At 72.3% G+C, this 115,343-nt stretch carries 89 protein-coding genes, 1 tRNA gene and 2 pseudogenes (1 of these 92 running past the window's edge); 55 read left to right on the plus strand and 37 right to left on the minus strand.

Annotation, left to right across the window (positions count from 1 at the left end):
- Positions 1-1,889: 1,889 nt before the first annotated feature.
- Positions 1,890-2,762 carry a tetratricopeptide repeat protein gene (locus SM793_RS03890; RefSeq protein WP_320436689.1) on the plus strand — a complete coding sequence of 291 codons (873 nt, stop codon included), beginning with the start codon at positions 1,890-1,892 and terminating at the stop codon, positions 2,760-2,762.
- 119 nt (positions 2,763-2,881) lie between these two features.
- Here the strand turns inward: SM793_RS03890 and SM793_RS03895 are convergent, their stop codons facing one another.
- Positions 2,882-4,252 carry a DUF1015 domain-containing protein gene (locus tag SM793_RS03895; protein WP_320436562.1) on the minus strand — a complete coding sequence of 457 codons (1,371 nt, stop codon included), beginning with the start codon at positions 4,250-4,252 and terminating at the stop codon, positions 2,882-2,884.
- Positions 4,253-4,346: 94 nt separating this feature from the next.
- Between SM793_RS03895 and SM793_RS03900 the strand changes: the two genes are divergently transcribed.
- Complete coding sequence (locus SM793_RS03900) at positions 4,347-4,985, plus strand: tetratricopeptide repeat protein (RefSeq protein ID WP_320436563.1); 639 nt, start codon at positions 4,347-4,349, stop codon at positions 4,983-4,985.
- A 137-nt stretch (positions 4,986-5,122) separates the two neighbouring features.
- Positions 5,123-6,166, plus strand: a complete 1,044-nt coding sequence (locus SM793_RS03905) for an HAD-IIA family hydrolase (RefSeq protein WP_320436564.1) — start codon at positions 5,123-5,125, stop codon at positions 6,164-6,166.
- Between the two features lie 80 nt (positions 6,167-6,246).
- Here SM793_RS03905 and SM793_RS03910 read toward each other — a convergent pair whose 3' ends face one another.
- The gene (locus SM793_RS03910) at positions 6,247-6,594 is read right to left on the minus strand and encodes an SCP2 sterol-binding domain-containing protein (RefSeq protein ID WP_320436565.1); all 348 of its coding nucleotides are present in this window, start codon (positions 6,592-6,594) and stop codon (positions 6,247-6,249) included.
- A 185-nt stretch (positions 6,595-6,779) separates the two neighbouring features.
- Here SM793_RS03910 and SM793_RS03915 point away from each other — a divergent pair, with 185 nt between their 5' ends.
- The 4 genes from SM793_RS03915 (at position 6,780) to SM793_RS03930 (ending at position 9,632) form a co-directional block, all read left to right on the plus strand.
- On the plus strand, positions 6,780-7,577 hold the full coding sequence (locus SM793_RS03915; protein WP_320436566.1) for a hypothetical protein: 798 nt from the start codon (positions 6,780-6,782) through the stop codon (positions 7,575-7,577).
- On the plus strand, positions 7,570-7,785 hold the full coding sequence (locus SM793_RS03920; RefSeq protein WP_320436567.1) for a hypothetical protein: 216 nt from the start codon (positions 7,570-7,572) through the stop codon (positions 7,783-7,785). The genes SM793_RS03915 and SM793_RS03920 overlap by 8 nt, the downstream gene beginning before the upstream one ends.
- A gap of 45 nt (positions 7,786-7,830) precedes the next feature.
- A complete protein-coding gene (locus SM793_RS03925; RefSeq protein ID WP_320436568.1) occupies positions 7,831-8,637 on the plus strand; it encodes a TlyA family RNA methyltransferase in 807 nt (268 codons plus the stop codon).
- Positions 8,638-8,729: 92 nt separating this feature from the next.
- Positions 8,730-9,632, plus strand: coding sequence for an NAD kinase (locus SM793_RS03930; RefSeq protein WP_320436569.1), 903 nt, complete (start codon positions 8,730-8,732; stop codon positions 9,630-9,632).
- Between the two features lie 92 nt (positions 9,633-9,724).
- Here the strand turns inward: SM793_RS03930 and SM793_RS03935 are convergent, their stop codons facing one another.
- Entirely contained in the window at positions 9,725-11,248 is a 1,524-nt protein-coding gene (locus SM793_RS03935; RefSeq protein WP_320436570.1) for a PLP-dependent aminotransferase family protein, read from the minus strand.
- A 135-nt stretch (positions 11,249-11,383) separates the two neighbouring features.
- Between SM793_RS03935 and SM793_RS03940 the strand changes: the two genes are divergently transcribed.
- The 3 genes from SM793_RS03940 (at position 11,384) to SM793_RS03950 (ending at position 15,450) form a co-directional block, all read left to right on the plus strand.
- Positions 11,384-12,166, plus strand: a complete 783-nt coding sequence (locus SM793_RS03940; RefSeq protein ID WP_413815869.1) for a YczE/YyaS/YitT family protein — start codon at positions 11,384-11,386, stop codon at positions 12,164-12,166.
- A 202-nt stretch (positions 12,167-12,368) separates the two neighbouring features.
- Positions 12,369-14,102, plus strand: a complete 1,734-nt coding sequence (gene recN / locus SM793_RS03945) for a DNA repair protein RecN (protein WP_320436691.1) — start codon at positions 12,369-12,371, stop codon at positions 14,100-14,102.
- Positions 14,103-14,280: 178 nt separating this feature from the next.
- Positions 14,281-15,450: a glycosyltransferase family 4 protein gene (locus tag SM793_RS03950; protein ID WP_320436571.1), complete on the plus strand. Its 1,170-nt coding sequence runs from the start codon at positions 14,281-14,283 to the stop codon at positions 15,448-15,450.
- Positions 15,451-15,484: 34 nt separating this feature from the next.
- Here SM793_RS03950 and SM793_RS03955 read toward each other — a convergent pair whose 3' ends face one another.
- Positions 15,485-17,500, minus strand: coding sequence for a glycoside hydrolase family 15 protein (locus tag SM793_RS03955; protein ID WP_320436572.1), 2,016 nt, complete (start codon positions 17,498-17,500; stop codon positions 15,485-15,487).
- A gap of 817 nt (positions 17,501-18,317) precedes the next feature.
- Between SM793_RS03955 and SM793_RS03960 the strand changes: the two genes are divergently transcribed.
- The 10 genes from SM793_RS03960 (at position 18,318) to SM793_RS04005 (ending at position 31,588) form a co-directional block, all read left to right on the plus strand.
- Positions 18,318-19,961, plus strand: a complete 1,644-nt coding sequence (locus SM793_RS03960) for a CTP synthase (protein WP_030396093.1) — start codon at positions 18,318-18,320, stop codon at positions 19,959-19,961.
- A gap of 94 nt (positions 19,962-20,055) precedes the next feature.
- Positions 20,056-20,697 carry an NUDIX hydrolase gene (locus SM793_RS03965; RefSeq protein WP_320436573.1) on the plus strand — a complete coding sequence of 214 codons (642 nt, stop codon included), beginning with the start codon at positions 20,056-20,058 and terminating at the stop codon, positions 20,695-20,697.
- Positions 20,698-21,258: 561 nt separating this feature from the next.
- Positions 21,259-23,331, plus strand: a complete 2,073-nt coding sequence (locus SM793_RS03970; protein ID WP_320436574.1) for an AAA family ATPase — start codon at positions 21,259-21,261, stop codon at positions 23,329-23,331.
- Between the two features lie 261 nt (positions 23,332-23,592).
- Positions 23,593-24,708, plus strand: coding sequence for an alanine dehydrogenase (gene ald / locus SM793_RS03975; protein WP_320436575.1), 1,116 nt, complete (start codon positions 23,593-23,595; stop codon positions 24,706-24,708).
- Positions 24,709-25,180: 472 nt separating this feature from the next.
- A complete protein-coding gene (locus tag SM793_RS03980) occupies positions 25,181-26,248 on the plus strand; it encodes a ParA family protein (protein ID WP_413815870.1) in 1,068 nt (355 codons plus the stop codon).
- Between the two features lie 41 nt (positions 26,249-26,289).
- Positions 26,290-26,883: a hypothetical protein gene (locus tag SM793_RS03985; RefSeq protein ID WP_320436692.1), complete on the plus strand. Its 594-nt coding sequence runs from the start codon at positions 26,290-26,292 to the stop codon at positions 26,881-26,883.
- Positions 26,884-27,027: 144 nt separating this feature from the next.
- Positions 27,028-28,011, plus strand: coding sequence for a segregation and condensation protein A (locus SM793_RS03990; RefSeq protein ID WP_320436577.1), 984 nt, complete (start codon positions 27,028-27,030; stop codon positions 28,009-28,011).
- Positions 28,012-28,358: 347 nt separating this feature from the next.
- Positions 28,359-28,952: an SMC-Scp complex subunit ScpB gene (scpB, locus tag SM793_RS03995; protein WP_413815875.1), complete on the plus strand. Its 594-nt coding sequence runs from the start codon at positions 28,359-28,361 to the stop codon at positions 28,950-28,952.
- Between the two features lie 63 nt (positions 28,953-29,015).
- A complete protein-coding gene (locus SM793_RS04000; protein WP_320436578.1) occupies positions 29,016-30,386 on the plus strand; it encodes a pseudouridine synthase in 1,371 nt (456 codons plus the stop codon).
- 218 nt (positions 30,387-30,604) lie between these two features.
- Positions 30,605-31,588 carry a helix-turn-helix domain-containing protein gene (locus SM793_RS04005; RefSeq protein WP_320436579.1) on the plus strand — a complete coding sequence of 328 codons (984 nt, stop codon included), beginning with the start codon at positions 30,605-30,607 and terminating at the stop codon, positions 31,586-31,588.
- Between the two features lie 88 nt (positions 31,589-31,676).
- On the opposite strand, the gene SM793_RS04010 is transcribed toward SM793_RS04005, so the two are convergent.
- Genes SM793_RS04010 through SM793_RS04020 form a run of 3 tightly spaced genes read right to left on the minus strand, consistent with a single transcriptional unit; the run spans position 31,677 to position 36,021 of the window.
- On the minus strand, positions 31,677-32,039 hold the full coding sequence (locus SM793_RS04010) for a DUF952 domain-containing protein (protein WP_320436580.1): 363 nt from the start codon (positions 32,037-32,039) through the stop codon (positions 31,677-31,679).
- A gap of 55 nt (positions 32,040-32,094) precedes the next feature.
- Positions 32,095-33,741 (minus strand): DUF4139 domain-containing protein, encoded by a 1,647-nt coding sequence (locus SM793_RS04015; RefSeq protein WP_320436581.1) that lies wholly within the window; start codon positions 33,739-33,741, stop codon positions 32,095-32,097.
- A 3-nt stretch (positions 33,742-33,744) separates the two neighbouring features.
- Complete coding sequence (locus tag SM793_RS04020) at positions 33,745-36,021, minus strand: DUF4139 domain-containing protein (protein WP_320436582.1); 2,277 nt, start codon at positions 36,019-36,021, stop codon at positions 33,745-33,747.
- A gap of 406 nt (positions 36,022-36,427) precedes the next feature.
- Between SM793_RS04020 and SM793_RS04025 the strand changes: the two genes are divergently transcribed.
- The 3 genes from SM793_RS04025 to der all read left to right on the plus strand — a co-directional run bounded on the left by SM793_RS04025 (position 36,428) and on the right by der (position 40,157).
- The gene (locus SM793_RS04025) at positions 36,428-37,513 is read left to right on the plus strand and encodes a prephenate dehydrogenase (RefSeq protein ID WP_320436583.1); all 1,086 of its coding nucleotides are present in this window, start codon (positions 36,428-36,430) and stop codon (positions 37,511-37,513) included.
- A 255-nt stretch (positions 37,514-37,768) separates the two neighbouring features.
- The gene (gene cmk / locus SM793_RS04030) at positions 37,769-38,488 is read left to right on the plus strand and encodes a (d)CMP kinase (RefSeq protein ID WP_320436584.1); all 720 of its coding nucleotides are present in this window, start codon (positions 37,769-37,771) and stop codon (positions 38,486-38,488) included.
- Positions 38,489-38,699: 211 nt separating this feature from the next.
- Positions 38,700-40,157: a ribosome biogenesis GTPase Der gene (gene der, locus SM793_RS04035; RefSeq protein WP_320436585.1), complete on the plus strand. Its 1,458-nt coding sequence runs from the start codon at positions 38,700-38,702 to the stop codon at positions 40,155-40,157.
- Positions 40,158-40,322: 165 nt separating this feature from the next.
- Here the strand turns inward: der and SM793_RS36325 are convergent, their stop codons facing one another.
- Together SM793_RS36325 and SM793_RS04045 are read right to left on the minus strand one after the other, a co-directional pair.
- Positions 40,323-41,096, minus strand: coding sequence for a hypothetical protein (locus tag SM793_RS36325; protein WP_413815871.1), 774 nt, complete (start codon positions 41,094-41,096; stop codon positions 40,323-40,325).
- A gap of 336 nt (positions 41,097-41,432) precedes the next feature.
- Positions 41,433-42,332, minus strand: a complete 900-nt coding sequence (locus SM793_RS04045) for a hypothetical protein (RefSeq protein ID WP_413815872.1) — start codon at positions 42,330-42,332, stop codon at positions 41,433-41,435.
- A gap of 678 nt (positions 42,333-43,010) precedes the next feature.
- Between SM793_RS04045 and SM793_RS04050 the strand changes: the two genes are divergently transcribed.
- The 10 genes and pseudogenes from SM793_RS04050 to SM793_RS04095 all read left to right on the plus strand — a co-directional run bounded on the left by SM793_RS04050 (position 43,011) and on the right by SM793_RS04095 (position 52,261).
- On the plus strand, positions 43,011-43,829 hold the full coding sequence (locus SM793_RS04050; protein ID WP_320436587.1) for a transglycosylase family protein: 819 nt from the start codon (positions 43,011-43,013) through the stop codon (positions 43,827-43,829).
- A gap of 278 nt (positions 43,830-44,107) precedes the next feature.
- Positions 44,108-44,854: an alpha-ketoglutarate-dependent dioxygenase AlkB gene (locus SM793_RS04055; protein WP_320436588.1), complete on the plus strand. Its 747-nt coding sequence runs from the start codon at positions 44,108-44,110 to the stop codon at positions 44,852-44,854.
- Between the two features lie 267 nt (positions 44,855-45,121).
- Positions 45,122-45,982: an acyl-CoA thioesterase II gene (locus SM793_RS04060; RefSeq protein WP_320436589.1), complete on the plus strand. Its 861-nt coding sequence runs from the start codon at positions 45,122-45,124 to the stop codon at positions 45,980-45,982.
- Positions 45,983-46,167: 185 nt separating this feature from the next.
- Complete coding sequence (locus tag SM793_RS04065) at positions 46,168-46,962, plus strand: DUF1684 domain-containing protein (RefSeq protein ID WP_320436590.1); 795 nt, start codon at positions 46,168-46,170, stop codon at positions 46,960-46,962.
- A gap of 578 nt (positions 46,963-47,540) precedes the next feature.
- A complete protein-coding gene (locus SM793_RS04070; RefSeq protein ID WP_320436591.1) occupies positions 47,541-47,990 on the plus strand; it encodes a nitroreductase/quinone reductase family protein in 450 nt (149 codons plus the stop codon).
- A gap of 167 nt (positions 47,991-48,157) precedes the next feature.
- Positions 48,158-48,637: a MarR family winged helix-turn-helix transcriptional regulator gene (locus tag SM793_RS04075; RefSeq protein WP_320436592.1), complete on the plus strand. Its 480-nt coding sequence runs from the start codon at positions 48,158-48,160 to the stop codon at positions 48,635-48,637.
- 235 nt (positions 48,638-48,872) lie between these two features.
- Positions 48,873-50,159, plus strand: a pseudogene (locus SM793_RS04080) (MFS transporter).
- A 147-nt stretch (positions 50,160-50,306) separates the two neighbouring features.
- Positions 50,307-50,380, plus strand: a tRNA-Pro gene (locus SM793_RS04085).
- 467 nt (positions 50,381-50,847) lie between these two features.
- Positions 50,848-51,780, plus strand: a complete 933-nt coding sequence (locus SM793_RS04090; protein ID WP_320436593.1) for a hypothetical protein — start codon at positions 50,848-50,850, stop codon at positions 51,778-51,780.
- 328 nt (positions 51,781-52,108) lie between these two features.
- Positions 52,109-52,261 (plus strand): hypothetical protein, encoded by a 153-nt coding sequence (locus SM793_RS04095; protein WP_320436594.1) that lies wholly within the window; start codon positions 52,109-52,111, stop codon positions 52,259-52,261.
- Positions 52,262-55,252: 2,991 nt separating this feature from the next.
- Here SM793_RS04095 and SM793_RS04100 read toward each other — a convergent pair.
- Genes SM793_RS04100 through cas7u form a run of 4 tightly spaced genes read right to left on the minus strand, consistent with a single transcriptional unit; the run spans position 55,253 to position 62,135 of the window.
- Entirely contained in the window at positions 55,253-56,353 is a 1,101-nt protein-coding gene (locus tag SM793_RS04100) for a hypothetical protein (RefSeq protein ID WP_320436595.1), read from the minus strand.
- 2 nt (positions 56,354-56,355) lie between these two features.
- The gene (cas3u, locus tag SM793_RS04105) at positions 56,356-59,436 is read right to left on the minus strand and encodes a type I-U CRISPR-associated helicase/endonuclease Cas3 (RefSeq protein WP_320436596.1); all 3,081 of its coding nucleotides are present in this window, start codon (positions 59,434-59,436) and stop codon (positions 56,356-56,358) included.
- On the minus strand, positions 59,433-60,902 hold the full coding sequence (csb2, locus tag SM793_RS04110; RefSeq protein ID WP_320436597.1) for a type I-U CRISPR-associated protein Csb2: 1,470 nt from the start codon (positions 60,900-60,902) through the stop codon (positions 59,433-59,435). Before csb2 ends, cas3u begins: the two co-directional genes overlap by 4 nt.
- 6 nt (positions 60,903-60,908) lie before the next feature.
- Positions 60,909-62,135: a type I-U CRISPR-associated RAMP protein Csb1/Cas7u gene (gene cas7u / locus SM793_RS04115; RefSeq protein WP_320436598.1), complete on the minus strand. Its 1,227-nt coding sequence runs from the start codon at positions 62,133-62,135 to the stop codon at positions 60,909-60,911.
- Positions 62,136-62,522: 387 nt separating this feature from the next.
- On the opposite strand from cas7u, the gene SM793_RS04125 reads away from it, so the two are divergent.
- Positions 62,523-64,064 carry a transposase gene (locus SM793_RS04125; protein ID WP_320436599.1) on the plus strand — a complete coding sequence of 514 codons (1,542 nt, stop codon included), beginning with the start codon at positions 62,523-62,525 and terminating at the stop codon, positions 64,062-64,064.
- Here SM793_RS04125 and SM793_RS04130 read toward each other — a convergent pair.
- On the minus strand, positions 64,024-64,395 hold the full coding sequence (locus SM793_RS04130; RefSeq protein ID WP_320436600.1) for an N-terminal phage integrase SAM-like domain-containing protein: 372 nt from the start codon (positions 64,393-64,395) through the stop codon (positions 64,024-64,026). The two genes, SM793_RS04125 and SM793_RS04130, sit on opposite strands and share 41 nt — an antisense overlap.
- A gap of 260 nt (positions 64,396-64,655) precedes the next feature.
- Here SM793_RS04130 and SM793_RS04135 point away from each other — a divergent pair, with 260 nt between their 5' ends.
- Positions 64,656-65,153, plus strand: a complete 498-nt coding sequence (locus SM793_RS04135; RefSeq protein ID WP_320436601.1) for a cytochrome P450 — start codon at positions 64,656-64,658, stop codon at positions 65,151-65,153.
- Between the two features lie 157 nt (positions 65,154-65,310).
- Here SM793_RS04135 and SM793_RS04140 read toward each other — a convergent pair whose 3' ends face one another.
- Positions 65,311-65,445, minus strand: a complete 135-nt coding sequence (locus tag SM793_RS04140; protein WP_320436602.1) for a hypothetical protein — start codon at positions 65,443-65,445, stop codon at positions 65,311-65,313.
- A 1,137-nt stretch (positions 65,446-66,582) separates the two neighbouring features.
- On the opposite strand from SM793_RS04140, the gene SM793_RS04145 reads away from it, so the two are divergent.
- Positions 66,583-72,114: an RHS repeat-associated core domain-containing protein gene (locus SM793_RS04145; RefSeq protein ID WP_320436694.1), complete on the plus strand. Its 5,532-nt coding sequence runs from the start codon at positions 66,583-66,585 to the stop codon at positions 72,112-72,114.
- A gap of 10 nt (positions 72,115-72,124) precedes the next feature.
- Positions 72,125-72,523: a hypothetical protein gene (locus tag SM793_RS04150; protein ID WP_320436603.1), complete on the plus strand. Its 399-nt coding sequence runs from the start codon at positions 72,125-72,127 to the stop codon at positions 72,521-72,523.
- Positions 72,524-73,116: 593 nt separating this feature from the next.
- Here SM793_RS04150 and SM793_RS04155 read toward each other — a convergent pair.
- Together SM793_RS04155 and SM793_RS04160 are read right to left on the minus strand one after the other, a co-directional pair.
- Entirely contained in the window at positions 73,117-74,154 is a 1,038-nt protein-coding gene (locus tag SM793_RS04155; protein ID WP_320436604.1) for a UvrD-helicase domain-containing protein, read from the minus strand.
- Positions 74,138-75,736, minus strand: a complete 1,599-nt coding sequence (locus SM793_RS04160; protein ID WP_320436605.1) for an ATP-dependent nuclease — start codon at positions 75,734-75,736, stop codon at positions 74,138-74,140. The genes SM793_RS04155 and SM793_RS04160 overlap by 17 nt, the downstream gene beginning before the upstream one ends.
- A 687-nt stretch (positions 75,737-76,423) precedes the next feature.
- Here SM793_RS04160 and SM793_RS04165 point away from each other — a divergent pair.
- The gene (locus SM793_RS04165; protein ID WP_320436606.1) at positions 76,424-78,502 is read left to right on the plus strand and encodes a hypothetical protein; all 2,079 of its coding nucleotides are present in this window, start codon (positions 76,424-76,426) and stop codon (positions 78,500-78,502) included.
- Here SM793_RS04165 and SM793_RS04170 read toward each other — a convergent pair.
- From SM793_RS04170 to SM793_RS04185, 4 genes are all read right to left on the minus strand, one after another.
- The gene (locus tag SM793_RS04170) at positions 78,499-78,861 is read right to left on the minus strand and encodes a hypothetical protein (RefSeq protein WP_320436607.1); all 363 of its coding nucleotides are present in this window, start codon (positions 78,859-78,861) and stop codon (positions 78,499-78,501) included. The genes SM793_RS04165 and SM793_RS04170 overlap by 4 nt on opposite strands.
- A 106-nt stretch (positions 78,862-78,967) precedes the next feature.
- Positions 78,968-80,002 carry a tyrosine recombinase XerC gene (gene xerC, locus SM793_RS04175; RefSeq protein ID WP_320436608.1) on the minus strand — a complete coding sequence of 345 codons (1,035 nt, stop codon included), beginning with the start codon at positions 80,000-80,002 and terminating at the stop codon, positions 78,968-78,970.
- A 1,381-nt stretch (positions 80,003-81,383) separates the two neighbouring features.
- Entirely contained in the window at positions 81,384-83,831 is a 2,448-nt protein-coding gene (locus SM793_RS04180; RefSeq protein ID WP_320436695.1) for a penicillin acylase family protein, read from the minus strand.
- Positions 83,832-84,477: 646 nt separating this feature from the next.
- Entirely contained in the window at positions 84,478-84,855 is a 378-nt protein-coding gene (locus tag SM793_RS04185; protein ID WP_320436609.1) for a hypothetical protein, read from the minus strand.
- Between the two features lie 1,587 nt (positions 84,856-86,442).
- Here SM793_RS04185 and SM793_RS04190 point away from each other — a divergent pair.
- Positions 86,443-86,832 carry a hypothetical protein gene (locus SM793_RS04190; protein ID WP_320436610.1) on the plus strand — a complete coding sequence of 130 codons (390 nt, stop codon included), beginning with the start codon at positions 86,443-86,445 and terminating at the stop codon, positions 86,830-86,832.
- Between the two features lie 265 nt (positions 86,833-87,097).
- On the opposite strand, the gene SM793_RS04195 is transcribed toward SM793_RS04190, so the two are convergent.
- On the minus strand, positions 87,098-88,711 hold the full coding sequence (locus tag SM793_RS04195; protein WP_320436611.1) for a peptide chain release factor 3: 1,614 nt from the start codon (positions 88,709-88,711) through the stop codon (positions 87,098-87,100).
- Between the two features lie 1,062 nt (positions 88,712-89,773).
- On the opposite strand from SM793_RS04195, the gene SM793_RS04200 reads away from it, so the two are divergent.
- The gene (locus SM793_RS04200; protein WP_320436612.1) at positions 89,774-90,160 is read left to right on the plus strand and encodes a hypothetical protein; all 387 of its coding nucleotides are present in this window, start codon (positions 89,774-89,776) and stop codon (positions 90,158-90,160) included.
- A gap of 81 nt (positions 90,161-90,241) precedes the next feature.
- Entirely contained in the window at positions 90,242-91,225 is a 984-nt protein-coding gene (locus SM793_RS04205; protein ID WP_320436613.1) for a helix-turn-helix domain-containing protein, read from the plus strand.
- 391 nt (positions 91,226-91,616) lie between these two features.
- Here SM793_RS04205 and SM793_RS04210 read toward each other — a convergent pair whose 3' ends face one another.
- Positions 91,617-93,860, minus strand: coding sequence for a heavy metal translocating P-type ATPase (locus SM793_RS04210; protein ID WP_320436614.1), 2,244 nt, complete (start codon positions 93,858-93,860; stop codon positions 91,617-91,619).
- 80 nt (positions 93,861-93,940) lie between these two features.
- Positions 93,941-94,213: a heavy-metal-associated domain-containing protein gene (locus tag SM793_RS04215; RefSeq protein WP_320436615.1), complete on the minus strand. Its 273-nt coding sequence runs from the start codon at positions 94,211-94,213 to the stop codon at positions 93,941-93,943.
- A gap of 263 nt (positions 94,214-94,476) precedes the next feature.
- On the opposite strand from SM793_RS04215, the gene SM793_RS04220 reads away from it, so the two are divergent.
- From SM793_RS04220 to SM793_RS04230, 3 genes are all read left to right on the plus strand, one after another.
- On the plus strand, positions 94,477-95,493 hold the full coding sequence (locus SM793_RS04220) for a hypothetical protein (protein ID WP_320436616.1): 1,017 nt from the start codon (positions 94,477-94,479) through the stop codon (positions 95,491-95,493).
- A gap of 68 nt (positions 95,494-95,561) precedes the next feature.
- Positions 95,562-96,986 carry an MFS transporter gene (locus SM793_RS04225; protein WP_320436617.1) on the plus strand — a complete coding sequence of 475 codons (1,425 nt, stop codon included), beginning with the start codon at positions 95,562-95,564 and terminating at the stop codon, positions 96,984-96,986.
- Positions 96,987-97,147: 161 nt separating this feature from the next.
- Positions 97,148-97,588: a PaaI family thioesterase gene (locus SM793_RS04230; RefSeq protein ID WP_320436618.1), complete on the plus strand. Its 441-nt coding sequence runs from the start codon at positions 97,148-97,150 to the stop codon at positions 97,586-97,588.
- Positions 97,589-97,625: 37 nt separating this feature from the next.
- On the opposite strand, the gene SM793_RS04235 is transcribed toward SM793_RS04230, so the two are convergent.
- Entirely contained in the window at positions 97,626-98,030 is a 405-nt protein-coding gene (locus SM793_RS04235; RefSeq protein ID WP_320436619.1) for a cupin domain-containing protein, read from the minus strand.
- The gene (locus SM793_RS04240) at positions 98,030-98,503 is read right to left on the minus strand and encodes an AMP-binding protein (RefSeq protein WP_320436620.1); all 474 of its coding nucleotides are present in this window, start codon (positions 98,501-98,503) and stop codon (positions 98,030-98,032) included. Before SM793_RS04240 ends, SM793_RS04235 begins: the two co-directional genes overlap by 1 nt.
- A 20-nt stretch (positions 98,504-98,523) precedes the next feature.
- Here SM793_RS04240 and SM793_RS04245 point away from each other — a divergent pair, with 20 nt between their 5' ends.
- Positions 98,524-99,150 carry a hypothetical protein gene (locus SM793_RS04245; RefSeq protein ID WP_320436621.1) on the plus strand — a complete coding sequence of 209 codons (627 nt, stop codon included), beginning with the start codon at positions 98,524-98,526 and terminating at the stop codon, positions 99,148-99,150.
- 114 nt (positions 99,151-99,264) lie between these two features.
- Here SM793_RS04245 and SM793_RS04250 read toward each other — a convergent pair whose 3' ends face one another.
- Both SM793_RS04250 and SM793_RS04255 read right to left on the minus strand, forming a co-directional pair.
- Positions 99,265-99,588, minus strand: a complete 324-nt coding sequence (locus SM793_RS04250) for a hypothetical protein (RefSeq protein ID WP_320436622.1) — start codon at positions 99,586-99,588, stop codon at positions 99,265-99,267.
- 290 nt (positions 99,589-99,878) lie between these two features.
- A complete protein-coding gene (locus tag SM793_RS04255) occupies positions 99,879-100,418 on the minus strand; it encodes a GNAT family N-acetyltransferase (RefSeq protein WP_320436623.1) in 540 nt (179 codons plus the stop codon).
- A 61-nt stretch (positions 100,419-100,479) separates the two neighbouring features.
- Here SM793_RS04255 and SM793_RS04260 point away from each other — a divergent pair, with 61 nt between their 5' ends.
- A complete protein-coding gene (locus SM793_RS04260; RefSeq protein WP_320436624.1) occupies positions 100,480-101,115 on the plus strand; it encodes a hypothetical protein in 636 nt (211 codons plus the stop codon).
- Positions 101,116-101,816: 701 nt separating this feature from the next.
- Complete coding sequence (locus tag SM793_RS04265) at positions 101,817-102,791, plus strand: SGNH/GDSL hydrolase family protein (protein WP_320436625.1); 975 nt, start codon at positions 101,817-101,819, stop codon at positions 102,789-102,791.
- Between the two features lie 244 nt (positions 102,792-103,035).
- On the opposite strand, the gene SM793_RS04270 is transcribed toward SM793_RS04265, so the two are convergent.
- Positions 103,036-103,239, minus strand: a complete 204-nt coding sequence (locus SM793_RS04270) for a hypothetical protein (protein WP_320436626.1) — start codon at positions 103,237-103,239, stop codon at positions 103,036-103,038.
- A 603-nt stretch (positions 103,240-103,842) separates the two neighbouring features.
- Here SM793_RS04270 and SM793_RS04275 point away from each other — a divergent pair.
- The 3 genes from SM793_RS04275 to SM793_RS04285 all read left to right on the plus strand — a co-directional run bounded on the left by SM793_RS04275 (position 103,843) and on the right by SM793_RS04285 (position 105,488).
- On the plus strand, positions 103,843-104,400 hold the full coding sequence (locus SM793_RS04275) for a TetR/AcrR family transcriptional regulator (RefSeq protein WP_320436627.1): 558 nt from the start codon (positions 103,843-103,845) through the stop codon (positions 104,398-104,400).
- Positions 104,397-104,693 (plus strand): hypothetical protein, encoded by a 297-nt coding sequence (locus SM793_RS04280; protein ID WP_320436628.1) that lies wholly within the window; start codon positions 104,397-104,399, stop codon positions 104,691-104,693. Before SM793_RS04275 ends, SM793_RS04280 begins: the two co-directional genes overlap by 4 nt.
- A 111-nt stretch (positions 104,694-104,804) precedes the next feature.
- Entirely contained in the window at positions 104,805-105,488 is a 684-nt protein-coding gene (locus tag SM793_RS04285; protein ID WP_320436629.1) for a carbonic anhydrase, read from the plus strand.
- 40 nt (positions 105,489-105,528) lie between these two features.
- Here SM793_RS04285 and SM793_RS04290 read toward each other — a convergent pair whose 3' ends face one another.
- From SM793_RS04290 to SM793_RS04315, 6 genes are all read right to left on the minus strand, one after another.
- Positions 105,529-105,909 (minus strand): metalloregulator ArsR/SmtB family transcription factor, encoded by a 381-nt coding sequence (locus SM793_RS04290; RefSeq protein WP_320436630.1) that lies wholly within the window; start codon positions 105,907-105,909, stop codon positions 105,529-105,531.
- Between the two features lie 80 nt (positions 105,910-105,989).
- Positions 105,990-106,331, minus strand: coding sequence for an STAS domain-containing protein (locus SM793_RS04295; protein ID WP_320436696.1), 342 nt, complete (start codon positions 106,329-106,331; stop codon positions 105,990-105,992).
- Between the two features lie 600 nt (positions 106,332-106,931).
- Positions 106,932-107,696 carry a hypothetical protein gene (locus SM793_RS04300; RefSeq protein WP_320436631.1) on the minus strand — a complete coding sequence of 255 codons (765 nt, stop codon included), beginning with the start codon at positions 107,694-107,696 and terminating at the stop codon, positions 106,932-106,934.
- An 870-nt stretch (positions 107,697-108,566) separates the two neighbouring features.
- The gene (locus SM793_RS04305; protein ID WP_099897249.1) at positions 108,567-108,770 is read right to left on the minus strand and encodes a cold-shock protein; all 204 of its coding nucleotides are present in this window, start codon (positions 108,768-108,770) and stop codon (positions 108,567-108,569) included.
- Positions 108,771-109,220: 450 nt separating this feature from the next.
- Positions 109,221-109,448 (minus strand): hypothetical protein, encoded by a 228-nt coding sequence (locus SM793_RS04310; RefSeq protein ID WP_320436632.1) that lies wholly within the window; start codon positions 109,446-109,448, stop codon positions 109,221-109,223.
- A 287-nt stretch (positions 109,449-109,735) separates the two neighbouring features.
- Positions 109,736-110,017, minus strand: coding sequence for a MerR family transcriptional regulator (locus SM793_RS04315; protein WP_320436697.1), 282 nt, complete (start codon positions 110,015-110,017; stop codon positions 109,736-109,738).
- 727 nt (positions 110,018-110,744) lie between these two features.
- Between SM793_RS04315 and SM793_RS04320 the strand changes: the two genes are divergently transcribed.
- Positions 110,745-110,969 carry a hypothetical protein gene (locus SM793_RS04320; RefSeq protein WP_320436633.1) on the plus strand — a complete coding sequence of 75 codons (225 nt, stop codon included), beginning with the start codon at positions 110,745-110,747 and terminating at the stop codon, positions 110,967-110,969.
- A 309-nt stretch (positions 110,970-111,278) separates the two neighbouring features.
- Positions 111,279-112,391: a hypothetical protein gene (locus SM793_RS04325; RefSeq protein WP_320436634.1), complete on the plus strand. Its 1,113-nt coding sequence runs from the start codon at positions 111,279-111,281 to the stop codon at positions 112,389-112,391.
- A gap of 181 nt (positions 112,392-112,572) precedes the next feature.
- Here SM793_RS04325 and SM793_RS04330 read toward each other — a convergent pair.
- Both SM793_RS04330 and SM793_RS04335 read right to left on the minus strand, forming a co-directional pair.
- Positions 112,573-112,770, minus strand: a pseudogene (locus SM793_RS04330) (hypothetical protein); the annotation flags it as partial.
- 22 nt (positions 112,771-112,792) lie between these two features.
- Positions 112,793-113,629, minus strand: coding sequence for an EamA family transporter (locus tag SM793_RS04335; RefSeq protein ID WP_320436635.1), 837 nt, complete (start codon positions 113,627-113,629; stop codon positions 112,793-112,795).
- A gap of 120 nt (positions 113,630-113,749) precedes the next feature.
- On the opposite strand from SM793_RS04335, the gene SM793_RS04340 reads away from it, so the two are divergent.
- The 3 genes from SM793_RS04340 to SM793_RS04350 form a co-directional block, all read left to right on the plus strand.
- On the plus strand, positions 113,750-114,334 hold the full coding sequence (locus tag SM793_RS04340; protein ID WP_320436636.1) for an XRE family transcriptional regulator: 585 nt from the start codon (positions 113,750-113,752) through the stop codon (positions 114,332-114,334).
- Positions 114,335-114,535: 201 nt separating this feature from the next.
- Entirely contained in the window at positions 114,536-115,249 is a 714-nt protein-coding gene (locus SM793_RS04345; RefSeq protein WP_320436637.1) for a molybdopterin-dependent oxidoreductase, read from the plus strand.
- Positions 115,233-115,343 carry the start of a cytochrome b/b6 domain-containing protein gene (locus SM793_RS04350; RefSeq protein WP_320436638.1) on the plus strand. Its footprint extends 543 nt past the window's final position, so the window shows 111 of its 654 coding nt (coding positions 1-111); its start codon is at positions 115,233-115,235; its stop codon lies off the right edge, out of view. The genes SM793_RS04345 and SM793_RS04350 overlap by 17 nt, the downstream gene beginning before the upstream one ends.

Genomic DNA, 115,343 nt, shown 5'->3' on the forward strand with positions numbered 1-115,343 from the left:
TGGGAGAGTCGGACGCCGCCCAACAATTATTAAAAGCCGCGCCCCCCCGCGATTCGCTGGGGGCCGCGGCTTTTTTTGCGTTGTGCGCATGTGTGTACGACCGGCAGAGCAGGGACTTCCGCCCGGACGCGGGGTTCCCCTGGATGTCGGACAATGGAGAAGGTGTACGGCCAGGAGGCCGGCGCCGAACCGCGAGAGGGCAGTGGTGCTGCCCGATGCGCGGTGGAGATGAAGAAGCAGAAGGAGTCACCACGATGGCGAACGAGCCTCAGGACCGTCCCGAGCGTCGATCGGACGACGGCCGCGGCTACGAGCCCCGGTCCCGCGGGAGCTGGTCCAACGACCGTGCTCCGCGACGCGACGACCGCCGCGATGACCGTGGCGACCGTCCCTCGGGCGGCGGCTTCCGCCGCGACGACCGTGGCGACCGTCCCGCCGGCGGCGGCTACAGCGGTGGCCGTGACGACCGCGGCGGAGACCGTGGCGGCTTCCGTCGCGACGACCGTGGTGGCGACCGCCCCTACAGCGGCGGTGGCGGCGGTGGCTTCCGTCGCGACGACCGTGGCGACCGTCCCTCGGGTGGCGGCTTCGGCGGTGGCCGTGGTGACCGTCCGACCGGTGGTGGCGGTGGCTTCCGCCGTGACGACCGTGGTGGCGACCGTCCGAGCGGTGGTGGCGGTGGCTTCCGCCGCGATGACCGCGGTGGCGACCGTCCGACCGGTGGTGGCTTCCGCCGTGACGACCGTGGCGACCGCCCGGCCGGTGGTGGCTTCCGTCGTGACGACCGTGGCGACCGTCCGACCGGTGGCGGGTTCCGTCGTGACGACCGTCCCTCGGGCGGCGGCTTCGGTGGTGGCCGTGACGACCGTGGCGGCGACCGCGGCGGCTTCCGCCGCGATGACCGTGGCGACCGCCCGACCGGCGGCGGCTTCCGTCGTGACGACCGTCCGGGTGGGTTCCGTCGTGATGACCGTGGCGACCGTCCCTCGGGCGGCGGCTTCGGCGGTGGCCGTGACGACCGTGGTGGCTTCCGTCGCGATGACCGTGGTGGTGACCGTCCGACCGGTGGTGGCTTCCGCCGTGACGACCGTGGTGACCGCCCGTCGGGTGGTGGCTTCCGTCGCGATGACCGTGGTGATCGTCCGACCGGTGGCGGGTTCCGTCGTGACGACCGTCCCTCGGGCGGTGGCTTCGGTGGTGGCCGTGACGACCGTGGCGGAGACCGTGGCGGCTTCCGCCGCGATGACCGTGGTGGCGACCGCCCGGCCGGCGGTGGCTTCCGCCGTGACGACCGTGGCGACCGTCCCTCGGGCGGCGGCTTCGCTGGTGGCCGTGACGACCGTGGCGGCGACCGCGGTGGGTTCCGCCGGGACGACCGCGGTGGTGACCGTCCGACCGGTGGTGGCTTCCGCCGCGATGACCGTGGTGACCGTCCGACCGGTGGTGGCTTCCGCCGCGATGACCGTGGTGACCGTCCGACCGGTGGTGGCTTCCGTCGTGACGACCGTGGCGGCGACCGCCCGACCGGTGGCGGCTTCCGTCGTGACGACCGTGGCGGCGACCGCCCGACCGGTGGCGGCGGCTTCCGTCGCGACGACCGTCCGAGTGGGTTCCGTCGTGACGACCGTGGTGACCGTCCCTCGGGCGGCGGCTTCGGTGGTGGCCGTGACGACCGTGGCGGCGACCGTGGCGGCTTCCGTCGTGATGACCGTGGCGACCGTCCGACCGGTGGTGGCTTCCGTCGTGACGACCGTGGCGACCGTCCCTCGGGCGGCGGCTTCGGTGGTGGCCGTGACGACCGCGGCGGCTACCGCGGTGGCCGCGACGAGCGTGGCGGCGGCCGGGACTACCAGGACGAGCGCCGGGGCAACTACGAGCCGGTCAAGCGCCTGCCGATCCCCGAGGACGTCACCGGCTTCGAGATCGACGCGGATGTGCGCCAGGAGCTCAAGAGCCTGCCCAAGACGCTCGCGGACGATGTCGCCCGCAACCTGGTGATGGTCGCCCGGCTGCTCGACGACGAGCCGGAGGAGGCCTACCAGTACTCGCGCGTCGCGCTGCGGCTGGCCTCCCGCGTCCCCGCCGTCCGTGAGGCGGCCGGTTTCGCCTCGTACGTGACCCAGCGCTACTCGGAGGCGCTGACCGAGTTCCGCGCCGCCCGCCGGATGACCGGTCGCGCGGACCTCTGGCCGGTGATGGCCGACTGCGAGCGTGGCCTGGGCCGCCCGGAGAAGGCGCTGGCGATGGCCGGCGAGCCCGAGGTGAAGCAGCTGGACAAGGCCGGCCAGGTCGAGATGCGTCTCGTCGCGGCCGGTGCGCGCGGTGACATGGAGCAGTTCGATGCCGCCGTCGTCACCCTGCAGAGCTCCGAGCTGGCCTCGTCCGCGGTGCACCCGTGGACCGCGCGCCTGCGCTACGCCTACGCCGAGGCGCTGATCGCGGCCGACCGTGGCGACGAGGCCCGTGACTGGTTCGCCAAGGCCGTCGAGGCGGACACCGAGGGCACCACCAACGCCGCCGAGCGCCTCGCCGAGATCGACGGTGTGGAGTTCATCGACGCCCTCGACCCGGAGCTCGCCGAGGAGGAGGCCGAGCAGGCCGCCGAGCCGGCCGCCCGCAAGGGTGGCGAGTCCTCGGACGAGCGGGTCATCTTCGAGGACGAGGAGGACGTCGAGGAGTTCTACGACGAGGACGACCTCGAGATCGACGACGAGTTCGACGGCGTGGTGCCGGAGCGTTCCGCCGAGCGCGACGACAGGTAGTCGACGGCCCGACCGCCGGCGAGCGCCGGCGGTCGGGGCGCGTCACGAGTGAGGCCCTGCCGCACCCCGGGAGATCCGGGGTGCGGCAGGGCCTCACTGCGTTCGGCGCCGGTACGGCGTCAGCCCAGCTCCAGGTTGCGCAGCACCAGGCCGGTGGCCGGCTTCGGGCCGAAGGAGGTGGACTTGCGCGGCATGGTGACGCCCTGTTCGGCGAGCCGGCGGACCACGCTCTCCCGCACCGGGTGCAGCAGGACGGCCGTGCCGCCGCTGCGGGCGGCCTCGCGTTCGGCGGAGACCGCGGTGTGCAGGTAGCCGATGTCGTCGGGGCCGTCGGGGATCCGCCAGGTGTGGTCGAGCAGCGTGGCGTGCAGGATCGTGGCGTCCAGGTGGCGCCACTCCTCGGGCTTGTCCCGTGGCACGGTGGCGTCGAGCAGGGCCTCGTCGGGGTCGGTGACGAGGTGGTAGACGCCGTCCCCGCCGGTGAGCAGGAAGCCGCTGCCGCCGTGTCGCTTCTGCTCGGCGAGTGCCTGCAGCGCGCCGTCCAGCGGGCCGGGGACCTCCTTGATCTGCCACTGGCCGCCGAGCCGGGCCAGGGCCTCCTCGACCGGCAGCCGGTAGAGCACCCGGTGGATGGCCCGCACCCGCAGCGGATAGCGGGCGGTGTCGACCAGCAGGACCAGGCCGCGGTCCCAGGGGCTGCGGGGCAGGTGCCGGTGTTCGCGCTGGAGGCGCAGGTACATCTCCCAGCGGTGGTGGCCGTCGGCGATGAGGGCGCGGCAGGTGGCCAGGTCGCGGCCGATCTCGGCGATCCCGGCCGGGTCGGTGACCGCCCACAGCCGGTGGTGGGTGCCGTCGGTGGTGGTCGTGGTGAGCAGGGGCTCGGCGCGGACGGCGCGTTCGATCACGGCGGACGCGCCGCCGTTGCCCCGGTAGGTGAGCAGCAGCGGTTCGAGGTTGGCCCGGGTGGTGCGCATCAGGCCGACCCGGTCGGCGACCGGGCGGGGCATCACGTCCTCGTGGGGAAGCACCACACCGGCCTCGCTCCCGCTGACGGCGAGGGCGCCGATGAGGCCGCGCTGGAGCACCTCGGCGCTGCCGTCGCCGGCGGGGACGCGCTGCTCGTACACGTAGAGGGCCGGCTCGGGGTCGGCGGCCAGGACGCCTTCGCGCTGCCACTCGCGCAGCAGCCTGGCGGCGTGCCGGTAGCGGGTGTCGCGGTCGGGCCGGTCACCGGTGTCCTCGGGCTCGGGGCGTGGCAGGATCAGCCGGACCACGTTGTGCGGGTCGGCGGTCTCCAGGTCGAGCCTTCGGCCCGGGTCGACGACGTCGTACGGCGGCGAGGTGACGGCGGCCAGGGTGCCGACCCGGTCGGGGTCGTAGCGGAGGCCGCGGAACGGGGACAGGGACAGGCCTGCGGTGGCGACGTGGCCGGGATTGCCGGGGCCGCCCTGCGGAGACTCCACTCCGCTTTCTGCACTGGGTGTGCTCATTCTGGGCATCGTAATCGGGTACGCGTTGTTCAGAGATCGGAACACCCGTGCCGGTCCGGTGGCCGGGTGTCGTGACCGAGGGCGAGGTTTCGGGGTGGCGGAGCGCGACGAGAGGGTGGACGACGGCGCTGGTGGGGGTGCGGACAGGGGCGGCGGCGGGGCGGCTTCGTCCGGGCAGCAGCAGCGGTCCGGTGAGCCGGAGGGGGACGTCTACGAGTGGTTCCGCCGGGGGGCGCGGCTGCTCGCGCAGGGGAACCCGGCGGCGGCCGAGCAGCTGTTGGCCCGGGCGGCCGGGGCCGAGCCGGACTCGCGCAGCATTCGGGAGGCGCTGGCCCGGGCGCAGTTCGACGTGGGGTCGTACGCGGCGGCGCTGGAGAACTTCCGGACCGTGGCGCTGGCCGATCCGTCGGACGACTACGCTCAGTTCGGGTGGGGTGTGGCGGCGGCCCGGCTGGGTGATTTCGAGGCCTCCGCCGAGCACTTGGCGCTGGCCGTGGCGATGCGGCCGGAGAACGACCACTACCGGGCCGCGCTGCGGCAGACCCGCGCGACGCTGGCGGCCCGGGCCGGGGCGTTCGGTCCGCTGCTGCCGGGGGCGCCGGGTTACCTGGAGCCGCCGGCCGGGGCGGACGGGTCGGGCCCCGGAACCACGGCGGGTCCGGGAACCACGGCGGGTCCGGGAACCACGGCGGGTCCGGAGCCGACCGGTGAGCGGGACCGGCAGGACGGCTGAGCCGGTGCGGTGTCCGGGGGCCACCCTCGTGGCCACGGTCACCGCGGGTCACTGCCGGCCACCGCCCGGACGCCCGGCGACCGCCCGGACTTCCGACGGACGAGTACGACTGACGCGATGAGTGAGGTAGAGCAGGCATGACCGAAACGGCCATTACCGTGCGACGGACCGCCCCGGGCGGCAGCGAGCTGCCGCTGACCGAGGCGTACGACACGGCGCTGCTGGACCTCGACGGCGTGGTGTACGCCGGCCCGAACGCCATCGAGTACGCCGTGGAGTCGCTCGACGCGGCCCGCGGCGCGGGGATGCGGCTGGCGTACGTGACCAACAACGCCTCCCGGCCGCCCCGGGTGGTCGCCGAGCACCTGACCGAGCTGGGGGTGCCGGCCGAGGCGGCAGACGTGATCAACTCCGCCCAGGCCGCCGCCCGGGTGCTCGCCGAGAAGCTGCCGGCCGGCGCGAAGGTGCTGGTGGTCGGCGGGCTCGGCCTGGAGGAGGCGCTGGCCGAGCGCGGCTTGGTCGCCGTCCGGTCCCTGGCCGAGGAGCCGCTGGCGGTGGTCCAGGGCTTCGACGCCTCGGTGGGGTGGACGCACCTGGCGGAGGCCTCCTACGCGGTGCAGTCCGGGCTGCCGTGGGTGGCGTCCAACACCGATGTGACGGTGCCGACCGCGCGCGGGATCGCGCCGGGCAACGGGATGCTGGTGGCGGCGGTGCGGGCGGCCACCGGGGTGGAGCCGGAGGTGGCGGGCAAGCCGCTGCCGCCGATGCACCGCGAGACGGTGCTGCGGACCGGGGCGAAGCGGCCGCTGGTGGTCGGTGACCGGCTGGACACCGACATCGAGGGGGCGTTCAACGGCGGGGTGGACAGCCTGCTGGTGTTCACCGGGGTGACGACGGCGGCGCAGCTGCTGGCGGCCCCGGCCGAGCACCGGCCGACGTACCTGGCGGAGGACCTGCGGGGCCTGTTGACCGCGCACGCGCCGGTCACGGCCGGGGCGGGCGGCGGGTTCGCCTGCGGCGGCTTCGTCGCGGTGGCGGAGGGCGGCGTGCTGCGGCTGGAGGGGGTCGGGGCGGACCGCTGGGACGGTCTGCGGGCGCTGTGCGCGGCGGCCTGGACGGCGCTGGACGCGGACGGCACGCCGGCGGACGGGCGGAAGGCGCTGGCCGAGCTGGGCTTCTGAGCCCGGGGTCCGGGCCGGGTCCGACGGCCGGTAGGTGGTCGGTCGGCGGCCGGTGGATGGCCGGTCGGTCGGCGGCCGGGTCAGAGCAGGGTGCGCAGCCGCAGCAGGTCGCGGAAGCCCGCCTCCAGCTTGATCCGGCCGCCGACCCAGGCCGAGGCGAAGCCGAGCCGGCCGCCGACCAGGGCGAGCAGGTCGTCGCTGCTCATGGTGAGCCGGATGTCCGCCTTCCCGGTGGGGCTGCCGGGGTGCTGCTCGACGTCCTGGATGCTCCCGGCGCGCAGTTGCCCGGTGAAGGTCAGGTCGAGGTCGGTGATCCGGCAGCTCAGTGAGCGGTCGAGGCCGGCCGCCGTGCGGACGTCTCCGGTGGCCTTGGCGAGGTTGCGGCTGAGCTGCTCCAGCGCCTCGCGGCACTCCTCGGCGTTGGCCATGGCGGTGGATCCCTTCCCCGGACGGGCCGCCGCGCCCCGGCGGGTGGCGGGGTCCGGCTGCGGCCGACTGCCGGGCCACGCTACCGCAGGAGGGTTTTGGCGGTAGCGTCGTCGGTGGGATGCCCGGATCCGTCCGGGCGCCTTGGCGACGGAGCGATACGCGCAGGCGAATGGGAGGCACCCGGATGCTGCCGAAGACGGTACGAGGAGCGGTGGCGGCCGCGGCCGTACTGGTGGAGGAGGTCGGCAAGCGGGTCGTCGGGACGGCGGCCGGTCTGCTGGAGAAGGGCGGCATCGACGTCACGGAGGTGGAGCGCCGCTTCGGCGGGCAGTTCCCTCCGTCGGCGCAGTCGTTGCAGACCCTCGCCGAGGAGGCGGTGACCGCCGGGCGGGCCGGGGTGGACCTGGCCGTCGGGATGGCGCGCGGTGAGGTCGACAAGGTCTTCGAGAAGGTCGGCGACCAGGTGACCAAGGTGGGCGTGGTGCTGGCCTACCTGGAGAGCAAGCTGCGCGAGGTCGAGGTCGAGGTCGGGGACGAGGACGAGGGGGCGCGGCCGGCGCAGGCCGGGCCGCCGCCGGCGCCCCGGGCCGGCGGGCTGTTCGAGGACGGCTGGGAGCGGGAGACGAAGGGTTCGGCGGGGCCCGAGCGGATAGTGGTGGACGAGCCGGTGGAGGTCGACCCGCCGGTGCCGCCGAACGGCCCGGCAGTGGCGGCTGCGGCTCCGGCGAAGAAGGCGGCGGCGCGGAAGCCCGCTGCCGCGAAGAAGGCCGCGCCGGCCGCGAAGCAGCCGGCGGGCAAGAAGGCGGCGGGCAAGAAGACGGCGGTGAAGAAGACCGCCGTCAAGAAGACCGCGACCGCGAAGAGGACCACAGCCGCGGAGAAGCCGGCCGAGGCCGGGGCGGAGCAGCCGCCCGCCAAGCGCACCGCCACCCGGAAGACCACCGTCCGCCGGACCGCCACCCCGAAGAAGCCCGATGCCTGAACCGGAGAGCCGGACCGGCCCCGTCCCGGCCCCCGGTGAGCCGCTGCCGCTCGGCGTCGGGCTCACGCCCACCGGGCACCCGGCGGTGGACGCCGGGCTGGCCCGGCTGGCTGCGCTGGACGGGGTGCCGACCGACGCACACGTCGCGGTGTACGAAGATGTCCATCAGCGGCTCGCCGACACGCTGGCCGCGCTCGACCGGGACTGACCGGGGCGAGCGGGAACCACCGTAGGAGCTGAAACACCAGTGGCAGTGGCACGACGTCGACTCGACGCGGAGCTGGTCCGCCGCAAGCTGGCCCGGTCCCGGGAGCACGCCTCCGAACTGATCGCGGCCGGGCGGGTGACCGTCGGCGGGACCACCGCGACCAAGCCGGCCACCCAGGTGGAGACCGCGGCGGCGCTCGTGGTGGCCGATGACGACAACGATCCCGACTACGTGTCGCGCGGCGGCCACAAGCTCGCCGGGGCGTTCGCGGCGTTCGTGCCGCAGGGCCTGGTCGTCGAGGGCCGCCGGGCGCTGGACGCGGGAGCGTCCACCGGCGGGTTCACCGATGTGCTGCTGCGGGCGGGCGCCGCCCACGTGCTGGCGGTGGACGTCGGCTACGGGCAGCTGGCCTGGTCGCTGCAGAGCGACGACCGGGTCACCGTGATGGACCGCACCAACGTCCGGGAGCTGACCCCGGAGATGATCGGCGGCACCCCGGTCGACCTGGTGGTGGGGGACCTCTCCTTCATCTCGCTGGGCCTGGTGCTGCCCGCGCTGGTCGGCTGCGCCGCCCCGGACGCGGACCTGGTGCTGATGGTCAAGCCGCAGTTCGAGATCGGCAAGGAGCGCCTCGGCAGCGGCGGGGTGGTGCGCAGCCCGCAGCTGCGCGCCGAGATGGTGCGCCAGGTGGCCGGGCAGGCATGGCAGCTCGGGCTGGGCGTGCGGGCGGTCACCGCGAGTCCCCTGCCGGGGCCGTCGGGCAATGTCGAGTACTTCCTCTGGATGCGCCGGGACGCACCGCGGCTCGACCCCGCGGAGGCGGACCGGGCTGTGGCCGAAGGCCCCCGATAGGGTGCTCTGCGGACGTCCGGTCCGCCATGCTGGGTGGCGCGGCCGTACCGGGCCGACGACGACCCGGCCGGCGTAGGGAGAGGGCAGCGGGCATGAGTGATGAACGTACGGTCTTCCTGATCGCGCACACGGGCCGCGAGGCGGCGCTGCGCAGTGTCGAGGGACTGGTGCACGGCCTGCTGAAGGCGGGGATCCGGATCAGACTGCTGACTTCCGAGGCGGTCGACCTGGACCTGCCGGACGGCGTGGAGACGGTGGCCGGGGGACCGGGCGCGGCCGACGGCTGCGAGCTGATCCTGGTCGCCGGTGGGGACGGGACCCTGTTGCGCGGGGCGGAGTTGGCGCGCGAGCACGGGCTGCCGATGCTCGGCATCAACCTGGGCCGGGTCGGTTTCCTGGCCGAGGCGGAGCGCGACGACCTGGCGGTGGTGGTCGAGCGGGTGGTCGACGCCGACTACGAGGTCGAGGAGCGGATGACCCTCGATGTGATCGTCCGGACCAACGGTGACGAGGTGCACCGCGACTGGGCGCTGAACGAGGCCTCGATCGAGAAGGCGGCCAGGGAGCGGATGCTCGAGGTGGTGACCGAGGTGGACGGCCGTCCGGTCTCCAACTTCGGCTGCGACGGCGTGGTGTGCGCGACGCCGACCGGCTCGACGGCGTACGCGTTCTCCGGCGGCGGGCCGGTGGTCTGGCCCGAGGTGGAGGCCCTGCTGATGGTGCCGATCAGCGCGCACGCGCTGTTCGCCCGGCCGCTGGTGGCCTCGCCGGACTCGGTGCTGGCGGTGGAGGTGCAGCCGAAGACCCCGCACGGGGTGCTGTGGTGCGACGGCCGGCGTTCGGTCGAACTGCCCGCCGGGGCGCGGGTGGAGGTGCGCCGGGGGCAGACGCCGGTGCGGCTGGCCAGGCTGCACCGGGCGCCGTTCACCGACCGGTTGGTGGCCAAGTTCGCGCTGCCGGTGACCGGTTGGCGCGGTCGGGCGGACACCGCCTGATTCTCGCGGGCCCGGTGGACCGGGCGGATCGGAGTACGACGCCCGGTCCGCCTCGTCCACCGCCCGGCCCACCGCTTCGCCCCGCCGCTCCGTCAGACCGCGAGCGGCTGGTTGTCCTCGAAGCCCCGCCACCCGCCGTCGTCCTCGGCGCGGGCGGCGGTCTCCGCCAGTCGGCGGACCGCGGCCGGCACGGCCGGGGCGGGCACGGTGAGCGGGATCCTGATGTGGTGCTCGAAGGCGCCGTCGGAGCCGAACCGGTTGCCGGCCGCGAGCCGGACCCCCGACCGCTCGCCGGTCCGGGCCAGCGCCGTGCCCGACACCCCGCCGGTGGCGACCCAGAACGACAGGCCGCCCGGCGGCACGGTGAAACGCCAGTGCGGCAGCTGCTCGCGGAGGGCGCTGGTGAACGCCCCGGCGGTGTCCCGCAGCCGGGTCAGCTGGTGGGCGCGGACGGCCGGCAGGTCCTCGCCCAGCAGTTCGGCGGCGATCAGCTGGTCCAGCACGGGGGCGCCGACGTCGCTGTAGACGCGGGTGGTGGCCAGCCGGCGGACCAGCGCGGGGGCGGCGCGCACCCAGCCGATCCGCAGGCCGCCCCAGAGCAGCTTCCCGGCCGAGCCGACGGTGATCACCTGGGCGGCGCGGTCCAGCGCTGCGGTCGGCCGGGGGAGCGGCACCCCCGCGGGCAGGCCCCAGCCGAGTTCGGCGGTGGTCTCGTCGACCAGGACCACGGCCCCGGCGGACCGGGCGGCGGCGAGCAGTTCGCGCCGCTGCTCCTCGTCGATCAGCGCGCCGGTGGGGTTGTGGAAGTCGGGGATCACATAGACGGCCTTCGGCGCGGCTCCGCCCAGTACCCGTCGCCACTCGGCGAGGTCCCAGCGCGGCCCGCCCCCGTGGCCCGGCCCGGGGGGCGCGTCGACGAGCGGGACGGGGACCGGACGGGCCTCGCTGAGCCGCAGCGCCTGGAGGGTGTGGGCGTAGCTGGGGGCCTCGACGGCGACCCGGTCGCCCCGGCCGAGCAGGGCCTGCCGGACCAGGTGCAGGGCGCCCATCGCGCCGATGGTGATCAGGATCTGGTCCGGGGTGGTCGGCAGGCCGCGCTCGGTGAAGCGGCGGGCCACGGCCTCGCGCAGCACCGGGACGCCGGTCGGGTAGTGGCCGTGCCCGGCGGCGTAGGCGGGCAGCTGGTCGACGGCGCGGGCGGCGGCCGCGGAGAGGAAGGGCTGCGGGGCGGGCAGCGCGGCGACGCCGAGGTCCAAGGTGTTGCCCTGCTCGTCCGGCGGGACGGGGTGCAGGGCGTCGCTGGGCGGCGCCGAGCCCTCGGGCAGGGCGGTCCAGCTGCCGGAGCCGCGCCGGCTGTGCAGGTACCCCTCGGCCCGCAGGGCCTCGTAGGCGGTGGCGACGGTGGTGCGGCTGAGTCCCAGGGCCAGGGCCAGCTCGCGTTCGGCGGGCAGCCGGGCGCCGACCGGCAGCCGGCCCTCGGAGACCAGCAGTCGGATCCGGGCGGCGAGCGACCGGTAGGCGGGGCGGCGGGCGGCGCCGGGCGGTTCGGGCAGCCTGGCGGTGGCGAGCAGCCGGGCGAGTGCCGGGGGAGCGACGGTGGTCTGCCAGTCGGCCAAGATGATCAGTCCACTTACTCGTGATTGGCCCTGTCGTGGGCCGTATTGGCTTGGCCATCATGGCAGGGCGGCCGTTGAGACCGCCACCGCCGGGCCGGTCCGTCGGCGGTGCAGTGCCACCTGCCCGGAGATTCCATGGCCACCACGAGCACCCTCCCGTCCCCGTCCCCCTCCCCGTCCGAGTGCCCGTCCGGGCCCGTGCCGTCGCCCACCGGCGCCGGTGCCGCGGATGCCGCCGCCGGGCCCGGTCCGCTCCTGCGGCTGCTGGGCGACACCCACGCGCTGGGCCGCCGCCTGCCGCAGTTGGCCGTCGGCCTCGCCCTCTACGGCACCAGCATGGGCCTGATGCTCCGTGCCGGCCTCGGGCTCGACCCCTGGGACGTGTTCCACCAGGGCCTCCAGGGGAGCTTCGGCCTCTCGGTGGGTGCCTGGGTCACCATCTGCGGGGCCCTGGTGCTGCTGCTGTGGATCCCGCTGCGCCAGTTGCCCGGGGTCGGCACGGTCGCCAACGTGCTGCTGATCGGCGCGGCGATGGACCTCACCCTGCGTTTCGTCGGCACGCCGGGGGCGCTCCCGGTCCGGATCCTGCTGATGGTCACCGCGGTGCTGCTGAACGGCGTGGCCACCGGGCTCTACATCGGTGCCCGGCTGGGATCGGGGCCGCGGGACGGGCTGATGACCGGACTGCACCGGCGCACCGGGGGCTCGCTGCGGCTGATCCGCACGGGTATCGAGCTGGTCGTGCTGGCGGTCGGTGTCCTGCTCGGCGGCACGGCCGGGGTCGGCACCGTCGTGTACGCGCTGGCGATCGGTCCGCTCGCGCAGTTCTTCCTGCCGTGGTTCACCGTGCCCACCGCCGAGCAGGCCGGGCGTGCCGAGCAGGCCGGAAAGATCGGAAAAGCTGCGAAGGCCGGGTAACGGGACTGAACCGGCCGTCCGGCGGTCCCGGGGGCCGGTGCCGGAGTGGGCCGGGCACGGAGGAACGGTCCGGCTCCCGGCGCGGCGGGTCCGGAAAACGCCCGGAACGGATGAACTTCGGGGCACGGAGTTGCCGCGCGTCGTTGCCGCTCGTCGCGCGGCGGGTGCGGAACCTCGTAAGGTCGTCTCCGTGTTGGACGAGATGCGGATACGGGATCTCGGGGTCATCGACGACGCGGTCGTCGAACTGGCCCCCGGCTTCACAGCGGTGACCGGGGAGACCGGAGCCGGGAAGACCATGGTGGTGACCAGCCTCGGCCTGCTGCTCGGAGGCCGCGCCGACCCGGGCCTGGTGCGCAACGGCAGCGAGCGCGCGGTCGTCGAGGGCCGCCTCCGACTGCCGCCCGGCTCGCCGGCGGCGGCCCGCGCCCTCGAGGCCGGCGCCGAACTCGACGACGGCGCGCTGCTGATCAGCCGGACCGTCTCCGCCGAGGGCCGCTCCCGCGCCCACGTCGGCGGCCGGTCCGTCCCGGTCGGCCTGCTCGCCGAACTCGGCGAGGACCTCGTCGCCGTGCACGGCCAGACCGACCAGCAGCGGCTGCTGCGCCCGGCCCGCCAGCGCGGCGCCCTCGACCGGTACGCGGGCGAGTCGCTCGCCGAGCCGCTGGCCCGGTACCGCGAGGTGTACCGCCGGCTGCGCGAGGTCTCCGCGACGCTGGAGGAGCTGACCACCCGGGCCCGCGAGCGCGCCCAGGAGGCGGACCTGCTGCGGTTCGGCCTCGACGAGGTCGCCGCCGCCGAACCGGTGGCGGGCGAGGACGAGGGGCTGTCCGCCGAGGCCGAGCGGCTCGGCCACGCCGACGCGCTCTCCTCCGCCGCGACCCTCGCCCACGCCGCCCTGGCCGGCGACCCGGCCGACCCGGAGGCGCTGGACGCGGGCACCCTGCTCGCCCAGTCCCGCCGCGCGCTGGACGCCGTCCGCCACCACGACGAGCGGCTCGCCGCCCTCGCCGACCGGCTCAACGAGGTCGGCTACCTGCTCGCCGACGTGGCCGGCGACCTGGCCGGGTACGCCGACGACCTGGACGCCGACCCGGTCCGCCTGGCCGCCGTCGAGGACCGCCGGGCCGTGTTGTCCCAGCTGCTGCGCAAGTACGGCGGCCCGGAGAACTCGCTGGCCGAGGTGATCGCCTGGGCCGAGGCCGGCGCCCTCCGGCTCTCCGAGCTCGACGGCGACGACGAGCGGATCGACGAACTCGGCGCCCGGGAGACCGCGCTGCGCGGCGAGTTGGCGGAACTCGCGGCCGAGGTCTCGGCCGCCCGGCAGGCCGCCGCCGGGCGCTTCGCGGCGGCCGTCTCCGCCGAACTCGCCGAACTGGCCATGCCGCACGCCCGGGTCACCTTCGCGATCAGCCAGGTCGACGACCTGTCCGGGATCGAGATCGAGGGCCGGACCGTCGCCTACGGGCCGCACGGCGTGGACGAGGTGGAGGTGCTGCTGGCCCCGCACCCCGGCGCCCAGCCCCGGCCGATCGCCAAGGGCGCCTCGGGCGGCGAGCTGTCCCGGGTGATGCTCGCCGTCGAGGTGGTCTTCGCCGGCGCCGACCCCGTCCCCACCTATCTGTTCGACGAGGTGGACGCGGGCGTCGGCGGCAAGGCGGCGGTCGAGATCGGCCGCCGGCTCGCCAAGCTCGCCGAGAGCGCCCAGGTCGTCGTCGTCACCCACCTGCCGCAGGTGGCGGCCTTCGCCGACCGCCACCTGGTGGTCGAGAAGACCAGCGACGGCACCGTGACCCGCAGCGGCGTCAAGGTGCTGACCGACGAGGAGCGGGTGCGCGAGCTCTCCCGGATGCTGGCGGGCCTGGAGGACTCCGAGCTCGGCCGGGCGCACGCGGAGGAGTTGCTCGCCGCGGCCCGCGCCCCCCGCCACCGCTGAACCCGGGCGGCCCTCGCGGACCGGCCACGACGCGCCCCGCCGGGGGCGCCGACTGTCCAAGAGGGCCGCCGACCTGGCATGGTGGCGGCTGGACACTGGCCCTTCCTGTCCCGAGCGCCGCCGGTGGGCAACCCCCGCCCGGGGCGCGCGTAGTTGATCGAGTCGGATGCGAGACGACGTGGACCATTCCGCCGCCCGGGCAGCCGCGACCACCCCCGAACCGGGGCAGCTGCACGTGGTGCTCGTCCTGGCCGCCAGTAGCGGCGGCATCGGTGCGCATGTGCGCTCCCTGGCACAGGGCCTGGTCGCGCACGGAGTGACCGTCACGGTGTGCGCCCCCGCCGGGGCGGACGCGCTGTTCGGCTTCTCCCGCACCGGTGCGCGGTTCCACCTGGTCGACATCACCCCGACCGCGGGCGCCCGCAGCGACGCCACCGCGATCGGCGAGCTGCGCCGCGCCTTCACCGGCGCTGATGTGGTGCACGCCCACGGCCTGCGCGCGGGGCTGCTGTCCGACCTCGCGCTGCGCACCGCCGGCCGCTTCCCGGGCCTGCGCCCGCAGACGCCGCTGGTGGTCACCTCGCACCACGCGCTGGACGCCACCGGCATGGAGCGCCGCCTCCAGCGGCTGATGGAGCGCCGGGTGGCGCGCGCCGCCGACCTCGTCCTCGGCGCCTCCTCCGACCTGGTGGCCCGGGCCCGCGAACTCGGCGCCACCGACGCCCGTCTCGGCCCGGTCGCGGCCCCGCCGATGCCCGAGGCACGGCAGCCCCGGGCCGGGGCCAGGGCGGCGCTGCTCGGCGGCGGCCCGGACCGCCCGCTGGTCCTCTCGGTGGGCCGGCTCGTCCCGCAGAAGGCCTTCGGACTGCTGCTGGACGCGGCCCGCGACCTGGCCGCGCTGACGCCCGAACCGCTGCTGCTGCTGGCCGGGGACGGCCCGGAGGCCGCCGGGCTGCGCGAGCGGGTGGCCGCCGAGAAGCTGCCGGTGCGGCTGCTCGGCTACCGCACCGATGTGTCCGACCTGCTGTCCGCCGCCGACGTACTGGTGCTCTCCAGCCGCTGGGAGGCCCGGTCGCTGGTGGTGCAGGAGGCGATGCGGGCCGGAGTGCCGGTGGTCGCCACAGCCGTCGGCGGCATCCCCGAGCTGGTCGGCGACGCCGCCGTGCTGGTCCCGCCCGGCGACCCGGCGGCGCTCGGCCGGGCGGTGCGCGAGCTGCTGGCCGACCCGGAGCGCCGCGCGCGCCTGGTGGCGGCCGGCCGGCAGCAGGCGGAGACCTGGCCGGACGAGGCCGCCACCGTCGCCCAGGTGCTCAGCACCTACGACGAGCTGGTGCAGCGCGACGGGTGAGCGCGACGGTGGCGGCGGGTCAGCCGGTGTCGGGTCAGACGGTGGCCTGCTCGCCGGCCCGGTCGGCGGCCGGGCCGTCCGGCTGGGCCGACAGGTAGGCGCCGCCGCAGGCCGTGAGGCGCAGCGCGGTGTCGATCAGCGGGACGTGGCTGAACGCCTGGGGGAAGTTGCCGACCTGGCGCTTGAGCCGCGGGTCCCACTCCTCGGCGAGCAGCCCGAGGTCGTTGCGCAGCGACAGCAGCTTGTCGAAAAGCTCCCGCGCCTCCTGCACCCGGCCGATCATGGCGAGGTCGTCGGCCAGCCAGAACGAGCAGGCCAGGAAGGCGCCCTCGTGGCCGGAGAGGCCGTCCACGTTGTTGCCGCTCTGGTCGTGGGTCGGGTAGCGGAGCACGAAGCCGTCCTCGGTGGACAGCTCGCGCTGGATCGCCTCGATGGTGCCGATCACCCGCTTGTCGTCCGGCGGCAGGAAGCCGACCTGCGGGATGAGCAGCAGCGAGGCGTCCAGCTCCCGGCCGCCGTAGTACTGGGTGAAGGTGTTGCGGCCGGGGTCGTAGCCCCGTTCGCAGACGTCCCGGTGGATGGTGTCGCGCAGCTCCCGCCAGCGCTCCAGCTGGCCGCCGGCCGGGGCGTCCTCGGGGGTCTGCTCCAGCAGCTTGATGGTGCGGTCCACCGCCACCCAGGCCATCACCTTGGAGTGGACGAAGTGCCGGCGCGGCCCGCGCACCTCCCAGATGCCCTCGTCCGGCTCGGTCCAGTGGTCCTCCAGGTACTCGATCAGCCGCAGCTGGAGGTGGTGGGCGTGGTCGTTGCGGACCAGTCCCGTCATATGGGCCAGGTGCAGCGCCTCGACGACCTCGCCGTAGACGTCCAGCTGGAGCTGGCCGGCCGCGCCGTTGCCGACCCGGACCGGCTGTGAGCCCTCGTAGCCGGGCAGCCAGTCGAGGGAGGACTCGGTGAGCTCGCGCTCGCCGGCGATGCCGTACATGATCTGGAGGTTCTCCGGGTCGCCCGCGACCGCGCGCAGCAGCCACTCGCGCCAGGCCTTGGCCTCGTCGCGGTAGCCGGTGCGGAGCAGGGAGGAGAGCGTGATCGCGGCGTCCCTGAGCCAGGTGTAGCGGTAGTCCCAGTTGCGCTCGCCGCCGATGTCCTCGGGCAGCGAGGTGGTGGGGGCGGCCACGATCCCGCCGGTGGGGGCGTAGGTGAGGCCCTTGAGGGTGATCAGCGAGCGGACCACGGCCTCCCGGTAGGGCCCCTGGTAGGTGCACTGGCCGACCCACTCGTGCCAGAAGTCGGCGGTGGCCTCGAGCAGTCCCTCGGCGTCCGGCGGGGTCGGCTGCTCCAGGTGGGAGGCCTGCCAGGTGAGCGCGAAGGCGATCCGTTCGCCGGCCCGGACGGTGAAGTCGGCGTAGGTGGTGAGGTTGCGCCCGTAGGTGTCGGCCTCCCCGTCCAGCCAGACCGAGTCCGGCCCGGCCACGGCGACGGTGCGGTGGCCGCCGTCGGGCTGTTCCACCCGGTGCACCCAGGGGACGACCCGGCCGTAGCTGAAGCGCATCCGCAGGGCGGAGCGCATCCGCACGGTGCCGACCACGCCCTCGACGATCCGGATCACCTGCGGCACGGCGTCCTTCCCGGCCAGCGGGCGGGGCGGCATGAAGTCGATGACCCGGACGGTGCCGCCCTGGGAGTCCCACTCCTGTTCCAGGATCAGCGAGTCGCCCCGGTAGCGGCGGCGGTCGGCGGGAACGGCGGGGGCGGCCGCGGTGGGCGGCGGGACCCTCAGGTCGCCGGTGTCGGCGAGCCGCAGCCGAGCGGCCTGAGGGCCGGCCGGTTCGGCGGCGGGCGCGGTGGCCGGGTGGGGCAGTGCGGTGGCCACCGCCTCGGCGGGGCCGATCCGCCAGAAGCCGTGTTCGTCGGTGCCGAGCAGGCCGGCGAACACCGCCGGCGAGTCGAACCGGGGCAGGCAGAGCCAGTCCACCGCTCCGTCCCTGCTGACGAGGGCGGCGGTCTGCATGTCCCCGATGAGTGCGTAGTCCTCGATACGGCCGGCCACGTGATCTCCAGTTCGCAATGTGGTCACGACGCATCGGCGATCCGAGGGAGAGCCAGCGGGACCGCGGGACCGGGGCCACCCGGGACGTCCGGCCCGCCGTGGGGTGGTGGCGGGCCTTGCCGGAGCATCCGCGAGGGCTCGGTCGAGCCTCGGGGTGGGTGGGCGGAGCGGCACTGCGGGGAGGTCCGGTCGCGCATCGGGGACCGAGAGGTTCCTGACCCTCCCACGCCCTCCGCGTGCTCGTGTTGTCGGCGATGCGTCCGAGCAGCTTACGACGGACGAAAGGGGCGAAGCACGCGGGCGCAGCGCGATCCGGTGCCGCATTTCGGCGGAAATACCGCGCATTGCGAGAGCGGCCGTCAGGATGGCTCGGAAGGATCAGCTCCGGATGGCACGAAGTGGGGATCCGGTGATGGCCCGGCCGAGGGCCCCGGACCGCCCCCGGGTGGCCCGGACGGGCGGGTGGTGCGACGGATGTGACGGTTGCGCCCGATGGTGCGCCGGTGGTGCGCCTGGCGTGCGCCCCGGGAGCGCCCCCGCGGCTCCCCGACCCGGAACCGCGGCCCCGAGGCCCCGCGACGGCGGGCCGGAACGCGTCCGGGCCCGGTCACTGATACCCTGGTATCCCGTGGACCGGTGGGATCAAACGCCCCGGACCGGCCGAACCGACGACCCTCAGGGCCCCGTGCGCAGCACCGCCCTTCCCCCGTCGCGACGGCGAGCCGCGAGCCTCCCACCACGTCACCTTCGACACGCGACCCACGGGAGCCCCCTCTTGGCACAGCCCCATTCCGGCAAGGCATCGATTGGCCGCGCCGTGACGACCAAGCACCTCTTCGTCACCGGGGGTGTCGCCTCGTCGCTCGGCAAGGGCCTCACCGCCTCCAGCCTCGGTGCCCTGCTCAAGGCCCGCGGCCTGCGCGTGACGATGCAGAAGCTCGACCCGTACCTGAACGTGGACCCGGGCACCATGAACCCGTTCCAGCACGGTGAGGTCTTCGTCACCGACGACGGCGCCGAGACCGACCTCGACATCGGTCACTACGAGCGGTTCCTCGACACCAACCTGCACGGTTCGGCCAACGTCACCACCGGCCAGGTGTACTCGACCGTCATCGCCAAGGAGCGCCGCGGCGAGTACCTGGGCGACACCGTCCAGGTCATCCCGCACATCACCAACGAGATCAAGTCCCGGATCCGCCGGATGGCGACCGAGGACGTGGACGTGGTGATCACCGAGGTCGGCGGCACCGTCGGCGACATCGAGTCGCTGCCGTTCCTGGAGGCCGTCCGCCAGGTCCGCCACGAGGTCGGCCGGGACAACGTCTTCTTCGTGCACGTCTCCCTGCTCCCCTACATCGGCCCCTCGGGCGAGCTCAAGACCAAGCCGACCCAGCACTCCGTCGCCGCGCTGCGCAACATCGGCATCCAGCCCGACGCCATCGTGCTGCGCGCCGACCGCGAGGTCCCGCAGGCCATCAAGCGCAAGATCTCGCTGATGTGCGACGTCGACGAGGAGGCCGTGGTCGCGGCGATCGACGCCAAGTCGATCTACGACATCCCCAAGGTGCTGCACGGCGAGGGCCTGGACGCCTACGTCGTCCGCCGCCTGGACCTGCCGTTCCGCGACGTGGACTGGACCACCTGGGACGACCTGCTGCGCCGGGTCCACGAGCCGCAGCACATCGTCAAGGTCGCCCTGGTCGGCAAGTACATCGACCTCCCGGACGCCTACCTGTCGGTGACCGAGGCGCTGCGCGCCGGCGGCTTCGCCAACAACGCCCGGGTCGAGATCAAGTGGGTCACCTCGGACGACTGCGAGACCCCCGAGGGCGCCCGCGAGCAGCTCGGCGACGTGGACGCGATCTGCATCCCCGGCGGCTTCGGCGACCGCGGCGTCAACGGCAAGGTCGGCGCGATCACCTTCGCCCGCGAGAACAAGGTGCCGCTGCTCGGCCTGTGCCTGGGCCTGCAGTGCGTCGTCATCGAGGCCGCCCGCAACCTGGCCGGCCTGCCCGAGGCCAACTCGACCGAGTTCGACGCCGCCGCCAAGCACCCGGTCGTCTCCACCATGGCCGAGCAGCTGGCCATCGTCGACGGCAAGGGCGACCTGGGCGGCACCATGCGTCTGGGCCTCTACCCGGCCAAGCTCGCCGAGGGCTCGATCGTCCGCGAGGTCTACGCCGGCGAGCAGTACGTCGAGGAGCGCCACCGCCACCGCTACGAGGTCAACAACGCCTACCGCGCGGACCTGGAGAAGACCGGCCTGCAGTTCTCCGGCCTCTCCCCGAAGGGCGACCTGGTCGAGTACGTCGAGTACCCGCGCGAGGTGCACCCCTACCTGGTGGCCACCCAGGCCCACCCGGAGCTGAAGTCCCGGCCGACCCGCCCGCACCCGCTGTTCGCGGGTCTGGTCAAGGCCGCGATCGAGATCAAGACGGCCCCGGCCGACGCCCAGTAGTCCCGGTCCGTTCCCCGGACGGCGGTCCCGCGATTCCTGCGGGGCCGCCGTTCGGCGTTAGATTGTGTCGTACTGACGAAAAGGGGAGAGCGTGATGGACGACCGCAGCACCGCCGATGTCGCCGACGTGGCGGAGGAATGGGAGATCCGGGGGAGCAGCACCCCCTTCCAGGGCCGGGTCACCGGGGTGCGCACCGAGGAGGTGCTGATGCCCGACGGCAGCTGGGCCCGCCGGGACTACCAGACCCACCCCGGGTCGGTCTCCGTCCTCGCCCTGGACGAGCAGCAGCGGGTACTGATCCTGCGTCAGTACCGCCACCCCGTCCGCCAGCGCCTCTGGGAGCTGCCGGCCGGGCTGCTCGACGTGCCCGGCGAGAACCCGCTGCACGCCGCCCAGCGCGAGCTGTACGAGGAGGCGCACTGCAAGGCCGGCGAATGGCGGGTACTGGTCGACTTCTACACCTCGCCCGGCGGGACCGACGAGGCGCTGCGGCTCTTCCTCGCCACCGACCTGTCCGAGGCGGAGGGGGACCGGTACGAGGCGCACGGGGAGGAACTGGAGCTGGAGTCCGCCCGGGTGCCGGTCGAGGAACTGGTCCGGCTGATCCACGCCGGAGAGCTGCACAACCCGACCCTGATCACCGGGACCCTGGCGCTCTACGCGGCCCTGCACGGGCCCGGCGGGCTGGACGCGCTGCGGGCGGCGGACTCGCCCTGGCCGGCGAGGCCCTTTTGATTGGGCTCGGCTCGCCTCCGGGGCGCTTACGTCCGGTGCCGACGGTCGTCGCTCCAATGCCGCTCGTACCTCGCGGCCTCCTCGCTCCTCCCTTTCGGCACCGGCGCGCCCCTTCGGCTCGCTCGCGGTAGTGCCCCTCTGATTGGGCTCGGCTCGCCTCCGGGGCGCTTTGATCCGGTGCCGACGGTCGTTGCTCCCTCGCTCCTTCGTCGCTCCCTCGCGCCTCCCTTTCGGCACCGGCGCGCCCCTTCGGCTCGCTCGCGGTAGTGCCTGGCGGGGGTTACGGCGGGTGGGTGGGGGCTCAGGGGGCGGGCTTGCTCGCGGATGTGCTTGGCGGGGTTTCGGGGCCGGTGCGGGTTGCTCGTGGTGGTGCCTGGTCGGGGTCAGGGCGGGCGGGTTCTGTCGCGTCGTCGGCTCGGTTTCGGCCGGGGGAGTGATTTACCGGTTCGTACGACCGGATGTCACCTCGGTCGGGGCGGACGGCGGAACTACGCTTCGCAGACGGGCCGTCCGTCGCGGGCGGCCGCCGGTCGGTGCTGGGTGACGTCGGGAGTGGCACGGGTGGCGAGGAAGACGGCGACCATGGAGGCCGGGACCGGCGCGCCCGCCGAGCGCGTTCCCGGGCTGGACCGGCTGCCCGCCGGGCCCGCCCTGTTCGTCGGCCGGCGCGCCGAGCTGGCCGCGCTCCGGGCCGCCGCCGCGCGTCCGGCCGAGGGCCGCAGCCCGGTCCTGGTGCTGGCCGGGCGGCCCGGCTCGGGCCGCACCGCGCTGGCCGTCCGGTTCGCCGTCACCGTCGCCGGCCAGTACCCCGACGGCGTGCTGTTCGCCCGGCTGTCCGCCCCCGACGGCGGCCGGGTGCCGCCCGCCAGGATCGCCCGCCGGCTGCTGGAGCAGCTCGGCGCGGACACCGCCGACGTCCCGCTGCCCGGCGCCGCCGAGGACGGCCGGGACGATCCCGCGTGCGTGGCGCTGCGCGCGGCGCTGGCCGGGCGCCGGGTACTGCTGCTGCTGGACGACGTCCGCGACGCCGGGCAGCTGTGGCCGCTGCTCGCGGACGAGCCCGGCTGCCTGGTGCTCGCCACCACGGCCGGGCCGCTCACCGGGATCGAGGACATCGACCCGGTCATCCTGGGCGGGCTCGACCGGTCGGCGGTGGCCGAGCTGCTCGGCGACCTGGTCGGCGGCACCAGGATCGGCTGCGACCCGGTCGGCGCCGCGGACCTGGCCGAAGCCTGCGGCTCCCAGCCGGCGGCGCTGCGGCTGATGGCCGGGCGGCTGCGCGGCATGCCCGAGCTGGCGGTGACGGAGGCGGCGAAGCAACTGCTGCGGGCCGTCGCCGAGGCGGAGAAGGTGGAGCCGGAGGGTGCGAAGGAGTCAGCGGAGCCCGTGGACCCGCCGGAGCCGACGGTGCCCCGGGAGAAGGGCAAGGGGGAGCAGGGGAAGAAGCGGCGCGGGGCGGCCGTGACCGGGCCGGAGCCGGTCGCCGCGGTGGCCCCGCCGGCGGAGCCGGCCCGTGACCCGGCCGCCTGGGTCCGGCCCGGGCCGGAGCCCGCCGAACCCGTCCCGGTGCCCGACAATGACCCGCTGGTCGGCGCCTTCACCCTGGCCTACGCCGGTCTGACCGCCGCGCAGGCCCGGATGCTGCGCGCGCTCACCCTGGCCCCCGCCCAGGCCGCGGACCCGCGCACCGCCTCCGCGCTGGTCGGCTGTCCCGCCCCGGAGGCCGCGACGACCCTGGCCGCGCTCGCCGAGCGGGAGCTGCTGGCCGAGGAGCCGCCGGCCGCGGACGGCACCGCCCGCTACCGCGTCCCGGGCCGGCTCCACCCCCGGCTGGTCCGGCTGCGCGAGCGGGACGACCGGCCCGCCGAGATCGAGCTGGCCCGGGCCAGGCTGCTGGAGCGGCTGGTCCGGCTCACCGAGTCGGCCCGCTCGCTGCTCGACCCCTCCGGCGCCCCCGGGACCGATCCGCTGCCCGGTCCGCTGCGGCTGAAGTCCGCCGCCCATGCCCGGGAGTGGCTGCTCGGCGAGCGGGACGCGCTGCTCGGCGCCGTCGCCGACGCGATCGGCCAGGGCGATCTCGACGGCTCGGCGGGCCGCCTGGTCACCGCGTTGCTCAGGTCGCTGCCGCTGACCGGCGCCGCCGCCCCGGCCGACCTCCACCAGCTGCACGAGCTGGTGCTGACGGTGGCCGAGCGCCACGGCCGGCCGCGGCGCGCCTCGGCCGCGCTGCTCAACCTGGGCGATCTCCAGGCCGCCGCGGGCCGCTGGGACCAGGCCGCCGGGCACTACCGGGCGGCCCTGGAGCACGCCAGGACCGCCGACGACGAGGCCCTCTGTGCCCGCGCGCTGGAGGGCGCGGCGGGCTGCCACCGGGCGCTCGGCGATGCCGTGCGCGCCGCCGACTGGTACGGCCGGGCGCTCGGTGTCCGGCAGTCGATGGGGGACCAGGCCGCCGAGGCTCGGCTGCTGGCCCGGGTGGCCGAGGCGCACGCGGCCCAGCGCCGGTTCGACGAGGCCGAGCGGGAGTACCGGGCGTCCCTCTCGGTGCTGCGCCGGATCGGTGACGAACGGGGCCGGGAGGCCGTCGCCGCCGCCCTCGCCGAGCTGCGGGAACGCGCCTCCGTCGGGTGGTAGATCCCGGTTCGGGAGTATTGTCGAAGATGCCAGGTCGGCACGGCTTTGACAGGAAGATCGCGATGGAAGCCTACGAACCTGCCAATGAGCTCGGTAAATTTATTCATTTTGGAAGGCTGACAGGCCGCCTGGGCTTCATTACACTCGTACTCAGTCGCGCATCGAGCCGTGCCCCGGTGCCATCCGGAGGCTTCCCCCCGTGCGCGCTGCCCGCCGGTCTTCTCCGGTAGGGACCCCCATGGCAAGAGGACGTGTTTAGCCGTGAAGGTCGGCATCCCCCGCGAGGTCAAGAACCACGAGTACCGCGTGGCCATCACGCCCGCCGGCGTGCATGAGCTCGTCCGCAACGGACACGAGGTCTACATCGAGGACAACGCCGGTGTCGGCTCCTCGATCCCGAACGAGGAGTACGTGGCCGCCGGCGCCACCATCCTCCCCACCGCCGACGAGGTGTGGGCCACCGCCGACCTGCTGCTGAAGGTCAAGGAGCCCATCGCGCAGGAGTACCACCGCCTGCGCAAGGGCCAGACGGTCTTCACGTACCTCCACCTGGCGGCCGACCGCGCCGGCACCGACGCGCTGGTCGCCTCCGGCACCACCGCCATCGCGTACGAGACCGTGCAGCTCGCCAACGGCGCCCTGCCGCTGCTCGCCCCGATGTCCGAGGTCGCGGGCCGGCTGGCCCCGCAGGTCGGCTCCTACCACCTGATGCGCCCGGCCGGCGGCCGCGGCACCCTCCCCGGCGGCGTCCCCGGCACCCACCCGGCCAAGGCCGTCGTCATCGGTGGCGGCGTCTCCGGCTGGCACGCGGCCACCATCGCCATCGGCATGGGCTACGACGTGACCCTGCTGGACCGCGACATCAACAAGCTGCGCGAGGCCGACAAGATCTTCGGCACGAAGATCAAGGCCATCATGTCCAACTCCTTCGAGCTGGAGAAGGCCGTCATCGAGGCGGACCTGGTCATCGGCGCGGTGCTGATCCCGGGCGCCAAGGCCCCGAAGCTCGTCACCAACGAGCTGGTCTCCCGCATGAAGCCGGGCTCCGTGCTCGTCGACATCGCCATCGACCAGGGCGGCTGCTTCGAGGACTCGCACGCGACCACGCACGCCGAGCCGACCTTCCAGGTCCACAACTCGGTCTTCTACTGCGTGGCCAACATGCCGGGCGCCGTCCCGAACACCTCCACCTACGCGCTGACCAACGCGACGCTGCCGTACGTCGTCGAGCTGGCCAACCGGGGCTGGAAGGACGCGCTGCGCCGCGACGCCGCGCTCGCCAAGGGCCTGAACGTCCACGAGGGCCAGATCACCTTCGGTGCCGTCGCCGAGGCGTTCGGCCTGGAGTCGGTCTCCCTGGAGTCCGTGCTCGCCTGAGCACCACTCCGTGTCGCCCCCGACCCGATGTCCTCGGGTCGGGGGCTTCGCCGTGCCCGTCCGCGGGGTCACGCTGAGTCCCCGCGGAAGGTGTGAACGAGGGGTGAACCCCGTGACGAATTCGGGGGTGGAACGGGCAGGTCGCTCTGTCGTCAATTTCTGTGGGTCGTGTCACCCCACCGCAGAAACGTTAGGGTCAAGGGCCCGCGCATCCCTTGACAGAGGGTTGCCCGATAGTCGACACATCCTGCCCACTACCGTGGATTGTGTTGCTGCGAACGCCTTGAACGGCCTAGAGTCGCAAACCGTCGGCATGCTGCCACGCTGACGAATCGACATAGAGTCCTGGATGCCCAAGGAGGTAAGACGACTTGTGAATGAGTCGACATTTGCTCCCGGGGGTGGTCAGCCAGGACTGGCGGAGCACACCGCCGGCCAGCCGAATGGGGAGTCCGGGGCCAGGCAGGCCTCCGTGGGCTCGGCCGAGGTCGGCTCGGTCGCTCTCCGTACTTTCGAAGCACGCCAGAACACAGCACAGGTGACCACGGTGACCGACTACGACGCCGAACTGCCGGCCCACGGCCTGGCCTACGGCGAGTTCGCCTACGGCGCCTACGACGACCCCGACGCCGAGTACGAGCCGGACCCGGAGTACGCGGCCACGCTCGCCCCCGACGCCGCGCGTCAGCGCCGCGAGCGGATCGGCCCGACCGGACGTCCGCTGCCGTACTTCCCGATCCCGGCGCCGGTGGCCGAGCACGGCCCCGCCCAGATCATCGCGATGTGCAACCAGAAGGGCGGCGTCGGCAAGACCACGTCGACCATCAACCTGGGCGCCGCGCTCGCCGAGTACGGCCGCCGGGTGCTGCTCGTCGACTTCGACCCGCAGGGCGCCCTCTCCGTCGGACTCGGCGTCAACCCGATGGAACTCGACGTCACCGTCTACAACCTGCTCATGGAGCGTGGACTGACGGCCGATGAGGTGCTGCTGAAGACGGCGGTGCCGGGCATGGACCTGCTGCCGTCCAACATCGACCTCTCCGCCGCCGAGGTGCAGCTGGTCAGCGAGGTGGCCCGGGAGTCCGCGCTGGCGCGCGCCCTGCGGCCGCTGCTGCCCGACTACGACTACGTCATCATCGACTGCCAGCCCTCGCTGGGCCTGCTGACGGTCAATGCGCTGACGGCCGCTCACAGCGTGATCGTGCCGCTGGAGTGCGAGTTCTTCGCGCTGCGCGGTGTCGCGCTGCTCACCGAGACCATCGAGAAGGTCTGCGAGCGGCTCAACCCGGAGCTGCGGCTGGACGGCATCCTCGCCACCATGTACGACTCGCGCACCGTGCACAGCCGTGAGGTGCTGGCGCGCGTCGTCGAGGCGTTCGGCGAGCACGTCTTCCACACCGTCATCGGGCGGACCGTGCGCTTCCCGGAGACCACCGTCGCCGGCGAACCGATCACGACGTACGCGACCAACTCGGTCGGCGCCGCCGCCTACCGCCAGCTCGCCAGGGAGGTGCTCGACCGGTGCCGCCCCGCCGAGTGAGTCTCCCGGGGGCCGACGAGCTGTTCCGAACCACCGGCGGGATGGCGCTCTCGCCGTCCCTCGCGTCGCGTTCGGCCGTCGAGGCGCCCAGACCGGAGACCGCCCGGGCGGTCAACGGCGCCGGTGACCCGGACGGTGCCGAGGGCGCCGCCGAGGTCGCCGCAGCCGGTGGCGTCGGCCCGGCCGACGGCGGAGAGCGGCCGGAGCGCGCCGGGAGCGGCGCGGACCGGGCCGGAGACCAGGCGGACGGCCGACGGGACACGCGCCGCGAGACCGGCGCGGCGGGCGCCTCCGTGCCCGCCCCCGCACAGCCGGGCGGCCGGACCTCGGCCCCGGCGCCGCGCCAGCACGCCGGTGCGGTCGAGGACCAGACGGGCAGCGCGGGGCGGCCCCGTCCGCGCGGCCGTGCCCCCCGCCGCCCCAGCGGGCGCGAGCGGCACGACGAGAAGATCACCGTGTACGTGTCCGCCGAGGAGCTGATGGACCTCGAACACACCCGGCTGGTGCTCCGCGGCGAGCACGGCCTGGCGGTGGACCGGGGCCGGATCGTGCGGGAGGCCATCGCGGTCGTCCTGGCGGACCTGGAGCAGCGCGGCGAGGCCAGCATCCTGGTGCGGCGGCTGCGCGGGCGCTGAGCGCGCGCCTCGGGGCCGCGGGGGGCCGGGGCGGCCCCCAGGGCCGCGCGGTGGCCGCGCGGGCGGCTGCGGGGCCGGAGGGGACCGGCGTGTCGGCGGCCCCGGTGCGGGGTGGCCGCTGCTGTCGGGCGAAGATGGACCGTCATGCCGAGCACGTCCGAGAGCCCCGTCGTCGCCCAGGCCGCCGCCGTCGCAGCGGCGGAGCCCGGCGCGTCGGCCGACGTGGGAGCCCCGGGTGCCGGCGGTGAGGGCGGAGCCGGCGGCGAGGGTGGAGCGGGCGGAGCCGGCGGAGCGGGTACCGATGGGCCGCCGGGCGGCTTCCGGGTCCGGCTGGACAACTTCGAGGGCCCGTTCGACCTGTTGCTGGGTCTGATCGCCAAGCACCGGATGGACATCACCGAGGTGGCGCTGGCGACGGTCACCGACGAGTTCCTCGCCCACATCCGGGCCATGGGCCCGGACTGGGACCTGGACGCGGCGACCGAGTTCCTGGTGGTCGCCGCCACCCTCCTCGACCTCAAGGCGGCCCGGCTGCTGCCCGCCGCCGAGGTCGAGGACGAGGAGGACCTCGCCCTGCTGGAGGCGCGCGACCTGCTCTTCGCCCGCCTGCTCCAGTACCGGGCCTACAAGCGGGCGGCAGCCGTGTTCGGCGAACGCTGGGCCGCCGAACTGCTCCGGCGCCCGCGCAGCGTCGGCCTGGAGCCCCGGCACGCCGCGCTGCTGCCCGAGGTCGTGATCGGCATCGGCACCGAGCGCTTCGCCCAGCTCGCCGCCCGGGCGATGACACCCAAGCCCCGGCCGGTCGTCTACGTCGACCACATCCACAGCCCGCCGGTGAGCGTGCGCGAGCAGGCCGGTCTGGTCGTCGACCTGCTGGCCGAGCTGGGCGAGGCCACCTTCCAGCGGCTGGTCGCGGACGCCCCGGACACCATGGTGGTGGTCGCCCGCTTCCTGGCGCTGCTGGAGCTGTACCGGGAGCGGGTGCTCGCTTTCGAGCAGCCGGAAGCGCTCGGCGAGCTGGTGGTGCGGTGGGTGGCGGAGGCGGACCGGGGCGCGGTCGAGGTGACGGACGAGTTCGACCGGCCGGCGGACGAGGCGGCGGCGAAGGGTGCGGAGGACGGGCGATGACGGTCGGGAACGGCGAGGCGGGCGGTGGACGGCCGGCCAGGCGGGCACTGGGGGTGCCGGGTCAGCCGAGGGCCGAGGAGTGGCAGGAACCGGCGCCGAGCGTCCTGGAGGACGGTCCGGTCGCGGCTCCCGGGGCCGTCACCGCCGTCGCGGCCGTGGCGGTGGAGGTGGTGCCCGTGGAGGTGGTGCACCAGAAGTCGGCCCCGGCGACTTCTCCGGCGGACTTTCCCGAGGGCCCTCCCGAGGCTCCTCCCGAAGACTTTGCCGAGGACTTTCCCGGGGATCTCTCCGGCGGCCTCCCGGCGGAGGACGGGCCGGGACTGCGGGCGGAGCTGGAGGCGATCCTGATGATCGTCGACGAGCCCGCCGCCGAGGCCCACCTGGCCGCCGTGCTGGAGCGCCCGCGTGCGGAGGTGGCCTCGGCGCTGCGCGGTCTGTCCGCCGAGTACACCGCCCAGGGGCGCGGCTTCGACCTGCGGCAGGTGGCCGGGGGCTGGCGTTTCCACAGCCGCGCCACCTGCGCTCCGGCCGTCGACCGCTTCGTCCTGGACGGCCAGCAGGCCCGTCTGACCCAGGCGGCACTGGAGACCCTGGCGGTGGTCGCATACCGGCAACCGGTGTCCAGATCGCGGGTCTCCGCCGTCCGCGGTGTGAACTGTGACGGTGTGATGCGTACCCTGGTACAGCGAGGACTGGTGGAAGAGGCCGGATCCGAGCCCGAAACAGGTGCGATCCTGTATCGGACGACGAACTACTTCCTGGAACGGATGGGGCTCCGCGGCCTGCACGAGCTGCCGGAGCTTGCCCCGTTCCTGCCCGAGGTCGACGACGTGGAAGCGGAGTCCCTGGAGGGCACGATGATCGCGGAGGCGGTCGCCGCCGTTGCCGCCAAGGCTGCGGACGGCAGTGGCGAGGCCGGTCGGGCTGCGCCTGATCGGTAGGGGGCGGTGAGGTCGGCCGAAACGACCGCACAGCCCAGACGGTAACGACGTACGGACACTTTGATGCGTAGCAGTGGCAACGGCAGGAACAGCAGCGGCGGCGGCAGCGGCAGCAGTCGCGGCGGACAGGGCGGGGGCCGGGGCGGCTCCTACGGGGGTGGCGCGGGTCGTGCCGGCTCCGGTGAGCGTGGGGGCTCGTACGGGGGTGGCGCGGGTCGTGCCGGCTCCGGTGAGCGTGGGGGCTCGTACGGGGGTGGCGCGGGTCGTGCCGGCTCCGGTGAGCGTGGGGGTTCGTACGGCGGTGGCGCGGGTCGTGCCGGCTCCGGTGAGCGTGGAGGTTCGTACGGCGGTGGCGCGGGCCGTAGCGGCTCCTCCGCGGGTCGTACCGGCGCAGGCTCGGGCGGTCGCCGTGACGAGCGCCGTGACGACCGCCGTGACGACCGTCGCTTCCCGGACCGCCCGCTGCGGCCCGAGGAGCGCAGGTACGACCGTCCCGAGTTCGGCGGCGGCCCCAACGCCAACCCGGCCCGCGGCAGCTACACCGGGCGCCGGCCCAGCCCGGCCCCTCGGCCGCGCCGTGAGGGCCAGGGCGCCCCGGGCGACCCCCGGCGTCAGCCGCAGCGCTCGCGCGAGCTCCAGGCCAAGATCGAGGACGCGGTGCTGGCCCGCCACGACAAGCCGGCCGTGAAGCTGCCGAAGACCTTCGGCGAGCCCGAGGGCGAGCGACTGCAGAAGGTGCTGGCCCGGGCCGGCATCGGCAGCCGCCGCGCCTGCGAGGAGCTGATCGACCAGGGCCGGGTCGAGGTCAACGGCCGGCGCGTCACCGAGCAGGGCAAGCGGGTCGACGCGGAGAACGACGAGATCAAGGTGGACGGCCTGACCGTCGCCACCCAGTCCTTCCTGTTCTTCGCGCTGAACAAGCCGGCCGGCGTGGTCTCCACCATGGAGGACCCGGACGGCCGCCAGTGCCTCGGCGACTACGTGACCAACCGGGAGACCCGGCTGTTCCACGTCGGCCGTCTGGACACCGAGACCGAGGGCATCATCCTGCTCACCAACCACGGCGAGCTGGCACACCGCCTCACCCACCCCCGGTACGGCGTGACCAAGACCTACCTGGCCGCCATCCAGGGCCCGATCCCGCGCGACCTGGGCAAGCAGCTCGCCAAGGGCATCGAGCTGGAGGACGGCTACGCCCGTGCCGACAGCTTCAAGGTGGTCTCGAACGTCGGCAAGAACTACCTGGTCGAGGTGACCCTGCACGAGGGTCGCAAGCACATCGTCCGCCGGATGCTGTCCGAGGCGGGCTTCCCGGTCGAGAAGCTGGTGCGCACGCACTTCGGGCCGATCGCGCTCGGTGACCAGAAGTCCGGCTGGCTGCGCCGGCTGACCAACCCCGAGGTCGGTCAGCTGATGCGCGAGGTCGGGCTGTAACACCCCGACCCCCTGGTCCCCGGAGGGCCTCCCCGCCGAGCTCGGCGGGGAGGCCCTCCGTCGTTCGGCGGCGCCACTGTGAGGCGGACCGCATCGTGGGCTGATCACCTTGTCAGCCCGGTGATCCGTGGCCGAGTATGGCCACCTGACCGCGACCCGCCGGGTGGCGGGAGTGCGCCACCGGTACGGGGGCGAGAGGCGAACGGGGGAGCGACGCCGTGTCCGATGCACCACTCAGCGCTCTGGGACTGGCCGGGCCGGACGGGCGGGTCTACGCGGCGCTGGTGGCCAACCCGCAGTCCACCGCCGAGGACCTCGCCGGGCTCTGCGGCCTGACCCCCCAGCAGAGCCTGCGGGCCCTTGACCGGCTCGCCCAGCAGGGCATGGCCACCCGGGCCCCGGTGGACCGCCAGCGCTTCCTGCCGGTCGCCCCGGACGTGGCGATCGGCACCCTGATCGGCCACCGGGAGTCCGAACTGCGGCACGCCCGGGCCGAGATGCACCGGCTGATGGACGCCTTCCGGGAGGCCTCCCGGTACACCGACCCGGCGCACTCGGTCGAGGTGCTGACCGGCGGCGAGGCGATCGCCCAGCGGTTGGAGCACATCACCGGGACCAGCCAGTACCAGATCCGCGGCTTCGACTGCCCGCCCTACATCCAGGACCCGGTCGCCAACATTCCGCTGCAGCGGCAGCGGCTGGGGGAGGGAGTGCGGTTCCGGACCATCTACGACCGGGAGGCGGTGGCCTGGCCGGGACGGCTGGAGCGGAACATCCTGGTCGGGGTCGCCGACGGGGAGGAGGCCAGGGTCAGGCCGGTGCTCCCGATGAAGATGGTCATGTCGGACGACCGGATGGCGATCATCCCGATCAGCGTCGGGGACAGCGTCCTCGACGCCGCCTATGTGATCCACCCCTCGGCACTGCTCCAGGCCCTGGACACGCTCTTCGAGGCGGAGTGGGAGCGGGCCGTCCAGCTGCAGGCCGCGATCGGCACCGTGGACGGGTCGCTGGAGCCGGAGGCCGACCACCGCAAGCTGCTCGGCCTGCTGGCGGCCGGCCTCACCGATGAGTCGATCGCCCGCTCGCTGGGCTGGAGCGCCCGGACCACCCAGCGCAGGCTCCAGTCGCTGATGCGCGAGCTGGGTGCCACCACCCGCTTCCAGGCCGGGATGGCGGCCCGGGAGCGGGGCTGGCTCTAGTGGTGCCCGCCCTGCCTGCGGTGCCTGCGGTGGCACCGCGTGGGCCGGTGCCCGCGCCCTTGCCGGCGCCGGTGGGCCGGGCGGGGCGTCAGCTCCAGGGGGAGAGGGACGCCCAGCGGCCGTCCGGGCCCCGCTCGACCTTCTCCAGGCCGACCACGGCCGTGCGGTTCAGCCGCCCGTAGATGTGCGGGTACAGCACCCCGGGAGTGGCCCCGGACGGCGGTGCGCCGTTCGGGGCCTCCCACTTGACCATCGGTTCCACCAGTGACTCCTCGATCAGCAGCACCATCAGGGGCCCGCGGGTGTCGGCGAAGAAGGCGTTGGCCACGGCCAGCGCGGTCGGCTCGTCCGCCGAGCAGTGGATGAACCCGTCGGTGAGCAGCGAGGCGGTCGCGTACGGCCGCCCGGGGTCGGCCAGCCAGTCGTCCAGGGGAGCGAGGTGCAGGATCATGCTCCTTTTGTACCCGCTCCGGCCGGGCCCGGACGGGCGCCCGGGCCGCCGCCGCTCACAGGCCGGCCACCTTCGAGGAGGCGGAGATCTCGTACACCAGGGTCAGTGTGCGGCGGGCGCCCGGGCCGAGCGGGACGTCCCAGCGCACGATGCCCTCGGCGTCGTGGGCGTCCGGCACGGGTGAGCACTCCTCCTTGCGCAGCCGCACCTCCACCGCCGCCACCTCGGAGACCGGCACCCGTTCGCGCACCGCGACCAGCTGCTCGTCCCGCTCCTCCGGGCCGGAGAACCGGGACAGGTGCAGCCGCACCGTGCGGGTGGTCACCGAACGCTGGCTCAGGCCCGCGGTGGACCGGCGCTCCTCGGTCTCCCGCACCACCCGGTAGCCGTCCGAGCTGCCGAAGGACAGCTCGGTGTCGGCGCCCGCCGAGGTGAACGGCAGCTGCCCGCGCCCGGTGAACCCGCTGCCGCGGACCAGCTCGACCGGTCCGGCGAGCAGCGGGTGGCCGGCCGTGTTGCGGAACCGGACCACCTGGGTCACCAGCGGCGACAGCTCCGGCGCGCAGCTGAACTCGCTGTGCGCCGGGCCGTCGAAGGAGGTCAGCGGCACCCGGTGCGCCTTGCCGTCGGACGGCACGGTGGCCGGGGCCGGGGCGTTCAGCACCCGCACCTCGCCGCCGTCGTCCACGCCCGGCACCACGCCGTCCGGGCCCAGTTCGGAGATCGCCTCCTCGCGCAGCTCCACCTCGACGGCGCGCTTCTCCTCGGTGGTTCGCTCGCGCAGCGTCAGCACGTCCTCGACGAGCGCCGGCGGCTCGGTGGCCAGTGCCGACCGGGCGGTGGAGAAGGTCAGCCGGACCCCGTCCCAGGCTTCGCCGGTGCGTTGCCAGACCACCGCCTCGGACTCCAGCCGCAGCACGCCGTCGGCCAGGGTGGCGCGGTAGGACGGCCGCCACAGGGCGCACGGCACCAGGTGGTGCACGGTGAGCCGGGCCGGACCGGCCGCGGCGGCCTCGACGGTGAGTTCCAGGTGGGCGACCAGTTCGGCGGGCTGCTCCTCGGACTCCTCCAGGGCGCCGACCGCCGCGGCGCGGTCCACCTCCAGCCGGCGCAGCCGGACCCGGGCGGCGCGGAGCTCCTCGCCGTGCCGCTCGCGGCCGGTGTCGACCCGGTCCAGCTCGCGGTGCCAGCGGGTGCGTTCGACCTCGCCGGCGCCCGCGCCCTCGCCGACCTCCCGGAGCAGGTCGGTGCTGAGCTGGGCGAGCAGGGCCAGCCGGGCCTCCAGCCGGTCGGTCAGCCGCTTCTCCTCGCGGATCCGGACCTCCAGCGCGTGCAGCCGGTGGCGCAGCTCGGAGTCGCCCGGGCCGGGCGGCAGGGGTGCGCGGGGCCTCCAGGCGCGGGTGATCCGGGCGTCCAGGACGCGTACGCCCGGGGTGTCCGACTCGGCGCGCAGGGTGCGGTCGACGGCGAGTGCGGTGAGCGGGCCGAGCCGCAGCCGCTGGACGCCGGCGACCAGGTCCGGGGAGGCGGTGCGTTCGATCCGGGCGCGGTCCTCCAGGCAGGTGACGGCGGTGACGGGAAGCGCCGTCACGAGGTGTGCCGTCAGGAGGTGCGGGGTGGTGGGGTCGGGGGCGGCGCTTCCCGGGGTGTCTGGCCCCGGGGCGCCCGCGCTCGCGGCGCCGGGGAGGGGGGTGACGGTCATCGTTCAGTTCCTCCGGTTTCCGCCGACGATGGCCTTTCCGGCCGGGATCCTGATCTGGTAGCCGCCGTCCAGCTCGGCCCGGCCGCCGGGCGGCAGGTCGACCCGCCGGAGCCGGGTGCCGGGCGGGCACTCGGGGGACGGTTCGTCCGGTGCGTGCCAGCCGGGCCGTTCCTCGATCCGGACATCGGCGTCGGAGCTGACCGGTACCCGTTCGCGGACCTCGACGGTGACCGGGCGGCCGAGCCGGTTGGCCAGCTCGACGCGCACCCGGTGGTCGAGCACGGTGCTGTTGTTCAGCATGCCCGCGGTGGACTCGTGCAGCTCGGTACGGCGCGTCACCTCGACCGACTCGGCGACACCGATGCCCAGTCGGCGCACACCGCCGGGGGCGAGGGTGGGCAGGGCCCCGGTGAGCAGGAACTCGTCGTCGACGGTCACCTCGACCGGACCGGCGAGCACGGCGCGGGCGGTGCCGTTGGTGAGCACCAGGGTCGCGTAGACCCGCTCCTCGACCGCGGGCACGGCGACGTACTCGGGCCGGACGCTCACCGCGATGTCGTCGATCGTGACGGTGTGCCAGGTGCCGTCGGACGGGATGTCGGCGGGCGCGGCGGCGTCGAAGCGGTGGTCGAAGGAGCCGGCCGAGACCCGCGGCGGCACCGCGTGCTGCGGCATCGGGAGGCGCTGCAGCCGGGCGCCGTACGGGCCGACCGCCGTCCGGGCGCCGGCACCGGAACGGAACACGCGGTGCAGGGTGCCGCGCCGGTCGGCGTCGCCGTCCGGGCCGAGCAGTTCGAGCACGGGGTAGTCGAGCAGCCGTTCGTCCGGGATCGGCGGTCCGGCCGGGGGAGCGGCGGGGGGCACGGCCGGGGCGGGCGCGCCGGCGAGGAGGAAGTCGGCTTCGTCGGCCGTTCCGGCGCCCTCGGCGGCGAAGGCCGCGCGTACGCGGCGGGCCTCGGGCGGCGGCGGCCCGCCGTAGCCGGCGAACCCGGACGGCTCGTCGGCCGCTCGCGTGCCGCCCCGGGGGCCGCCGCGTGCTCCGGGGGCCGCCGGGCGGAGGCCGCCCGGGGCCTGGAGGGCCGGGGCGGGGAGAGAGCCCGGGGAGGGGAACGAGGCCGCCGCGGGGGCCGGGAGCGGGGGCGGCGCGGTGACGGCCGGGCTGACCGGGACGGGCACCGCGAGCGGCGGCCCGGGCGACCGGAGCGACCGGAGCGGGCGGTCCGGTACCGGGCGCGGGCCGGCCGCGTCGTAGGCCGAGAACAGGTCGGACAGCCCGGCCGGGGGCTCGCGCCAGCCGGAGGGCTGCGGGGCCGGCTGGCTGCGGCCGATCCGCAGCGAGCGCAGCTCGGGCAGGTCGGTGCGGCGTTCCAGGTCGGCGGTGGAGAGGGCGAGTCGGACGCCGGTCCAGTCCTCGTCGGTCTGCTGGGCGACGGAGGCACGCAGGACCAGGCGGCCGGTGTCCTCGCCCTGGCGGTAGGACAGCCGGTAGGACGGCACCCAGCGGGCGGCCTGGACGCTGTACTCCAGCTCGATGTCCAGCTCGGGGGTGGCGGCGCCCTCGGTGGTGGGGGTATCGGTGGGGGTCGTGGTGGGGGCCGGCGTGGTGGTGAGGGTGAGGAGGGCGGTGGTCGCGGTCGTGATCGCCTCCTGCGGGTCGGCGGTGGTCGCGCGGGCGATCCGGTCGGCGAGCAACTCGGTCTCGTGCTCGGCGAGTTCGATGTCCCGGGTGAGCAGTTCGGCGCGCCGGTGGAGCCCTTCGAGGCGTTCGTCGACGAAGTCGGCCAGTTCGAGCCAGGCGTCGGCGGGCGTGCGGCGCAGCGGTTCGTCGCGGCGCCGGGCCGGCGGGACGGCGCGCAGCGCGGTGGTCTCGGCGACGGCGGCGAGCACCAGCCGCAGGCGTTCCCGCAGTGTGCTCTCGTGCTCCCTGGCCGCGTCCAGCCGCAGGCGCAGTTCGGGCAGTTCGGAGGGGTCGCGGAGTTCGGCGACCGCCTCCACCCGGGCCCCGGTGACGGCGGTGCCGCTCGGGCCGGAGAGGACCCGGGCGCGCAGCGAGCGTTCGTCGAGCCTTCCGGGCAGGCCGGTCAGCCGGACCCGTCCGTCCGGGGGCAGGGCCACCCGGGCGCGGCGGCGGCAGACCGCGCCGGCGGCGTGGACGACGACGGAGTCCAGGACCGAGGGGACGGTCGGGACGGTGGTTCCTCCTCCGGTGCTCCCGGTGGAGGAACCGGTGGTGCTGCTGTCCTGCGGTCGATGCTGGTCGTTGCTTTGCTGATCGTTCACCCGGCCAACCCCTTCGTCGCGTACCTTCGGCGCCGAGCGCGCGCCGAGCCTTCTCCCGGGCGGCCCATCCTGCCGTGCGGCGGTTCCCGCGTCTCCCGTTTTCCGTCGCGCGTGGCGTGCGGTCGGCGGCGGTCGGTCGGCGGCGGTCGGCGTGGTGGCCGTCGGTGTGGTGGGTGGAGGCGCGGCGCCGTGGCGGGTGGTGCGGGTCCGTGTGGGTGGGGACGGCCGCGGGGCCCGGTGCGGTTGCGGACGGCGGCCGCGTGGGCGGTGGCGATGGGGGAGGATAAGGCGGACCCGGTCCGTGGTTCTGGTCCGTGCTGGTCGGTGCTGGTCTGTTCTGGTCTGTTCTGGTCCGTGTTTTCGTCGTGCTGTTCCGTTCCGTTCTGTTGAGGAGAGCCACCCCGCCATGCGCACAGCTGTCGTCGTCGGCACCGGACTCATCGGCACCTCCGCCGCGCTCGCCCTCACCGGACGGGGTCTGACCGTCCATCTGGAGGACGCCGACCCGGACGCCGCCCGCACCGCCGCCTCGCTGGGCGCCGGCACCATCGAGCCGGCCGACGGCCCGGTGGACCTGGCGATCATCGCCGTGCCGCCCGCGCTGGTCGGCAAGGTGCTCGCCGACTGCCAGCGCCGCGGCCTGGCGCAGTACTACACCGATGTCGCCAGCGTGAAGGACGGCCCGCAGGCCGAGATCGCCGCGCTCGGCTGCGACACCGTCCACTACCTCGGCAGCCACCCGATGGCCGGGCGGGAGCGGTCCGGCCCGCTGGCCGCCCGCGCCGACCTGTTCGAGGGCAGGCCGTGGGTGCTCACGCCCACGCCCGACACCGACACCGGGACGCTGAACGCCCTCCTCGAACTGGTCGCGCTCTGCGGGGCCATGCCGATCGTCATGGACGCCGCGGCCCACGACCGCGCGGTCGCCCTGGTCTCGCACGCCCCGCAGCTGCTCTCCTCGCTGGTCGCCGCCCGGCTCGAGCACGCGGACGAGACCGCCATAAGGCTCTCCGGCCAGGGCGTTCGGGACGTCACCAGGATCGCCGCCTCCAACCCCGCGATGTGGGTGGACATCCTGTCCGCCAACGCGGGCGCGGTGGCGGACGTGCTGGCGGAGTTCGCCACCGACCTCGGCGAGACCGTCACCGCGCTGCGCGCCCTCCAGGCCGCCGAGGAGGCCGAGCGGCGGGGCGGCACGGCGGGCATCGAGGCCGTCATGCGGCGCGGAAACACCGGCCAGGCCCGGATCCCGGGCAAGCACGGCGCACCGCCCACCCGCTACGAGACCGTCGCCGTCGTGCTCGGCGACCAGCCCGGTGAGCTGGGCCGCCTGTTCGGCGAGGTCGGCGCGGCCGGCGTCAACATCGAGGACGTCCTGATCGAGCACTCGACCGGCCAGCAGGTGGGCTTCGTCCAGCTGGCGGTGGCGCCGGGGGCGGTCCGGGCGCTGACGGCGGCGCTGCGGTCGAGCGGGTGGAGCGTCCGGGACTGAGCGCCCTGCCGTCCCCCGGGGCCGGGCCCGGCCGGGCCGGTTGCCGGTCCGGATGGCGGGCCCGTGACGGCGGGGTCGGCCGGGGTCGGCCGGGGTCGGCAGGGGGCGGAAGCGGGAGCCCGGTACCGGCGGGGCCGGGTCGGGCGTCGGTCCATTAACCTTGAGGGAGACAATCCCCGGCTGCCCCGTAGATCCGGGTCGCCATGCTCAGAGATCCGAGCTCAGAGATCCGAGCTTCAGAGAGAGGTTCGCGCCGTGGACACTGCCGACCGAGCGCACGCCCCGGTCGTCGTCGCCATCGACGGACCCTCCGGCTCCGGCAAGTCGACCGTCTCCCGGGCGGTCGCCGCCCGGCTGGGCCTGAGTTTCCTGGACACCGGTGCGATGTACCGGGCGATGACCTGGTGGATGCTGGCCAACGACATCGACGTGGCCGACCCGGAGGCGGTGACTGTCGCCTGCGGCAAGCCGGTGATCGTGTCCGGCACGGACGCGGACGGCCCGACCATCACGGTCGACGGCCGCGACGTCTCCGGCCCGATCCGCGGCCCCGAGGTGACCGCGCAGGTCAGCGCCGTCTCCGCGGTGCCGGCGGTGCGCGCCCGGCTGGTCGAGCTGCAGCGCGGCTGCGCCGGGATCGCCGAGCGCGGCATCGTCGCCGAGGGCCGGGACATGGGGAGCGTGGTCTTCCCGACCGCCACCGTCAAGGTCTTCCTGACCGCGTCGGAGGCGGCCCGGGCCGAGCGCCGGGCGACCGAGCTGCGGGCCAAGGGCCTGGACGAGGCGACCATCACGGCGATGGCCGCCGACCTGGCCCGCCGGGACGCGGCCGACTCCTCGCGGGCGACCGCGCCGCTCACCCAGGCCGCGGACGCCGTGCTGGTGGACACCAGCGAACTCACCCTTGAGCAGGTGATCGACCGGATCACCGCACTGGTCGAGCAGCGGGCCGGAACCGCGCTGTCGACGGTCTGAGACCGGCCGGACCTCCGGGCCGGCTCCTCGACAGGGACTTCCGCCAGGGAATTTCCACCAGGGAGCTTCCACCAGGAAACTCCCGCCAAGAACCTTCTGACAACAACGGGGTGCCGCAGCGGCACCCGAACCCACTCGCGCTGCCCCGGAGGGGCAGGTACGCACGGCGCGTCCCTGGGAAGGGCCGCACCGGGAAACGGACAGTACGAACATGACCGCAGAGCACACCGCCACCGGCCCCGGCGAGCTGGACGCCGCCGACTACGCCGAGTTCATGGCGCTCGCCGCCGAGGAGGGCTTCGACCTCGACGACGTCGACGGCTTCGGTGACGGCAGCCACGCCCCGCTTCCGGTGCTGGCCATCGTCGGCCGCCCGAACGTCGGCAAGTCGACCCTCGTCAACCGCATCATCGGCCGTCGCGAGGCCGTCGTCGAGGACAAGCCCGGCGTCACCCGCGACCGCGTCAGCTACGAGGCCAACTGGAACGGCCGCCGCTTCAAGGTCGTCGACACCGGTGGCTGGGAGATCGACGTCCTCGGCATCGACGCCATGGTCGCCGCCCAGGCGGAGCTGGGTATCGAGCAGGCCGACGCGGTGCTGTTCGTGGTCGACGCCACCGTCGGTGCCACCGACACCGACGAGGCCCTGATCAAGATCATCCGCCGGGCCGGCAAGCCGACCGTGCTCTGCGCCAACAAGGTCGACGGCCAGTCCACCGAGGCCGAGGCCGCCTACCTCTGGTCGCTCGGCCTGGGCGAGCCCTACCCGGTCTCCGCCCTGCACGGCCGTGGCTCCGGCGACCTGCTGGACGCCGTGATGGCCGCCCTGCCCGAGGCCCCGCCGCAGACCTTCGGCGACGCCGCCCCCGGCGGCCCGCGCCGGGTCGCGCTGATCGGCCGGCCGAACGTCGGCAAGTCCAGCCTGCTGAACAAGGTCGCCGGCGAGGACCGCGTCGTCGTCAACGAGGTGGCCGGCACCACCCGTGACCCGGTCGACGAGTTGATCGAGCTGGGTGGCAAGACCTGGAAGTTCGTCGACACCGCCGGCATCCGCCGCCGGGTCCACATGACCGCCGGCGCCGACTTCTACGCCTCGCTGCGCACCTCCGCCGCGCTCGAGAAGGCCGAGGTCGCGGTGGTCCTGATCGACTGCAGCGAGACCCTCGCCGAGCAGGACACCCGGATCATCTCGATGGCCGTCGAGGCCGGTCGCGCCGTCGTCATCGCCTACAACAAGTGGGACCAGCTCGACGAGGAGCGCCGCTACTACCTGGAGCGCGAGATCGAGCGCGATCTCGTCCAGGTGCAGTGGGCGCCGCGGGTCAACGTCTCGGCGAAGACCGGCCGGCACATGGAGAGGCTCGTCCCGGCGATCGAGACCGCGCTGCAGGGCTGGGAGACCCGGGTCCCGACCGCCCGGCTGAACGCCTTCCTCGGTGAGCTGGTGGCCGCCCACCCGCACCCGATCCGCGGTGGCAAGCAGCCGCGCGTCCTGTTCGGCACCCAGGCGGGCACCCGGCCGCCGCGGTTCGTGCTGTTCGCCTCGGGCTTCCTGGAGGCGGGCTACCGGCGCTTCGTCGAGCGTCGACTGCGCGAGGAGTTCGGCTTCGCCGGGACGCCGATCTCGATCTCGGTGCGGGTGCGGGAGAAGCGCAGCCGGAAGAAGTAACGGATGACGCTCCGGTGGAGCCGCTGAGGCGGCGAGCCGGGCGGAGGCCGTGGGGGAGGCCGTGGGGGAGGCCGTGGGAGGGCCCTGTCGGCCGGTCTTGGGACCGGGCGGCGGGGCCCTTCGTCGTGTCCGGCCGGGTGACGGTCCCGGTCCCGGCACCGCGGGTCAGTGGTGGTCGCCGCTGCGGCCCGGGGGGAGGGAGAGCAGGCTGCGGTGGCGGCCGCCGCTGGTCGCGCCGGAGCGGTAGGCGGTGCCCACGGTCGGCACGGGGGCCGGGACCGGGACCGTCACCGGGGCGGGCGCGGGCAGGTGCGTCGCCATCGGGTGCGGGACGGAGCCGAGGTAGCCGGCCGCCACCCAGCCCTGGCCGGTGCCGACCTGGGCCTGGGCCGGAGTGTGGGCCGGGGTGTGGGCCTGGGCCGGGGCGGCGGGGTGGAAGCCGGTCGCGTACGGGCTCGGCGCAGGGCCGGGGTGGCCTCCGTGGGTGTGGCCCTGACCGTGGCCCTGGTCGTGCGAGTGGACCTGGGCCGGGAGGGCGGGGAGTCCGCTGTGGCTGTGCTGACTGTGCTGACTGTGCGGGCTCTGGTGGCCGGTGCTGCTGTTGTGGCCGTGCTGCTCGGCCGGGCCGGTGGGGTCGGGGTTGCCCGGCTGGCTCGGCATGAACTGGGGGAGGCCGATCGCCTGGCCCGCGTACGTCTGGAACGCCTGGTGCTGCGGCGGGTAGCCGCGGTGATCGGTGCGGTGGTCGTTGCGGTGCTCGTTGCGGTGCTCGTTGCGCCCCGGGTTGGTGTCGCGGACGGCGAAGCCCGCGAAGGTGAGGTCCTCCTCGCCGGAGCGGTCGCCGGGCAGGGCGCGGAAGAGGCGCCGGTACTCGGAGTACAGCTCGTCGTAGATCGGCGTCGCCGAGTGCGGGTGCTCGGCGTCGTACGACGGGCGCATGCCCGGGATCGCGCGGGAGGCGGCGGACCGCCGGGAGGCTGCGGGGACGTCGTAGCTGTACACGCAGGGCCCAACGAGCGAGGACGCCGGGGGATGCGGGGTGCGGCGGCCGGGCGGCGGCGGGGCGGCGGCGGGGCGGGAGCCGCCTTTCGGGGCTGTCGGGCGGGGCTGTCGGCGGGGCCGCCGGGGCGGCGGCCCGGCTCCTGCCGTCGCCCCGGGCCGCCGCTTCGGTCGGCCGTTCCGGTCGGCCGCCGGTGGAGGCCGCCCGCGTTCGGGAAGCGGCCTCCACCGGCGGGCGCTCCGGTCGGCGCTCCGGCCGGCGGTCCCGGACGCGGCTCAGGTGCCGGCGAGCGGGAGGGAGGCCGACACCACCTGGCCCAGCGCCACCGCGCGCTCCAGGGCCTGGCGCAGCAGGTCCTCGCGCGGCTGCCGGCCGACCGTCCCCGCCGGGACGGCGTACATGGTCACCTCGCCGAGCTGGTTGGCGGCGAACCGCCAGGCGTCGGTCACCTGGAGCGGCTGGTGGGCCTGCCACCAGCCGGTGCTGCCCCCGGCCGCGGCCGGCTGGAGGATCGCGTGCAGCTTGCCCATCGCGACCAGCACCGACCAGCCGGGCAGCTGGTCCGGCGTCTTGTCGAGGTCCGCGACCGGCTGGAAGCCGGCGTCCTGGAGCAGGTCGAGGAACTCGTCCTCGCCGGTGGTGTTGCCGGGTCGGCCGACCGGCCCGGTCGGTTCGACGACCAGCGAGGCGTGGCCGGTGTCGCCGTGCAGCACCAGCCCGCAGGTGATGCCGAGGATCGCGGCCTGGCCGGGTGCGCCCGTCCGTCCGGCCGGGTCCGACGCCGGGGCCGGGGCCGGGGCCGGGGCGGGAACGGCCTGCGCGGGCAGGGCCTGCGCGGGGAGGGCCTGGGCGGGAAGGGGCGGCTGCGGCCGGGCGGCGTCGGCGGACGCGTCGCTCTGGGCCTGGCTGATGCTGCGGACGGCGCCGGCCAGCTGCTCCTCGGCGACCGGGACGACCTGGGACGGGATGCAGCGGGCGTGGGCGAAGGCGAGTACGGCTGTCTCGTCGCCGACGAACAGTACGGTGCTGGTCGGCTCCAGAAGGGCGTCGCCGGGGGTGCGGCAGGAGGTGCATTCGTAGTTGTCGGGTGCGTGGGCGCCGCCGAGCAGGCGGTCGGCCTCGTCGTCGCCGATCTCGGATCGGACCTCGTCGCTGACGTCGAGCATGCGCGGCACTGGGTCTCCTCGGTGCGGGGTCGGAATTACCGGTTGGGGGCTGTCGGGACCGGCACCCGGGGTCTCGGGGTCGGCCCCCGGGGTCGGACGCGGTGGAGCCGGAGGGTCGGTCTGTTCGAGCCGGGAGGCGGCGGCGGCCCGGCCGCCCTTACCAACGGGCCCCTGTGGCAGGGGTCACGGGTGGGGGGTGGGGGTGACGGGAATTGCCTCTGATCCGATCGCGCAGGGTGCTCGAAGCGTCGCAATCTGTCGATCTCGGCGGCGGGACTGCCGGAACGAAACGGTGAGGTGAGTCACGGCCCGCCGGTGTTTGATCTAGGAAATGACGGTTAAAACGGACAAATTGGACACATTTACATGGTCGTTACCGCCGGTAACGCCGTGCTGAGCTGGGGAGACCTCCGACTGTTTGAACCCCGGCCGCCCGCCTCGTAGCTTCATTGGCGGTGCAACGAGCACCACCCGGGTTCACCCCCGACGCACAGCCCGCCGGTTCGCACCGGCGCCGGCAGTGCCCACCGACGCGACCGCTCGAACAGGTCGCCGGTGCGTGGCGGGTGGCCGGGGCGGCACGGAACGTCCGACACGTCTCCGGCCGCCCGACGGACGCGGCGAGCGATTCCAGACCCTCCAGGGCTTGGTTCCGCATGCCCTCCCGGGGCTGTCGAGAGGAACCTCATGACCTTCCGTAACGAGACCGCCGCTGCCACCACCACCGCCACCAAGCGCAACCGCGTCCGGATGGCTGTCGTGGCGGGCGCCGCTGTCGCGGCCCTGCCGGTGGCCGGCCTCGTCACGGCCACCTCGGCCTCGGCCGCCTCGGTCTCCACCTGGGACGCTGTCGCCCAGTGCGAGAGCGGTGGCAACTGGGCCATCAACACCGGCAACGGTTTCTACGGCGGTCTGCAGTTCACCTCCAGCACCTGGGCCGCCTTCGGTGGCACCGCCTACGCCTCGCAGGCCAACCTGGCCACCAAGGCGCAGCAGATCGCCGTCGCCGAGAAGGTGCTCGCCTCGCAGGGCCCGGGCGCCTGGCCCGTCTGCTCCGTGAAGGCCGGTCTGACCAAGGGCGGCGCCGCCGCCGCGGTCGACACCTCCACCCCGAAGGCCGTCGAGGCGCCGAAGCCGGCCGCCCCCAAGGCTGTCGAGGCCCCGAAGCCGGCCGCCCCGAAGGCCGTCGAGGCCCCGAAGACCGCCGCTCCGAAGGCCGTCGAGGCCCCCAAGGCTGCCGTGGCCCCCAAGACCGTCGAGGCCCCCCAGGCCGCGCCGAAGGCGGACGCCGCGCCGAAGGCCGACAAGGCCGCGAAGTCCGGCAAGTCCTGGACCTCGAACGACGCCAAGCAGGTCAACGGCACCTACACCGTCAAGGCCGGCGACACCCTGAGCAGCATCGCCGCCGCCAAGGGCATCGACTGGCACGCCCTGTACGACAACAACTCCAAGGTCATCGGTGCCGACCCGAACCTGATCCTCCCGGGCCAGACCCTCACCGTCTGATCCGACGCCGGTCGATCCGAGACCGGCTGATCCGGCGGCGTCCGGTCCGACGCCGCCCGATCCACGCCTCCACGGCCGTCCTCCCGCACCACGGGAGGGCGGCCGTCGGGGGTTTCCGGCGGTTGTGGTGCGTCGGCGTCGCCGCGTGCGGTCGTCGTCGTGCGCGGTCGCCGCCGTGTCGGGCGTTGTCGTGTGCGGTCGCCGCCGTGTGCGGGCGTTGTCGTGTGCGGGAGTCGCCGCGCCCGCCCGTTGTCGGACGGGTGCGCGAGGATGGGGACGTGACCCAGGACGAGTTGTTCGGCGGACTCTTCGACGCCTCTCCCGAGCGCGGACGGTCGGAGCCGGCTCCGGGGGCGGTGCTGCTCCCCGGCTGGCTCGACGCGGCGGCGCAGTCGCGTCTGGTCGCCGCCTGCCGGGACTGGGCTCGCCCGCCCGCGGGGATGCACACCGTCCGGATGCCCACCGGCGGGACGATGTCCGTCCGGATGGTCAGTCTGGGCCGTCACTGGTATCCCTACGGCTACTCCGACACCGCCGAGGACGGCACCCCGGTCAAACCCTTTCCGTCCGAGCTCGGCACGCTCGCCCGGCGGGCGGTGGCCGAGGCGTACGGGCCCGCGGTCGGCGGTGACGGCGGTACTGGTGCTGTCGGCGGCATGGGCGGCGGTATCGGCGGCGGTATCGGCGGCATCGCCGGGGCCGTCGGCTACGAGCCGGACGTCGCGATCGTCAACCACTACCCGCACGGTGCCCGGATGGGCCTGCACCAGGACCGCGACGAGCGCGCCGACGCCCCGGTGGTCTCGCTGTCGCTCGGCGACACCTGCGTCTTCCGGCTCGGCAACACGGAGACCAGGACCAGGCCGTGGACCGATCTGGAGCTGCGTGGCGGCGACCTGCTGGTGTTCGGCGGCCCGGCCCGGTTCGCCTACCACGGTGTGGTGCGGACCCTGCCCGGGACGGCGGACCCGGCGCTGGGGCTGACCGGGCGGCTGAACATCACCGTCCGGCAGTCGGGCCTGTGACCGGTGCCGTGCCGCTCCCACCCTGCTCCGAGCCCGCTTCCGGTCCCGTTCCCGCCCGCTCCTGCTCCGCTCCCACCTGCGGTGGCCTTCCGCGCAGGGGCTACTGTTCGACCTCGTTCGAGTGAATTGGTGCGGTCGGCCCGGGTGAGGGGAATGCCCCGGCTCGCTGAGGAATTCGATTGAGCTGGAGAATTCGAGAGAAACGGGCTGTCGGCGGCGGGGCGGAAGACCTCCGGCCCGGTTGGCCGCCCGGAGAGGAAGTGCCCCATGGCTACCCCCGTCGACGATCTCGTCGCACTGCTGGACCTTGAGCAGATCGAGCTGAACATCTTCCGCGGGCGCAGCCCCGAGGAGGCGCTCCAGCGCACGTTCGGCGGGCAGGTGGCCGGCCAGGCGCTGGTGGCGGCGGGGCGCACCGTGGACGACGACCGGCCGGTCCACTCGCTGCACGCGTACTTCCTGCGGCCCGGCGTGCCGGGGGTGCCGATCGTCTACCAGGTGGACCGGCTCAGGGACGGCCGCTCGTTCACCACCCGCCGGGTGCTGGCGATCCAGGGCGGGCGGTCGATCTTCGCGCTGACCGCCGACTTCCACACCCCGGAGCCCGACAGCATCGAGCACCAGTTCCCGGTGCCCGACGTGCCCGGCCCGGAGAAGCTGCCGAGCGCACTGGACGAGGTCGGCTCCCGGCTCGGCGAGCTGCCCCCGTTCATCAGCCGGCGCCAGCCCTTCGACATCCGCTACGTCGACCGGCTGCGCTGGAGCACCGAGGAGCTCGCCGGTGTCGAGGCGCGCAGCGGCGTCTGGCTGCGCACCAACGGGAAGCTGCCGGACAACCCGCTGATCCACGTCTGCGCGCTCACCTACGCGAGTGACATGACACTGCTGGACGCCGTCCGGGCCCCGGTCGAGCCGCTCTGGGGCACCCGGCACTTCGACATGGCCTCGCTCGACCACGCGATGTGGTTCCACCGGCCGTTCCGGACCGACGACTGGCTGCTCTACCAGCAGGAGTCCCCGATCGCCCACGGTGCCCGGGGGCTGGCGCGCGGGCAGATCTTCGACCGGAGCGGGCAGCTGGTGGTGTCGGTGGTGCAGGAGGGCCTGTTCCGCCGGATCAAGGCCTGACGGGCGGCAGTGGCGGGTGCGAACGGCGTGTTGACCGGTATGACTGCGGTATGACGGCCGTGCGACGACCGTGTGGCGGTGTCCGGGCCCGGGAATGCCCTGCCCGGGTACCGGATGTTCGATGGGGTGACGGAGAACGGACGGCCCGCCCCGCGGGCCCTTGACCTGAGTGGGAGGGCGAGCCGATGACGGCGACGGCCGCGGAGGAATGGCAGCACTGGAGCGACGGACGGGCGGCGGCCGTCAGCGCGCCGCACGGCCAGCTGGCGCTCACCGGCACGCACTGGCTGGAGCCGGAGCCGACGGCGATCGACGGCCTGCCCGGAGTCTGGTGGGCGGACGCGGAGGGAGTGCGGCTGCGGGCGGCGGCGGCCGACGGCGTCACCGTCGCGGGGGCAGACACCCCCGTCGACGGCGAGGTGCTGCTGCGCCCGGACACCGACCCGGCGCCGGACACCGCCTCGCTCGGCGGGGTGCTGCTGGTGCCGATCGAGCGTGAGGGCGAACCGGCCTTGCGGGTCTTCGACCCGGAATCGCCCGGGCGGGCGTCGTTCGCCGGGATCTCGGCCTACCCCTACGCGCCGGAATGGGCCGTTCCGGCGGTCTTCACCCCCTTCGAGGAGGGCGCCGGGCAGGCAGTGCTCGTCCCGAACGCCGACGGCAAGGAGCGCCCGCTCGCGGTGACCGGCCGGATCGCGTTCACCGTCGCCGGCGAGCACCGCACCCTGACGGTCAGCCGCTCGGGCGACGGTCGGCTGAGCGGGGTGATCGCCGACGCGACCAGCGGCCGGGACACCTACCGGTTCCGCTTCGTCACCCTGCCCGCCCCCGACCAGGACGGCCGCACGGTGCTGGACCTCAACCGCGCCTATCTGCCGCCCTGCGCCTTCGCGGACCACTTCATCTGCCCCTTCCCGCCGCCCGGCAACCGGCTGGACTTCCCGGTGGAGGCGGGCGAGAAGCAGGTCCTCACCCGATAGGGCCCGGGGGCCGAGGCTCGGGGCCCCGGAGCATCCCGCCCCGCCGGGCGGGTGCTCCGGGGCCGGTCACTCGGCGTCGGCGTAGAAGGCGTTCCAGAACTCGGTCCCCGGGCTGCGGCGCCGGCAGCGGTCCGCCCCTGCCCGTAGTCCTCGCAGAGCGAACCGTCCTGCGCGGACGCCGCTTCGGCCCGATGGTGTCTCAACCGTACGAGCAGCGCGTGGGGGCTGGAGGAACCGGTTCGCGCCCCACCGGCATGCCCTGGTAGGGGAGTTGGGGGTCACAGGCTTTGCGTTGACAGCCTTCCGGGAGCGTGCCACGCTACTTAGATAGCAAGCTATTTATATTCCTCGGGCGGCCAGGCCCCTGCCGGTCGGGCCAGGCCGGGCGCCGTCGATCGACTGCCGTCCGGGCTCCGTCCGAAGGGAGGTGGGCGGCGTGACGACCGCTGGACCGGCCGGCAAGGGGAGGGTCCCCGGGGCGTACGCCGTCGGCCTCGTACGGCCGGGCGTCGCGCGGCGCCCGCACCGGGCGGGCGTCCCTTGCTGACCGCACACTCCATCAGAGGAGAGCACCCAACATGTCCGCCACCGCCCGCGTCCGGGTCACCGGGTTCCAGAGGTTCGGCAACAAGATGATGGAGGTCTTCCACCGGATGGGCCTGCCGGTCGGCCCGATGCAGCTGTTGAAGGTGAAGGGCCGCAAGTCCGGCCGTGAGTACACCAATCCGGTCGCGCCGGTGACGGTCGGCGGCAGGATGTACATCCTGCAGGCGTTCCCCGGGTCGGACTGGGTGAAGAACGTCCGGGCGGCCGGCGAGGGCGTGCTGGTGCGCGGCCGCAAGGCGCGGCGGGTCGGGTTGGTGGAGGTGCCGCCGCACGAGCGCGGGCCGATCGCCCGGCAGTTCCCGACCCAGGTCCCGATGGGTGCGAGCATCTTCGTGAAGAACGGCGTGGTGCCGGACAAGCGGCCGGAGAGCTTCGAGCAGGCGGCGGAGCGGATTCCGCTGTTCCGGGTCGTCCCGCTCTGAACTCCCGTCCGCGGGCCCTTCCGGGGTGCGCGGGGAAGGGCCCGCACCGCGGCTGCGCGGTGCGGGCCGCTGTTGTGCCGCGTGCTGCGGTCGACCGACCCGGACTCTCGACGCACCGGTCGGCGCTACGCTTCCACGGAGGATTTCGTGATGAACGGGAGGTTCGGATGCCCGGCCGGCAGAGCGAAGAACGGTTCGCCGCCGAGGCGGACGCCGGTCCGACGTGGCTGCGGAGCAGCGTCGCACCCAAGCTGCACCTGACCGCGAAGTCCTGTCGCGCGTTCTTCGAGGAGCGCCTCGCCGAGGCCGGCGCGACCTTCGCGGCCTGGACGGTGCTCGCCGCTCTCAAGCTCGAGGGTCCGATGATCCAGCGCGCACTCGCCCAGTACCTGAACATCGAGGGCCCGACGCTCTCCCGACACCTGGAGTCGATGGAGCGGCGCGGCCTGGTCGTCCGCAAGCGCACCGACGTCGACCGCCGGGCGGCGACCGTCGAGATCGCGCCCGACGGCGAGGAGCTGTACAACCGGATCTCCTCCGTCGCGGTCAGCAGCCAGCAGGACATGCTCAAGGGCCTCAGCGACCGGGAGGTCGCGCAGCTCGCGACGCTGCTGGACCGGATCCTGGAGAACGTCGGGCCGCGCTGACGGCGTGCTGCGGTGGCATCGGGCTGTGGTGACGTCGGGCCGCGCTGACGTCGGGCTGTGGTGACGTCGGGAGGGACAGGGCCGTCCCACCGGGCGGCGGTGAAGCCGGGGTCGAGCGGCGGCAAACGCCCCCCGGTGTCCGCGGCCGGGGCGGCCGGGACGACGATGGGGCACTGTGTCGACCAATCATCCTGCCAATTCGCCGGCCGACGGAGACTCGCCGCCGACCCCCGCCGTGACCACCGCGCCTCCCGCCCCTTCCACTGCGCTGCCGCGGTCCCGCTACCGGCGGCTGGCCCGGGGGGCCTTCGCCGACCTCAGCCCGTTGCGCGACCACGCCGACTACCGGCGGGTTTGGTTCGGCCAGTCCATCTCCTCCATAGGCCAGCAGATGACGGCCGTCGCCGTCTCCGTGCAGGTCTACGACCTGACCGGTTCCACCTTCGCCACCGGCCTGGTCGGCCTCTTCTCGCTGGTCCCGCTGATCGCCTTCGGTCTCTACGGCGGCGCCATCGCCGACACCGCCGACCGCCGCCGCCTCGGCCTGATCGGCTCGGCCGGCCTCGCCGTCGTGTCCGCCGTCCTCGCCGCCCAGGCGATCGCGGGCCTCGGCCTCGTCGCGCTCCTCTACGTCGCGGTGGCCCTCCAGGCCGCCTTCTTCGCGCTCGCCTCGCCCGCCCGCTCGGCGATGATCCCGCGTCTAGTCCCCGCCGAGCGGCTCCCCGCCGCCAACGCCCTGAACACCGTCAGCATGAACCTCGGCCTCACCGTCGGCCCCATGATCGGCGGCCTGCTCATCGGCGCCTACGGGGTCCAGGCCGCCTACCTGGTCGACACCGTCGCCTTCGGAGCCACCCTCTACGCGATGTAGCGCCTGCCCGCCATGCGCCCGCTCGGCGAACGCAAGGGCCGCGCCTCCGTCCTCGACGGCCTGCGCTTCCTGCGCGAGCAGCCCAACCTGCGCACCAGCTTCCTCGCCGACCTCGCCGCGATGATCTTCGGCATGCCGCGCGCCCTCTTCCCGGCCCTCGCCATCACCTTCTACGGCGGCGACGCCCGCACCGTCGGCCTGCTCGCCGCCGCCCCCGCCGTCGGCGCCCTGGCCGGCGCCCTCTTCTCCGGCTGGGTCGGCCGCATCCACCGCCAGGGTGCCGCCGTCATGACCGCCGTCGCCGCCTGGGGCCTCGCCATCGCCGCCTTCGGCCTGGCCCGCAACCTCTGGCTCGGCCTCCTCCTGCTCGCCGCCGCCGGCTGCGCGGACACCATCAGCATGATCTTCCGCAACACGATGATGCAGGTCGCCGCCCCCGACGAGATGCGCGGCCGCCTCCAGGGCGTCTTCATCGTGGTCGTCGCCGGCGGCCCCCGCCTCGGCGACTTCGAGTCCGGCGCCGTCGCCTCCCTCACCAGCCCGACCGTCTCCGTCGTCAGCGGCGGCCTCGCCTGCGTCGCCGCCATCCTCCTCCTCGCCGCCCGCCGCCCCGCCTTCCTCCGCTACGACGCCCGCCACCCCACCCCCTGACCCACCACCTCCACCCGCCCCCCGACAACCCTGCAGCGAGCACCCCCCGACGTGCTGTATTGTTTTCCACGTCGCCGGGTTAACCGGCCGACAAGGTCGAGAAACCCGAAGCAGAGCCCCCCAGGCTCAGCCCGGGCCACGAGACCACGGGACGTGGCGCAGCTTGGTAGCGCACTTGACTGGGGGTCAAGGGGTCGCAGGTTCAAATCCTGTCGTCCCGACGTGAGTCGGAAAGGCCGTTGGCCGGGTTAACGCCCAGGTCAGCGGCCTTTTGCGTGACGGTCCGTCAGGGACCAGGGAAATTGGTTCGCATACTGTTTGGGACCACTTTGGGACCACGGGCTCGAATCGCGGGGGCGGGCCCCTTTCAGTGTGCCCGGTTTGCCCGATTTCCCGATCACGCTCGGTGATCGATGCTGGATCGTAACAATCGATTTCCGGTCATGTTCTTGGCGGAAATCCCGCTTGCGTGGCGAAAGTTGGCCACGGCCGAGGGCCCCTCAGGTGGCGTCCCACCGTCAAAATCGTTACCCGCTCTCGGCCTCGCCCTGCGCGGCGGTGGCTACTGGCTCATGGGAGTCGTTGAATCGGTTGCTTTGCGTGACGATTAGGCCGTGCTGCCCTGCAGTGCAGAGGACCGAAGGCCGACGCGGTCCTCGGTAGGCTCTCGGCACTTGAGGAGGTGCTGGTGCGGCGGATCGGCGAAGTCACCACATACCGGTACTGGTCGGAGCGGCGGATCCGCGTCATCGCGCGCGACAACGGCCTGCGGCTGGACGCTCCATGGCGGATCTCCACCGCGAGTACCCCGGCGTCGGTGTTCGGTTTCGGACTCCCGGTCTTCGCCTTCCAGCGGCCGGAGGGCTACGAGCGGAGCAGGATCAAGACGGCGGAGCGGCTGGCGAAGGCCCTGCGGGGCAGCATCGCCGTCACCTACGACGAGCCGCAGGCGCGGTTCGCCGGCGGGCTGGGCAGGGTCGCGTTCTCCGCTTTCACCGTCGGCCCCCAACGGGACAAGGGCATAGTGCTGCACATCCGGACCCGGAACAGCTCCGGCCGGCGGGTCGATCTGTGCCTGTTCGGCAGCGTCGACAACACGGCCGACTTCCGCGCCGGCGAAGCCGTCGAAGGGGGAACCTCCTCGGCCTGGTACGCGGTCAACGAGCTGCTCGCGAGCCGCGGCACCCGCAACACCTCCGGCTGGGACGAACAGGAGCTCGCCTTCGAGGCGTTGAAGATCGCCACCGGCGACCGGGACCGCTCCGAGACCGACTCGGAGGAGCCCTGGACGCGCCCGTGGGCACTCGGGCACGCTGACGAGGCCGAGTGGCTGGCCGTTGTCTACAGCGACGTCACGCTCGACCCCGAGCGCTGGCACCTCGACGGCACGCAGTTCGAAGGCACCCACCGGATCACCGTCGGGGCCCCGGTCTGGGTTCGCACAGCCACCCCGCAGGCGGTGGTGCGGTACTCGCACCTGCGCCACCCTTCGCCCGACCGACCGGCCTGGTGGCGCCGCCTGCTACCGGGCGGAACCCCGGCGAGCCCACCCGCGGCTCTGGCGGCAGGCACCCCGCACCCCGACGCGGAGGCCGCGACCGAGCGGTCCGCCGCACTGTAGCTGGTCCACGTCGGCCTTTTGCCCGGTCGACGCGATCGTCGACGGAGCGCCGGACAACGGCGCTGCGATGGTGCCGCACCGAGACGGAGCGGAGCGATGCTGGACGCCTGCGGGCATCCGGTCTACGGTGCGGGGCTGAGATGGTGCCGTACCGGTGAAGTGCGGAGGAATCGGTCTTCGGGTACCCGTGCGCGCCACTGCCCGGTAGCTGTGATCGTGCCCTACCGGTGAGGCGCGGAGGCGCGCTCGACCCCGGGCTGGCTCGCCGACATCGTCCTCTGGCTGCGGTGGAGCCGCAGTTGCCGCACCGGGACGATGCGGAGCGACGGTGCCCCGCCTCGGCGCCGACATCACGATCTGGCTGCTGCGATGGTGCCGCACCGGGATGGTGCGGAGCGACCAGTGGTTCTACGCACCCATCCGCACCTTCAAGCTGCTGCGATGGTGCCGCACCGTGATCGTGCGGCGCGTCCGTCGGTGACTTCACGCTTTCCGGCAGCGTGGGCTTGCTGCGATGGTGCCGCACCAGGACGGTGCGGAGCGACAGGCCGGCGACGTTGAGTGTGTCCAGCTGGTCAGTCGAGCTGCGACTGCGCGCACGCCCTGGCGGTAGGACCGGAGGACGACGCTGCGATGGTGCCGCACCGGGAGGGTGCGGAGCGACGCGGTGCTGCTGGCATGGAGCGTCTCCCCTGATCATGCTGCGATGGTGCCGCACCGAGACGGAGCGGAGCGACGAGGCGGTTGTACTCGCCGCTCTCCTTGCCGTCGAAGCTGCGATGGTGCCGCACCGGGAGGGTGCGAAGCAACATGCTGGCTCGGGTGGTCGTCACGGTCGGGAGATCGAGGCTGCGATGGTGCTGTACCGAGAGGGCACGGGGTGACATACCTGTTCAACGGCGTCATCCCAGCCTCAGCGGCGCTGCGATGGTGCGGGAGCGAGGCGACGCGGGCGAAAAGGTCGTCAAGGACGCCTGGAAGCTGCGATGGTGGCCGGAACGGTGCGGAGCGGGGCCGACGCCGGGGCGGTGGGTGTGTCGGGCCGTAGGCGCTGCGATGGTGCCGTCCCGGGATGGCCCGGAGCGACCTGACCGTGGGGACGATCCCTGGCACCCGCGAAGTGCTGCGATGGTGCCGCACCGGGACGGTGCGGAGCGACCGCGTACGACAGGGACGCCGGCACGGCCGAGAAGACGCTGCGATGGTGCCGCACCGGGATGGCGCGGAGCGACGTCGGCGCCCACCACGTGACCGTCTTGATGAGGATGCTGCGATGGTGCCGCACCGGTGAAGTACGAAGGAAGCGGAGTTGGGCACCTGGGGTTTGCTGACTATCTGGCGCTGCGATGGTGCCGCACCGGGATGGTGCGGAGCGACCGGCTGGACCGGCAGCGACTACGACGAGGCTCGCGCGCTGCGATGGTGCCGCACCGAGATGGTGCGGCGGAGCGAGGCGGCGGCGGTCGGCTCCTGGGTGGTCGGCCTGGAGCCGCGATGGTGCCGCACCGAGTTGGTGCGGAGCAACTGCCGCCAGAGCTCCGTGCGGACGATGCCTTCGAGCTGAGATGGTGTTGCGCCGGTGAGGTGCAGAGCGAGGTCGCTGCGGTCCGAGCCAGCCGTCGCGTCGTTGCGACTGCGATGGTGCCGCCCCGAAATGGTGTGGAGCGAGCAGGAGAGCCTGAATCGGCATAGCAGCCTGCCGAAGGCTGTCATGGTGCCGCACCGGGGCGGTGTGGAGCGGCTGGGTAGATGCCCACCAGGCGTCCGCCGGCAGCGTGGCTTCGATTGTGCCGCACCAGCAGGGTGCGGAAGGAGAACAGCAAAGCACAGCTGCTGTGGCAGATCGGCGAGCTGCGATGGTGCCGCACCGGCACGATGCGGAGCGATCTCGCGGCCCGGGAGGCGAGGCCGCGAATCGGGCTGCTGTGATGATGTCGCACCGGGACGGTGCGACACGCCCGGGTGGGCGCGCTCGGCCCGCTGGTCGGTCAGCTGCGATGGTGCCGCACCGGGAGGGTGCGGAGTGACCGAGGACTGACCCCGGTAGCCCGCGGGAGGTAGAGCTGCGATGGTGCAGCACCGGTTAGGTGCGTCGCATGAGGGACTGCGAGCTCGAACTGCTGGGCCTGTGCATCAGGCTGCGATGGTGCCGCACCGGGCTGGTGCGGAGCAACAGGTTCGTATGGCCGGGGAAGTCGACGCCCTCGAAGCCGCGATGGTGCCCCACCGCGATGGTGCGGAGAGACGACCTCCTCAACCTCGACGACGGCCTGGGTGACCGCCGGGTGGTGGCTGTGATGGTGCCGCACCGGGAAGGTGCGGGGCGCCCGTGCAGCGGTCACCAAGCCGCCGAGGTCCCCCTTGCTGCGATGCTGCCGCACCGGGATGGTGCGGAGCGAGCGCCACTGGTGAGCTTGCTGAGCGCCTGGGCGGCGAGCCCGCGATGGTGCCGCACTGGTGATGCCGTGCCGGGCGCGGCTGGTGTCGAAATTGCTGTGATGGTGCCGCACCGGAACGTGCGGAGCGGCCCGCGTCCCTGCCCCCGGTCGGGGTGTACATCGGCTGCCTGCGACGGTGCCGTACCGGGGAGGTACGGAGCGACCTGGCCGTGCCGGACCGCGCCCCAGTCGCAGTTGCCGTTTCGAGGGTGCCGCACCGGGACGGTGCGGAGCGACGTCTGCACCGTGTAGACGTGCGCCGCGATCTCGGCGCTGCGATGGTGCCGCATCGGGATGGTGCGGAGCGACGTCCGAGCCGGGGTCCTCGCCGATCTCGGGGTAGTAGCTGCGATGGTGCCGCACCGGGACGGTGCGGAGCGACGGCCACCTCGGCCGGGACGGCCGCGCGGACCATGTCGCTGCGATGGTGCCGCACTGGGATGGTGCGGAGCGACGCCCTCACACCGCGGCGGCTGCGGACCATGTCGCTGCGATGGTGCCGCACTGGGATGGTGCGGAGCGACGCCCTCACACCGCGGCGGCTACCGCTGGCAGAAGCTGCTGCGATGGTGCCGCACCGGGATGGTGTGGAGCGACGCGCGCTGGCGCCGGCCGTCCAGTGGACGGCGAGTTGGCTGCGATGGTGCCGCACCGGGATGGTACGGAGCGCCTCCCGGAGGCGATGGCCGGGGTGACGTTCGTGGAGTCGCTGCGATGGTGCCGCACCGGGATGGTACGGAGCGCCTCGAGGTGCGGCTGCTCGTCATCGCCCCGGTGAAGGAGCTGCGATGGTGCCGCACCGGGATGGTACGGAGCGCCGGCGTCTGAGCTGCTGGCTTGATGGTCCGACGAGTCGGCTGCCGCGCCTGTCTGGGTATCCTTTAGGGCAATTCGGACTTGTTGCTTCGGTGCGGTGGGGTGTTTTCGTGTCTGCTTGTGGTTCCGAAGTCGTGTCCGGCCGGGATGCCGTTCTCTGTGTTGGCGCTGTGGAGTTGTCAAGGATCGGGGGTTGGTGGGGTGGTCGGAGGTGGGGTTCAGGGCCAGAGGTGGCGGCTTGCGGCGAGGGGGCCGTTGGATTGTTTGAGGCCGGTTCGAGGTGCGGTGTAGAGGGCGGTGACGCCGAGGTTGGTGAGTATCGCGGTGTTGGGGTTCGTGCCGGGTTCGGTGGCGCGGACGGCGGGGTGTTCGAGGAGGACGGTGACTGCGGTGGAGGTGAGGGGTGGTGTCCAGGCGGGCCATCGTAGGGCGCCGCGGCCGTTGGTGGTGTCCCAGCTGGTGGCGGCCTGGGCGCGGCCGGTGGCGGTGAGGCGGAAGGTGGCGAGGGCGTGGAGGGCGAGCCAGGTGGGGCCCGGGGCTCCGCGTTGGTAGGGCTTGCCTTCGGAGTTGGTGTGGGCGTCGCCGAGGGAGCGGTGGTCGAAGTTGGCGGAGGCGTAGTCGGGGACGCGGCGCCAGCCGTCGAGGGCCGAGCGGATCTGCCGCGGGTCGTTGTGGCAGCCGAGGACGGCTTTCTGCGTCAGGCCGGTGATGGTCATCTGGCCGGCGGCGGCGATCAGCGGTGTGACGGGAGTGCGTCGGACCGTGGTGGGCGTCGGCCCTTCGACAGGTTCCGGGTCGTTCTTGTCGGTCTTGGGTTTGACGTCCTCGAAGCACATGACGTTGGTCAGGGCGGCGAACCAGCGGGCCTGGCGGTCGTCCGTCTCGCGTTCGGTCTGGGTGAGTTCGCGCAGCGTGTGGTGCGCGGTGTCGACTCGAAGGCGCAGGGCTTCGTTGGGGGCGGTGGTGTCCTCGCGGGTTCGGGTGAGGAGTCCGGGGACGTGCGGGAAGGAGTCCCAGCCTTCGTCCTTCGTTCCGGCCGTGTCGGTGTCCTCGTCGTCTTGGTCCTCGGTCTCGGCCGTGTCGTCCGGCTGCCCGGCCGTGGGGGCGGGCTTGGGTGGGAGGTGGGCGGTGAGGAGGTTGGTGAGGGTGTCGAGGGTGAGGGGCTGGTCGGTGGTGAGGACGGCGGGGCCGGCAGGGCCGTTCCAGTGGAGGCGGGGCTTGGTAGTCAGGGCGGTGGTGGTGAGTTCGAGGATGCCGAGGGCGGCGAGGAAGCCGAGCGGGTCGTCGGCGCGCAGGGCGGGGAGTTCGAGTTGGTGCACTGTTAGTTGCCTTCTTCGGAGCAGGCGATGTCGGCGAGGCGGACGACGGATTCCAGGAGGGCCAGTCCCCAGAAGCCGTAGCGCTGGTTGAGTGCGTCGAAGCGGTCGGGGCCGTTCCAGTCGGTGCCGATCACGGCGCTGGAGACGGTGACGGTGGTGTCGTCGGGCATGGTGCACTCGACGAGGACGGGCTCGGGGTCGGCGACCGCGGGCAGCATCGGGCGGGCGTAGCCGTGGTGCGCGGCGACGAGGTGGATGACGAGGTCGTGGTCGAGCCCTTGGGCGGCGGCGGGGCCGGTGGCGAGCCAGGTCTGGACGGCGGCGGCGCTGAGGGCTTCGTGGCGCAGGTCCTTGGACCAGTTGGCCAGGCGGGCGGCGCGCCTGCGGGCGGCGCGGTCGGCGGGGTCCATGCCGGACTTGGCGAGGGGTTCGGGCAGGGACTCGGCGAGCAGGCGGTCACCGGAGCAGAGCATGCACAGGAACCGCGGGTGGTGCTTCCCGCAGTCGTGGGCCCTGGCTGCCAGCACGACGGCGTCGACCAGGTCGTCGGGCAGTCCGACGGCCCGGGCGAAGTCGCGGGCGCGTTCGCCAACCTGCTGGTGGTGGTGCTTGAGGGTGACGGTGCGGGTGAGGCTGCTGCTGTCCGGATCCTCGTCGTCCACGGAAATCCGGTAGCGGCCGGCGTCGGCGAGCCGCGGCGGGAAGAGGACGATCCGACCCGAGCGACCATGGTCGATCAGCACCGCCCCGGCCGCAGCCGACCGTCCGGTACGCCACTCGGCGACCTCCAACAGGCTCTCCAGACGCCGGCGCAGCGCCGGAGTGTGTCGGGTGGGGCTGTCGGGTGCGGTGTCGGTGGGCAGGGTGGCGAGCAGGCTGGTGATCGCGGCGCGGATGGCGTCGGTCGTGCTCACGGCGTCCGGGTCGTCGGGATCGGTGGTCAGGTCGGTGATGGCTTGTTTGACGATCGGGGCGAACCGCTCGGGGGCGGCGCCGGTGGTGCTGGCCAGGACGGCCGGGTCGAGGCGTAGCGGGGTGCGGGTGTGGTCGGTGGGGTGGTCGCCGAGGTCGGGGACGGGGGTGTCGGGGCTGGCGGTCCAGCCGTAGGTGTCGTGGCCGCCGGCGGTGGTGGGCAGGACGAGGGTGGTGCCGGGTTTCAGGTCGGCGGCCACGCGTGGGGTGGTCCAGGTGCCGTCGGCTTCGCGTTGGAGGACGGTGGTGCGCAGTCGGGTGGGTGGGTTGCGGGGTTCGGGTGTGGTGTCGGCGTCGGGGCCTTCGAGGTCGCTGGTGTCGGGGGTCGAGCGGGGTTGGGTGAGGAAGCGGCGCACGGTGGCCAGGGGCAGGGAGAGGGTTTCGGCGGTGTGGACGGGGGTGGTGCGGAGGTGTTCGGCGAGGGCGTCGGGGTCGGTGGTGTCGGTGGGGAGGTCGGCGCGCCACAGGAGTTGGACTTCGGGCTGGCCGGTGTCGAGGCCGTGGAGGAAGGGGGCAGGGGATTCGTCGGGGACGGGGATGGGGCTGGTGCGGGCGAAGGCGTCCACGCGTACCTGGTGGACAGGTGGGATGTGTTCGCCGGCGCGGGTGAGCGGTGCGGTGTCGGTGTCGTCGAGGAGGCCGGGCAGGGTGGCGGGGTTGAGGATCAGGCCGTCGAGGAGGTGGGGGGCCAGTTCGGCGGGGTCCTGGGTGTCGCGAGTGGGGGTGTGTTGGGTGAGCCACTGCCAGGTGTTGGCGGCGGCCGGGCCGTAGACGGGGATGCGGTCGGGGTCCTCGGGAGTGTGGGTGCGTACGAGGATCGCGGCCACGGGGCCGAGTTCGCCGCGGCGGTCGAGGCGTCCGAGGCGCTGCAGGGCGGAGGCCCAGTCGCCGCATTCGCTGACCATCGCTCCGAAGGTGCAGTCGATCCCCACTTCGAGGGTCTGGGTGCTGATCACGACGAGGGGGCGTTCGCGATCCGGGTCGATGCCGATGAGGAGTTCGGCCAGCGGGCCGGTGACGAGCAGGTCGCGCTCCGCGGATCGGCAGCGGCCGGTCAGCAGCAGCACGTCCACGTCGGTGCGCCGGCAGAGTGCTTCGTGGGCGGCGCGGGCGTGGGTGATGGTGTTGGCGATCACCGCGACCGCGGGCAGCTTCAGGAGGGGAAGGACGGCGTCCAGGGCGGTTCCGGCGGCGAGGGCGAACGCCTCGGCGGGCTTCTTCGACCAGCCGCTGGCGTCCAGAAGCGTCACGTGGCGCTCGGCCGTGATCCGCCGCCCGGCGATCGGATGGGCGCGGTCGGCGTCACCGATGCCCAGGCGGGGACGGCCGCTGGTGGCGCTGGTCGCCGACAGGCTCACCACCCGAAGCGCCCGTGCAGCCAACTCCCCGCGCGCTGCCGTCTGCTGGTAGAGCGCGGTGTCGGCGGCGGTCGCGAGCAGGGCCTTCGACAGGTGGGCCTCGTCCAGAGCGAGTAGGGCGTCGTACCCGGTCAGGGCGGCGTCGATCGGAGCACGCTGCGGGGAGGTGTGGTAGCCACGGAACAGCAGGCGGCTGCCGTACTGGTCCACGGTCGACGTCACCACCAGCGGCTGGGCCGGGCTGCGCACCCAGTTCGACACCCACCTGGTGCCGCCGCGCATCCGCACCACCTCCAGCGGCAACGCTCCGCCACCGAGGTCGCGCAGCGCGGCGGCGACCTTCGCCCGCACCGAACCGGCCGGCGCCCCGGCGAGGGCCGCGGCCAGCTCGATGGAGTGCTGGTGGGCCTGGTCGACTACCAGGCGCCGGTCGACGCAGAAGAACAGCCGCAGCGGCACCGTCCGGTGCTCCCGGCCCGGCCCGCGGGCGTGTTCCCAGGCGAGGAGGAAGATCCAGATGTCGATGAACGTCGTCTTGCCCAGCGCGGTGGGCACGTCGAGGTCCGACCAGTGGGCGCCGTCGGCCACGGCGTTCAAGTAGGCGCTCTGCCACGGGAACGGAGCCCAGCCCCCGCACTGGTCGCACACCGCGGTCCGTGTCCCGTCCGGGCAGTGGGTGTGGTGGTGGACCTCCCGGAAGAAGTCGGCGAACTCGGCTGCGGCGATCGCCGGCAGCCGCTCGGTGCCCGTCACTGGTCATCCTCCTGAAAGCCGGGCTCCGGCCGGCACAAGCCCAGGCCGAAGTTCTTCTTGCTGCCCAGCACCACCGGCCCCGTGACCGGGACCGGGAAGGCCAGGCGCACATGGCAGCTCGGCAGCGGCCGCTCCCCGTCCTTGCGTCGCACCGGGAAGCCGCCCGCGTGGCGCGCGCCGGGGACCATGGCGTGGTGCGGGCTCACCCGCACCCGCACCGGTTCGGGCAGCCCGGCCGCCACGCAGCTGGCGGTGACCGAGTCCGCCCAGTACGGGTCACCGTTCTTGGGGAAGCGGTCGAGGACCATCGGCAGCACCGTGGCCCACACCGTCGAAGGCTCCTGCCAGGCCCATGGTTGAACGGTCAGCGGCCACGAGTCCTGGTCCGCGGGACCGACCCGCTCCAGGTCCAGCGGCTGCCCGTCAGCCAGGCGGATGCGGCGCAGCCCACCGTCGTGGTGGAGCAGCGCGGCGAGCACCGCCTTGCGGTCCCGCTTGGGCATCTCGCGGGGCAGGGCGATGCCCAGGCCGCGCAGCATCCCGTCGGCGTGGCGGTGGCCGGCGAACGGCAGCGCGAGGTAGGCCACCGGCCGCGGGTCGTCCGGGCTGTTCTTGTGGCCGTGGACCGTGGTCATCGCCTCGACGTCGTGGCCCATCGCCTCCAGGGTGCTCATCACCGCGCCCCGCAGCCGGCCGGTCAGCTCCAACGTCCACCGCGGGTCCAGCGCCACCCCCGGGGCGAACGAGAACGTCAACAGGTCACCGAACGGCCCATCCACGCCGGGCCTTTCGGGCCGGTCCGTGCGGTCGGGGTCGAGGTAGTGGTGGGTGAGCGACTGGCTCCAGGCCGGCCGCTGCTCCTCGAACGCCTCCTCCAGCCAGGCCAAGTACCCGCGGTAGGGGACGCGGATCGGCCGCGAGCCCTTCGGGTACTCGCCGGCGGATGCCGGCAGCCAGCACTTTCGCCACCCATCGCCGTTGCCGGGCTCGTCGGGGCCGCACCAGGCGTCCACCAGCCCTGTCCCGGTCGAACGCCCGAAGTACGGCACCCGGCGGGCCAGTTCCTTCAATACGGGGGCGAGATCCTCCCCCGGCTCCGCGGCCCAGCTGAACACCATCCGCGAACCCGACAGCGTCTTCTGCGCCCACGTGCGGGGAACACCGCCTGCGGTGCGTCCGGGCAGCAAGGTGTGGGTCGCCTTCGCCGGGTTCACGATGTTGGTCACCACCCATGCCGCGCGCGGGTGTTCCGCCTCAAGGGGCTTGGCCGGCACCGTGACCGCCGGTGGCTCCTGGGCCTCCAGCCAGGTCAGCGCCATCCGGTGCGCGTTGTCCTCGAGGTCGGCGTGCGCGACCAGCGCGCAGAACAGGCGGGCCGGGTGGGGCGGCCACTCCGCGCGCTCACCGTCCATGCCGGTTGCCTGGTAGAGCGGCTCCAGCAGCTCCACCGAGATGTGGAAAGGCATGACGCTCTACTCGCCTTCCGCCTCGCCGATGCCCTCCAGGCGGAAGGAGCGCTCGATCGCCTCCTGCACCTGCGCGTTCGGCCGCAGCCGCACCGGCTTCGTCGACCACTTGAGGCCCGCCTCCTCGGCCCGGACACGCGCGAACTCGAACAGTTCCAGGGCCTGTACCGCCGTCTCAAGCTCCAGCGGCTCCGTCACCGCGACGCCCTCACGCCCGCGGCCGACCCACTCGATCCGCTCCGACACCAGCAGCAGGTCGCAGCCCGACCGCAGCCGCACCGCCGGCGCCGCGAACGCCAGCCGGTCCCCCAACAGTGCCAGTGCCGCCAACAGCGCCCTCGCCGCCCGCACGTACTCCTTCGGCGCGTCGCCGAAGCGCAGCGCCCTCAGACCGGCCAAGGCCAGTGACGCGTTCCGCTCGATCGCCTGCACCGTCACCCCGCCCATCCCAGCGACCGGCGGAATCATGCCGTGCCCGACCGCGGACGCCTTGAGTGTCTTCCCCTTGCCCTTCTTCCCCGTTCCGTCGACCGGCCTCCACCCGTCGGCGGTCATCTCCACGTTGTCGCCGGGGAAGTTCCACATGTCGAAACGCCCCGCCGCCCTCACCCCGGACAACGGACGCAGCCCCACCATCTCCGAGGTGTAGGCGCGCGGCACCTTCAACTGCACCCGACGCTTGCGGTGCGAATCCCACAGCCCGTACACCAGGTCCGAGGGCGCCGACTCCAGGAAGGCACGCACGTCACCGGTTCCCGTGTCGCGCAGCGCTCGCCCCACAACCGTGTCGTCGAACTTCGCTCCGGACTCGTCCAGCGCGTCCCGGAAGTAGGCGTCACGGGAACGGTGCGGGGCGTCCAGGTTCGTCATCCGAAGCACCCGGCCCTCGGCGCTCACGTGCAGCGCCAGGTGTGGCAGCAGCACATCGCCCTGGTCGACCGCCTCCAACAGAGCAGTCTCGCACCGGTTCGCCTGCGACTGCCGCTGGTCCAGCAGCACCACCCCCGCGGACTCCTGCCCGACCCACCGGTCCTCGAACAACTGGCCCGGCCCGTCGACCTCCCTCTCCTTGCCTGTCGCCAGGTCGCGGACGGTCCGGGTGACCTTCACGGTCGGCGGTGACACCGGCGTTCCGACACCCGCCACCGGCTCGTACCGGGCCGTCACCCGGATCGCACCGTCCACCGCAAGCCCGCCCGCCGCCTCGGCCAGCCGCTCGTACAACGCCTCCATGGAACCCTCCTTGTGCAGGAATCTCTCGGACAGTTCGCATCGAAGCAGCCCCCACCGACAGTCCTCACTCATTCGAGCGATGGTTCATCAGAATGACTTGGCGTAGAGGAATTTGAGCTAAAATCGCCAGCTCTCAGCTTGGCGTTTATCCTCGTCGGCCTTGATGTTCCTTGATCGAGTCTGCTCGTTTGGCCGTCTTGCCGACGTTGTGGTGTGGGGCCCGGTGCTTGTTCTTCGAGCCGGGAGGCCGTCCCGGGCCTGGCCGGGACGGTTTTGGTGCGGCTGCCGGGCAGGCCGGAGGCTGTCGCATAACCCCAGCACGCCCGCCGTCAAGAGCAAGTCGGTGTTCGAGTTTTGGGCAGGCAGGTGGGTCGAAGTCTCTGTCACGTGGGGTTCAACTTCATCGCTTGTGACCTGGATCGCGCATTTCTCCTCCCGCAGGACGTGCGGGAGTGGCTACCGCCGGAGCATCTGTGCTGGAAGGTCTTGGACGCTGTCGGAGAGGTGGATCTGTCCGCGTTCATGGCCGGCTATCGCTCTGACGGGCAGGGGCGCGCGGCGTATCCGCCCGGAGTGCTGCTGGCGCTGGTGCTGTACTGCTACAGCAAGGGAGTCCGCGCTTCGCGGCGGATCGAGCAGGCCTGCCTCGATGATGTGGGCTGCCGGATCATCACGGGCAACCGAAGGGTCGATCACGCGACGGTGGCCCGCTTCATACGCCGTCACCGCCTATCCCTGAAAGCACTGTTCGTGCAGGTCCTCGCGTTGTGCGGGCAGCGGGGGCTGGTGGATCTCTCGGCGGTGGCCGTGGACGGCTCTCCAATGGAGGCAAACGCGGGACGTGAGTCGAACCGGAGCCTGGAACGCCTGGAGGCGATCATCCGCGACGGCGAGGCCGAACTCGACCAGATGGTGCAGGACGCCCTTGCCCACGCCCGGGCGGCCGAGACCGACGAGGTCCCGGCACCTGTCGAGCGACAGGCTGCGGACACCTCGCTCGGACAGCTGTCGCGCCTGAGCGACCGGATTCTGCGGGCCCGGGCGGCCATGGAGCAACTCCACCAGCGCGCCCTGCCCTCAGCCGGGGAGATCAAGATCAAGGTGGAAGCAGCCGAGCGCATCGTCGCCCGCGCGGAGAAACGCCTGGGCACGGAGATGGCCGCGCACCAGGCGCGTCTGAACGAGTACGCCGAACGGACCGTCCAGGACCGGGCTGCGGGACACCGCGCCGCGAACGGCCGCCCCCCGGTCGCGCTGGACGTCAAGACGGTCATCGTGCGCCAGCGCGCCCGGCTGGCCACGGCCCGCGCCGGTCTGGAACGCGCCCGCAATCCCCGCCCGGTTCCGTCCCCGGCGGCACGGGCCTCGCTCAGCGATCCCGACTCCAGCCTGATGCCACACAAGCGCGGCGGCTACCTTCAGGGCTTCAACCTGCAGATCGTCTGCGCGCGCGGCCAGTTCCTGCTCGCGATCGAGCTGCAGGACAACCCATCCGACATGACGGCGCTGGTCCCGATGGTGGGAAGGACGCAGGAGAACTGCCGGTCGGCCGGCATCACCGACGAGGTGCGGGCATGGCTCGCAGACAGCGGATATGCCTCCACGTCGAACTTCGAAGCCCTCGCCGGCCTGCCACTACTCGTCGCGCTGAAGAACGACACGCACCCCGGCGACGGCGAGCCGCCGCCGAGCGAGGCCATCCCCGCCGGCCAGCGCGACATGGCCGCTCGACTGGCCAGCCCGACGGGCCAAAGCCTCTACAAGCAACGAGCCGCCCTGGTGGAGCCAGGCTTCGCCCAGTTGTTCCAGAGATTCGGGCGCCAACTTCACTACCGCGGGACCGACGCCGTGGACGCCGAGATCAAGCTCCTTGACACCGTGCACAACCTCAACAAACTCTTTCGCCAGCAGACGAAGCACAGCCCTTGACGGCGGGCGCGCTGGGGTTATGCGACAGCCTCGCGGCGGTCGGGCGGATGTTGCGAAACCCCCGCCGCACCCGGGCGGGGGCGACGCGCCCGCGCTCGGCCCCCAGCTGGGTGGTGACCCAGTCGTCGATGTGTTCCGGGCGCAGGTCGAAGAGCCGGAGGTGGCCGAAGGCGGGGACGAGGCCGCGCTCGACGCACACGGCGTAGCCGGCGTACGTGTTCGGCGCGAGGTGCGGCTTTCTCGTGGCGAGCCATTCGCGCAGGTAGCTTGTGACGCTGGTACGGCGGTTCTCGTAGACCCCGCGCAGCTCACCGTCCAGCACCGAGGCCATCTCGCGGGCCGCAGCCCGGCTGGTGAACGCGCCCCGTCGACGGGTCCTTCGCCTCCCGTCTTCCGGGGGCGTTACCGTCGACAGCACCCCGCCCGCCACCTGCCTGGCCACCGCCGCACAGGCCATGGACACCCTCACCGAGGCGAGCGAATACCTCCACCGGATCATCGCCGACCACCGCCACGAACCCCGCGAAGACCTGATCGCCACCCTCCTCACCCCGCCGGGCGCCACCACCGACAGCGTTCGCCGCCACTTGCATGATGATGGTCTTCGCCGGCTTCGAGACCACCACCAACCTCCTCGGCAACGGCCTGCTCCTCCTCGCCCGCCACCCCGACCAGGCCCAGACCCTGCGCGAGCAGCCGCACCTGATTCCCGCCGCGATCGAGGAGATGCTGCGCATCGAGGCCCCCGTGCAGCGCCTGTCCCGGATGGCGGCCGCCGACTTCGAGCTGCCTGACAAGAGGATCCGAAAAGGGGAGTTGATGTTCCTCCTGACGGGCGCCGCCAACCACGACTTCGCCCCGTTTCCCGACCCGGAGCGGTTCGACATCCATCGCGCGCCCACCGGGTACCTGGCCTTCGGCGACTGGATCCACACCTGCCCCGGCGCCGCCCTCGCCCGCCTGGGAGCCGAGATCGCCTTCACCGCTCTACTCGCCCGCTCCACTTCCATCCCCCTCGCCCAACCACCCCGCCGGCACGACAACCTCTCCGTACGCGCCCTCAAGGAACTGTCCCTCACCCTCACCTGACATTCCTCTGTCGGGCCCGGCGGGATCGGCCACCCGTCGCCGGGCGCCTGCGCGGGCCGGCGCGCCGCCCGGTGCCCGTCCGCAGCACGGGGCGACGGGCCCGCACCGGCCCCTCGTAGGTCGTTGCTGGCCGGTGGTCCGTCCCCGTGTCGGCGCGTCAGAGCCGGTTGAGCGTCCGCTCGCGCAGGGCGGCCAGGATCGCCTCGGGGTCGGCCTCGTCGAGGTCGAAGTGGCTCATCACCGCGCCGAGGACGGCGCAGACCAGGGCGATCAGGGACTCTGGGTCCCGCACCGTGAACGCCCAGGAGGCCCTCGAACACGGCTTCCACCGGTTCCGGGGCAGGGTCGGCGACGATCCGTGTGATCGCGTCCAGGACTTCGTTTGAACTGCCGCAGGGCTTCAAGCCTGGCCGCCTCACTGTGAGATCTGCTCCTTGTGCTCGTAGTCGGCAGGGGCGGGCCCAGCGCGGTGCCCCTGATCGTGCGCCGGAGGCGGGAGGAGTTCCTTCGCGCCCGGTCGGCCAGGGCGTTCTGCGGACCGTTGAGTTCCACTTGGCCTCGACGCCGGGGTCGGTCCGGCCGGTGGGCCAGTTGGCGGTGGTGGGCGTTCGTAGGCGTCTTCACAGGTGGTCCGGCGGCTCGCCGGCTGCCCCGCAGTCCGACGGACCCTCGGACCTGCGTAGCCGGGTCGATAAAGGCAATGAATTCCTCCGCTTCAGCGGTGCGGGTGTGGAAAAATGCTGACACTTATCCAAATTTTCGGCGTCCGTAGAAGAGCGACGGTTTTGGGTTCGAGTGCGAGCGGGTCCAGCTGGTGGTCTCCGAAATCATGGAACGATCATGGAGCCTTGGGCTAGAAATGAACCGTCCGCACCCGATCATCGGGTTACGCGCCTTGGGGAGGGGTATCTGGATGCGATGGTTCCGGAATGCTTTGGTCATGGTTGTAGCTTTTCTCTTACTAAGTGCCGGGCTGGCTGCTCCGGTGCAGGCCGCGTCGGGGCGGCCGACGTCGACCGGCTCGGAATCGGCGCGGGGTGCGGCGTCGCCTGTTGCGGTGAAGCCGATGACGGCCGAGGAGCGTACACGCCAGGTCGCGGACCTTTCAGCCTCCGAGGGGAGTGTCGAGACCCAGGTGGGCGGTGTTTCGACGATCGCTCCGCCGTCGGCACCCGCAGGGAAGCAGTCCGCTGAGGCGACTGCAGCCGGAACAGCGGCGAGTGCGTGGCCGCCGACCAGTTGGCGGGACGGCCCTGCTTCCCTGCCCTACGCGCCGTTCTGGTCGGGAACCACGTGGTCCGTAGTATCCGGCGGGGGCTGGAACGCGGGTCAGTACACCGCGTTCCACGCGACCGTTCACCGGGCGTCCGACGGTCAGAAGCTGACCGAGTTTTGCATGCCTTTCGGATGGGCCTCGGGTGAGGTCCGCATGAACGTATTCAATGCCTCGAGTGGCCCGGAGAACGTCAAAGAGGAAACGCTCTATTACGCCAGGATTGCTATTTCGTACACTCCGACTTCATCGCCGAGAACTGAGTGGGACTGGAGTTGCGCCACCAACTGGACCGAAGAGGTGCAGACCCCGGCGTACCCGTCGTTCAAGCCGGGAAGGGCTGTAGCTCCCGAGGAGACGGTCGGTTGCATCTGCCAGGACTCGTCCGGGCGTCCTTCCTACCAGGCGTTCGTCGCTGACCCGGTGAACACGCTGAACCGGGCGCTGAACGAGCACACCACGGATGCTGCGATCACGGCACCCGGCATCTCCTTCGCCTTGGGCCGGACCTACTCCTCGGACAACAAAGCCACCACCTCGATTCTTGGACCAGGGTGGTCGTTCCCCTATTCCGCGGCGCTACGGGACCAAGGAGCCACAGTCGGCGTCACGATGGAGAACGGGTCGACGGTCTACTTCGACCGGGATGCGGATGGCAAGCTGACACCGCGCAACGGTGTGCGTTCCCGGCTCTCCGGCGACTCCACGAGCGGGTACCGGCTGGTCACTCTGGACAAGCAGGTCATGACGTTCGACCGGACCGGGCGCCTGACCACGTGGCTCGACCGCTCCGGCCTGGGTCTCACGTTCGCCTACGCGGGTACCAGCACCTACCCGAGCACCGTCACGGACGCCGTGGGCCGCACGGTGACGCTCTCCGTCGACGCCGGCACCTCCCGGCTCACCAAGGTCACGCTGGCAGACGGCCGCTCGGTCGACTACGGCTACACCGCCGGTCTCCTGACCTCGGTCACCGCACTGGACGGCACCACCACCCAGTACCACTACGACGCCGGCAACCTGCTGACCGGCATCACCGACGCCGCGGGCCGCGCCGTCATGAACACCGTCTACGACGCCAACGGCTTCGTGACCCAGCAGACCGATGCCAACGGCCGGACCAGCAGCTTCGTCGGATCCACAGGCGTCAGCAGCTACACCAGCTACACCGACGCCAACGGCGGCATCCGGACCGACATGTACGTGGGTGGCCAGCTCTATTCAAGGATCGATCCCTTCGGGAAGTCGACCTATTACGGCTACGACAGCAGCCTGCGCCCGGACCGGGTCACCGACCCGTTGCTGCACGAGACCCGCACGTCCTACGACGCGCTGGGACACGTGACGGGCCGGACCCTGCCGGACGGTTCCTCGGAGTCCTGGACCTACGACAACGACGGCAACCTGAGCTCGCACACCGCACCGGGCGGCGCCAGGACCACCTACACCTACGACACCGCGGGCCGTCCGGTCAGTGTGACGGACCCCGCCGGCAGTAGGAGCACCTACACCTACACCGCCAAGGGGCAACTCGCGTCGGAGACCACCGCCGCCGGCCGCGCCACCACCTACGGCTACGACACCCTCGGCCGGCTCACCTCCACCACCGACCCCGCCGGCGGGGTGACGACCCTCACCTACGACGCCTACGACCACGTGCGCACCAGGACGGACCCGCGCGGCAACGCCGCCGGGGGCGATCCCGCGAAGTTCACCACCACCTACACCTACGACGCGGCCGGGCGCACCACCTCGGCCACCGATCCCCTCGGGGCCCGCACGTCCTACACCTACGACGCCGTCGGCAACCGCACATCGACGACCGACCCGGCGGGCAACACGACCGCCTACACCTACGACGGCACCGACAACCTGCTGACCGTGACCGACCCGGCGGGCAACAAGGCCTCCTACACCTACGACGGCAACAGCAACCTGCTGAGCGCCACGGACCCGACCGGGGCGAGGACCACCTTCACCCACGACGCCGCCGACCGGCAGCTCACCACCACCACCGCGCGGGGCAACGCCCCCGGCGCGAGCGCGGCGGCGTTCACCACCACGTACGGGTACGACGTGGCCGGAAACCGGACCAGCACGACCGACCCGACCGGCGCCGTCACCAGGACCGCGTTCGACGCCCTCGACCGTCCGGTCACTGTCACCGACCCGCTCGGCAACGCGGTCACCACCGCCTACGACCCGGACGGCCGGGTCACCGCCGTCACCGACCCGACCGGCGCGAAGACCGGCAGCACCTACGACCCGCGCGGCCTGCCGACCGCGGTCACCGACCCACTGGGCAACACCACGACCTACGGCTACGACGCGGACGGCCACCGCACCTCCGCCGTCACCCCGACCGGAGGCAAGAGCACCTCCACCTACGGCCCGAACGGGCAGCTCGCCACCTCGACCGACCCCCGCGGCAACGCCCAGGGCGCCGACCCCGCCAACTACCGCACCGTCTACGGCTACGACCCGGCCGGGAACCTCACAACCGTCAAGGACCCGCTGGGGAACACCAACACGGCGACCTACGACCCGCTCAACCGGATCACGGACCTCACCGACCCCCTCGGCGCCAGGACGATGCGCGCCTACGACCAGGCGGGCCGCCTCACCAAGGTCACCGACCCGGCCGGCGCGGCCACCACCTACATCTTCGACTACGCCGGCAACCGGACCTCGCGCACCGACGGCAACGGCATCATCACCCGCTACGGCTACGACCCCGCCGGGCGCCTCACCTCGGTGCGGGACCCGCGCAACCGCACAACGACGTACGGGTACGACGAGGACGGCAACCGCACGTCCGTCGTGAACGCGCGCGGAACCACCTCGACCACCACCTACGACGCCCGCGGACTGACCACCGGGACCACCTACTCCGACGGCACCCCCGCCCTCGCCTACACCTACGACGCGGCAGCGCGCCGCACCGGCATCACGGACGCCACCGGCACCCGCGCCCTCACCTACGACCCGGACGGCCGCCTCCTCACCGCCTCCACACCCGCGGGCACCTCCGGATTCAGCTACACCTACGACGCGGCCGGACACCTCACCAGCCGCCAGTACCCGGACGGCTGGAAGGCCACCACCACCTACGACCCCTCCGGACGCCCTGTGTCCCTCACCGCCGGGGGAGCCACCACCACCTTCGGCTACGACCCGGCCGGCCGCCTCACCAGCACCGTTCTGCCCACCACCAACGGGTACAGCGAGAACCGCACCTACGACCGCGCCGGCCACCTCGCCGGCATCGCCAGCACCAAGGCCGGCAACACCCTCTCCTCCTGGAACCTCACCCGCGACGCAGCCGCCCGCCCGGTCAAGATCGACACCGTGCGCTCCGGCCTGCCCAACGGCACCCAGACCTACAACTACGACCCCGCCGGCCGGATCCTGACCGGCTGCTCCGTCCCCTCCACCAGCGCCGGGTGCCTACCGGGCTCCGAACAGGCCTACACCTACGACAAGACCGGCAACCGCACCAGCCGGACCAGCGGCTCCACGATCACCTCGTACTCCTACGACAATGTCGGCCAGCTCACCCAGGCGCGCACCGGATCGACGACGACCACGTACACCTACGACGCCGACGGCAACACTACGTCCACGCAAACCGCCCCCACCAGTGTCACCCTGCCCATGGAGACGGTGATCGCCTCCGGTGCCTCGCTCTCCTCGGCCAGTGTGCGGCTGACCATGCAGGCCGACGGGAACCTCGCCCTGTCCTCGATCGCCTCCGGACAGGTCCTATGGTCGACGGGAACCGGCGGACACCCGGGCGCGACGGCCAAACTGCAGGTCGACGGCAGCCTCGTCGTGCGCAATCTGATGGGCGCGCCCGTGTGGTCGTCTCAGAATTTCAGTCGCGCCAACTCCTACCTCCGGGTGCAGGCCGATGCCAACGTCGTCATCTACAACGCGAACGGCCAGGCCCAGTGGTCCACCAACACGCGGGACGCCAACGCCGAGACCACTAGCGCCAACCCCGTCCTGCCCACCGGTGGGGTGATTGCCTCCGGTGCCTCGCTCTCCTCGACCAGCGTGCGGCTGGCCATGCAGACCGACGGAAACCTCGTCCTCTACTCCATCGCCTCCGGACAGGCCCTCTGGATATCAGGGACCGGCGGACACCCCGGCGCGAGCGCCACGCTGCAGAACGACGGCAACTTCGTCGTCCGCGACACGGCGGGCACCGTCCTGTGGAGCACACAGACCAGTGCCGGCCCCGGCTCGTACCTCCGGGTGCAGGCCGACGCCGACGTCGTCGTCCACGACGCCAACGCCAACACCCTGTGGTCCACCGGCACCAGGGACCCGATCAGCGCCGCCGGATCCGTCTCCAACACCTACGACGCCACCGGCCACGTCAAGACCGAGCGCATCGGCTCCGACATCTACACCTACACCCACGACAACGCCGGCAACCGCGTCACCACGAACCAGAACGGCACCCTCGCACGCACCCTCCAGTGGGACATCAACGACACGCTCCCACGCCTGGCGAGCGAGACCGGCGCCGACGGCACACTGATCGGCGACTACACCTACGGCCCCGGCGGCCTCCTCATGAGCCAGCACACCAACGCCGGCACCTCCTACAACCACCACGACTGGCTCAACTCCGTCACCGACATCACCGACACCAACGGCACCCGGCAGGTCCGCCACAGCTACGACACCTTCGGCGCACGCAGCACCACCACCACCGTGCCCAACACCCCCGTCCCGGCGTTCGGCTACACCGGCGAATACACCGACCCCACGGACAAACTCCTCAACCTCAGGGCCCGCCGGTACGACACCTCCACCGGCCGCTTCACCACCCGCGACCCCATCCAACTCCGCCCCGACACGCCCTACACCGCCGACTACGTCTACGCCCACAACGCACCCACCTACCTGACCGACCCCAGCGGCCTGTGCGACGGCTTCCTCGACTGCCTTGGCACCGTCGGCGACGCCCTCATGCATCCCGACGTCGCCGTCGGAGTCGCCGAAACCCTCTTCGGGGCCGCGGCCACCCAACTCGGACTCGACCTCACCGGACTCGGCTCCGTCGGCTGCCTGCCCACCCTCGGCCTCGGCTGCGTACTCGCCGGCGTGGGCGCCGCAACCACCGCAGTCGGCGCCGCCATCACCGCCAACGGAGTCACCCGCTTCGCCGACTCCTTCGGCCAGGCCTTCCGCGAGGAGGACCAGAAGGACAACGGAGGAACGAGCGGGGGAACCCGCAGTGGTGAAGCGAGCACTGCAGGGGGCGGAGCTCGAGCCGACGCCGCTGACTGCCCACCAGGCAGTGGGACACTCGACCAGACCGAGAAGATCTTCAACCCTCAGGAGCGGAGAGTCGCAGACAAGCTCCTGTCCGAAGGAAAGAACGTCAAGTCCCTGGCGGAGTCCAAAGTAGATGGCCAGCGCATGGGCGACGCAGAGGTCGACGGGGTCCTGACGGAGTTTAAGAGCTTGAAGCCCGGGGCGACAAACAACACTGTGAAGAACGACCTCAATAAGGCGAAGGGGCAGGCTAGGGATGTATTTATCGATGCTCGGGATTCCGGCTTGTCTGAGGAGGAGGCCCGTAGGGGGATAGGACGATTCCTGGGTGCCAATGGTCAGGACAGGTTGAATCAAATCCGTATCCTCGGCGACGGATTCGACATCACCTGGCCCTAGAGGAGGAAAGATGAGCAGCTATCACTATCTCTTCATTCGGCCAGCTCTGCCGAGTCGTGACGTCGTGGCCGACATCTCGGCCGCAATTGGGACTAGGCTGCGGCGGCTCGAAAGTGAGTTTTTCGAATACGGGGGAAAGTGTGGTCGCGTAATTCTCGAGCTGGAGATGGACAATGATTACGAGGAGGATTTCGGGATTCCTCTCGATCGATATCAATCGGTACTCAATGTGAGAGACCCGCTCGGGGATCTCGGTCTCCAGGAGGAGGTGGCAGTGCAGATCATGCACTCGCTCGCGGAGTTCGACCGTTACTGGCTCGCACTGACGCGCGACATGCAGGCGCTGGTTGAGGCTGCCGCTCCGAGCTCGTCCCCGAATTTCGACAAATGGCCGCCAGTGATGAAGTGAAATGATGTCGGGCTCCGCGTCATGCGGGGCCCGACAGCTTTCTCGTTCAGGAAGCCGCTGCCATCAGAAGCCAGAGCTCCCCGTCGGCCCGCGACCCACCGATCAGTCCCCGGGCTGGCGGGCCGAAGGTTCCGTCGGCCCGGTTCCACAGTGAACCGCCGCTCTTCGGGAGCGAGGCCCGCACAGCCACTGAGGACACCCTGGATCCTGGCCAAGCGCACCACCTCCCGTCCGGCTCCCAGCCCGCCACGGGTCGTGAGCCGCGCCGAGACGGACAACGCCGCCCGGTGTGCGCCGAACTCGTCACCGCGGGCGGCGGCGACACCATCGCCACCCAGGTGCCGCGCCACGTGAGCGAAACCACCTGGAACGCCCTCGTCGAATAACCTCTCGGATCATGAAGGCGGAACCGGGCTGATGGTCGCCGTCCTGAGCGCGACGGGATCTCCTTGGAGGCCCGCTCAGCCGGGTAGCCGACGGCGGCGAGTTCGCCGGCCACCTCCATGTGGGAGCGGGTGAGGCGCGCTCGAAGGTGCCGGGGCGGCGTGTGCGGAGTCCCAGGGCGCGACAATGCCGGTTGCCTGGCCCTACGGTCAGGGCACCACGAAGGCGACACTGTGTTTCGCCCGGGTGACCGCCACGTACAGCTTCTCGCGGCTGCCGGCTTCAGCAGGGTTGCGAGTCCGCAAGTATTTGATCATGGGCTTGGTGGGGAAGAGCAGGATGCGTTCGAAGGTGCTTCCCTTCGACAGCCCGATGTTCATCGCGGCCAGCCCGAGCGTGTCGGCGCGCTTGTCGTAGCGCAGCACCGTCGGTGAGTACCGGCGGGCATACTCGTGTACTTCGTGGGGCTTGATCTCGAAGACCCCGTCGTGGCCGGTGGTCTCGGTGTTCTTTGAGACCGTCGGTTCGAGCTCGGGGAACAGGCCGTCGGCGAAGTCGCAGATCAGCTGGTTGCAGCGGTAGCTCTCGGAGCGTGTCTCCAGGGTGCAGTAGTCGGCCCTTTTCCTCAGCCAATCGACTATGCCTCCGCCCTTGTACGCCTTGTTCTTGGCCGAGTTGTTGGTCGCGTAGGTGAACTGCCTGGGGTCGCCCACCAGGGTGATGCCGATCGGCGACCGGAACAGCAGGTCCAGCAGTTCGAGGTCGTGGCCGACAAGGTCCTGGACCTCGTCGATGTAGATGTGATCGAACATGGCCGCGAGGCGTGCTACGACCTTGCCGCAGGTGGCGGTGTTCGCTCGGACAGCGAAGTCCGAGAGACCGTCACGGAACATGTCGTGGTGGCGGTCCATGTAGAACTGCTGCGCTATGGCCCGCGGTGCGTACCTGGGGCGGGCCGCCACGAAGTCCAGTCCGCGGATCAGTCCCACTTCGTCGAGGACGGCTGCCTGGTAGGGCCGGGCGCACTCGTTGAGCAGGAAGGTGAACCAGCCCATTGCGGTGACGTAAACGGGCAGAGTGCCTGCAGCGGTGCTGAGTCGGGCGGTGATCTGGCCCAGGTTCTCGGTGGTGTACGTGGTCACCAGGACGCGTTTCGTCCGGTCTGCCAGGACGCTGTCCACGATCTGCTGGGTCTTGCGCGATCCGGCAGCCGCGATCACTGCGAGGTTGTCAGGCGACGGCGTCACGGATGTACTCCGGCATGGTGATGGTTTCGCCGTCGAAGATGGCCAGGGCCACCGTCGTTTTCTTGTTCTTCATGTAGTCCAGCAGGTCCTGCGAGCTGCTGAAGGTCGTCCCGAGCACTCGGTTCAGCAGGACGAGGTTGTTGGCGTTGAGGAGCTGCGGTTCCAATGTCTTGAAAGCCTTGTCCTCGCCGACATAGACCTTGATGTTCGGTTTGCTCGTGTACGCGGCGTACTTCCCCCGCACGGCGGCCGCGTCCTTGCCGTCGTTGTCGGTCACCACCGCCACCTGGTTCCGGGGCAGGAGCGCGGCGATGTCCAGGAACCGCTTGAACGACAGACCCCGGATGTTGATGACGTCGACGCCGTCCTCGCTCGGCAGGCGGCCGTGCCGGTCCAGGTAGGCGCGCTGGACCACCAATTCGTCGGACGGCCCCTCCACCAGGATCGACCGGCGGGCGAGGACCACGCGCAGGGTGTCGTAGCCGGAGAGCTTCCTGAAGTAGTCCCGGGTGTCTGAGGACAGCTGGTCGAGCCGGAACCCGCCGTCGGCCGTCAGCAGGACCAGGTTGTCCAGGCCGAGTTTGTTCAGGACGAACGAGCTGTGGGTCGTGATGAAAACCTGCTTGCCGGCACACTTGTCGCCGATCTTCTTCACCAGCCTGCCGAGGTTCGGGAAGGACAGGTGGTTCTCCGGCTCCTCGACGAGCAGGATGTGGGCGTCAGTGACCTGCTTGTTGAGTGCGAGCAGGATCTTCAGTGTGCTCTGCTCGCCCTTGCCCACGTACTGGAACGGCAATTCGTCCAGGTGCGGGACCAGGCTGTTCTCCCAACTGGCCCTGTGCGACAGGTCGATGCCGAGGGTCAGCTCCCGATCGCTGACCTCCCGGGGGGCGCCCCGCAGCTCCTCGTTGATCTTGCGGATCGCGTCGTCGTTGGTGAACTCCTGCTGCAGGTTGCGGTACGCCCGGGTGAGGCCGACCCGCTGACCGGCTTCCAGGTTCTGGCTGATGATGCGGTTGAGGTAGTAGTCGACGCCGCTCTGGAGTTGGATGTTCGAAGCATCGATCAAGGACGCGGTGGCCGGCACGCTGCGGAAGGTGATGCCGTTTCCTGAGAATCCCAGCCAGTCCACCCGGTAGTACTCGGTGGGAATCAGCTGCACCTGGCTGGGGTCCTTGATGAACTCCTCGTACTCCGGGGCGAAGTCGGGGTTCAGGTAGGCCCGGATGCGGACCCCGGCATGGTCGGCCTTGCGCAGGTTGTTCGTGCCTCGGAGCGCTGCGGACTCGGGTGTGTCCGCGAGGAAGAGGTCGATGATGATCTCCGGTGGCCGGGCATCGACGGCGCCGTTCCGGAGCGCGTGGAGGTAGTCCTTCACTGCCCCCTGGTGGAACAGGAAGGGCGACAGTTCCTGCGAGAAGACCCGGCCTCGGAGTCGACCGGTCAGAGCGAGCCCGATGGCTTCCAGGATCGTTGACTTACCAGCGTCGTTGTCGCCCACGAGGATGTTCACCGTGGGATCGAACCCAAGCTCGAAGCTGCGAAATGCCCGGAAGTTGCGGATCGAGATACCGGTAAGCAAGCAGGCACCCCTCGCCCTTGATTGACGCAGACATGCTCGAAACTCGTGCAGACCTGCAGAATTGTCCAAGCATGCCGCACCGTCAATCTGCTCGTATGAGTTTCGTTCGGAATTTCTTATCGCTTTTTTGTTCGAGTAACTTATTGGTGCTCCTGTTGGCACCAGGGCATGGCGACTACCCGTTGGCACAGCCTCGTACAGAGGCTGGTCCCACAAGACCGGATCGGGCAGAGCGTAGATCCGTCCATGAGTCTCATCCCGGTCGGCCCGCAGCGGCTGCTCCCGATCCCGATGGGATTGAGGAGCAGCAGGAGGTCGAAGGCGGTCGCCGCTCTGCGGCCTACCGAGCCCGTCGATCTCGCGGCGACGAGGAGCGGGAGCCGGACGACGCGCGACGCTGGATTGGCTTCTCTTCGGAGCGAGCGTGCCGGGGTACCACGGACGCGCTCCGTTGTGGTGCGGTTCGCCCGGAACGCGCGCTCGCGGGGCCGGTGTCCGTGCTGCCGGATATGCTCACCGGTCGAGACTGATAGGGGAGTTACGGGCGCGACTCTGTGCTGACTGCTGACCGCTGACGTTCCGCTCGGCCCGTTCGACGGCCATCTCGTCCCTGTCTTCGCGGCGAAGGGCAGAGCCTCCAAACTGCACGCACACCTGCGATGCCCCCGGCTTCGCGCGGACGGAGCGGTGGCCTCCGAGGCGCCGCTGAACGCCGCGACGATCGCCCGTATGTGCTCCGCCTGCGCACATCACGGGGACTGGGACCGTCCGGACAGCGGTGCCGGTCTCTTCCTGCGCGCGCTCGGCGGCTCCCACGGGCTGCTCTCCCAGCTGCAGGAGTACACGGAGGCGGATCCGGACGACGAGGTGACGCAGAAGGAAGCAGAAGGCGCCGCGGAGGTTCTGCGCGCCGAGCCGCTTTCCGAGGAGGACGAGACCTACGGCGAGGGCAGGGATGCCCGCGACGACGCGGAGCGCCTCCGGGATCTGGTGCTGTCCAGGTGGCGTGACGCTGTGGACAGCCTTTATCTCGCCGAGAGTGTTGTCGCGAAGTTCCCCTGGCTCACCGACTGGGCGCGGCCGAAGGTGGCACTGAAGGAGGAGTACCTCCAGGCGCTGCGCGAACGAGCGGGACTGTTCGTCGATGCGGCCGCACTGGTGGAAGCAGCAGCGGCCGCGAGCCTGGAGATGCCGGAACTCCCCACGGATGACGCCGCGTTCAGCGCCATCGGCGACCGCAAGGAGGTCGCCGGCCGGCTGCGGTCGATGTGGTCCCGCTGGCAGGGGGCAGCGGCGGACGCATGGGGACTGCCGGGCGACCACCTGGTCGCGTATCAGGCGATCGGGGGAATCAATTCACGGCGCAAGGGGTACGGCGAAGCCTGCCGTGCGGCAGGCCGGCTGCTGGCTTCCTGGGAGGAGGAGGCACGCCGGGTCGCCCATATCTCGGACCCGGGTGTGATGGTGGCGCTGACCGCACACCTGCAGGAACCCCGGGATGAGGACCCCTACTCGCAGCAGCGTGAGCGGAAGCTGCTGGGCGGCCTCGACAACTGGACGATCGGCGTCCTGCTCACCTTCCTGACCAGTGCCGACTGGGGCCGGCGCAGGCTCACTTTCCGCGCACCCCAGCTGGTCGTCGACCAACTCCTGGCCCGCACCGCGCTCGTGCGGTGCGAGCCCGAGCCTCCCCGAGTCCCGACGGTTGCCGACGAAGCGAGTGCCCTGGGCCCGGGGGTGTTCGACGACAGCCCGGTGCACCAGCGCCGCCCCCTTACCGCGGAGCACCTGCGGCTGCTCAGCACCGCGCCCCGTGCCGAGGACCAGCTGTACACCGTGTTCTCCACCGACGCCGGAACGGAGGTCCTGCCCTTCAAGGAACTTGAGCGGCGTGCGGCCCGTGGCTGGCGAGGTGTCCTCGTCGCCAGCTCCGCCGACCTGCCCGCGGCACTGATCGAGCCCTGGTCCCAGGCGATCGGCCATCGTCCCCAGGAGCCCTCCGCCATGTGGCGGGAACGGATGCGCGAAGCCGACGACCCGCTGTTCGGCGAGCGGCTGGGCCTGGCCGTCGGCGCCGAGCACGCCGCCTGGCTGGTCTTCGGCGACAAACCCTGGGCACGGGAGTTCAACCTGAGGCTGCTCGCGGCGGCCCGCGGCGTGCCCGACCTGCGCAGTCTGGACTCCGGGCGCGACCGGGCCGGGCGTTCGCGCAGCCTTCCCAGCGCGGTGTGGCACGGACTCCTCGCCCACGGCCAGGACTTGGACCTCGAACCGTTCGAAGCACCCGACGACAGCACCTGGAAACGCAGCGGGAGCGGCATCCCGCTGGGACTCCTCGCGCAGGCCGAGGTCTACGCGGTCAACGCCGACCCCCGCTACCGGGGCAAAGGGCACTCGCCGTTCTGCTCCCATGTCCGCGAACGCGGTGTCGCTGCAGACGACGACCTGCTCACCATCGCCGACCTGCTCGGTGACACGAAGTTCGACTGGTGCAGCAAATGCGGCGGCTATGCGATCCGCCGCCTGACGGACACCCAGCTCGCCCACTACCGTGCCGCCCACCGGCTCCACGACATCGCGCAACAGTTGGCCCCCGGCTGGGGCGGGTACGATCCGGGCCGCCTCGGCCAGCTGGTGGAGCAGCTCCTGGAACTCGAGAAATGGGACCCCGCCGCTGACGACCGCTCCTTCAGCGAGGACTCTCGCCGGTGGCGCCAGCGCGTCCAGGAGCTGCTGCTCCGAGCCCGGTCCGCCCAAGCTGGCTAGCCCTGCACCCGCCCTCGGCCTACTGCTGCCCCAAGGCACCCTGACGATGCTGGCCTGCTTGCCTCCGCCTGGAGTTCGGCGAGTTCGGCTGCGATCGTGTCGACCGCGGTGGCGAAGATACGGAGATCCGAGGCGAACTTCCGAACCCGGTCGGCATCGCGCGTGTAGCTGCTGCTCATGCCGGTATCGCCGAGATCGATCCAGACGCATGGGCCGCCGTCCTCGGGGCCGGCGAGGATACCGGCCTTGAGAGCTGCGTGCTCGATGTCACCGCCGGGACAGTCGCCCTCCGGCAGAAAGACGGTGGGCTCCTCCGTCTTGGCGCGCGCGGTCCCAGATGTGGCGGCGGTCGGCGTCATGCTGTCTCCAGTTCTTGAGGGTGACGCGGAAGGACGAGGGCAGGCCGCCACCAGCCGATACCCGCTGCCTGTGGGCGGGAGTGATGGCGGCCGAGGCTGTGATCGCCTACGCGACGAACCGCAGTGCGCGGGTGGGGCCGTCAACGACGTGGTGGGCGTCGGCTCGGTCGAGGGCGGTGGAGAGGGCCTTGACGGCTTCGTCGGCGGAATCTTTGAGGAGGCGGCCGTAGAGGTTGATGGTGATGGCGAGGGTGGAGTGGCGCATGGTCTTGGAGACGACGGCGACGGGGATGTCTTCGGCGATCATGATGCTGGCGGCGGTGTGCCGGAGATCGTGCAGGCCGATCTTGGGGAGGCCGGCTTCGGTGGTGCGTTTGCGGAGTCGGTCGAGGAGCCACTGCGGGCGCAGGGGTGAGCCGTCCGGCTTGGCGAAGACCAGGCCTTCGAGCCTGCCGTTGGGGTGGGCGGCCATCTGGAGGGCGGCCTGGCGGTGGAGAGCGGCCATGACTCTGGGGGAGAGGCTGATCCAGGCTCGGCTGGCCTCGGTCTTGGGCTCGCCGAAATGGATCTCGCTGTTGTTGACGGCGGCCAGGGTCCAGCGGACGTAGAGCTTGCGGTCCATGAGGTGGACGTCGGACCAGTGCAGGGCGAGGATCTCGCCGCGGCGCATGCCGGTGCCGAGCATGACCTCGAAGAGGTCGGTGAGCCGGTCGGCGTAGTGTGCGGCGTTGTGGCGCAGGAACGCGGCCGCCTCGTCGGGGTTCCAGCAGGTGCGTTCGGCGGCTCGGGGCTTGGGCGGGACGGAGTGCTTGGCCGGGTTGTAGCGCAGCCGCCACGAGCGCACGGCGTGGTTGAGGGCGTTGCGCAGAGTGGCCACGACCCGGTAGATCGTGACCCGGCCGCGGCCGGCCTTCTGCTGGGCGCTCACCCAGGCGTCGATCTGCTTCGGCCGCAGGTCGGGCAGCCGGTAGTGGCCGAAGGCGGGGATCAGGTCGCGTTCGACGCAGTCCGCGTAGCCGGCGTAGGTGTTCGGCGCGAGCTCCTCCTTCTTCGCCGCCAGCCACCCCCGCAGGAAGCTCGCCACCGTGACGCGCCGGTCCTCGTAGACGCCACGCAGCTCACCGTTCAGCACCGCCTTCATCTCCCGGGCTGCCTCCGCGCGAGTGGCGAACCCACCGCGCCGGCAGGCATTCCGCTTCCCGTCCTCGGGGGCCAGGTCGACGCAGTACGTCCACGACCCGTGACCCGCCTCCTCCAACAACCGCACGCACCACGGACCCAACTGCTTTCCGTGCCCGTCCGAACAACCACACCGCCGGTAGACCCGGCCACGCCGCGCACGCTGTCCCATGAGCTTCCCCCTCTCTCGGACTGGGTGGTGCTTCCGGGGCAAGAGTGGCTGCCGTGTCGGGTGTGGCGGCAGAGCGTGCGGGGCGGTGCGCGAAGCACGTCAGAACCACACGGCGAAGACACGCTCAAGACGACACACCGCCCGGAAGATCACGATCCGCAACCGGTGGGTAAGCGACCGTGATCCGCCCGCAGGCGCCGGCTCCGTGGGCCGACTGGCGGCATCGACGCAGGGGCGGTCGGGCAGGCGCGGCGCCACTCGCTGAAGGGCCGACAGGTCTCGATCACGGGAAGTAGCTGTGGCGGGGCGCTCGGCCTGGGGACTACTTTGGGACCACACCTGATGAGCGCCTATGGGCGCCGATGGTCCGAAACGGACATTTCTGCACAAAGTAAACACTGAGCCACCGTCAGCTCTCCGTGCCACCGCTTCCGCCGGAAAGTCACAACTCACTTTTACCCCAGGGTGGTTGACCAAAAAACAAGCCTAGGGCCCCGAGCTGGGGGTCAAGGGGTCGCAGGTTCAAATCCTGTCGTCCCGACCAGCGTTTACGCAGGTCGGAGGCCGTTCCTACCGAATGGTAGGGGCGGCCTTTATGTTTTGGGGGTCGCAGTGTGGTCGTGAATGCTCGTTCGCGTCGCTTCGGGGGTGTTTTCGGTGTATCGCCGCATCCCTGTATGCCCGTTGTGGGCCTTTTGTCTGCCTGATTGTAGTAACTGAGCGTGTTCGTCGGGTGATTGAGGCCTCGTTCGTTGTCGAAGCCTGAGCGGTTCGATTTGGGCCTGGCTGTTGGGCCCGTGGCGCGAGTTATGGTGACGGGCCGTGTGGCTGGGTGCGTGTCAGTTACGGATCGTGATTCCGGGCAGTTCGAGTGGCATCGATGGGCCTTGGGCGACGCGGGCGCCGGGCCGTGTCACGGCATCCGCACCGGCGGTAGACCCTGCCCCGCCGCCGCCCCGAACTGCGCACCTTGGTCTGCCTCCTGTGTTCCAGACTCCTTGATCGGCTGCGGAGGCTACCGAGCCGGGCAAGGCTGGCAGGCTGCGACCACCATGCGATCACCAGTGTGGTCTCGAAGCCCTGACCTGATGATTCTCGGTGAGAACCCCGCCGGCTGCACGGTGTACGCGGTCAACCCGCTGCAGGCGGCTGGAAGCCGTTCCCGGGACAGTCAGTCCCGTTCGGCGACGGTGACGACCTGCAGTTCGGGTGAGTGCCGGATGTCGTTCTCGCAGAAGGGTGGGGAGACCCACTGCCCGGTTGCGTAGAGCGCGGTCCGATCGGCGTGGTGGGGGGATGTGGCGTCGGAGGACTGGGAGTAGGCGAGCAGGGTCTTCGCCTCTGGGCATGGGCCGTCGTTCCAGCCGACTGCCTGGAGGTAGCTGGTGCCGGACTGCACGTCGTGGTAGCCGCCGCCTGCGGGGTCCCACAGTGCCTCGATGACATTCCAGACGCCGAGTTCCGCCGTACCGCCGGGGATCGGGATTCGGGCGCCGGCGCGGACGACGAACTGAGCCTGGCTCCATCGGGCGTCCGGTGCGAGTCCGGCGGCGCGCAGGTCGGCGACAGCGCCCTCCAGCGCCCGGGGGACGGCCGGTGACGCGGGGTTCAGGCCGCGCGGGGTGTGGAGGGGGTCGGCGGGGGAGAAGGGCACGGTCCAGAGTTCCTCCGGCCGGGCTTCGGCGGTGAGCCTGCGCCAGAAGCGGTCGAAGAGTGGGGCGCCTCGGCTGTCGGTGTTCACCGTGCGGTCCCAGTTCGCGAGGACGCGGCAGGCCTCGGCGATGCTTGCCGCCGTGTCGCCGACCCCGTCTCCCTCTTCGCCCGGGTCCTTCGCCGGGGCTCGGCATGCCGCCGCGAGACCGGTGGCGGCGAGGTCGCCCGCGGGTGAGTGGTCGGCGAACTGGTGGTGTTGGAGGTCCTGGACGCGCAGGTGGCCCTGGGCGGCCAGGGCGGAGACGTCGTGGAGCGCGCCGCGGGTGCGTAGTGACCGCGGCGCGCCGATGGTGCCGAAGACCCGCTCGTACTTGGTGAGCGGGTGGTCGGTGTTGGTGAGCCAGGCGCTGTCGTTGGAGTTCTCGACGTAGGGGGTGTCCTGGAGCGTGGGCAGCGCGCCGGGGCCGAAGATGCCGGGCTGGAGTGCGTGGGGGTCGGTGCCCGGGGAGCAGTGCGAGCGGGAGCCGTCGAGGACGGCGAGCCCGGTGGCGGGGTAGAGGGCCGCGCCCAGCGGGGTGGAGCAGCGCCGGTCGAGGTCGTCCGTGATGTGCGGCAGGACCTGGGACTGGGCGAAGAGAGTGTGTCCGGCGGCGTCGGCCGCGACGGTGTTGGCCCAGGCGAGGCCCTGGGTGCGGTTCAGCGCGGTCAGAGCCTCGTCGGTGCTGTGTGCTCGGGAGAGGGCGAGCGAGGTGTCGGGGCCGCGCGGGTTGGCGGCGTTGGGGTCGTTGAGGGCGTAGGCGGTGGTGCGGGTCCAGGGCAGCGGGCCGGTGGTGTCGAGCGTGGTGAGGACGGGGCCCCAGCGGGTCCACCACTGTGTGCGGGTGACCGGCGCGCTGTCCTTGACGGGGACGGTGACGGTGCGCGGGGTCATTCGTTCAGGGTGGCCGTCCACGAGGTATGCGGTGGGGTCGGCGGGGTCCAACGTGAGTTCGTAGAGGTTCATCGGGACGCCGGTGGCGACGGTGTGGCTCCAGGCGATGTCGGCGTTGTATCCGATCGACACGTTCGTGGTGTTGAGCAGGGAGGCGCCCATGACGTTCAGTTCGCCCGGGATGGTCTGCTGCGACTGCCAGAAGCGGTGCGTGCCGTGCCACGGGAAGTGGGGGTTGCCGAGCAGAAGTCCGCGGCCGTTGTTCGTGGTGGAGCCGTGGAAGGCCACGGCGTTGGAACCCGGGTCCGCGGGCCGGGCGGTGAGGGGTCTGCCGGTCGTCCCCCTGAGGGCGGGGACCGCGGGCGCGAAGGCGTGGGCGGCTTCGGCCTCCTGGACGGCCGGATCACCAGCGAGGTCCGGCGGTCGGGCAGCGGTGATGCCGTTGATTCCACGGCCCTGACCGAGGAGGACGGCGAGGGAGTGGTCGAGTGCCGAGACGTCGATGTCGGTCACTGGCCCGACCCAGTCCGCGCCGGCGCAGGCCGGGTCGGTGACCAGGTTGCGGCGCAGCCAGGCGTTGTATCCCGCCGCCCAGCCGCGGCCCAGGTCGGTCACCGCACGGCTGGGGCCGGCGGGAGCGGGGATCGCGCGCAGCTGCTCGACGGTGCCGGCGTCGCGCACCCCGCGGTAGTACAGATCGCTGGCGAGATTGCTGCTGGCGAACGAGCCCTGCGGGTCGGGCGCGGGGTCCGGCCCGAACCAGCGGGAGCGCTCGCCCCGTACGGTGAGGAAGGCATCTGCGAGGGCGCAGACGTGGTCGCGGGCTTGTGCCCAGCCGCTGCCGAAACCCAGTCCGGCGTGGTCGCGGGCCACAATGTGCGGGATCCCGTACTCGGTGTAGCGGATGACCGCCGACATGCCCCCGTGTCCGGATGCCACCGCGGTGGCGGAACCCGGCGCGGGGAAGGCTGCGGCGAGGAACTGGAGAGCCGCGCTGACAACGGCGGCACCACAACGCCCCGCACGGCCACGCATGATCAGTGTGGTGGTCAACGCGGCTCCCGGCTCGGGGGTGGAGGACTGAGGCCGCCGCTGAGATGAGCGGGTGAGCAGTCGGCCACAGGATGGTTGGGGCGGGATGCGACGGTATTCCATCTCAGGTCTCACCGTGCTCCCCGTCGACCTGTCAGTGCCTGTGGGCAACCCCCACGAAACGCACCTGCCAAGGCACCGCCAGACGGACTGTCTCATCTGCTCTCAACGCGCCCGTTACAGCGAGCTGAGCGACGATTGCCGTGCACCCGGAGGATGCTGCGGCGCGCCACCGTTGCCGCTCCCGGCACGCCGGACTCGCTCTCGTCACGGATTCCATCAACCATGTCAGTGCCTCCATCGACCTGCAGCGGTGCGAAGCGGGCCCCTGGCCCGATGGTTCGCATCCTGACAGGTCATCAGGTCTCCGACCGGCCAACGCGCGTCGCATCACCCGCCCCGTCGCCCCGCAGGCCATGCTTCTGCCCGTCGACACCGTCCGCTTCGTCGACCTCCACCACCGAGGGCCCGGCCAAGACCATCACCTGGGAGGCCCTCGTACCGATCCCGCTCGGCCACACCGGGGGACAGTGCGATCCCGGGGCAGGCTTGAGGCCCGGACCGTCGGGTGGTCCGGGCCTGCTGCCTACTACCAGGTGATCAAGGCGTAGCCGCTGCCTCCGGGCATGCCGGCCTGGCCGGCGGTGCCGGGGGTGCCGGCAGCGCCGGGGGTGCCGGCAGCGCCGGGGGTGTCGTTGTCCCCGCCGGGGGTGTCGCCGTCGCCGCCCCGGCCGCCGCTGCCGCCCGCGCCACCGGAACCGCCCGTGCCGCCCACCGCGGTGCCGGCGGGCGCGGTGACCGCGCCGACCGGCGCCGCGCCTCCCGCACCACCGGAGCCACCGGAACCGCCCTCGCCACCGGCCTCACCCGCACCGCCCCTGCCGACGATTCCCCGACCGCCGGTCACACCCGCGCCGCCGGTACCACCGCTGCCGCCGATCGCGGAGGCAGTCCCCTTGGCGAACACGGCGTCGGTACCTCCCAGGCACTGGCCCCCTCTTCCGCCGGAGGAACTGGCGAGGCCGCCTGCTCCGCCTGCCCCTGCTTGGCCGCCCGCCCCGCCGGCGCCGCCGGTCTGGCTGATCTTGCCGTTCTCGCCGCCGCCTCCTCCGTCGCCGGCGGAACCGCCCCTCGACTCCGACGAACCCACGGTGAGACCGCCCGGCAGTCCGCCGCCGGCCAGCACGGCTTTGCCACCCCCACTGACAAGGGTTACGCCGCTGGGGCCGCCACTACCGACAGACGACGTACCGGCGTTCCAGCCCGCACCGCCGGGCCCACCGGGCAACCCGCTCGTGACCAGTGTTCCCGCCGCGCCGCCGAGGCCACCGGCACCACCGCTCCCGGGTGTGCCGGTACCTTCCGACGCGCCGATGATGACCCTCAGCACGGTTCCCGGCGTCACCGCGAGCGTGCACGCCGCATAGCCTCCCGCGGTACCGCCCCCGCCCCCGCCACCACCGCTGCCACCCGCTCCGCCGCCACCACCGCCACCGCCGACCCGTGACGACGAGATCGGCTCGCTCTCCCCGCCCCCGCCACCACCGGCACCGCCGGCACCGCCCGCACCCGGGCCGCCGCGCCCGCCACCGCCCCAGGTGTACACCTGCACCTGCGTGACGTCCCCGGGCACGGTGAACGACCCCGACGCCGTGAACGCCTGCTCGCCGGCGACACGTACTCGCGTCCCCTCCGCAGTTGGCGCGGCGGCCGTCGCGGAACCGCACAGGCAGGCGCAGCCGAGGACCAGTGCCCCACTCACGGCCACCGCACGCGATCCGCCCCACCCGCGCCGGGCCGGCCGCCGACCTCGCGCCGAAGATTCTGCTGCTTTGCGCACAACACACTTCCTTGATTCGTGTCCGAACGGCGCGGCTCCAGTGGCCCGCCTTGGCGCCCATGCTGACCGCCCACCACCCACCGCGCGCCCCAAACTGCGCCACACGGCCCCCACCCACGTTCCCCGGCCCCGGCCGCCACCTTCCGGAGATACCACCCGGCGGTGGAGGGCGGTCATGACTCTGGGGAGAGGCTGATCCAGGCGCGGCTGGCCTCGGTCTTGGGCCGGCGGAGGTGGATCTTGCCGTTGTCGAGCTTGTCGAGCTTGTCGAACACCGGGATGACCACGCGGAACCGGGACCAGGCCGGCCACGCGCACCACAGGCTCGTGCGCCGGGAGGCTGTGCGTGGGCCCTCTCCCCAGTCCCTTTGCATCCACATCGCCGGCTTCGGGATCCAGGGTCTGAACACCCTGCGGTTCCCGGCCCGGTAGGACTCCTTCGCAGCCGCAACGGCCCCTGTCCGCTACGGGGGAGATTCCGTGTCCGCCGGCGGGGAGACCAGCTGACCGCCGTCGGGGAGCCTGCCGCGTTCGCTGACAGGCGTGAGCCCCGAGGGACTGCGGAGCTGGGCCAAGCAGGACCAGGCCGGTGGGGGTCGGAGGAAAAGGCGCTCTTGAAGGGGCGTAGCCGGCCTGGCTCCCGCCTCGGATACCGTGTTCCTCTACGGGGTGCCACAACGGATGTGACGCCCCCCACCGGAGGTAAGTCAGCGTATGAGTTCAAAGCGCAGCAAGAATCCAGCCCTGCCCGTACTCGACGACGCATTCCGACTCGCGTCGGTCAAGGACGCCGAGGAGTCCACCCGTGACTTGGTCGCGCGGCTGGCCACCACCGAGCTGCGCCGCGTTTCCCACCCGGGCCGGGTCACCTGGGAGCCCATCGATCAGGCCGAGCCTGTGCCGGTCCCGCCGACTGTGGTCGACGGTGACGGGGACCTGTGGCTGCGGGACCGGGGCACTGGCACCTGGACCATGCCCGGGTTCAACCCGAAGGAGTTCCCGGCCCGCTGTGGCGAGGTTCTGACGTGGAACGAGCTTGCCTGCGAGTACGGCCCGCTGACCGCACTGGCCGACGACCGCCGCATCGGCGGCGGCCGGCGCTGACCGTGGTGGTGGCCGCGAGCAGGTGAGTGTGGTGGTGGCGTCCGACGGCCTCGAGCAACGCGGGGCGGGCCGGGCGCCACCCGACGTCCTCGGTGCGGCCGACGTCGGTGGCCCAGCCGGCTAGCGGGTAGCGGTCGGCCTTCGGCTGCCGTGGTGAGCGCGCGGCCCGGCTCGCCGATCGACTGCGGCCGGCCGGCCGCCCGGCCGCCCGAGCAGGCCGCGCAGCAGCTCGTCGACGGCGGCCGCCGGGCCGAGAGGTCGGCGATCAGTCCGCCGTGGCGATCAGCGGCTGGAGCAGGATGTCGGGTTTGGCGCGCTGGAAGGCGTTCAGCTGCCACTTGTCGGCGAACAAGGCCAGCAGCACGTCGTCCGAGCGGCGGGTGAGCACCTCGCCGCTGATCAGGCGGGCTTTGGCCAGGGCAGCGGCGCCGTCGGCGTCAGTGATCCGGGCCACGCGGTAGGGGAGCTGGTCGAGGGCGATCGGGGAAGAGAACTCGTGCTCCATCCGGTGCAGGATCACATCGAACTGCATCGGGCCGACCGCGGCCATGACCGGCGCCTGGTCGCCACGCCGGTCGGAGACCAGCACCTGGATCACGCCTTCCTCGTCGAGTTGGGCGACGCCCTTGCGGAACTGCTTGGACCGGCTGATGTCCTTGGGCCGTGCCACCGCGAAGTACTCGGGCGCGAAGGCGGGCAGCGGGGGAAACTCGATCTTCCTGCCGGTGAAGAGGGTGTCGCCGACCCGCAGCGCGCTCGCGTTGATCAGGCCGACCACATCGCCGGGGTACGCGGTGTCGACCACGGTGCGCTCGGCTCCGAAGACGGTGTGCGCGTACTTGGTGGCGAACGAGCGGCCGCTGGCCGCCCGGGTGACGTGCATGCCGCGCTCGAAGACGCCGGAGCAGACTCGGACGAAGGCGATCCGGTCGCGATGGGCCGGGTCCATGTTCGCCTGGATCTTGAACACCAGGCCGGAGAACTCCTCGCCGACCTCGCGGCTGCCGCCCTTGGCCAGCGGGCGGGGCCCGGGAGCCGGAGCGAGGTCGACCACGGCGTCCAGCAGGAGCTTCACACCGATGTTGGTCAGCGCGGCGCCGAAGAAGACCGGGCTGATCTTGCCGGCCTCGAAGGCCTCCTGGTCGTAGCCGGGGCCGGACGAGAGCACCAGCTCCAGCTCCTCCAGCGCGGTCGTCCAGGCTTCGCCCTCCTGCTCGGCGGCCTTCTCGGAGGTGAGCTGCTCCTCGAGGGCGGCGTGCGTTCCGGCCGGCACCTTGGTGTAGCGCAGCATCTGCTCGGTGTTCCCCGCTTCGACCAGGCCGCGCAGGTTGCCTGCGCTGCCCACCGGCCAGACGACCGGGACGGGGGTGATCCCGAGGTGCGTCTCGATGTCCTCGAGCAGGGTGAGCGCATCCTGGCCGCGCCGGTCCCACTTGTTGATGAAGGTGATCACGGGGACGCCGCGATGGCGGCAGACCGCGAAAAGCTTGCGGGTCTGCTCCTCCAGGCCCTTGGCCGCGTCGACCAGCATGATCGCGCAGTCGACGGCGGCCAGCACCCGGTAGGTGTCCTCGGAGAAGTCGGCGTGGCCGGGGGTGTCGACCAGGTTCATCACGTGGCCGCGATAGCCGAACTGCAGTGCGGCCGAGGTCACCGAGATACCGCGCTCGCGCTCCAGTTCCATCCAGTCGCTGGTCACGCCGCGTCGGTCACCCTTGGCGTGCACCGCACCGGCAGAGGTGATCGCCCGCGCGTGCAGCGCCAGCGCCTCGGTGAGCGTGGACTTGCCCGCGTCCGGATGGCTGATCACAGCGAAGGTCCGTCGGCGGCCGGCCTCATGAAGGACCTGCGGGACGGGGGTTGACTGTACGGTGCTCACGTGTTTCCTCGGGTACGCATCGGCAGCAGGCCGGGTGACGCCTCTCCGTACCTGGTGAGCCGGGGATCAGGTCCGCAGGCCCAGGGACCAATAATAGGCTGTCGGGCGGCGCGGCCCCGAAATTCCCGTTTTCTGGGGGAGAGGCTGATCCAGGCTCGGCCGGCCTCGGTCCTGGGCCGGCCGAAGGCCGGGCCGTTGGTGTTGACGGCGGCGAGGGTCCAGCGGACGAAGAGCTTGCGGTCCATGAGGTGGACGTCTTCCCAGTGCAGGGCGGGACCTCGCCGCGGCGCATGCCGGTACCAAGGATGACCTCGAAGAGGTCGGTGAGCTGGTCGGCGTACCGCACGGCGTTTGTGGTGGAGGAACGTCGCGGCCTCCTCCGGGGTCCAGCAGGTGCGCTCGGCGGCTCGGGGCTCGGGCGGGACGGAGCGCTTGGCCGGGTTGTAGCGCAGCCGCCAGAAGGGGACGGCGTCGTTCAGCGCGTTGCACAGCGTGGACGCGGCCCTGTAGTCGGTGACCCGGCCGTGCGCCTTGATCAGCCCGCGAGGGCTCACATGCCGGCAACAGGATCTCGCGCACCGACGGCAACGGCCGCGTCACCCGCTACGCCTACGACGCCGCAGGGTGCCTCACCTCGGTGAGGCACCCCCGCCCTCGCCTACACCTACGACGCGGCAGCGCGCCGCGCCGGCATCACGGACGCCACCGGCACCTAGGAGCGGCCGGGCAAGGAGATCAGCCGTCCCGGACAGCCGTGGACAGCCGCCCGGCCACTGACCAGCGGTGTCCGCGCTGTCCGGGACGGACAGCGCGGTGGCGGCAGAGCCGACCGCCGCACCGGCCCGACGGCGCGAGGGCGCGAGGGCGCTCTCACGGCACCCGGCCCGGTGAGCGGACGCGTCCCGGACGGACCGGGACGCGCAAGGCCACGGACCGCCGGCCCGCCGCGCCATGTCCCGGACGGGCGAGCGCCGTTGACCTGCCCCCACGCCGGTTCACAAGCTGGGAGCGCCCACCACGGCAGTCATGCCGATGTCACCGGCCCCGATCGAGGAGCACCCGATGAAGAACCCGAGTCGCATCGTCGTCACCGCGGCAGCAGCCCTGGCAGCAGTGACGCTGGCGGTGACGCCCGCCGCCGCCAAGACCACCGCCCTGCGCACCACCAACAACCTCGCGGGCGTCGAGTACATCAGCGAGACCGACACCTTCCGCCTCTGGGACAACCGGGCCGACGACACCACCGTGGCCAGGGTGGTCTGGCGGAAGGTGAACTCCACCCTCACCGGCACGCTCTGGCACCGCTGGCAGAGCGGCTCGAACGGCCAGTCCGCCAACCAGTCCCCGAACACCGGCATGAAGTCCGGCGACCAGTTCACCTTCCAGGTCTGCTCGCTGAACGGCAGCCAGGTCGTCGAGTGCTCCGGCTGGGGCACCGCCTGGTACTAGGCACACCCGCCCCGGGATCGTTGGTCATGAACGGCTCAAATCGCGATGGTTCTGCCCGCGGTGCTCCGCAAGAATCGCGGGATGAGTTCTCCTCCGCCGTCCCCCGATCCGGCGCGCGCCCATAACGCGGCTCAGTTCGTGGCGATGCTGCGGGAGTTGCGGGAACGGTCCGGACTCACCTACCGCGCCCTGGAGATCCGCGCCGCCGAACTCGGCGAGACGCTCCCGCGCAGTACGGTGGCCGCCATTCTGCGCCATGACCAACTGCCCAGGCCCGAAGTGCTGCGCGCGTTCCTCCTCGCCTGCGGCCACCAGGGACCTCCGGCCGCCTGGCTGGAGGCACGCGCCCGCCTGGTATCGGGCAGGGAGGAGACCGGCGACACCGGTGGGGCGGGACCGAGCACCTCCGCCCCACCACCTCCGCCGGTGCCCGGCTCGCGGCGGCTGCCCCGGAGTGCAGCGCTGCTCGGGGCCCTCTTGGCCGTGCTCTGCGCGGTGGCGGGAGTCCTGGCGCTCCGAAACGGCCCCGCCCGTTCCCCCGGCACCGCCGCACCCCGCGGAAGCGCCGCCCAGGATCCGCCCCCGCTCGCCGCCGGGGCGTACCGGATCCGGCCAACGGGATCGGGCCTGTGTCTGGGCGAGTCGGCCGTCCAGGGCAGCGGCGGGCGGGTGACGCAGGTCGACTGCGCCGGCGCCGTGCCCACCTACGTCCTGGAGCCCTGGGCCGACGGCCTCTACATGATCCGTTCGCTCCATCCCGTTCTCGGCCACGGCTGCCTGGGGGTCGACTCCGGACTGCTCACCGAGGGCGCCACCCTGATGAACGACTACTGCGGCCGCCGGGGCACCGCCGAACGGTTCAGGCTGCGCCCGTCGCCGGACGGCTCCGGCGCCTACCTGATCCGGCCGGCCCACACCGACGCGTGCGTCACCGTCCCCGGAGGCATCGCCACCCCGGGCGCCTCGGTGCTCCAACTCCCCTGTGCCACAACCTCCACGGGCCAGACCTTCACCCTCGAACCCGTCCCTGCCCCCACCGGGATTCCGGACATCACCACCAACTAGGGCTCGTGTTCGGGCGTGATCAATCTGTGGGTTTCACCCTTGCCGCGGGTCCTGACTCGGCAGACCGCGTTGCGTGACGCGAGCGCGGCTCACCGACGCGGACCGGGAGTCCATCGAGCCGTGTCTCCCGATCCCGCATGTCCCAACTGTCCGACTCGGGTGGGCGCTGCCGCTTCCTGGTGGGCTGCGGGTTGTCGAGCGGCCGGTGTGTCTACCAGCATCTCCTGCCGAGCCGGCACGGTCACCCGCCGAGAATCGACCTCAGCACGGCCACGTATTCCGGGCCGGTGTTGAACGGCGCGTAGGCGGGTGGATCGGCCGGGCCGGTGCGCCCTGGTGCCCGGCAGCGCGTGGACGATGCCGGGCACAGGGGTTTTCGAGCTCTCGGATGTCAGCGGAAGGTGCGGAGGCGGAGGCTGTTGCCGACCACGAAGACCGAGGAGAAGGCCATCGCCGCCCCCGCGATCATCGGGTTGAGCAGGCCGGCGGCTGCCAGCGGGAGGGCGGCGATGTTGTAGCCGAAGGCCCAGAAGAGGTTGCCCTTGATGGTGGCCAGGGTCCGGCGGGAGAGGCGGATGGCGTCGGCGGCGGAGCGCAGGTCGCCGCGGACGAGGGTGAGGTCGCCGGCCTCGATGGCGGCGTCGGTGCCGGTGCCCATGGCGAGGCCGAGGTCGGCCTGGGCGAGGGCGGCGGCGTCGTTGACGCCGTCGCCGACCATGGCGACGACCCGGCCCTCGGCCTGGAGTCGCTGCACGGTGGCGACCTTGTCCTGGGGCAGTACCTCGGCGATGACGTCCTCCGGCCTGATGCCGACTTCGGCGGCCACGGACGCGGCCACGGCGGCGTTGTCGCCGGTGAGCAGTATCGGGGTCAGTCCGAGGGCCCGCAGCCGGGCGACGGCCTCGGCGCTGGTGGGCTTGACGGCGTCGGCGACCTCCAGGACGGCCCGGGCCTCGCCGTCCCAGCCGACCGCGATCGCGGTCCGCCCGGCGGCCTCGGCCTTCCGCTTGGCCTCGGCGAGCGGCTCCGGCAGGTGCTGGGACCAGTCGGCGAGCAGCTGCTCGCGGCCGGCCAGCACCGCGTGCCCGTCCACCACGCCCTGGACGCCGAGGCCGGGAAGGTTCTCGAAGCCCTCGACGGCGGGCAGGGTGCCGAGGCGTTCGGCGGCCGCGGCGGCGACGGCCGCGCCGATGGGGTGTTCGGAGGCGTGTTCCAGGGCGCCGGCCAGGCGCAGCGCCTCGGTCTCGGTGACGCCTTCGGCGGTGTGGACGGCGAGCAGGGTCATCCGGCCGGTGGTGACGGTGCCGGTCTTGTCCAGGACGATGGTGTCGACGCGGCGGGTGTTCTCCAGGACCTCGGGGCCCTTGATGAGGATGCCGAGCTGGGCGCCGCGGCCGGTGCCGACCAGCAGCGCGGTCGGGGTGGCGAGGCCGAGGGCGCACGGGCAGGCGATGATGAGCACGGCGACGGCCGCGGTGAAGGCGGCGCTCCAGCCCTCGCCGGTGCCGAGCCAGTAGCCGAGGGTGGCGAGGGCCAGGGTGATCACGATCGGTACGAAGACGGCGGAGATCCGGTCGGCGAGCCGCTGGGCGGCGGCCTTGCCGTTCTGGGCGTCCTCCACCAGCTTGGCCATCCGGGCGAGTTGGGTGTCGGCGCCGACCCGGGTGGCGCGGACCACGAGCCGGCCGCCGGCGTTGACGGTGGCACCGGTGACCGGGTCGCCGACGGTGACCTCGACCGGCACGGACTCGCCGGTCAGCATCGAGGCGTCCACGGCGGAGGCGCCCTGCTCGACCACGCCGTCGGTGGCGATCTTCTCCCCGGGGCGGACCACGAACAGCTCGCCGGCGGCGAGTTCGGCGGTCGGGATGCGGACCTCGGCGCCGCCGCGCAGCACGGTGACGTCCTTGGCGCCGAGTTCGAGCAGTGCCTTGAGTGCGGCGCCGGCGGTGCGCTTGGAGCGCGCCTCGAAGTAGCGGCCGGCCAGGATGAAGGCGGTGACGCCGGCGGCGGCCTCCAGGTAGATGTTGGACGAGCCGTCGCTGCGGGCGATGGTGAACTCGAAGCCGTGCCGCATGCCGGGCATGCCGGCGTGGCCGAGGAACAGCGCCCAGAGCGACCAGAGGAACGCGGCGCCGGTGCCGAGCGAGACCAGGGTGTCCATCGTCGCCGCGCCGTGCCGGGCGTTGGTCCAGGCGGCCCGGTGGAACGGCCAGGCGGCGTAGGTGACGACGGGCGCGGCGAGGGTGAGCGAGAGCCACTGCCAGTTGTCGAACTGCAGCGCCGGCACCATGGCCATCGCGATGACGGGGACGGCGAGGGCGAGCGCGGTGGTCAACCGCTGCCGCAGCGGGGCGAGTTCGTCCGGCGCTTCGGCGGCTTCGCCGGACGGGTCGGCGACCGGGGGCCGGGGCAGGGCGGCGGTGTAGCCGGTGGCCTCGACGGTGGCGATCAGGTCGGCGACCTCGATTCCGTCCGCGACGACGACCTTGGCCTTCTCGGTGGCGTAGTTGACCGTGGCCTCGACGCCGTCCATGCGGTTGAGCTTCTTCTCGATCCGGGCGGCGCACGAGGCGCAGGTCATGCCGCCGATCTGGAGTTCCACCTCGGTGGAGGCGGGAACGGTGGTGGTCATTGCAGCTCCTCGGGTAGCGCCCGTGGTGCGGGCGAAGGGTGGGGGCGGGGTCGCCGCCGGACCGCGGCGGCCCCACCGAGTCAGGCGCGCCCGGTCAGCTCGTAGCCCGCGTCGTCGATCGCGGCACGCAGGGCCTCGTCGTCCAACTCGGCCTCGGCGGAGACGGTGACCAGGCCGGCCGGCACGTCGACGCGCACGGCGGTGACGCCGGCGAGGGCGGAGACCGCCTTGCCGACGGCCTGTTCGCAGTGGCCGCAGGTCATCCCGGCGACCGTGTAGACGGTGGTGGCGGCCGGTGATGTCTCGACGGTGGCGGTGGTGGAGCAGCTTCCGTCGGTGGAGCAGCAGCCCATGGGTTCCTCCGTAGTGAGTTCGACTTGGGGGGTCAGTACCCCGTGGGGGTATCGCCACGCGGTAATCTCCTTTGTACCCCCGGGGGGTATGTCGCCGCAACCCTTGATTGGAACTCCCGCCGGTTGGCCGGCCCGCCTTGACGGTATACCCCCAGGGGGTATCTAATCCGAAGCGTCGGAGGCGCCGAGGCCCCAGGCGACCGCCCGCCTGCCGAGTGCCTGATCCCCCGGTCGCTCTCTCCCCCCACCGCAAGGAGTCCGTCATGAACACCGCCCTGAGGATCACCGCCTTCGTCGCCGGCGTCACCGCCGTCTTCGGCGCCTCGTACGGCATCGGCCATGCCAGTGGGGAGGGCACGCCTTCGGCGGGGCAGGCCGGTACCGGCGCCCACGCCGGGCACGTGCCCGGCGCTGCCGGCCAGACCACAGCCGCCGCTCCCGCCGAGCACCTGCCGGGCGGTCTCCAGGTCTCCGAACGCGGTTACACGCTCGGCCTGGAGAACTCCTTCGTCACCGCCGGCGCGCCGACCGAGCTGCGGTTCCGGATACTCGGCCCCGACGGCCGGCCGGTCACCGACTACCGCCCGGCGCACGAGAAGGAGCTGCACCTGATCGTCGCCCCGCGCGACCTCGCCACCTTCCAGCACCTGCACCCCGTCCGCGCCGCCGACGGCACCTGGAGCGCGCCCGTCGCCCTGCCCGCCGCCGGCGAGTACCGGGTGTTCGCCGACTTCACCCCGGCCGACGCCGCAGAGGGCCTGACCCTGGGCGCCGACCTGCACGCCGCCGGCGACCTGCGCCCGGCCCCGCTGCCTCGGACCGGACGGAGCGTCACCGTGGACGGCTACACCGTCACCCTGGACGGCGACCTCACCCCGGGCCGGACCGGGCAGCTCACCCTGGGCGTCAGCCGCGACGGTCGGCCCGTCACCGACCTCCAGCCCTACCTCGGCGCGGCCGGCCACCTGGTCGCACTGCGCGCCGGTGACCTCGCCTACCTCCACGTCCACCCCGACGGCGAGGGCAGCACCGGCGGCCCGGCCGTCTCCTTCACCACCACCGCCCCCAGCACCGGCGACTACCGGCTCTTCCTGGACTTCAAGCACCAGGACACCGTGCACACCGCGGCCTTCACCGTCCCGGCCACCACCACTCCTCCGGCCACCACCACTCCTCCGGCCACCACCACTCCTCCGGCGACCACCACTCCTCCGGCCACCACTACTGCTCCGGCCACCACCGCGCCGCCCGCCGGCCACGGCACGGGCCACCAGCACTGAACCCCACGTCCGGCCGAAACCCCCTCCCCATCACGCCACACCCGTACCTCACAGAGGAGTCAGCGACCATGCCCGCCCTTGGAGCACCACCCTCACCGCGCCGCTGGACGGCGCTCGGGCTCATCGCCCTGGCCCAGTTCATGGTGATCATGGACACCTCGATCATCGGCGTGGCCCTGCCCGAGATGCAGACCGCACTCGGGTTCTCGCCGGAGAACCTCTCCTGGGTGTTCAACGCCTACGTCGTGGCGTTCGGCGGGCTACTGCTGCTCGGCGGGCGGCTCTCCGACCTGTTCGGCGCCAAGCGGCTGTTCGCCACCGGCTGGGCCGTCCTCGCGATCGGCTCACTGATCGCCGGCATGGCCTCGCAGAGCTGGGTCGAACTCGTCGGACGCGCCGTGCAGGGCGCCGGCTCCGCACTGATCGCCCCGGCCGCGCTCACCCTGCTGATCACCCTCTTCGGCGCCCGTCCGCAGGAGCTGGGCAAGGCGCTGGCCCTGTACGGCGCGGCCGCCCCGGCCGGCGGGACGGCGGGCGTGTTCCTCGGTGGCGTGATCACCCAGTACCTCAGCTGGGAGTGGGTCTTCTACATCAACATCCCGGTCGCGCTGGGCGTCCTGCTCGCCACCCCCGGCGTGATGCCCGCCGCCACCGCGCGCCGCGGCTCCGTCGACTGGCTCGGCGCGCTCACCGTCACCGCCGGGCTGGCCGTCTCCGTCTACGCCGTCGTCCGCGCCCCGGAGACCGGCTGGGGCTCCGCGAGCACCTGGCTCGTGCTGGCCGCGGGCGTCCTCCTGATCGCCGCGTTCGTCACCCTCCAGGCCAGGCGGCGCGAACCGCTGATGCGGCTCGGCATCTGGCGCAGCCCCAACCTGGCCGGCGCCAACCTCGCCCAACTGCTGATGGCCGCCGCCTGGATCCCGATGTGGTTCTTCCTCAACCTCTACCTCCAGCAGGTGCTCGGCCTGGGGGCGTTCGCCTCGGGTGCGGCGCTGCTGCCGATGACCGGCGCCATCATGCTGATGATGATCGTCCTGGCGCCCCGGCTGATCGCCCGCTTCGGTCCGAAGCCGTTGATCGTCACCGGCCTGCTCGCCCTCGCCGGCGGCATGCTCTGGCTCTCCTTCGCCCGCCCGGACGGCAGTTTCGCCGTCGACGTCCTGCCCGCCTCGCTGCTTGCGGCGGCCGGTATGGCGCTCGCCTTCATCCCCTCGCTCGGCACCGCGCTCACCATTGCGAACCCGGCCGAGGGCGGGCTCGCCTCCGGCATCGTCAACACCAGCTACCAGATCGGCTCCGCCCTCGGCCTGGCCGCGATGACCGCCGTCGCCGCGGCCCACGGTTCCCGCGAACTCGGCAGCCCCGAAGCTCTCACCAACGGCTTCTCGGCCGCCTTCCTCGGCGCCGCCGCCCTCGCCGCCGTCGGTGCTCTCGCCTCCGTGCTCACCATCCGCACCCCTTCCCCTGTGAAGGACCTGACCACCGCGGCCTGACCACCGCGGCCTGACCGCTCCGCCCCCACGTCGTCGGCCCGGTCACCCTGTCCGGGCCGGCGACGTGGTCGTGCGGTGGTCGGACTCAGGCGGCACGAGCCGATCTTGACAGGCCGGGGCGCACGACATGATGCTCAGTCCACTAGTGAAACGAGGTCGTGGTGAACACCTACTTCCCGGAGCTGGCCCTCGCCCGGAAGGCACTGGCCTCCCAGCCCTTCAGCATCTACCTGGGCGCCCGGCTGACGGCCTTCGGTGACGGCGCGGCCACTCTGGAGCTGGACGTCCGCGAGGAACTGCGCCAGCAGAACGGCTTCGTCCACGGCGGTGTTCTCAGCTACGCCGCCGACAATGCGCTGACCTTCGCCGCCGGTACGGTCGCAGGCCCGGGAGTGCTGACCGCCGGCTACACCATCGACTACCTGCGCCCCGCCCAGGGCGCGGTGCTCCGTGCGCACGCCCAGGTCGTGCGCCCCGGCCGCACCCGGGTCGTCTGCCGTTGCGACCTGTTCGTGCTGGACTCCGACGGCAACCAGACGCTCTGCGCGATCGCCCAGGGCACCATCGCGGTCACCGGGACCGCCCTGCCTGTTTCCGGGTAGGCGAAAGTTCGAGCCGGCCGGCCGGGGCGGACGGCGATCACCCCCGAGCGGCCCGACCGCGTGCGTCGCGGGACCGGCGGTCGGCCGGCTCGTCCTCGTCGACGAACCTGATATGGCGTTCGTCCCGCTCGTCGAAGGCCGGTGCGACGGTCAGGACCATCTCCATGGTCCCGAAGTAGTGGATCCGGGTGTTCGGCGGAACGGCGACCAGGTCGGTGGCACCGGCTTCGACCACCTCGTCGTCCAGGTGGAAGAAGCCGTGCCCGCTGACGATGTAGTAGGTGTAGGAGCTCCTCACGTTCAGGAACTCCTGGAAGTGCCCGCGCTCGACGGTGACGCGGACGACCGTCGCGGACGGGTCGTGCCGACCGTAGACGGTCAGGTCGACACCGTGCTTGCGGAACCGCTCCGCCTCCTCGACCGTGTGTCGGTACCCGCCCATCAGCCCGCTAGCTCCGCGGCCCGCTCCCGCAGGGCCAGCCGGTCCACCTTCCGGTTGGCGTTGAGGGGAAGCCGGTCCAGGTGGACGTACCGGCGTGGCAGCGTGCTGCTCTGCAGGACGACCCGGAGCGCGTCGGCCAACGCCGGTTCCGCGACCTCCTCGCCGGTGTAGGACACGATCAGTTCCACTCCGTGGGCCGTGGGACGCGCGACGGTGGCGGCGTCGCGGACCCCGTCGCACTGGCGGACCAGGTGGTCGACCTCGGCCAGTTCGACGCGCCAGCCGTGGACCTTCACCTGCGAGTCCATGCGGCCGACGTAGGCGAGTTCGCCGTCGGGATTCGCGCGCACCCGGTCGCCCGTGCGGTACCAGCGCCGACCGTCGAAGTCGACGAACCGGCCCTCGTCGTCGGCCGGATCGAGGTAGCCGGCGATCGTCTGCGGTCCGGTGACCCAGAGTTCGCCCTCCACCATTGGTCCGCCTCCTGCGCCGTATGGCCCCGCCGTCGCCGACGGCGGGCCGGGTCAGCGCCCAGGCCCTGGTCTACGGACTCGGCACCGGCAGCTTCTTCACCACGAACGCGGTCTTCTTCACCGAGGTCGTCGGCCTCTCGGCCGCCAAGGCCGGCCTGGGCATGACCATCGCCGGGACCCTCGCGGTCACCGTCGCCGTGCCGCTCGGACGGCTCGCCGACCGGATCGGCCCGAGGACCGTGGGGGCGGCGGCCTCCCTCGCGGAGTCCGTCTGCTACTTCGCCTACCCGGCGGCCCGTGGGTGCGCCGCCTTCCTGGCGGTGGTGATAACCCTCGGAGCGATCAACGTCGCCGGATCCGCGGGATACGGCGCGTACTCGCTGAACCTCTACACGGGTGAGGAGCGGATCGCGGCGCTCGCCTACAACCGGAGCGCGCTGAACGCGCCGGACTCCCTGGCCGGGGAGCCCTCCGGCGGACCCGTCGTGCACTTCCTGGTGCGGTCCCACGAGCCCGCTCCCGAGGTGCCGGCGGACGAGGAGCCGGCGGACGAGGTGCGCGCGCTGCGCCGGGAGGCGGCAAGGGTCGCCGCCGCCGTCCTGGGGCGCGCCGGTTCGCTGGACCGACCTCAGGGATATCCGTGTTGACCGTCCCGAAGAGGCGACTCTCCGGTGGGGCTGGATCCGATGCAGGGGTGAAGGAATGACGAACGAGAACAGCGGGAGTCCGATGCGCGCCGCGGTGGTGGCGCCCGGCCGGATCTACGGCCCGGGAACGTCGATGCCGATGTTCAACCGCGAGGCGAGCGCGCGGCGCGGGGCCTTCATGTACCCGGTCGAATGGGAACTCGGCACGAGGGACCTCTTCGCCGCCGAGGTGGACGAGATGATCACCGCACGGGTGACCGCCGCGGTCGAGCAGGTCATGGCGGCCGGCGCGAGCGAACCGGTGATCATCGCCAAGTCGCTCGGCACCCGGGCGGCTCCGGTGGCGGTCGAGTGCAAGCTGCCCGCCATCTGGCTCACGCCGTTCCTGGCCGGCGCGCCGATCGCCGGCCGGACGGCAGCCGCGATGCGGCGGAGCACCGCACCCTTCCTGCTGGTCGGGGGGGACGGCCGACGAATTCTGGGACGGCGACATCGCCCGCTCGCTCACTCCGCACGTCGTCGAGATCGAGAACGCCGACCACAGCATGTTCGTGCCCGGCCGCCCCCTCAAGGAGTCCGCCGCCGTGCTCGGCGAGGTGGCGACGGCGGTGGAGCGCTTCCTCGACGATGTCGTCTGGCCGGGCGACCGGTGACGCCGAGGCCGGCCGGGGCCGCACGAGGGTTCCGCCGCGGCCCCGGCCGGCCCTCCCGAACGTTCCGGGGCGGACTCAGACGGCCGGCGCGGCCGGGGGCCGCAGGCCGAGCCACTGCTCGGAGTCCCAGGCCTCGAACCGCTCGACCTCGGCGAAGCCCAGCTTCGCCGCCAGCCGCATGGAGGCCGCGTTGGCGCTCTGGGTGGTGAGCACCACCGGTTCCCCGGGGAGTTCGCCGGCGAGCCAGTCGAGGGCCGCCGCGCACGCCTCGGTGGCATACCCGGAGCCCCACGCCGACGGCAGGAACAGGTAGCCGAGGTCGGCCTTCCCCGCCGCGGCCGGCCGACGGTGCCCCGTCGCCCGCCTGAGCAGGATGTGGCCGATCATCGCCCCGTCGAGCTCGACGACGAAGCTCCCGGGCCACTGCTCGGGCACCGCGGCGAGTTCCTGCTCCAGCTCGTGACGCGGCCGGGGGCCGCCGAGGTAGGCGTTCACCTCCGGCGAGGAGAGCAGTTCCACGAACGCGGCCCGGTCGTCGGCCCGGGCCTCACGGAGGACGAGTCGCTCGGTCCTGATCGGAGCGGGGGGCCAGGCCAGGGATTCCAGGTTTTCCATGTGATCACCCTAAGGAGTAGTGAGGGCAGCCGGGTTGGCTGTTCCGGTTGTTGTCGCGGTCATGCGCTGTGGGCGGGGCACCGGCCGGATCGTCTCGGACGAGGCAGCCCTCGCCGAGATGGCCGCGCGCTCCTACTACCATGCGAACAATTTTCTCAAGGTCGTTCTGCTGGTCGGCGACGGGCGTCCCTGGAAGCTGCGGCTCCACCTGTGGCATCCGCGACCCGACGCGTCGGGAACCGTCACCGAGGACATCCACTCGCACCGTTGGGACTTCACCACGGCGCTGGTGGTCGGGGAGTACTTCGCCCAGGAGTTCAAGATCGGCCCCGGCACCGAGTACCACCACTACCGGTGTCCGCCGATCGGGCAGGGGAGCGCCTTCTCCCTGGAGGCACAGGGGAAGGAACAGCTGTACGCCGCGTTCGAGGCGGTCCTGCCCGCGGGGACGATCTATCACATCAACCACGAGGTGCTGCACTGCATCTCCCGGTCCGCCGGCAAGGCCGCGGCCTCGCTGGTACTGCAGAAGCCGGCCGTGGAGGACTTCACGGACGACCGGGCGACGGCCTGGGTGACGACGGCCATGGTGACGACGGCCACGGTGACGACGGGTCGGAGCCGAGCGGGCTCGGGGACGAGCTGGCGATCCTCGGTACGGCGCGTCGCGGGAAGGGCGGTGGGTACCGTTCGCTGAGCCCCACCTACGGGCACCTCGCCTGCTTCGACCACCTCGGCCTGCTGCGCTGCCGCCAGATCGGGTTCGAGGTGATCGACATCGAGGGGGAGACCCGGTCGGCAGGGGGCATGAAATGTATTTCCGGCATGGCGAATTTCCGGTCCGGTGCATGTCGAACGGGTGGTTTCGATGCGTCGGAGAATCGCGGTAGGAAACTCCTTCCGGGCGCCTCGGAATTCCGCTGGGGGCCCGGCCCCCGCCGGGTCGAGCACGGAGTGCCTTGAGCGCGTCGAGCTGGTCCACCGACGTCCTGGAGCACGGCGTCGGTGACGTTCGGGGTTCTCAGGAACGCAGGAGGGTCCTGCTGGGCGTGGCCAGTGGGCAGTCAGACGGGAGTTACTTGCGGGTAGGAGCCCCGGCCGCGTACATCAGACCGCCCTGTCGGGCTCAGCGTCAAGCCCGTTGACATAAGGCGGGCGAGGGTGAAAGGCCGCGCCGTGAACTGCCGGTCGGAACGCCACGAATTCCGCTCCGGGGCGTTTCGGAAATGCCCCGGATAGGCAACGGTGGGCTGCCGAGAATCCACCCGAAGACTCCTCGGAAATCTCTGCGCAGTGTATGGACAGGTGCGAAACCTGACAGTAACTTACTTGCCGGTAGCAGCTGCTGCGGTCAGGCTCGTGCAATCCCCCACCGTTCTTCTCCCCCAGGAGGAATCTGTGCTTCGCCCTGCCCGGAAACTTCGTACGACCCCCGTCTCCCGGAAGTCCGCTCTGCTCGGCGCGGCCGCGCTTGGCGCGGCCCTCGCGCTGACCTCCACCAGCGCCCAGGCCAACACCACCGCCCAGGCCGACACCACCGCCCCCCGGCACTACGTGGCACTCGGCGACTCCTATGCCGCCGGCGCCGGGGTGCCCGGCCAGTCGGCCGGCCTCTGCCTGCGCTCCGACCACAACTACGGAAGCCTGGTGGCGTCCACCCTCAAGGCCGCCGCCTACACCGACGTCACCTGCTCCGCCGCCAAGATCAGCGCGATGACCGAGCCCCAGTACGCGGGCATGGAGTGGGGTGGCACCGCCCAACTCGACGCCGTGACGGGGGACACCGACCTGGTGACCGTCGGCATCGGCGGAAACGACCTCGGCACCAGCCCGCTCGGGATCGCCGAGGTGATCGCCACCTGCATCGGCGGCACCGTGGTCAACCCCCAGGGCACGCCCTGCAAGGACGTCTACAACCACGGCCACTGGGAGTGGGACTGGTCCAGCTGGTCCTGGACCTGGCAGTACGGCACCGACGACCTCGTCGACCGGATCAACGGCGCCGCGCCCCGACTCGCCGACGTGTTGAACCGGATCCACACCAAGGCCCCCAACGCCCGCGTACTGGTGGTGGGTTACCCGTCCGTGGTGCCCGCCGACGGATCCACCTGCAGCGAGCGCCAGCCGGTGACCCCCGGCGACGTGGAGTACCTGCACGACACGCTCGGCAGGCTCAACGCCATGCTCAGCTCCACCGCCACCGCCAACGGTGCGACCTACGTCGACACCGCGACCCCGACCACGGGCCACGACATCTGCTCCGACGACCGCTGGATCGAAGGCGCCCTGCCCACCTCCCCGGCCGCCCCGTTCCACCCGAACGCCACCGGCGAGAAGGTGATGGCGGACACCGTGCTCGCCACCCTGCGCTGATCCCGCGGCCCAGGTAGACCTCTGCCAACCTCCCGAAGGGGGTGGTCAGCCCCCGGTCATGGCTGCAGAACCTGGCGATCCGCAACCTGAGCCAAGGCGGGGGGCGAGGCCGGGGGCCGGGCACTGGCCTCGTCCGGCGCGGTGCCCAACACCTCGAACCCGACCGGCACCGCCCCTGGCGGCCTGGTCGTCACAGCGGTCGGTTGGACCCACGTGCTCGAGGTCGCCGGCGGCGGGGCGGGTCCTACCGGACCGCGAAGTCGCACCACTGCGTCCACGGGGATGTGAGCGAGTGGTCCTCGGCGCGGACCCGCCAGCGGTACGACCCTTCGGGCAGGGCCGTCGGCAGGGCGAGGGTGATGACCCTCCTCCCCCCGGTCGGCCTGGTCTCCTGGATGAAGGGCGCGGCCTCGTCGCCGGGCCTGGCGATCTCGAACTGACCGTTCATGTCGGGATAGCTGGGAAACGGATAGAAGGGATCCCCTTCGCTGGGAGCTACGCTCGCGGCGAACTGGGTGAAGACCGACGGGTACACGACCGGCGTCGTCGGTCCGCAGAACTGGTAGCCCTCGTAGGGGCCGGCCGAGATGCGCGTAAGCGTCGGCGTGCCGGGAGTGGCCGTCGCGGATGTCGTCGCCGGAGAGGGAGACGCGCCCAGCACCGCGAATATCGATGTCACGGCGCCCACGGCGGCCGTACGCCGAACCCACCGTCCACCCGTACGTCCCCTGCGATTCCTCTTCATCGAAACCCCCGTCAAGCCTTCGGCGGGGCGCACTCGGGTGATCCGGTGCGCCGTGACGAGGGTCAGTACACACCGCGGCCACGCACTTGGAGGGGCAGGTGAGGCGGCTGTCACGGTTCCGTAAGCTTTCCGGCCGGCCACCTCCAGTGGTGCGGCGAACCTCGTGGATCAGTCGCCATGGGGCGCCGCCATCCCGGGTCTGCCGCCTCCATGGTGTCAACGGCTTGACCGTCTAGGACAGCTGACCTAGGTTGTGGCTCTAGGTCAACTGTCCTACGGCGTCGGAAGGGGATCACCGTGAATGCTGTGGCGACCCGCGAACAGATCGTGGCGGCGGCCGACCGGCTCTTCTACCACCACGGCTACGAGCACACCTCGTTCGCGGACATCGCGGGAGCCGTCGGGTTGTCGCGGGGCAACTTCTACTACCACTTCAAGTCCAAGGACGCGATCCTGGACGCGGTGATCGACGCCCGCCTGGCCGACACCCGGCGGATGCTGGAGCAGTGGGAGGCCGAGGCGCCGACCCCGGCCGGGCGCATCATGCGGTACGTCGGGATCGTGCTGACCAACCGCGCCGACATCCAGAACCACGGCTGCCCGGTCGGCACCCTGACCACGGAGCTGGCCAAGCTGGAACATGCCATGCTCGGCCAGGCCGGCCGCCTGTTCACCCTGTTCCGCGAGTGGCTCCGCGAGCAGTTCGCGCTGCTCGGCCCGGCCGAGCGCGCTGACGAGCTGGCGATGCACGTGCTCGCCTTCAGCCAGGGCGTCGCCGTCATGGCCAACGCCTTTCACGACGAAGCGTTCATCCAGCGTGAAGTCGACCGGATGCGCGACTGGCTGCACGCCTGCGAGAGATGAGAGATCCCATGTTCGTGGTCCTGCTTCGCTTCTCCGACAACAAGCCCGCCGCCGGCCGGCACCTGGCCGGCCATCAGGAATGGATCAAGCGCGGCCTGGACGACGGGGTCTTCCTGCTGGTCGGCAGTATCCACCCGGGCCTCGGCGGTGCCATCCTCGCCCACAACACCTCGGGCGAGGAGTTGCGCAAGCGCGTCGACGAGGACCCGTTCGTCGCCCAGGACGTCGTCACGGCGGAGATCACCGAGATCGCGCCGGGAATGGCGGACGAGCGGCTGAGCTTCCTGCTGTGACGGTGCTCGCCGTCCCCCGGCCCGGAGCCGGCGCCGGACGGTGCACGCGCGAATCGGGAGTATGGTGATGTGTCGTCACACAGGGTGCTTCTGAGGGAAGTAGGGCGCCTGATGGATCGGCGAACTGTGCTCCGGGCGGGTGTGTTCACCGCGGCAGTGCTCGCGGTGCCGGCTCCGGCCGCGGCGGCGCCACTGCCCGCAGGCACGCCCGAGCAGGCGTTGGCCAGGCTGCGGGCGGGCAACGAGCGGTGGTCCGGTGATCGGGCCGCCCGTCCGGATGCCGGGGCCGCTCGCCGTGTCGAGCTGGCCAGGGGCCAGGAGCCGTTCGCGGTGGTGTTCTCCTGCATCGACTCCCGGGTGCCGCCGGAGCTGGTCTTCGACCAGGGCCTGGGCGATCTGATGGTGATCCGCACCGCCGGCCACACCCATGATTCGCTGGTGGCCGGCAGCCTGGAGTACGGGCCCGCCGAGCTGGGGACTCCGCTCCTGGTCGTCCTGGGGCATCAGCACTGCGGGGCGGTGACCACGGCCGTCGAGTGTTTCCGCGACGGCCGGCAGCTGCCCGGCCACCTGGCCGACATCGCGTACGACCTGCGCCGCCCCTACGACGAGGCCGTTCGCCTCGGCGCGGCGCCGGGCGACCTGGTCGAGGCCACCATCCACGCCCAGACCCGGCAGACCGTGGCCGCGCTGCAGCACGACCGCCTGCTGCGGCCGCTGGTCGCGGCCGGGCGGTTGCGGGTGGTCGGCGCGTACTACGGGCTGGACTCCGGCCGGGTCGCCTTCTTCGACTGACCGGCGTGCTGTCGCCGCGGGGCCGTTCCGGGGCGGGCGCTCAGTCGTGCGGCGGGGGAGCTGCTTCGGGGCGCAGGTCTTCGAGGAGTCCGGCGCGGTCGGTCAGCAGGGCGGTGAGGATGGAGCGGGCGACGGTGAGGAGTTCGCCGATCTCGGGACTGGTGAGCCGGTAGAGGACGGAGGCGCCCTCGCGCCGGGACGTGACGACGCCGGTGCGGCGCAGGATGGCGAGTTGCTGGGACAGGTGGGCCGCCTCCACGCCGACTTCCGGGAGGAGTTCGGCGACGGCGTGCTCGCGTTCGCTGAGGAGTTCCAGGACGCGGATGCGCACGGGGTGGCCGAGGGTTTTGAAGAACTCGGCCTTGTGCTGGTAGAGCGGCACGGCGGTGACGGAGGGCTGTCGTGGAGTGGCGGCGGTCATGGCTTCACCGCCCCCGTCGACTGGTGGGTGGGCTGGTCATCATCGCGTCAGACTCTAGCAACGCCGGGAAAGCTCCCCGGTCAGTGCGGGGCGAGGGCGGCCAGCGCCGTGTCGGTGTCGGGATACAGACGCAGGACGCCCAGGCCGTGGGCGGTGGCGAGCAGCGGCGCGTCCCGTCCGGAGAGGCCGCACACGGCCAGGAGGCCGTGGTCGGCGCCGAGGCGGCCGGCGGCGTTGACGATCGCGGCCTCGCCCTCACCGCTCCAGCCCCGCAGTGCGGCGAGGTCGATGACGATCGCCCCGGTGCAGCGCGCGCCGCTCCAGTCGACGGCGCCGGCCAGGCGGTGCGCCACGCTCTCGCCGAGGAATCCGGACAGGCGCATCACGCCGATGTCACCGGTTCGCTCCAACTCCCATTGCATGCTCACCGCCACCTCTTCTCAGCACACCCGAGGTGGCGGCGAGCACTGGCGAGGCCCCGACGACCCATCAGGGGCAGGGGTCCGGAATGCCCGCCCGGAGTGCGCCGGTACCGCCCGGTTGCCGGCGGACGCCACAAGTCGTCCGCCGCCGCCGCGAACGGAGCGGGCAGTGCCCGCGCACGCCGGTGCGTTGCAACACGCATCCTGATCCCCTTCCTCGCTGTTGCCAATATTAGCAACTGCTAAGCTCTGCAATGTGCAGGTTGCCGGAAGCGCCTGTCACACAGTGGCCGCCCCGGAACCGACGCCGGGGCGGCCATCTCGGCGTGGGCACCGGGGCCGTCACGGTGGTGGAGTTCGGGGTGGGGCCGGAGGCAACGGCCCGCAGGCCCTGGCCGGGCATGCCCGGTACTACGCCGGTGTCACCGGTGTGGCCGTGCGGGTCGTCGGCTTCGACGGCGTCGAGGTAGCAGGTGACCCGCGGGCCCACCCCGTCGGTGAGCTGCCGGTCGTCCAGGGCGCGGCCGACCCGAGGTGGGTCCGGCGTACCGCCAGGGCGGCGACCGGGTCAGGGGTGGTCCCGGTGACCCTCTCCGTCGCCTACGCCGGTTCGGACGGGCGGCACAGAACGACGGCCGCGGTGTCGTGCGCCCTGCCCCTGAATGCCCCGGTCGCCGTGCACGCCTCGGCCTCGCGTGTCGCGTCGATGACCTGGCCGGGCCCGGATTCGGACAGCTCGACCATGAAGCGCGGCCAGCTCCAGCCGTACCGCTCGGGCAGGCGGGAAGCGCCTGCGGACAGGACGGCGACCTGCTGGATCTGCGACAGCGGGATGCTTGCCGTCAGGGCATGGTCAGCGGCCTCGGGCTTGGCACCGGCCACCCAGAAACCGCCGGTGCCGCTGTTGCGGTAGCCGCGTACGGCTTCCTCCGTGTACGAGCCCAGGTATGCCACCCGGTCGTCGACGATGACCTCGACCGCTCCGTTGAGCCGGTGCAGCGCGACGGGCGAGTGGCCGAGCACGAGGACGTCCAGGCTGCCGTCCCGCTCGCGAACCACCGCGACGGTCGACGAGGGACTGTCCGCGTTCGTCATGTCGCAGGTCCGGCCGTGCCGGTCGACCAGCACGGTCAGGGCGGTGCGCAGGATCTCCCGGAGACCGGCCGAGCTGTCCGTGAGCAGCTGCGCGCAGAGAAGTCCCGCCAACTGCTCCACGTACCAGGTGACATCGTGGGTGCAGCCCGTCGTGGCTCCCGTGGCGGTGGCGCCGTCCAGGACGAAGGCGAACCCCGGCCCGGTGACGACGGCAGCCTCGCTGACGCCGCCCGGCGTCGGGACGGTCGCGTGCGTGATCTCGAACGGCATCGGGAAATCCCCTGCTCGGGTGGGTCGGACTCGGAGGCTGACGTGCGCTGCCGCGGGTGTCTGGCCGACCGCGCTGGGCCGACTGCGGTGGCGGGCCGGGCTGGGCCGACTGCGCGGGGCCGACCGCGCTGGGCCGACTGCGCTGGGTGGGCCGGGCTGCCCGGGCCCGAGCGGGGTCGGTCCGGTCAAGGTCGGGGGCCCGGCCGTACCCGCGTCTCGGGCAGGGAGGAGAGATGCCGGCCCGGTGCCTCAGAGCGGCAGGAGCGCGACAGCCGGCGTCGGCGACCACTCCGTGGCGCTCCCGTGGCTTGGTGCCTGGGCCTGACGGCCGGTCGACATGCCGCCCACCATCAGGGCGAGCCGAAGCCGAACCGCGTAGCCGCAGTGGGTGAGTGCTTGCGTCGTGTGCGCCGCGAACCCGCTTCGCGCGGAGGGGATTTCGACGGAGGGGACGTGACGTGGGGTCGCGTGCGGGAAGGGAGGGATGCGATCCGAGCCGGTTCGGCCGGGAGTGTTCGCGAGGGGCAGTGCCCCTGAGGCGGCGGGTCGGTGCGAGCGGTGGTCGGGAGTGGGAATGCGAGGAACCCTTCTCGGGCGGCACGTCGCGAGGAGGCTCCGCGGCGCTGGGCAGCGGGAGGTCGCACGGGACGGGCCGGGGTGTGCGGAGCGGGCCGCGGACGGGGTGCTCCGCGTCGTGCGGACGTGCCCGTCAGTCAGGGAGTCAGGGAGCCAGGGAGCCAGGGGGCCAGGGGGCCGGGGGGCCGTAACGGCCCGGGGCGCGCGTCGTGGCGCAATGCCGAGGGGCCCGCACCGGGCATCATGTACGCGGTGCGGGCCCCTCGCTGCCAGGCGGGTGCCGTGGCAGAAGAACTACAGCGGACGAATGTTCTCGGCCTGCGGGCCCTTCTGACCCTGCGTGACGTCGAACTCGACCTTCTGGCCCTCGAGCAGCTCGCGGAAGCCGTTGGCGTTGATGTTCGAGTAGTGGGCGAAGACGTCGGCGCCGCCACCGTCCTGCTCGATGAAGCCGAAGCCCTTTTCCGCGTTGAACCACTTCACAGTGCCATTAGCCATAAAGAAATCTCCTTCAAGGGGCTGTCCGGAATCCGCACGGTGCGGGATCCGAGTCGCCGCGATGAGCACCCGCCCGGGGAAGAGCCGGGAAACAAAAAGGCGCCTGCGATACATCAGCAGGCGCACAACGTTCATGGGACCACAACTGCAACTCGGAAGAGAGTAGCAGGCTCTGTGCCCCGGCGGTGGCCCGGGGTGTCGGGAAGTGCTGCGGAGCCCTTCACGAGGCGCGTAGGGCCGACCGTTGGATCTACGCGTTGCTGACGGCCCGTCAGACTTCGGTCCGCCCGGCCGACGGCGCCGCCCCGGGGCGGGGCGGGCCGCCCGGGGCCGGGCGAAGAGGGCGGACCGAAGAGGGCGACGGACCGGCGTGGTTGCCCAGGGGGCGCGCGGCAGGGTCCGCGCCATGCGTGGCTCGGCGCACTCGGGCGGGAACGCGTGCGTCCTGGGTCAGAGTTTGAACATGGCGGTGTAGGGCTGGGTGATGCGTTCCTGCCGCGATCCGAAGTCGACGAGTACCGCGATGTCGCTGTCGCCTTCGACTCCGATGGCCCGGCCGAGGCCGTACTGGTCGTGAGTGACGCGGTCGCCGACGGCGAAGTGCTTGCGCGGTGCTTCGATCCGGGCCTTGAAGGGGCTGGTGGGCAGGACACGGCGGACTGCTGCAGATTTCGTCATTCCCTGTAGTATGCGCCGGAAATCGCGGGAGCGGGTCCTTCCGGCGCATTTAATTTCGGAGTCCGACGGGAATTTCGCGTGCGGTGTCCGGCGGCCCTCCCCGGAGCCGGCGGCGCCGCCGGGCCCCCACGTACGCGCCGGGCGCACCGGGGACCGGGGATCGGGTCGGACCCTCGAGCAGTGCCTCGCCCGTTCGCACGGTGCCGGGGAGCGCCCGCGAAGCGCGCGGCCGACCTGACGGCCCGCGTGCGGGAGCGTGGGCCCGGTCCGTCGCCCCGTCGGGCGGGTCAGGTGTCGGCGGCGGGCTCCTGGCCGTGCTGGGAGCGGCGGAGCTGTTCGTTGATGTGCAGGGCTTCTTCGAGTTGGTCTTCGAGGATGATGATGCGGCAGGCGGCGTCGATGGGGGTGCCCTGGTCGACGAGGTCGCGGGCGCGCATGGCGATCCGTAGCTGGTAGCGGGAGTAGCGGCGGTGTCCGCCCTCCGAGCGCAGGGGGGTGATGAGGCCCTGGTCGCCCAGGGAGCGCAGGAAGCCGGGGGTGGTGCGGGTCATCTCGGCGGCGCGGCCCATGGTGTAGGCGGGGTAGTCGTCGTCGTCGAGGGAGTCGGGGGTATGCGGTCGGATGGTTGCCGTGGTCACTGCACCTCTTCTTGTTGTTGTGTCCGGGGACGCGCTGAGGGGCCCCGGGGCCGTAGCGGCTCCCGGGGCCCCGAAGGGTTTTACACCATCTACCGGCTCTGGGGCCGGGTTGTTTATGTCCGCACTGCCCCGGGGGAGGGGGTGTGCGGGGATCGCGTATGCGTGACCGGAAACCACCGTCCTTGCCTTGGGGTCTTCGGAATCCGCCCGGGTGATGCCTCACGGGCCGGGCGATCCTGATGGCGCTCCGTCCCCTCCGTTCATCCTCTGTACTGACCGGAACTGCGAACTGACCGGAACTGCTGGTACCGCGGAACTGCTGGATGGAGGCCCCTGATACCTGCGGGCCGCCCGGCCCGGCCACCGGTCCTGTCGCCTTGCTGCACACTCTCTGGCTTCACAACCCTGTAACCGTGCCGACCTGCGAACTCCTACCCGCCGGTTCGTGTCCGGCGGGTGCCGCTCCATCTCGTCGACGAGAGAAACACTAACCATGGCGTGTGGCAATGTCTACTCCGGCGGGCATAGATTTTTCGGTGTCGGTCGGGCAGGTAGTCTTCGCCCCGCACGGGGCGGGGCGGCGGGTCGCCGCACCCGCGCCGGCACGGAGGGCGCCGCGTCCGGCGGCCAGGGATCACGAGTGGACGGGAGACGAGCGGTGGAAGGGCCGCAGGCCGCGAGGCGGGTGTGCACCCCCGACCCCCATACCCAGGCGTCGCTGGCGGCGGCCATCGCCGAAGCCGTCCGCGACCGGGACGAGCGGGTCCTGCGCCGGCTGCTGGCCCGCTTCGCCGAGCAGGCCGCCCTCACCGACCTGCCCGCCCTGCGCGACGCCATCGACACCACCGGGCAGCACGGCGACCGCCCGCCGGGAGCCCGCTAGGCCGGAACGGCCCGCCGCACTCCCGGACCGGAAGGCGCGGGCGGCCGCGTCGCAGGTCGGGCAGACCCAACCGGCCCGGCGCGGCGGATACCAGCCCTGCCCCGGGCCGCCGCGGGCTCCACCGGTCGAGCAGCGGCCGTGGTGCGCACGCTCTCCCGGCCCGCGGTGGCCGGTTCCCGCCCGGGGACGTAGTACCGAGGCGGCGGATCGCGGACCGGGCGATGGCCGGCAGCGACGGGAGAGGCGGGCGAACTGCACCCCCGCGCCTGGCGCGGAAGAATCGACCCGCCCGTTTTGTAGCGTCTTCGCATGCCACGCTCCGCGCCGACGGGCGCCTATCGCGAACTCATGGACCTGACGGCTGCTGACGGGAATCCCATCAGCGTTTCCCAGCTCGAACGCTGGCGGCGCGAGCGCCTACTGCCCGCCCCCGACAGGGTGTTCCTGGGGCGGGCCGGCACCCGCACCTCCTATCCGCAGGAGGTGAAAGACCTCGCTCGCGCGTTGGCGCGCAGGCACCGGCCGGGCCGTCTTCTGGACGACACGGTCCTGCTCGCCTTCTTCTGCGACAGCGCCCCAACCCCCGAGCTCCCATTGAAGTTGGCGCTTGTCAGGACGTACTTCCCTCACCGGGAACGCCACCGCGACACGGTGGCCAGGACCACCGACGCCGTCCCCGACGACCCCGGTTCCGAGCGGGACATCTACTACGACTGGGCGGAGGCCGAAGCCGTCCTCGAAGTCGAGGGGGGTGGGACGGCCGTCCGGCAGATGCGCGCGAACCTGCGTCGGCTGCCCGACCTCGCCCGCGCCCCGCGGGAAGAGGTCGACAGTCGCCTGGTCGGTGTGCTGACCCACCTCAACTCGCCCCGTCTGCCCGAGAACGACCTCGACCTCATGCGCGACCTGGAGGCTGCGATCGACCTGGACTCCGAGAAGTTCAGCCTCGCCCGCCTCGCCGTCTGGGAGTACGTGGCCACGACCCACGCGGGCCAGATGGGCCGCTTCGAGGAGACGAACGGTCAGGAACGCTTCGACACGCTCTGCGGCACCCCGCTGGACGAACTCCATCGTTTGCGGGACGAAGTGGTTGCTGCCATGCAGGAGACCTGGCGGCGCGCCACTGGCGGACACCGAGGCGCCCTGGCCCTGGAAACCGTGTCGATGGCCAGGGGTGCCGCTCGCATGCTCGCCGAATGGACCACGGCTCGAAAGGCCCACCCGGAAGGCTCCTCACTCGCCGACGTCTGCTTCACCGCCAGCCTCCTCGACCTCGCCCGCGCCACCGCCCTCGCGTGGCTGCTGAACCGCGCCGACCGCCAACGGGCCGCGATGCCGTCGGTCGACCGGGCGGGCGAAGGGCGTGCGGCGTTCATCGCCCGTACCACGGGGGCCACCGGTCGGCGGCGCCGGACCCACTGACCCCTTCTGGGGCATCGGCGGGCTCTGCGGCAGGCCTGCCGGGATGCGAGGGCCGCTTGTGCCCACTGCCTCGTGGCAGCGCTCCCCGTGGCAGGAAACCGGTGGAATGCGATGCCCTTCATGGACCTCGCCTTCGTCGTCACCATCAGCGAGGAACTCGACCGATAGGACTTCCCCGTACTCAGGTGGTGGCCGTGGGGTGTGCCGGTCTGAGGTGGCGTGCGGTGGTCCGGGTGGCGTGGAGGGTTTCGAGGACGAGGGCGACGTGGGTGGTGTTCCCGGTGACGCGGGTGCGGTGGGCGGCGCGGTGGTTCCAGTGGCGGGTCAGGACGCCGGTGGTGTCCGCGTAGATGATCTCGCCGGGCTCGGGGTGTTCGACGGCGGGGTGGGCCCGGGCGGGTTCAGGCCAGGGCGAGGAGGCTGACGGCGATGGCTGCGACGCCGAGGCCGGCGAGTTGGCCGCGGTGGAGGCGTTCGGCGAGCACGCTGCGGGCGAGCAGGACGGTGCCGGCCGGGTAGAGGGCGGTGATCACGGCGACGACGGCGAGGTCGCCGCTGCGGGCGGCGAGCAGGAACAGCAGGTTCGCCACGGAGTCCAGCACACCGGCGGCGGCCGACATCGTGTACGCGGGCTTCTCGGAGCCGAGCCTGCGGTGCATCAGGGCGGCGGCGGCCAGGGTGACGGCGGAGGAGACGGCCCGGCCGGTGATCAGCGGGGCGACTCCGCTGTCGGACGGTGCCTGGTGCAGGAAGACGAGTTGCAGGGCGATGGCGGCGCCCGCGCCGAGGGCCAGCAGCAGCGCCGTGCGGCTCGGGCGCGCCGAGCCGGCGCCGTGCCCGGCGCTGACCAGCACGACCGCGACGAGGGCGAGCGGCAGGCCGATCAGTCCGGCGATGCCCAGGTGCTCGCCCTGCAGCAGCCCCACGCCGACGGGCAGCGCGGCGGACACCAGCGCGGTGACGGGCGAGAGCACGTTCATCGGCCCGATCGCCAGGGTGCGGTACAGCAGGACGAACGCGGCGGCCGAGGCGACGCCCGACGCGGCACCCCAACCGAGGGCGCCGACACTGAACGAGGCACCGAGCACCGGCCACAGCAGCAGTTCGACGGCGAGGGAGGCCGGGGCCGCGACCATCACGGTGCGCAGCACATGGGCCTTGCGGGAGCCGAGGCCGCCGAGGAAGTCGGCGCATCCGTAGGCGAGTGAGCTGCCCAGGGCCAGCAGCAGAGCGATCACGGTGACATCCCTTACTATTTACTGGAACGACCGAACGGTACATCGGACCGACCGGAAACCGCCAGTAGAACGACCGCCTGGTGCATTCGAATGGTCCCGTTGAAGGATGGTGGTGCTCGGATGGCCGAGACGGACGCGGCCCTGCGGACGGTCGCGAACAACGTCAGGGCGGCCCGCCTCCGCGCGGGCCTGTCCCTGGAGGAGCTCGGCCGGCGCGCGCAGGTCAGCAAGGGCGCTCTGGTGGGGCTGGAGAAGGCGCAGGGCAACCCCAACCTGGCCACCCTGGTCCGCCTCGCCGACACCCTCGGCATCTCGGTGTCCGACCTGATGCAGGGGCGGCCCGAAGGCCGCGTCCGCGTCGTCACCGCCGATGCCGTGGCGCCGCTGTGGACCGGGGAGCGGGGGAGCGAGGCCCGACTCCTGCTGACCACCTCCGGCCCGGCCCCGGTCGAGGTCTGGCGCTGGCGGCTCGAACCGGACGAGGAGTACCCCAGCCACCCCCACCAGCCCGGAGTCCTGGAGACCGTCAGCGTCACCGACGGCCGGATGACCCTGGTCGTCGACGGCACCGAGTACCCCGTCGAAGCGGGCCAGACCGCCACCTTCGACGGCAACGCCCCGCACGCCTACCGCGGCGCGGGCGCCGGGACCTGCCATCTGATCATGACGGTCCACCTGCCACCCGGCCCCGCCGCCGCGTCCTGATCGGCTCGGGGCGGCAGCGGCTGTGCCTCGGGCCGGCCTCGATGAAAGGTGGCTGTAGGCCACAGACGTCGGGCGCCGCGCCGGGCAGGTGGGCGGTGGCCGCGGCCGCGGCCGCGGTCGTCGGCGGCGAGAAGTGACGGAAGTCTGACGGGATGGCGCAGACCCTGGCCGATCCGCCTTCGGACTGGTCGGATCGGCAGCGTGAGCGAACAGAGCGAAGAGGGCCGGGGGACGCCGGTCGGGCGCCGGGTGGTGCTGGGGCTGCTCGGGCTCGGCGCGGCGGGGGTCGCGGCCGGCCCGTACCTCCAGCGCGCCCAGGAGGCGGTGGCGGGCAAGGACCCGACGGGGCTCACCGGTCTGCTGCCGGGAGGCGGCGGCTTCCGGTACTACTCGGTGGTCGCCTCGGTGCCGACCCGGGACGCGGACACGTACACCCTGACGGTGGACGGGCTGGTGGAACGGCCCGGCCGCTACCGCCTGGCCGACCTGCGGGCGATGCCGCAGCGCCGGATCGTGCGGGACGTGCAGTGCGTGACCGGCTGGCGGGTGCCGGACACCCCGTTCGAGGGCGTGCCGCTGGCCCACCTGCTCGACAGCGCCGGCGTCACGGCGGGCGCCCGGGCGGTGCGGTTCAGCTGCTTCGACGGCGAGTACACCGAGAGCCTCACCCTGGAGCAGGCCCGGCGCGACGACGTCCTGGTCGCGCTCAAGCTCCAGGACGCCCCGATCTCCCACTCCCACGGCGGGCCGGTGCGCCTGTACGTGGCGCCGATGTACTTCTACAAGTCGGCCAAGTGGCTGTCCGGGATCACCGTCACCGATGCGGTGCGGCCGGGCTACTGGGAGGAACTCGGCTACGACACCGACGCCTGGGTCGGCCGCTCGAACGGGCGTGACGATGCCCCGACCGCCTGACCTCCGGCTCCGCTTCACCCGGGCGGAGCGCTGGGTGCACCGCGCCACCGCCGGGCTGATGCTGACCTGCCTGGCCACCGCCGCCTGCCTCTAC

This window comes from Kitasatospora purpeofusca, from assembly GCF_034043715.1.
Taxonomy (GTDB): Bacteria; Actinomycetota; Actinomycetes; order Streptomycetales; family Streptomycetaceae; genus Kitasatospora; species Kitasatospora purpeofusca_A.

Bases quoted from the DNA above. Each gene is read 5' to 3' on its own strand.
- SM793_RS03895 (WP_320436562.1), bottom strand. From the start codon at position 4,252: ATGAGCACACCCAGTGCAGAAAGCGGAGTGGAGTCTCCGCAGGGCGGC.
- SM793_RS03905 (WP_320436564.1), top strand. From the start codon at position 5,123: ATGACCGAAACGGCCATTACCGTGCGACGGACCGCCCCGGGCGGCAGC.
- SM793_RS03910 (WP_320436565.1), bottom strand. From the start codon at position 6,594: ATGGCCAACGCCGAGGAGTGCCGCGAGGCGCTGGAGCAGCTCAGCCGC.
- SM793_RS03915 (WP_320436566.1), top strand. From the start codon at position 6,780: ATGCTGCCGAAGACGGTACGAGGAGCGGTGGCGGCCGCGGCCGTACTG.
- SM793_RS03920 (WP_320436567.1), top strand. From the start codon at position 7,570: ATGCCTGAACCGGAGAGCCGGACCGGCCCCGTCCCGGCCCCCGGTGAG.
- SM793_RS03930 (WP_320436569.1), top strand. From the start codon at position 8,730: ATGAGTGATGAACGTACGGTCTTCCTGATCGCGCACACGGGCCGCGAG.
- SM793_RS03940 (WP_413815869.1), top strand. From the start codon at position 11,384: ATGGCCACCACGAGCACCCTCCCGTCCCCGTCCCCCTCCCCGTCCGAG.
- recN (WP_320436691.1), top strand. From the start codon at position 12,369: ATGCGGATACGGGATCTCGGGGTCATCGACGACGCGGTCGTCGAACTG.
- SM793_RS03965 (WP_320436573.1), top strand. From the start codon at position 20,056: ATGGACGACCGCAGCACCGCCGATGTCGCCGACGTGGCGGAGGAATGG.
- SM793_RS03985 (WP_320436692.1), top strand. From the start codon at position 26,290: ATGGCGCTCTCGCCGTCCCTCGCGTCGCGTTCGGCCGTCGAGGCGCCC.
- SM793_RS03990 (WP_320436577.1), top strand. From the start codon at position 27,028: ATGCCGAGCACGTCCGAGAGCCCCGTCGTCGCCCAGGCCGCCGCCGTC.
- scpB (WP_413815875.1), top strand. From the start codon at position 28,359: ATGATCGTCGACGAGCCCGCCGCCGAGGCCCACCTGGCCGCCGTGCTG.
- SM793_RS04000 (WP_320436578.1), top strand. From the start codon at position 29,016: ATGCGTAGCAGTGGCAACGGCAGGAACAGCAGCGGCGGCGGCAGCGGC.
- SM793_RS04010 (WP_320436580.1), bottom strand. From the start codon at position 32,039: ATGATCCTGCACCTCGCTCCCCTGGACGACTGGCTGGCCGACCCCGGG.
- SM793_RS04015 (WP_320436581.1), bottom strand. From the start codon at position 33,741: ATGACCGTCACCCCCCTCCCCGGCGCCGCGAGCGCGGGCGCCCCGGGG.
- SM793_RS04025 (WP_320436583.1), top strand. From the start codon at position 36,428: ATGCGCACAGCTGTCGTCGTCGGCACCGGACTCATCGGCACCTCCGCC.
- der (WP_320436585.1), top strand. From the start codon at position 38,700: ATGACCGCAGAGCACACCGCCACCGGCCCCGGCGAGCTGGACGCCGCC.
- SM793_RS36325 (WP_413815871.1), bottom strand. From the start codon at position 41,096: ATGCGCCCGTCGTACGACGCCGAGCACCCGCACTCGGCGACGCCGATC.
- SM793_RS04050 (WP_320436587.1), top strand. From the start codon at position 43,011: ATGACCTTCCGTAACGAGACCGCCGCTGCCACCACCACCGCCACCAAG.
- SM793_RS04060 (WP_320436589.1), top strand. From the start codon at position 45,122: ATGGCTACCCCCGTCGACGATCTCGTCGCACTGCTGGACCTTGAGCAG.
- SM793_RS04065 (WP_320436590.1), top strand. From the start codon at position 46,168: ATGACGGCGACGGCCGCGGAGGAATGGCAGCACTGGAGCGACGGACGG.
- SM793_RS04070 (WP_320436591.1), top strand. From the start codon at position 47,541: ATGTCCGCCACCGCCCGCGTCCGGGTCACCGGGTTCCAGAGGTTCGGC.
- SM793_RS04075 (WP_320436592.1), top strand. From the start codon at position 48,158: ATGCCCGGCCGGCAGAGCGAAGAACGGTTCGCCGCCGAGGCGGACGCC.
- csb2 (WP_320436597.1), bottom strand. From the start codon at position 60,902: ATGCCTTTCCACATCTCGGTGGAGCTGCTGGAGCCGCTCTACCAGGCA.
- cas7u (WP_320436598.1), bottom strand. From the start codon at position 62,135: ATGGAGGCGTTGTACGAGCGGCTGGCCGAGGCGGCGGGCGGGCTTGCG.
- SM793_RS04130 (WP_320436600.1), bottom strand. From the start codon at position 64,395: ATGGCCTCGGTGCTGGACGGTGAGCTGCGCGGGGTCTACGAGAACCGC.
- SM793_RS04135 (WP_320436601.1), top strand. From the start codon at position 64,656: ATGATGATGGTCTTCGCCGGCTTCGAGACCACCACCAACCTCCTCGGC.
- SM793_RS04145 (WP_320436694.1), top strand. From the start codon at position 66,583: ATGAACGTATTCAATGCCTCGAGTGGCCCGGAGAACGTCAAAGAGGAA.
- SM793_RS04150 (WP_320436603.1), top strand. From the start codon at position 72,125: ATGAGCAGCTATCACTATCTCTTCATTCGGCCAGCTCTGCCGAGTCGT.
- SM793_RS04170 (WP_320436607.1), bottom strand. From the start codon at position 78,861: ATGACGCCGACCGCCGCCACATCTGGGACCGCGCGCGCCAAGACGGAG.
- xerC (WP_320436608.1), bottom strand. From the start codon at position 80,002: ATGAAGGCGGTGCTGAACGGTGAGCTGCGTGGCGTCTACGAGGACCGG.
- SM793_RS04180 (WP_320436695.1), bottom strand. From the start codon at position 83,831: ATGCGTGGCCGTGCGGGGCGTTGTGGTGCCGCCGTTGTCAGCGCGGCT.
- SM793_RS04190 (WP_320436610.1), top strand. From the start codon at position 86,443: ATGAGTTCAAAGCGCAGCAAGAATCCAGCCCTGCCCGTACTCGACGAC.
- SM793_RS04200 (WP_320436612.1), top strand. From the start codon at position 89,774: ATGAAGAACCCGAGTCGCATCGTCGTCACCGCGGCAGCAGCCCTGGCA.
- SM793_RS04205 (WP_320436613.1), top strand. From the start codon at position 90,242: ATGAGTTCTCCTCCGCCGTCCCCCGATCCGGCGCGCGCCCATAACGCG.
- SM793_RS04210 (WP_320436614.1), bottom strand. From the start codon at position 93,860: ATGACCACCACCGTTCCCGCCTCCACCGAGGTGGAACTCCAGATCGGC.
- SM793_RS04215 (WP_320436615.1), bottom strand. From the start codon at position 94,213: ATGGGCTGCTGCTCCACCGACGGAAGCTGCTCCACCACCGCCACCGTC.
- SM793_RS04220 (WP_320436616.1), top strand. From the start codon at position 94,477: ATGAACACCGCCCTGAGGATCACCGCCTTCGTCGCCGGCGTCACCGCC.
- SM793_RS04225 (WP_320436617.1), top strand. From the start codon at position 95,562: ATGCCCGCCCTTGGAGCACCACCCTCACCGCGCCGCTGGACGGCGCTC.
- SM793_RS04235 (WP_320436619.1), bottom strand. From the start codon at position 98,030: ATGGGCGGGTACCGACACACGGTCGAGGAGGCGGAGCGGTTCCGCAAG.
- SM793_RS04240 (WP_320436620.1), bottom strand. From the start codon at position 98,503: ATGGTGGAGGGCGAACTCTGGGTCACCGGACCGCAGACGATCGCCGGC.
- SM793_RS04245 (WP_320436621.1), top strand. From the start codon at position 98,524: ATGGCCCCGCCGTCGCCGACGGCGGGCCGGGTCAGCGCCCAGGCCCTG.
- SM793_RS04255 (WP_320436623.1), bottom strand. From the start codon at position 100,418: ATGGAAAACCTGGAATCCCTGGCCTGGCCCCCCGCTCCGATCAGGACC.
- SM793_RS04260 (WP_320436624.1), top strand. From the start codon at position 100,480: ATGCGCTGTGGGCGGGGCACCGGCCGGATCGTCTCGGACGAGGCAGCC.
- SM793_RS04270 (WP_320436626.1), bottom strand. From the start codon at position 103,239: ATGAACGGTCAGTTCGAGATCGCCAGGCCCGGCGACGAGGCCGCGCCC.
- SM793_RS04280 (WP_320436628.1), top strand. From the start codon at position 104,397: ATGAGAGATCCCATGTTCGTGGTCCTGCTTCGCTTCTCCGACAACAAG.
- SM793_RS04285 (WP_320436629.1), top strand. From the start codon at position 104,805: ATGGATCGGCGAACTGTGCTCCGGGCGGGTGTGTTCACCGCGGCAGTG.
- SM793_RS04290 (WP_320436630.1), bottom strand. From the start codon at position 105,909: ATGACCGCCGCCACTCCACGACAGCCCTCCGTCACCGCCGTGCCGCTC.
- SM793_RS04295 (WP_320436696.1), bottom strand. From the start codon at position 106,331: ATGCAATGGGAGTTGGAGCGAACCGGTGACATCGGCGTGATGCGCCTG.
- SM793_RS04300 (WP_320436631.1), bottom strand. From the start codon at position 107,696: ATGCCGTTCGAGATCACGCACGCGACCGTCCCGACGCCGGGCGGCGTC.
- SM793_RS04305 (WP_099897249.1), bottom strand. From the start codon at position 108,770: ATGGCTAATGGCACTGTGAAGTGGTTCAACGCGGAAAAGGGCTTCGGC.
- SM793_RS04310 (WP_320436632.1), bottom strand. From the start codon at position 109,448: ATGACGAAATCTGCAGCAGTCCGCCGTGTCCTGCCCACCAGCCCCTTC.
- SM793_RS04315 (WP_320436697.1), bottom strand. From the start codon at position 110,017: ATGGGCCGCGCCGCCGAGATGACCCGCACCACCCCCGGCTTCCTGCGC.
- SM793_RS04325 (WP_320436634.1), top strand. From the start codon at position 111,279: ATGCCACGCTCCGCGCCGACGGGCGCCTATCGCGAACTCATGGACCTG.
- SM793_RS04340 (WP_320436636.1), top strand. From the start codon at position 113,750: ATGGCCGAGACGGACGCGGCCCTGCGGACGGTCGCGAACAACGTCAGG.